Annotated in this window: 113 protein-coding genes, 1 tRNA gene and 6 pseudogenes (1 of these 120 only partly in view); 61 read left to right on the top strand and 59 right to left on the bottom strand. The window is 70.2% G+C overall.

Annotation, left to right across the window (positions count from 1 at the left end):
• The first annotated feature begins 65 nt into the window (after positions 1-65).
• On the top strand, positions 66-1073 hold the full coding sequence (locus tag LWJ43_RS01480; protein WP_277330427.1) for an MsnO8 family LLM class oxidoreductase: 1008 nt from the start codon (positions 66-68) through the stop codon (positions 1071-1073).
• A 3-nt stretch (positions 1074-1076) separates the two neighbouring features.
• Here the strand turns inward: LWJ43_RS01480 and LWJ43_RS01475 are convergent.
• The 3 genes and pseudogenes from LWJ43_RS01475 to LWJ43_RS01465 form a co-directional block, all read right to left on the bottom strand.
• Positions 1077-1175 (bottom strand): annotated as a pseudogene (locus LWJ43_RS01475) (DUF2267 domain-containing protein); the annotation flags it as partial.
• Between the two features lie 260 nt (positions 1176-1435).
• Positions 1436-1627: a DUF6381 family protein gene (locus LWJ43_RS01470; RefSeq protein WP_277330426.1), complete on the bottom strand. Its 192-nt coding sequence runs from the start codon at positions 1625-1627 to the stop codon at positions 1436-1438.
• A gap of 112 nt (positions 1628-1739) precedes the next feature.
• Complete coding sequence (locus tag LWJ43_RS01465) at positions 1740-2360, bottom strand: L-threonylcarbamoyladenylate synthase (protein WP_277330425.1); 621 nt, start codon at positions 2358-2360, stop codon at positions 1740-1742.
• Positions 2361-2562: 202 nt separating this feature from the next.
• Here LWJ43_RS01465 and LWJ43_RS01460 point away from each other — a divergent pair, with 202 nt between their 5' ends.
• Complete coding sequence (locus tag LWJ43_RS01460) at positions 2563-3465, top strand: hypothetical protein (RefSeq protein WP_277330424.1); 903 nt, start codon at positions 2563-2565, stop codon at positions 3463-3465.
• Positions 3466-3607: 142 nt separating this feature from the next.
• Here the strand turns inward: LWJ43_RS01460 and LWJ43_RS01455 are convergent, their stop codons facing one another.
• The 3 genes from LWJ43_RS01455 to LWJ43_RS01445 all read right to left on the bottom strand — a co-directional run bounded on the left by LWJ43_RS01455 (position 3608) and on the right by LWJ43_RS01445 (position 6108).
• Complete coding sequence (locus LWJ43_RS01455) at positions 3608-4204, bottom strand: HAAS signaling domain-containing protein (protein WP_277330423.1); 597 nt, start codon at positions 4202-4204, stop codon at positions 3608-3610.
• On the bottom strand, positions 4201-4575 hold the full coding sequence (locus LWJ43_RS01450) for a PadR family transcriptional regulator (protein ID WP_277330422.1): 375 nt from the start codon (positions 4573-4575) through the stop codon (positions 4201-4203). Before LWJ43_RS01450 ends, LWJ43_RS01455 begins: the two co-directional genes overlap by 4 nt.
• 171 nt (positions 4576-4746) lie before the next feature.
• Positions 4747-6108, bottom strand: coding sequence for an FAD-dependent oxidoreductase (locus LWJ43_RS01445; protein WP_277330421.1), 1362 nt, complete (start codon positions 6106-6108; stop codon positions 4747-4749).
• Between the two features lie 331 nt (positions 6109-6439).
• Here LWJ43_RS01445 and LWJ43_RS01440 point away from each other — a divergent pair, with 331 nt between their 5' ends.
• The gene (locus LWJ43_RS01440) at positions 6440-6883 is read left to right on the top strand and encodes a nitroreductase family deazaflavin-dependent oxidoreductase (RefSeq protein ID WP_277330420.1); all 444 of its coding nucleotides are present in this window, start codon (positions 6440-6442) and stop codon (positions 6881-6883) included.
• Positions 6884-7043: 160 nt separating this feature from the next.
• Here the strand turns inward: LWJ43_RS01440 and LWJ43_RS01435 are convergent, their stop codons facing one another.
• From LWJ43_RS01435 to LWJ43_RS01425, 3 genes are all read right to left on the bottom strand, one after another.
• Positions 7044-7970 (bottom strand): DUF6807 domain-containing protein, encoded by a 927-nt coding sequence (locus tag LWJ43_RS01435; RefSeq protein ID WP_277330419.1) that lies wholly within the window; start codon positions 7968-7970, stop codon positions 7044-7046.
• A complete protein-coding gene (locus tag LWJ43_RS01430) occupies positions 7967-9133 on the bottom strand; it encodes a Gfo/Idh/MocA family protein (RefSeq protein ID WP_277330418.1) in 1167 nt (388 codons plus the stop codon). Before LWJ43_RS01430 ends, LWJ43_RS01435 begins: the two co-directional genes overlap by 4 nt.
• Before the next feature lie 108 nt (positions 9134-9241).
• Positions 9242-10216 carry an acetylxylan esterase gene (locus LWJ43_RS01425; protein ID WP_277330417.1) on the bottom strand — a complete coding sequence of 325 codons (975 nt, stop codon included), beginning with the start codon at positions 10214-10216 and terminating at the stop codon, positions 9242-9244.
• 316 nt (positions 10217-10532) lie between these two features.
• Between LWJ43_RS01425 and LWJ43_RS01420 the strand changes: the two genes are divergently transcribed.
• Complete coding sequence (locus LWJ43_RS01420) at positions 10533-10628, top strand: hypothetical protein (protein ID WP_277330416.1); 96 nt, start codon at positions 10533-10535, stop codon at positions 10626-10628.
• Between the two features lie 86 nt (positions 10629-10714).
• Here the strand turns inward: LWJ43_RS01420 and LWJ43_RS01415 are convergent, their stop codons facing one another.
• Positions 10715-11539 (bottom strand): aldo/keto reductase, encoded by an 825-nt coding sequence (locus LWJ43_RS01415; protein WP_277330415.1) that lies wholly within the window; start codon positions 11537-11539, stop codon positions 10715-10717.
• Positions 11540-11885: 346 nt separating this feature from the next.
• On the opposite strand from LWJ43_RS01415, the gene LWJ43_RS01410 reads away from it, so the two are divergent.
• Entirely contained in the window at positions 11886-13187 is a 1302-nt protein-coding gene (locus tag LWJ43_RS01410; RefSeq protein WP_277330414.1) for an alpha/beta fold hydrolase, read from the top strand.
• Positions 13188-13190: 3 nt separating this feature from the next.
• Here LWJ43_RS01410 and LWJ43_RS01405 read toward each other — a convergent pair whose 3' ends face one another.
• Positions 13191-13763, bottom strand: coding sequence for a rhodanese-like domain-containing protein (locus LWJ43_RS01405; RefSeq protein ID WP_277330413.1), 573 nt, complete (start codon positions 13761-13763; stop codon positions 13191-13193).
• Positions 13764-13970: 207 nt separating this feature from the next.
• On the opposite strand from LWJ43_RS01405, the gene LWJ43_RS01400 reads away from it, so the two are divergent.
• The 8 genes from LWJ43_RS01400 to LWJ43_RS01365 all read left to right on the top strand — a co-directional run bounded on the left by LWJ43_RS01400 (position 13971) and on the right by LWJ43_RS01365 (position 21196).
• A complete protein-coding gene (locus LWJ43_RS01400) occupies positions 13971-14702 on the top strand; it encodes a PIG-L deacetylase family protein (protein ID WP_277330412.1) in 732 nt (243 codons plus the stop codon).
• A gap of 171 nt (positions 14703-14873) precedes the next feature.
• The gene (locus LWJ43_RS01395; protein WP_277330411.1) at positions 14874-15473 is read left to right on the top strand and encodes a helix-turn-helix domain-containing protein; all 600 of its coding nucleotides are present in this window, start codon (positions 14874-14876) and stop codon (positions 15471-15473) included.
• 102 nt (positions 15474-15575) lie between these two features.
• Positions 15576-16544, top strand: coding sequence for an NADPH:quinone oxidoreductase family protein (locus tag LWJ43_RS01390; RefSeq protein WP_277330410.1), 969 nt, complete (start codon positions 15576-15578; stop codon positions 16542-16544).
• Positions 16541-17731: an acyl-CoA dehydrogenase family protein gene (locus tag LWJ43_RS01385; protein WP_277330409.1), complete on the top strand. Its 1191-nt coding sequence runs from the start codon at positions 16541-16543 to the stop codon at positions 17729-17731. The genes LWJ43_RS01390 and LWJ43_RS01385 overlap by 4 nt, the downstream gene beginning before the upstream one ends.
• A complete protein-coding gene (locus tag LWJ43_RS01380; RefSeq protein ID WP_277330408.1) occupies positions 17728-18849 on the top strand; it encodes an acyl-CoA dehydrogenase family protein in 1122 nt (373 codons plus the stop codon). The genes LWJ43_RS01385 and LWJ43_RS01380 overlap by 4 nt, the downstream gene beginning before the upstream one ends.
• Positions 18850-19061: 212 nt before the next feature.
• Positions 19062-19928: a phosphatidylinositol-specific phospholipase C/glycerophosphodiester phosphodiesterase family protein gene (locus LWJ43_RS01375; protein WP_277330407.1), complete on the top strand. Its 867-nt coding sequence runs from the start codon at positions 19062-19064 to the stop codon at positions 19926-19928.
• A gap of 160 nt (positions 19929-20088) precedes the next feature.
• Positions 20089-20283, top strand: coding sequence for a hypothetical protein (locus LWJ43_RS01370; RefSeq protein ID WP_014152412.1), 195 nt, complete (start codon positions 20089-20091; stop codon positions 20281-20283).
• Between the two features lie 163 nt (positions 20284-20446).
• Positions 20447-21196: a hypothetical protein gene (locus LWJ43_RS01365; RefSeq protein ID WP_277330406.1), complete on the top strand. Its 750-nt coding sequence runs from the start codon at positions 20447-20449 to the stop codon at positions 21194-21196.
• Positions 21197-21202: 6 nt separating this feature from the next.
• On the opposite strand, the gene LWJ43_RS01360 is transcribed toward LWJ43_RS01365, so the two are convergent.
• Together LWJ43_RS01360 and LWJ43_RS01355 are read right to left on the bottom strand one after the other, a co-directional pair.
• Positions 21203-21817: an endonuclease gene (locus LWJ43_RS01360; RefSeq protein ID WP_277330405.1), complete on the bottom strand. Its 615-nt coding sequence runs from the start codon at positions 21815-21817 to the stop codon at positions 21203-21205.
• Complete coding sequence (locus LWJ43_RS01355) at positions 21814-21996, bottom strand: DUF6480 family protein (RefSeq protein WP_277330404.1); 183 nt, start codon at positions 21994-21996, stop codon at positions 21814-21816. Before LWJ43_RS01355 ends, LWJ43_RS01360 begins: the two co-directional genes overlap by 4 nt.
• Positions 21997-22123: 127 nt before the next feature.
• On the opposite strand from LWJ43_RS01355, the gene LWJ43_RS01350 reads away from it, so the two are divergent.
• Positions 22124-23362 carry an FUSC family protein gene (locus LWJ43_RS01350; protein WP_277330403.1) on the top strand — a complete coding sequence of 413 codons (1239 nt, stop codon included), beginning with the start codon at positions 22124-22126 and terminating at the stop codon, positions 23360-23362.
• A gap of 6 nt (positions 23363-23368) precedes the next feature.
• Here LWJ43_RS01350 and LWJ43_RS01345 read toward each other — a convergent pair whose 3' ends face one another.
• The 5 genes from LWJ43_RS01345 to LWJ43_RS01325 form a co-directional block, all read right to left on the bottom strand.
• Complete coding sequence (locus tag LWJ43_RS01345; protein WP_277330402.1) at positions 23369-23524, bottom strand: CDGSH iron-sulfur domain-containing protein; 156 nt, start codon at positions 23522-23524, stop codon at positions 23369-23371.
• Between the two features lie 55 nt (positions 23525-23579).
• Positions 23580-24266: a HemK2/MTQ2 family protein methyltransferase gene (locus tag LWJ43_RS01340; protein WP_277330401.1), complete on the bottom strand. Its 687-nt coding sequence runs from the start codon at positions 24264-24266 to the stop codon at positions 23580-23582.
• Positions 24267-24316: 50 nt separating this feature from the next.
• Positions 24317-25279, bottom strand: coding sequence for an iron-containing redox enzyme family protein (locus LWJ43_RS01335; protein ID WP_277330400.1), 963 nt, complete (start codon positions 25277-25279; stop codon positions 24317-24319).
• A gap of 107 nt (positions 25280-25386) precedes the next feature.
• Complete coding sequence (locus LWJ43_RS01330; protein ID WP_277330399.1) at positions 25387-26406, bottom strand: PHP domain-containing protein; 1020 nt, start codon at positions 26404-26406, stop codon at positions 25387-25389.
• Positions 26407-26408: 2 nt separating this feature from the next.
• Positions 26409-26843, bottom strand: a complete 435-nt coding sequence (locus LWJ43_RS01325; RefSeq protein ID WP_277330398.1) for a hypothetical protein — start codon at positions 26841-26843, stop codon at positions 26409-26411.
• 123 nt (positions 26844-26966) lie between these two features.
• Between LWJ43_RS01325 and LWJ43_RS01320 the strand changes: the two genes are divergently transcribed.
• The 13 genes from LWJ43_RS01320 to LWJ43_RS01260 all read left to right on the top strand — a co-directional run bounded on the left by LWJ43_RS01320 (position 26967) and on the right by LWJ43_RS01260 (position 35408).
• A complete protein-coding gene (locus LWJ43_RS01320; RefSeq protein ID WP_277330397.1) occupies positions 26967-27311 on the top strand; it encodes a gas vesicle protein GvpO in 345 nt (114 codons plus the stop codon).
• 31 nt (positions 27312-27342) lie between these two features.
• Positions 27343-27786, top strand: coding sequence for a gas vesicle protein GvpJ (gene gvpJ, locus LWJ43_RS01315; protein ID WP_277330396.1), 444 nt, complete (start codon positions 27343-27345; stop codon positions 27784-27786).
• Positions 27787-27789: 3 nt separating this feature from the next.
• A complete protein-coding gene (locus LWJ43_RS01310) occupies positions 27790-28539 on the top strand; it encodes a GvpL/GvpF family gas vesicle protein (protein ID WP_277330395.1) in 750 nt (249 codons plus the stop codon).
• Between the two features lies 1 nt (position 28540).
• A complete protein-coding gene (locus LWJ43_RS01305) occupies positions 28541-28795 on the top strand; it encodes a gas vesicle protein GvpG (RefSeq protein WP_277330394.1) in 255 nt (84 codons plus the stop codon).
• Positions 28796-28802: 7 nt separating this feature from the next.
• Positions 28803-29744 carry a histone H1-like repetitive region-containing protein gene (locus tag LWJ43_RS01300; RefSeq protein ID WP_277330393.1) on the top strand — a complete coding sequence of 314 codons (942 nt, stop codon included), beginning with the start codon at positions 28803-28805 and terminating at the stop codon, positions 29742-29744.
• 6 nt (positions 29745-29750) lie between these two features.
• On the top strand, positions 29751-30842 hold the full coding sequence (locus tag LWJ43_RS01295) for an SRPBCC family protein (RefSeq protein ID WP_277330392.1): 1092 nt from the start codon (positions 29751-29753) through the stop codon (positions 30840-30842).
• Complete coding sequence (locus tag LWJ43_RS01290) at positions 30839-31174, top strand: gas vesicle protein (RefSeq protein WP_277330391.1); 336 nt, start codon at positions 30839-30841, stop codon at positions 31172-31174. The genes LWJ43_RS01295 and LWJ43_RS01290 overlap by 4 nt, the downstream gene beginning before the upstream one ends.
• A gap of 19 nt (positions 31175-31193) precedes the next feature.
• Positions 31194-32006: a GvpL/GvpF family gas vesicle protein gene (locus LWJ43_RS01285; RefSeq protein WP_277330390.1), complete on the top strand. Its 813-nt coding sequence runs from the start codon at positions 31194-31196 to the stop codon at positions 32004-32006.
• 2 nt (positions 32007-32008) lie between these two features.
• On the top strand, positions 32009-32236 hold the full coding sequence (locus LWJ43_RS01280) for a gas vesicle protein (protein ID WP_277330389.1): 228 nt from the start codon (positions 32009-32011) through the stop codon (positions 32234-32236).
• Positions 32233-32511, top strand: coding sequence for a gas vesicle protein K (locus LWJ43_RS01275; protein WP_277330388.1), 279 nt, complete (start codon positions 32233-32235; stop codon positions 32509-32511). The genes LWJ43_RS01280 and LWJ43_RS01275 overlap by 4 nt, the downstream gene beginning before the upstream one ends.
• Before the next feature lie 123 nt (positions 32512-32634).
• Entirely contained in the window at positions 32635-32790 is a 156-nt protein-coding gene (locus LWJ43_RS01270; RefSeq protein ID WP_277330387.1) for a DUF6131 family protein, read from the top strand.
• A 111-nt stretch (positions 32791-32901) separates the two neighbouring features.
• A complete protein-coding gene (locus tag LWJ43_RS01265) occupies positions 32902-33576 on the top strand; it encodes a lytic polysaccharide monooxygenase auxiliary activity family 9 protein (RefSeq protein ID WP_277330386.1) in 675 nt (224 codons plus the stop codon).
• A 182-nt stretch (positions 33577-33758) separates the two neighbouring features.
• The gene (locus LWJ43_RS01260; protein ID WP_277330385.1) at positions 33759-35408 is read left to right on the top strand and encodes an MFS transporter; all 1650 of its coding nucleotides are present in this window, start codon (positions 33759-33761) and stop codon (positions 35406-35408) included.
• 339 nt (positions 35409-35747) lie between these two features.
• Here the strand turns inward: LWJ43_RS01260 and LWJ43_RS01255 are convergent, their stop codons facing one another.
• The 3 genes from LWJ43_RS01255 to LWJ43_RS01245 form a co-directional block, all read right to left on the bottom strand.
• Positions 35748-36329 carry an N-acetylmuramoyl-L-alanine amidase gene (locus LWJ43_RS01255; RefSeq protein WP_277330384.1) on the bottom strand — a complete coding sequence of 194 codons (582 nt, stop codon included), beginning with the start codon at positions 36327-36329 and terminating at the stop codon, positions 35748-35750.
• 106 nt (positions 36330-36435) lie between these two features.
• A complete protein-coding gene (locus LWJ43_RS01250) occupies positions 36436-37719 on the bottom strand; it encodes an SWIM zinc finger family protein (protein ID WP_277330383.1) in 1284 nt (427 codons plus the stop codon).
• A complete protein-coding gene (locus LWJ43_RS01245) occupies positions 37716-40634 on the bottom strand; it encodes a DEAD/DEAH box helicase (protein ID WP_277330382.1) in 2919 nt (972 codons plus the stop codon). The genes LWJ43_RS01250 and LWJ43_RS01245 overlap by 4 nt, the downstream gene beginning before the upstream one ends.
• Before the next feature lie 258 nt (positions 40635-40892).
• Here LWJ43_RS01245 and LWJ43_RS01240 point away from each other — a divergent pair, with 258 nt between their 5' ends.
• From LWJ43_RS01240 to LWJ43_RS01230, 3 genes are all read left to right on the top strand, one after another.
• Complete coding sequence (locus tag LWJ43_RS01240; RefSeq protein WP_277330381.1) at positions 40893-41957, top strand: fatty acid desaturase family protein; 1065 nt, start codon at positions 40893-40895, stop codon at positions 41955-41957.
• A gap of 95 nt (positions 41958-42052) precedes the next feature.
• Positions 42053-42235, top strand: a complete 183-nt coding sequence (locus LWJ43_RS01235) for a hypothetical protein (RefSeq protein WP_277330380.1) — start codon at positions 42053-42055, stop codon at positions 42233-42235.
• Positions 42232-42774 carry an MOSC domain-containing protein gene (locus tag LWJ43_RS01230; RefSeq protein ID WP_277335780.1) on the top strand — a complete coding sequence of 181 codons (543 nt, stop codon included), beginning with the start codon at positions 42232-42234 and terminating at the stop codon, positions 42772-42774. The genes LWJ43_RS01235 and LWJ43_RS01230 overlap by 4 nt, the downstream gene beginning before the upstream one ends.
• A gap of 47 nt (positions 42775-42821) precedes the next feature.
• Here the strand turns inward: LWJ43_RS01230 and LWJ43_RS01225 are convergent.
• Positions 42822-43701: pseudogene (locus LWJ43_RS01225) on the bottom strand (hypothetical protein).
• A gap of 215 nt (positions 43702-43916) precedes the next feature.
• Between LWJ43_RS01225 and LWJ43_RS01220 the strand changes: the two are divergent.
• Complete coding sequence (locus tag LWJ43_RS01220) at positions 43917-44822, top strand: oxygenase MpaB family protein (protein WP_277335779.1); 906 nt, start codon at positions 43917-43919, stop codon at positions 44820-44822.
• Between the two features lie 19 nt (positions 44823-44841).
• On the opposite strand, the gene LWJ43_RS01215 is transcribed toward LWJ43_RS01220, so the two are convergent.
• Entirely contained in the window at positions 44842-45441 is a 600-nt protein-coding gene (locus LWJ43_RS01215; protein ID WP_277330379.1) for a class I SAM-dependent methyltransferase, read from the bottom strand.
• Between the two features lie 72 nt (positions 45442-45513).
• On the opposite strand from LWJ43_RS01215, the pseudogene LWJ43_RS32990 reads away from it, so the two are divergent.
• From LWJ43_RS32990 to LWJ43_RS01190, 5 genes and pseudogenes are all read left to right on the top strand, one after another.
• Positions 45514-45705, top strand: a pseudogene (locus LWJ43_RS32990) (hypothetical protein); the annotation flags it as partial.
• Between the two features lie 133 nt (positions 45706-45838).
• Positions 45839-46249 carry a roadblock/LC7 domain-containing protein gene (locus LWJ43_RS01205; RefSeq protein ID WP_277335778.1) on the top strand — a complete coding sequence of 137 codons (411 nt, stop codon included), beginning with the start codon at positions 45839-45841 and terminating at the stop codon, positions 46247-46249.
• 109 nt (positions 46250-46358) lie between these two features.
• Positions 46359-47356: pseudogene (locus LWJ43_RS01200) on the top strand (DUF6397 family protein).
• Positions 47357-47398: 42 nt separating this feature from the next.
• A complete protein-coding gene (locus LWJ43_RS01195) occupies positions 47399-47887 on the top strand; it encodes a GNAT family N-acetyltransferase (RefSeq protein WP_277330378.1) in 489 nt (162 codons plus the stop codon).
• A 203-nt stretch (positions 47888-48090) separates the two neighbouring features.
• A complete protein-coding gene (locus LWJ43_RS01190) occupies positions 48091-48738 on the top strand; it encodes an LAETG motif-containing sortase-dependent surface protein (protein WP_277330377.1) in 648 nt (215 codons plus the stop codon).
• 165 nt (positions 48739-48903) lie between these two features.
• On the opposite strand, the gene LWJ43_RS01185 is transcribed toward LWJ43_RS01190, so the two are convergent.
• On the bottom strand, positions 48904-50997 hold the full coding sequence (locus LWJ43_RS01185; RefSeq protein WP_277330376.1) for a SpoIIE family protein phosphatase: 2094 nt from the start codon (positions 50995-50997) through the stop codon (positions 48904-48906).
• A gap of 179 nt (positions 50998-51176) precedes the next feature.
• On the opposite strand from LWJ43_RS01185, the gene LWJ43_RS01180 reads away from it, so the two are divergent.
• The gene (locus LWJ43_RS01180; protein WP_277330375.1) at positions 51177-52235 is read left to right on the top strand and encodes an enoyl-CoA hydratase/isomerase family protein; all 1059 of its coding nucleotides are present in this window, start codon (positions 51177-51179) and stop codon (positions 52233-52235) included.
• Positions 52236-52403: 168 nt separating this feature from the next.
• On the opposite strand, the gene LWJ43_RS01175 is transcribed toward LWJ43_RS01180, so the two are convergent.
• From LWJ43_RS01175 to rhaI, 3 genes are all read right to left on the bottom strand, one after another.
• Positions 52404-53879 (bottom strand): rhamnulokinase, encoded by a 1476-nt coding sequence (locus tag LWJ43_RS01175; protein WP_277330374.1) that lies wholly within the window; start codon positions 53877-53879, stop codon positions 52404-52406.
• A gap of 82 nt (positions 53880-53961) precedes the next feature.
• On the bottom strand, positions 53962-56007 hold the full coding sequence (locus tag LWJ43_RS01170; RefSeq protein WP_277330373.1) for a bifunctional aldolase/short-chain dehydrogenase: 2046 nt from the start codon (positions 56005-56007) through the stop codon (positions 53962-53964).
• Positions 56008-56068: 61 nt separating this feature from the next.
• On the bottom strand, positions 56069-57235 hold the full coding sequence (gene rhaI / locus LWJ43_RS01165) for an L-rhamnose isomerase (RefSeq protein WP_277330372.1): 1167 nt from the start codon (positions 57233-57235) through the stop codon (positions 56069-56071).
• A 212-nt stretch (positions 57236-57447) separates the two neighbouring features.
• On the opposite strand from rhaI, the gene LWJ43_RS01160 reads away from it, so the two are divergent.
• The gene (locus tag LWJ43_RS01160) at positions 57448-58209 is read left to right on the top strand and encodes an ArsR/SmtB family transcription factor (protein ID WP_277330371.1); all 762 of its coding nucleotides are present in this window, start codon (positions 57448-57450) and stop codon (positions 58207-58209) included.
• Between the two features lie 121 nt (positions 58210-58330).
• Here the strand turns inward: LWJ43_RS01160 and LWJ43_RS01155 are convergent, their stop codons facing one another.
• The 3 genes from LWJ43_RS01155 to LWJ43_RS01145 all read right to left on the bottom strand — a co-directional run bounded on the left by LWJ43_RS01155 (position 58331) and on the right by LWJ43_RS01145 (position 60064).
• Complete coding sequence (locus LWJ43_RS01155; RefSeq protein WP_277330370.1) at positions 58331-58558, bottom strand: hypothetical protein; 228 nt, start codon at positions 58556-58558, stop codon at positions 58331-58333.
• A gap of 129 nt (positions 58559-58687) precedes the next feature.
• Positions 58688-59161, bottom strand: coding sequence for a hypothetical protein (locus tag LWJ43_RS01150; RefSeq protein ID WP_277335777.1), 474 nt, complete (start codon positions 59159-59161; stop codon positions 58688-58690).
• Between the two features lie 360 nt (positions 59162-59521).
• On the bottom strand, positions 59522-60064 hold the full coding sequence (locus tag LWJ43_RS01145) for an SRPBCC family protein (protein ID WP_277330369.1): 543 nt from the start codon (positions 60062-60064) through the stop codon (positions 59522-59524).
• A 162-nt stretch (positions 60065-60226) separates the two neighbouring features.
• Here LWJ43_RS01145 and LWJ43_RS01140 point away from each other — a divergent pair.
• Positions 60227-60735 (top strand): annotated as a pseudogene (locus tag LWJ43_RS01140) (hypothetical protein); the annotation flags it as partial.
• Positions 60736-60800: 65 nt separating this feature from the next.
• Here LWJ43_RS01140 and LWJ43_RS01135 read toward each other — a convergent pair.
• Positions 60801-61511 carry an NADPH-dependent F420 reductase gene (locus tag LWJ43_RS01135; protein ID WP_277335776.1) on the bottom strand — a complete coding sequence of 237 codons (711 nt, stop codon included), beginning with the start codon at positions 61509-61511 and terminating at the stop codon, positions 60801-60803.
• Positions 61512-61648: 137 nt separating this feature from the next.
• Between LWJ43_RS01135 and LWJ43_RS01130 the strand changes: the two genes are divergently transcribed.
• The 3 genes from LWJ43_RS01130 to LWJ43_RS01120 all read left to right on the top strand — a co-directional run bounded on the left by LWJ43_RS01130 (position 61649) and on the right by LWJ43_RS01120 (position 64483).
• The gene (locus LWJ43_RS01130; RefSeq protein ID WP_277335775.1) at positions 61649-62200 is read left to right on the top strand and encodes a glycoside hydrolase family 25 protein; all 552 of its coding nucleotides are present in this window, start codon (positions 61649-61651) and stop codon (positions 62198-62200) included.
• Between the two features lie 176 nt (positions 62201-62376).
• The gene (gene ctaD, locus LWJ43_RS01125; RefSeq protein ID WP_277330368.1) at positions 62377-64107 is read left to right on the top strand and encodes an aa3-type cytochrome oxidase subunit I; all 1731 of its coding nucleotides are present in this window, start codon (positions 62377-62379) and stop codon (positions 64105-64107) included.
• Positions 64108-64141: 34 nt separating this feature from the next.
• Complete coding sequence (locus LWJ43_RS01120) at positions 64142-64483, top strand: hypothetical protein (RefSeq protein WP_277330367.1); 342 nt, start codon at positions 64142-64144, stop codon at positions 64481-64483.
• 106 nt (positions 64484-64589) lie between these two features.
• Here the strand turns inward: LWJ43_RS01120 and LWJ43_RS01115 are convergent, their stop codons facing one another.
• The 4 genes from LWJ43_RS01115 to LWJ43_RS01100 all read right to left on the bottom strand — a co-directional run bounded on the left by LWJ43_RS01115 (position 64590) and on the right by LWJ43_RS01100 (position 68956).
• The gene (locus tag LWJ43_RS01115; protein WP_277330366.1) at positions 64590-64967 is read right to left on the bottom strand and encodes a VOC family protein; all 378 of its coding nucleotides are present in this window, start codon (positions 64965-64967) and stop codon (positions 64590-64592) included.
• A 21-nt stretch (positions 64968-64988) separates the two neighbouring features.
• On the bottom strand, positions 64989-66731 hold the full coding sequence (locus LWJ43_RS01110; protein WP_277335774.1) for an FUSC family protein: 1743 nt from the start codon (positions 66729-66731) through the stop codon (positions 64989-64991).
• A gap of 246 nt (positions 66732-66977) precedes the next feature.
• On the bottom strand, positions 66978-68561 hold the full coding sequence (locus tag LWJ43_RS01105; protein WP_277330365.1) for a sigma-70 family RNA polymerase sigma factor: 1584 nt from the start codon (positions 68559-68561) through the stop codon (positions 66978-66980).
• Between the two features lie 200 nt (positions 68562-68761).
• Positions 68762-68956, bottom strand: a complete 195-nt coding sequence (locus LWJ43_RS01100; protein WP_277330364.1) for an antitoxin — start codon at positions 68954-68956, stop codon at positions 68762-68764.
• A gap of 386 nt (positions 68957-69342) precedes the next feature.
• On the opposite strand from LWJ43_RS01100, the gene LWJ43_RS01095 reads away from it, so the two are divergent.
• Positions 69343-70656, top strand: a complete 1314-nt coding sequence (locus LWJ43_RS01095) for an FAD-binding protein (RefSeq protein ID WP_277330363.1) — start codon at positions 69343-69345, stop codon at positions 70654-70656.
• 162 nt (positions 70657-70818) lie between these two features.
• On the opposite strand, the gene LWJ43_RS01090 is transcribed toward LWJ43_RS01095, so the two are convergent.
• The 3 genes from LWJ43_RS01090 to LWJ43_RS01080 all read right to left on the bottom strand — a co-directional run bounded on the left by LWJ43_RS01090 (position 70819) and on the right by LWJ43_RS01080 (position 73288).
• The gene (locus tag LWJ43_RS01090) at positions 70819-71808 is read right to left on the bottom strand and encodes an MASE1 domain-containing protein (protein ID WP_277330362.1); all 990 of its coding nucleotides are present in this window, start codon (positions 71806-71808) and stop codon (positions 70819-70821) included.
• 70 nt (positions 71809-71878) lie between these two features.
• Positions 71879-72709, bottom strand: a complete 831-nt coding sequence (locus tag LWJ43_RS01085) for a PP2C family protein-serine/threonine phosphatase (protein ID WP_277330361.1) — start codon at positions 72707-72709, stop codon at positions 71879-71881.
• Positions 72710-72808: 99 nt separating this feature from the next.
• The gene (locus tag LWJ43_RS01080; protein ID WP_277330360.1) at positions 72809-73288 is read right to left on the bottom strand and encodes a MarR family winged helix-turn-helix transcriptional regulator; all 480 of its coding nucleotides are present in this window, start codon (positions 73286-73288) and stop codon (positions 72809-72811) included.
• Positions 73289-73397: 109 nt separating this feature from the next.
• Here LWJ43_RS01080 and LWJ43_RS01075 point away from each other — a divergent pair, with 109 nt between their 5' ends.
• Positions 73398-73808 (top strand): organic hydroperoxide resistance protein, encoded by a 411-nt coding sequence (locus LWJ43_RS01075; protein WP_109878254.1) that lies wholly within the window; start codon positions 73398-73400, stop codon positions 73806-73808.
• Between the two features lie 43 nt (positions 73809-73851).
• Here LWJ43_RS01075 and LWJ43_RS01070 read toward each other — a convergent pair.
• A tRNA-Trp gene (locus LWJ43_RS01070) sits at positions 73852-73924 on the bottom strand.
• A 163-nt stretch (positions 73925-74087) separates the two neighbouring features.
• Between LWJ43_RS01070 and LWJ43_RS01065 the strand changes: the two genes are divergently transcribed.
• Positions 74088-74249: a hypothetical protein gene (locus LWJ43_RS01065; RefSeq protein ID WP_277330359.1), complete on the top strand. Its 162-nt coding sequence runs from the start codon at positions 74088-74090 to the stop codon at positions 74247-74249.
• A gap of 99 nt (positions 74250-74348) precedes the next feature.
• Positions 74349-74981, top strand: a complete 633-nt coding sequence (locus LWJ43_RS01060) for an SGNH/GDSL hydrolase family protein (RefSeq protein ID WP_277330358.1) — start codon at positions 74349-74351, stop codon at positions 74979-74981.
• Here the strand turns inward: LWJ43_RS01060 and LWJ43_RS01055 are convergent.
• Entirely contained in the window at positions 74939-75505 is a 567-nt protein-coding gene (locus LWJ43_RS01055) for an ATP-binding protein (protein ID WP_277330357.1), read from the bottom strand. The two genes, LWJ43_RS01060 and LWJ43_RS01055, sit on opposite strands and share 43 nt — an antisense overlap.
• Positions 75506-75706: 201 nt before the next feature.
• Between LWJ43_RS01055 and LWJ43_RS01050 the strand changes: the two genes are divergently transcribed.
• Positions 75707-75943: a DUF397 domain-containing protein gene (locus tag LWJ43_RS01050; protein WP_277330356.1), complete on the top strand. Its 237-nt coding sequence runs from the start codon at positions 75707-75709 to the stop codon at positions 75941-75943.
• Between the two features lie 109 nt (positions 75944-76052).
• On the top strand, positions 76053-76961 hold the full coding sequence (locus LWJ43_RS01045; protein ID WP_277330355.1) for a helix-turn-helix domain-containing protein: 909 nt from the start codon (positions 76053-76055) through the stop codon (positions 76959-76961).
• Positions 76962-77002: 41 nt separating this feature from the next.
• Here the strand turns inward: LWJ43_RS01045 and LWJ43_RS01040 are convergent, their stop codons facing one another.
• Positions 77003-77818, bottom strand: coding sequence for an SAM-dependent methyltransferase (locus tag LWJ43_RS01040; RefSeq protein ID WP_277330354.1), 816 nt, complete (start codon positions 77816-77818; stop codon positions 77003-77005).
• A 393-nt stretch (positions 77819-78211) separates the two neighbouring features.
• Between LWJ43_RS01040 and hemC the strand changes: the two genes are divergently transcribed.
• Both hemC and LWJ43_RS01025 read left to right on the top strand, forming a co-directional pair.
• The gene (gene hemC, locus LWJ43_RS01035; protein ID WP_277330353.1) at positions 78212-79147 is read left to right on the top strand and encodes a hydroxymethylbilane synthase; all 936 of its coding nucleotides are present in this window, start codon (positions 78212-78214) and stop codon (positions 79145-79147) included.
• 414 nt (positions 79148-79561) lie between these two features.
• Complete coding sequence (locus LWJ43_RS01025; RefSeq protein WP_277330352.1) at positions 79562-79948, top strand: VOC family protein; 387 nt, start codon at positions 79562-79564, stop codon at positions 79946-79948.
• Here LWJ43_RS01025 and bla read toward each other — a convergent pair.
• Positions 79936-80895: a class A beta-lactamase gene (gene bla / locus LWJ43_RS01020; RefSeq protein ID WP_277330351.1), complete on the bottom strand. Its 960-nt coding sequence runs from the start codon at positions 80893-80895 to the stop codon at positions 79936-79938. The genes LWJ43_RS01025 and bla overlap by 13 nt on opposite strands.
• Before the next feature lie 221 nt (positions 80896-81116).
• Here bla and LWJ43_RS01015 point away from each other — a divergent pair, with 221 nt between their 5' ends.
• On the top strand, positions 81117-81530 hold the full coding sequence (locus tag LWJ43_RS01015) for a thiol-disulfide oxidoreductase DCC family protein (RefSeq protein WP_277330350.1): 414 nt from the start codon (positions 81117-81119) through the stop codon (positions 81528-81530).
• Positions 81531-81652: 122 nt separating this feature from the next.
• Here the strand turns inward: LWJ43_RS01015 and LWJ43_RS01010 are convergent, their stop codons facing one another.
• Positions 81653-82201 (bottom strand): tellurite resistance TerB family protein, encoded by a 549-nt coding sequence (locus tag LWJ43_RS01010; protein WP_277330349.1) that lies wholly within the window; start codon positions 82199-82201, stop codon positions 81653-81655.
• Between the two features lie 575 nt (positions 82202-82776).
• Between LWJ43_RS01010 and LWJ43_RS01005 the strand changes: the two genes are divergently transcribed.
• Positions 82777-83226, top strand: a complete 450-nt coding sequence (locus LWJ43_RS01005) for a spore-associated protein (protein ID WP_277330348.1) — start codon at positions 82777-82779, stop codon at positions 83224-83226.
• Positions 83227-83423: 197 nt separating this feature from the next.
• A pseudogene (locus LWJ43_RS01000) lies at positions 83424-83790 on the top strand (DUF427 domain-containing protein); the annotation flags it as partial.
• 44 nt (positions 83791-83834) lie between these two features.
• Here the strand turns inward: LWJ43_RS01000 and LWJ43_RS00995 are convergent.
• The 4 genes from LWJ43_RS00995 to LWJ43_RS00980 all read right to left on the bottom strand — a co-directional run bounded on the left by LWJ43_RS00995 (position 83835) and on the right by LWJ43_RS00980 (position 89510).
• Positions 83835-85391: a DUF4139 domain-containing protein gene (locus LWJ43_RS00995; RefSeq protein WP_277330347.1), complete on the bottom strand. Its 1557-nt coding sequence runs from the start codon at positions 85389-85391 to the stop codon at positions 83835-83837.
• An 8-nt stretch (positions 85392-85399) separates the two neighbouring features.
• Complete coding sequence (locus tag LWJ43_RS00990) at positions 85400-87445, bottom strand: DUF4139 domain-containing protein (RefSeq protein WP_277330346.1); 2046 nt, start codon at positions 87443-87445, stop codon at positions 85400-85402.
• A 123-nt stretch (positions 87446-87568) separates the two neighbouring features.
• Positions 87569-88165, bottom strand: coding sequence for an RNA 2',3'-cyclic phosphodiesterase (gene thpR, locus LWJ43_RS00985; protein ID WP_277330345.1), 597 nt, complete (start codon positions 88163-88165; stop codon positions 87569-87571).
• Positions 88166-88289: 124 nt separating this feature from the next.
• Positions 88290-89510, bottom strand: coding sequence for an alginate lyase family protein (locus LWJ43_RS00980; RefSeq protein WP_277330344.1), 1221 nt, complete (start codon positions 89508-89510; stop codon positions 88290-88292).
• Between the two features lie 364 nt (positions 89511-89874).
• Here LWJ43_RS00980 and LWJ43_RS00975 point away from each other — a divergent pair, with 364 nt between their 5' ends.
• From LWJ43_RS00975 to LWJ43_RS00965, 3 genes are all read left to right on the top strand, one after another.
• Positions 89875-90450 (top strand): secreted protein/lipoprotein, encoded by a 576-nt coding sequence (locus LWJ43_RS00975; RefSeq protein WP_277330343.1) that lies wholly within the window; start codon positions 89875-89877, stop codon positions 90448-90450.
• Between the two features lie 244 nt (positions 90451-90694).
• Positions 90695-91186 carry a COG4315 family predicted lipoprotein gene (locus LWJ43_RS00970; protein WP_277330342.1) on the top strand — a complete coding sequence of 164 codons (492 nt, stop codon included), beginning with the start codon at positions 90695-90697 and terminating at the stop codon, positions 91184-91186.
• A 65-nt stretch (positions 91187-91251) separates the two neighbouring features.
• The gene (locus LWJ43_RS00965; RefSeq protein WP_277330341.1) at positions 91252-91782 is read left to right on the top strand and encodes a DUF6529 family protein; all 531 of its coding nucleotides are present in this window, start codon (positions 91252-91254) and stop codon (positions 91780-91782) included.
• 88 nt (positions 91783-91870) lie between these two features.
• Here the strand turns inward: LWJ43_RS00965 and LWJ43_RS00960 are convergent, their stop codons facing one another.
• Entirely contained in the window at positions 91871-92749 is an 879-nt protein-coding gene (locus LWJ43_RS00960; protein ID WP_277330340.1) for an alpha/beta fold hydrolase, read from the bottom strand.
• A gap of 104 nt (positions 92750-92853) precedes the next feature.
• Here LWJ43_RS00960 and LWJ43_RS00955 point away from each other — a divergent pair, with 104 nt between their 5' ends.
• A complete protein-coding gene (locus LWJ43_RS00955; protein WP_277330339.1) occupies positions 92854-93333 on the top strand; it encodes a CGNR zinc finger domain-containing protein in 480 nt (159 codons plus the stop codon).
• Between the two features lie 127 nt (positions 93334-93460).
• On the opposite strand, the gene LWJ43_RS00950 is transcribed toward LWJ43_RS00955, so the two are convergent.
• Together LWJ43_RS00950 and LWJ43_RS00940 are read right to left on the bottom strand one after the other, a co-directional pair.
• Complete coding sequence (locus LWJ43_RS00950) at positions 93461-96052, bottom strand: glycoside hydrolase family 9 protein (RefSeq protein ID WP_277330338.1); 2592 nt, start codon at positions 96050-96052, stop codon at positions 93461-93463.
• 530 nt (positions 96053-96582) lie between these two features.
• Positions 96583-97497, bottom strand: coding sequence for an AraC family transcriptional regulator (locus LWJ43_RS00940; RefSeq protein WP_277330337.1), 915 nt, complete (start codon positions 97495-97497; stop codon positions 96583-96585).
• Between the two features lie 84 nt (positions 97498-97581).
• On the opposite strand from LWJ43_RS00940, the gene LWJ43_RS00935 reads away from it, so the two are divergent.
• From LWJ43_RS00935 to LWJ43_RS00925, 3 genes are all read left to right on the top strand, one after another.
• On the top strand, positions 97582-98583 hold the full coding sequence (locus tag LWJ43_RS00935) for an SDR family NAD(P)-dependent oxidoreductase (RefSeq protein ID WP_277330336.1): 1002 nt from the start codon (positions 97582-97584) through the stop codon (positions 98581-98583).
• A gap of 268 nt (positions 98584-98851) precedes the next feature.
• Positions 98852-99895, top strand: a complete 1044-nt coding sequence (locus LWJ43_RS00930; RefSeq protein WP_277330335.1) for a glycoside hydrolase family 26 protein — start codon at positions 98852-98854, stop codon at positions 99893-99895.
• 306 nt (positions 99896-100201) lie between these two features.
• Positions 100202-100588 carry a VOC family protein gene (locus LWJ43_RS00925; RefSeq protein WP_277335773.1) on the top strand — a complete coding sequence of 129 codons (387 nt, stop codon included), beginning with the start codon at positions 100202-100204 and terminating at the stop codon, positions 100586-100588.
• 170 nt (positions 100589-100758) lie between these two features.
• On the opposite strand, the gene LWJ43_RS00920 is transcribed toward LWJ43_RS00925, so the two are convergent.
• From LWJ43_RS00920 to LWJ43_RS00880, 9 genes are all read right to left on the bottom strand, one after another.
• The gene (locus LWJ43_RS00920) at positions 100759-101343 is read right to left on the bottom strand and encodes a hypothetical protein (RefSeq protein WP_277330334.1); all 585 of its coding nucleotides are present in this window, start codon (positions 101341-101343) and stop codon (positions 100759-100761) included.
• A 372-nt stretch (positions 101344-101715) separates the two neighbouring features.
• Positions 101716-102069 (bottom strand): PRC-barrel domain-containing protein, encoded by a 354-nt coding sequence (locus tag LWJ43_RS00915; protein ID WP_277330333.1) that lies wholly within the window; start codon positions 102067-102069, stop codon positions 101716-101718.
• 204 nt (positions 102070-102273) lie between these two features.
• Positions 102274-104169, bottom strand: a complete 1896-nt coding sequence (locus LWJ43_RS00910; RefSeq protein WP_277330332.1) for a CASTOR/POLLUX-related putative ion channel — start codon at positions 104167-104169, stop codon at positions 102274-102276.
• Positions 104170-104877: 708 nt separating this feature from the next.
• Positions 104878-105234, bottom strand: a complete 357-nt coding sequence (locus LWJ43_RS00905; protein WP_277330331.1) for a hypothetical protein — start codon at positions 105232-105234, stop codon at positions 104878-104880.
• Positions 105235-105899: 665 nt separating this feature from the next.
• A complete protein-coding gene (locus LWJ43_RS00900; protein WP_277330330.1) occupies positions 105900-106238 on the bottom strand; it encodes an inner-membrane translocator in 339 nt (112 codons plus the stop codon).
• 109 nt (positions 106239-106347) lie between these two features.
• Positions 106348-106767, bottom strand: a complete 420-nt coding sequence (locus LWJ43_RS00895) for a DUF6221 family protein (protein ID WP_277330329.1) — start codon at positions 106765-106767, stop codon at positions 106348-106350.
• Positions 106764-107090 carry a DUF6221 family protein gene (locus LWJ43_RS00890; protein WP_277330328.1) on the bottom strand — a complete coding sequence of 109 codons (327 nt, stop codon included), beginning with the start codon at positions 107088-107090 and terminating at the stop codon, positions 106764-106766. Before LWJ43_RS00890 ends, LWJ43_RS00895 begins: the two co-directional genes overlap by 4 nt.
• Positions 107087-107380, bottom strand: a complete 294-nt coding sequence (locus tag LWJ43_RS00885; protein ID WP_277330327.1) for a hypothetical protein — start codon at positions 107378-107380, stop codon at positions 107087-107089. Before LWJ43_RS00885 ends, LWJ43_RS00890 begins: the two co-directional genes overlap by 4 nt.
• A gap of 298 nt (positions 107381-107678) precedes the next feature.
• A complete protein-coding gene (locus LWJ43_RS00880) occupies positions 107679-108359 on the bottom strand; it encodes a GntR family transcriptional regulator (RefSeq protein ID WP_277330326.1) in 681 nt (226 codons plus the stop codon).
• Positions 108360-108530: 171 nt separating this feature from the next.
• Here LWJ43_RS00880 and LWJ43_RS00875 point away from each other — a divergent pair, with 171 nt between their 5' ends.
• On the top strand, positions 108531-109017 hold the beginning of the coding sequence (locus LWJ43_RS00875) for a 4-oxalomesaconate tautomerase (RefSeq protein ID WP_277330325.1). 701 nt of this gene lie beyond the right edge of the window; only the first 487 of its 1188 coding nucleotides appear in the window; it begins with the start codon at positions 108531-108533; its stop codon lies beyond the right edge, outside the window.

Raw genomic sequence — 109017 nt, 5'->3', positions numbered from 1 at the left:
TCCCCGGCGGCGCGGGAATCCCGGCGGCGCGGGAATCCCGGCGGACCCGCGGTGTTGAACCAGGTGTGAGTTCTTCCATCGCATCGACCCGGTTCTCCTTCCTCGACCGCTCCCGGACCCGCGAGGGGTACGACGGCCCGCAGGCACTGCGGGACACCGTCGCGCTGGCAGGAACGGTGGAGGCCCTCGGTTACCACCGTTTCTGGGTCTCCGAGCACCACGGTGTCCCCGGCATCGCGGGATCGGCGCCGACGGTACTGGCCGCCGCCGTCGCGGCAGCGACCTCCACCATCCGGGTCGGGACCGGCGGAGTGATGCTCCCGAACCATCAGCCCTTCGTCGTGGCCGAGCAGTTCGGGGTGCTCGCCTCGCTCTTCCCCGGCCGGATCGACATGGGCCTGGGTCGTTCGGCCGGCTTCACCGACGGGATCCGCAGAGCCCTCGGGCGCGACAAGCAGGACGCCCAGACGTTCGCCGGACAGCTCGCCGAACTCCTCGGATGGCTCGACGGCACCCAGCAGGCGCACCCCCAGGTTCACGCCCGCCCGGCCGAGGGACTGCACGTGCCGCCGTACGTGCTCGCCACCGGTGAGGGCGCCGCCGTCGCCGCGGCAGCCGGTCTGCCGCTCGTCGTGGGCGATCTGCGCGGGCGCGACAGGCTGCTACGGGCCGTGGAGGCGTACCGCGGTGGATTCCAGCCCTCCGCATGGGGCCGGGACCCGTATGTGATCGTGGCCGGCACCGTCGCGGTCGCCGGCTCCGAGGCGGAGGCGAGGCGTCTCCTGGCCCCCGAGGCGTGGTCCATGGCGTACTCGCGCACCCATGGCTCCTTCCCGCCGCTGCTGCCGGCCGAGCGGATCGAGGCGTCGGCCATGACGGAGAAGGAACGCGCGCTGTTCGAGGACGGGCTCCGCGGACATCTCGCGGGCACCGAGGACATGGTGCGGGCGGGGCTCGAAGAGGTGATCGGGGAGACCGGCGCGGACGAGATCCTGGTCACCACCAGCACCCACGACCGCGAGGCCCTCGCGGACTCGATGCGGAGGCTCGCACGGATCGCGGGCCTCGGCTGAGCGTCAGCCGTCGGGGTTACCGAACAAGAGGTCCTGTGCCGCCGGGAGTTGAAGCAGTACGCGTCGCAGATGTTCCTCGCCCGCGGCGTCGGCCACCACGCTTCCGATCGTGCGCGATCGGGGTCGGACGACCGTAGCGGAGGATGGGCCCGTGCGTGCTCTTCTCGATCAGCCCGAAGCCCGTCGGGTCTCGCGGGGTGAGCCGTCCGCAGGTGGGGGCGGAGAGCGGGGCGGGGGAGGGGAAGCCCGTGCCCCGCCCTCCGCGTATTCACCGCGTGTCACCTCACTTCCGGATTAACACGTCATCCGGGCCCGGGCAAACGCGGCGGCCCTGAGTGACACCCGGAGGCGAACCGCCCGTCTCACTCCATCGGGTAGATGTCGCCACTCGCCATGCCGCTGACCTGCACGCTCTGGGATTCGAGCCGGTGTGCTTCGTCCTGCAGGCGCCGGCGCTCCGAAGGATCGGAAGCTCGCTCGGCCGCCTTCTCGAGATCCTCGGCCCGGCCACGCATGCGCCGGAGGCGGTCCCGTACGTCCTCTGACTCGCTCATGATCACTCCCTGACACTGGGCGGAGCGGACCCCTCCACCGAACCAGGCACCCGGGGGTGCGCGCATCTCGGAGGAGAGGCCGGAAGCGTGGAGTGACCCAGCGGGCGGTGCGCTACTCGAACCGGCTCACGTCGCCCGCTCCGCGGCGCACGACCTCCAGCTCGCCTCCGGAGAAGTCGATGACGGTCGTCGGCTCGGTTCCGCAGTCGCCGGAGTCGAGTACGACGTCCACGACGTGGTCGAGGCGCTCCTTGATCTCCCAGCCCTGCGTCAGAGGTTCCTCCTCGTCCGGCAGGAGCAGCGTGCTGGACAGCAGCGGCTCACCCAGCTCGGCGAGCAGCGCCTGAGTGACGGTGTGATCCGGGATCCGGACGCCCACGGTCTTCTTCTTGGGGTGCAGCAGCTGACGCGGCACCTCCTTGGTGGCGGGAAGGATGAAGGTGTAACTCCCCGGTGTCGTCGCCTTGATCGTGCGGAAGACGTCGTTGTCGACCTGCACGAACTGGCCGAGCTGCGCGAAGTTCTGGCAGACCAGCGTGAAGTGGTGACGGTCGTCGAGGTTCCGGATCGACCGGATGCGGTCGATCCCGTCGCGGCTGCCCAGCTGGCATCCCAGGGCGTAGCAGGAGTCCGTCGGATAGGCGACGAGGGCGCCGGACCGGATGCTCTCGGCCACGTTGGTGATGGTGCGGCGCTGGGGGTTCTCGGGGTGCACATCGAAGTACTTGGCCATCCGCCGAGTCTACGGCCTCGGTCCGGCCGCGTTCCGCTCACGGCGTGGGCGGTCGGGCTGCCGCGCGCCCGGTGGCGGCCTCCCAGGAGCCCGAGGAGGTACCCCGCCGCCGTCCGGTCCGGCGATTGCGTGATGGTTTCACCCGGTCGACACTTGGACGTGAAGTTGCTGGACGGGGGTCGATGGAGGATGTGCTCGCATCATGCCCAGCCCGGACCGCGCCGACCACGGGGAACACGATCACGAGGTCGCGATCCCGCCGGACCAGGGGCCCGGTGAGAACCGGTCCGACGTCTTCCTGGATGTCCCCGCTCTCCACGTGGACGAACTGAACCTGGAGGTCGACGACCTGGAGGCCCATGTCTCCCTGCAGGCGGAGGTGCTGGACCTCCTCAAACTGAACGTGGGCGCGGACGTCCGCCTCGGGCGGGTCGAACTGGGCATCTCGGGGGTGGACGTACAGGCACAGCTCAGGGTGCGGCTCCACAACATCGCGGCCATCGTCACCCGTCTGCTGAGCACGGTGGACCGCAACCCGCAGATACTCGAGCAGTTGACCCGTGGTGTGGGCGAAGCGGTCGAGAACGTCGGGGCCGGCACCGGCAAGGCCGTGAAGCGACTGGGCGAGGGCACGGGGGCGGCCGTGAGCGATGTCGGGCAGGGTGCCGGGAAAGCGGTCGAGTCCGTCGCGGACGACGCGGGCACGGCGGTGAAGGGGATCGGTGAGAGTGCGGGAGCTGCCGTCGAGGACGTGGGCGGGAGCGGTGCCGGAGCGGCGGGCGACGCGGTCGGAGGGGTCGTGCGAGGTGTCGCCGGAGGCACCCAGGACGAGGAGGAACCCGCCGCCGCGGAGAAGACGGAATCGGGCAGGAGGCCGCGGGCCGAGCGCGCGTCAGCGTCGAACGAAGCGACCCCTGCCGAGAAGGCGCCACCCCGGAAGGCGGCACGGAAGAAGGCCGCGGCCGGGAAGGCCCCTGCGAAGAAGGCGGCGGCCGAAGCGGGTTCGGCGGCGAAGCCCGCCGCGAAGAAGTCCCGCGGTGCGGCAGGGCGACAGGCGGGCAAGGCCACCGGAAGCGTGGCAGGCCGACGTCGGCGCCCGACTTGAACAGTTGTCACGGGGTGGAGGGTGCAGAAGGCAGCTTTCCGCGGAGGTCTGTTGTCATCCGCCGGGAGCACCGCCCCTTCCTGGCCGACCCGTTGGACCACGAAAGCGGGCCGGCCCCATGCGCGTGCGCCGCATCGGCCCCTCAGACGCGCCGGCCCCGCCAGAGCCAGGCTGCTGTGCCGATCAGCAGGGCCAGCATCCCCAAGTTGGCGAGCAGGGCCGGGGTGTCACCGGTCGGGCCGCCGCTGGACAGGTTCCAGGTCGCGATGACGACGCTCGGCACGACGGCGGCCAGCAGGACCCCGGTGGTCTTCCGGACGGCGGTCCAGTGCACCGAGGTGCAGAGGAGCACCGCGCCGGCGACGCGGAACATGAATCCGAACAGCGGGCCGGGGGATTCGGAGAACACCATCACGAAGGGCAGTGAAAGGGTGAGCATCAGAAGCGGGACCAGGGGGTGCACCTTGCCGCGCCGGGCAGGTCCACCGGCCCCGTCCGCGGCCGGGATCCCGGTCGCTCTGCTCCCGGCCTCGGCCAGTGCCGTCGCCGCGATCGTGCGGGGGTCCCCCAGTCCCGCCAGGATCTCGCCGAGCGTGGCGTCGGGGCGTTCGGCGCGCGTCACCTCTATGTGTTCCGCGAGGTCGGCGAGAAGCTCCTGACGGCGGTCGGCGGGGAGTGCGGAGGCCTCACGCTCGACGGCGGAGAGGTAATCGCGTACGGATGCGGCAGGGGTCTTCATGCGAGTTCTCCGGTGGAGGAGGGCGGGGTGGACAGGAAGGTGTCGACGGCGTCCCGGAAGCCTGGCCAGACGCGGGTGAACTCGTCGAGCGCGGCCCTGCCACTGTCGGTGAGTGCGTAGTAGCGGCGGGGTGGTCCGGATGCGGACTCCTGCCAGGTGGTGCTGACGAGGTCGTCGCGCCGGAGCCGGGAGAGCAGCGGGTAGACCGTGCCCTGGCTCGTGGCCAGGGCGCCGGAGTCCTCCAGCGCCTGGAGGAGTTCCACGCCGTAGCGGGGGCGGTCCCGCATCAGGGCGAGTACGCAGTACTCCAGGACACCCTTGCGCAGCTGGGCGGCTGCCCGGGCCTGCTTGGTCGAATCACCAGGTTCCATGCGATGCAAGATACCTGGTCCGGCAAGGGGTCAGTCAAGAGGGTGGCTGGTCACCCGGCCCCGACGGGCCCTCGATCCGTGTATCGGTGTCGTCCGTCGCCTTCCGGAGAGCACTGCGCCCCCTGAGCCGTCCTCTACGGAGGGCTCAGGGGGCGCGGGTGTCAGTGGCCGTCAGGCTCCGGACGCGTCCAGCATGGCCGCGCGCTCGACCACCTTGACGCGCTCGCGCCCCTGCTCCGCGCCGAGCGCCTGCTCGTGCGCGTCCAGGCGGTGCCAGCCCTCCTTGGTGGTGTACCGGACACCGCGCTGCTCCAGGAAGTCGACGACCGCGTCGGTGCCGGGCTGTGCGGGGGCGGGCAGCCGGCCGGCGGCGTGGTCCTCCAGCAGGCAGGCCACGGTCTCGTTGGCGTCGCCCTTGGTGTGCCCGATCAGGCCGATCGGACCGCGCTTGATCCACCCGGTGACGTACACCGAGGGCATCGGCTCGTCACCGGCCAGTACGCGTCCTGCCGCGTGCGGGACAGTCCCGGAGACCACGTCGAAGGGAAGCTTCGGGAGCTCCTCCGAGTAGTAGCCGACCGCACGGTAGACGCTCTGTACGTCCCAGTCGGTGTGGCGGCCCGTGCCCTTGACGTTGCCCGTGCCGTCGAGTTCCGTGCGCTCGGTGCGCAGGGCGACGACGCGGCCGTCCTCACCGACGACCTCGACCGGGGACTCGAAGAAGTGGAGGAAGAGCTTGTGGCGGCGGTCGCCGACGTCACGGATCGCCCAGTTCTCCAGCGTGGAGGCGACCATGTTGGCCTGCTTGTTCTCCCGCCGGGTGGCGATCGAGCCCTCGTCGTAGTCGATGTCCTCGGGGTTGACGATGACCTCGATGTTCGGCGAGTGGTCCAGCTCGCGCAGCTCCATCGGGCTGAACTTGGCCTGGGCCGGCCCGCGCCGCCCGAAGACGTGCACCTCCAGCGCCTTGTTCGCCTTGAGGCCGTCGTAGACGTTCGCGGGTATCTCGGTGGGGAGCAGCTCGTCCGCGGTCTTGGCGAGGATGCGCGCGACGTCCAGGGCCACGTTGCCGACACCGAGCACGGCGACCTTCTCGGCCTCCAGCGGCCAGGTGCGAGGAACCTCGGGGTGTCCGTCGTACCAGGCGACGAAGTCGGCTGCGCCGTACGAGCCCTCGAGCTCGATGCCCGGTATGTCGAGGGCGCGGTCGGCGTCGGCGCCGGTCGAGAAGATCACGGCGTCGTAGAAGGACCGCAGGTCGTCCAGGCCGATGTCGTTGGGGTAGTCCACGTTGCCGAAGAGCCGCAGCTGGGGCTTGTCCAGGACCTGGTGGAGCGCCTTGACGATTCCCTTGATCCGCGGGTGGTCCGGAGCCACGCCGTAGCGGATCAGGCCGAACGGGGCGGGCATGCGCTCGAACAGGTCGATCGAAACGCCCGGCTCCTGGGCGGCCTCGGACTTGAGAAGCGCGTCCGCTGCGTAGATTCCGGCGGGACCGGCTCCGACGATGGCGACGCGGACGGGGCGTGTCATGGAGTGTTGTTCCTTAGGGCGGACGAGCGCGGGCAGAGTGCAGCGGGGTAAGGCATGGCTTACTCCGCTGCCCCCACGGTACGGCCTGTGCTCAGGAACCCCAGGGGCGGGGCGAGGTGATATATCGGAAATGAAGGGACGTATGGGTCTTAAGGGGTTCGGAATCTGTGAGCTTCTGTGAGCGGATTGCTCCGCAGTCGTCTCATGTCGGTCCGGAGAATGAGACGGCGGTCGGTGGGCAGGCTTCACGCCGGTGTCCTTGCGTGATCCGGGTCCACACCGGAGCCATGATGGGCACACGACCGGCTTTCCGACGAGAGGAGCATGTTCCATGCCGATGGACGGCGAGTACGAGCCGAGCCCGACGACGTGGGTCCGTGAGCAGGTCGAACTCATCGAGAGCTCCGGAGGGACGCAGGGGACCACCATGCGCGGCATGCCCGTCATCCTGCTGACGACGCGCGGCGCCAAGAGCGGCAAGCTCCGCAAGACCCCGTTGATGCGGGTCGAGCACGACGGCCAGTACGCCGTGGTGGCCTCCCTCGGCGGCGCCCCCAAGCACCCCGTCTGGTACTACAACGTGCTGGCCGACCCCGAGGTGGAGCTGCGCGACGGTACCGTGCGGCAGGACATGACCGCCCGCGAGGTCACGGGTGAGGAGAAGGCCCTGTGGTGGGAACGCGCGGTCGAGGCGTTCCCCGACTACGCCGATTACCAGACCAAGACCGACCGGGAGATCCCTGTGTTCGTCCTCTCCCCGGCCAGGGAGCACTGACGCGCCCGCCGTTCCGTGACGGGGCCGGCCGGCCCCGTCACGGAACGGCGGGCGGAGGGCGGACGCGGCTCGGTGCGGCCCCGAGCCCTCGCCGGCGTCGCTGCGGACAGCACCGGTCGACGCGCCCCCGCAACCGGGCACCGGGAACCGCTGTGCGCCGCTACCAGGTGAGCCGGCCGACCGCGGAGGCGATCCGCTCCCGGTCCCAGGCCCCGTCGGCGACCAGCACCCGGTACTCGCGGGTCAGCGTCGCTCCGGGGTCCAGCACCAGTTCGTCGTGGAAGGCGAGCGACGGGGCGACAGCGGCGAACGGGGTGTTGCGCACGAACCAGTGGGCCGGGTGCGCGCCGCCCGCGCCGGTGTGGTCGTTCCCGGGGGAGTGGACGAAGACGAGCGTCGCGTGCCCGTCGGCTCCGTCGTGCTCACCGCTGTACGCGAGCCAGGGAGCCTGCCGGCCCATGAGGTCCGGCCCCTCGGCGTCCGGCGAGACGATCCGCCCGTCCCGGAAGGCGCGCGGCCCGCGCCAGAACAGCCCGGTGTACCCCGCGTTCGGCCGGCCGTGTGTCGTCGGACTCCCGAACCGGAGCGGTTCGTCGCGCCGGTTGGTGACCGAGGACGACCAGGTCAGTGCCCAGCTGCCGGCCGCCTCGTCGACGTCGTGCACCTCGATACGGCGCGTCTCCTCGGCCCAGAGGCCGCCGCTGTGCGGGTGCCAGGTCAGCCGCTCCGCGAACCGCACCCCGCCGTCGTGCACGGACACCTCGTCGAATCCGGTGTGCGCCATGGACCCGACGCGCTCCGGCAGGGCGAGATAGCCCTCGCCGTCCACGTAACTGTTGCCGCCCCACAGGTTCGCGCCCGAAAGGTGCGAGGCAGTCATCTGCAGGCCCTTGTGCCAGCGGTGGTCGTTGGGCCGGTAGCCGGTCACCACCTGGCCGGACAGTGTGCGCAGGGGGTGGATGTAGGGCTTCGGCGCCTCCCACGCGTCCTCCGCCCGGTAGACGTAGCGCAGCAGTTCCACCCCGGTCCCCGCCGTGACGGAGAGGTGTTCACCGTGCCGGTGGACGAGTCCCACTGCCTTCGTCACGCCACCACCTCGGCGGGCCTGTCCACGCGCTCCGGAGCCCAGCCCGGGGCGCCGCCGTGCAGCGCCCCGTAGAAGGGGTCGCCCGGCCCGATCTCGCCCGCCCGTACGGTCGACCCGGTGAAGGCGGCCTTGTAGAGCGCGGCGACCAGTTCGAGACTCTTGCGGCCGTCCGCACCGCTGCTCCGCGGCCTGCGTCCGGCCCTCAGGTCCTCCAGCAGACCCTTGAGCTGCGCCTCGTGCGAGCTGGGGACATCGGCTCCGAAGTCCCGCCAGGCAGCGGCCTCCTCGGATGCCACCCCCGGGGCGGGGGTGATGCGCCAGTCAGCGTTGCGATGTCCGTACAGATGCGTGAGCTCGACCGTCGCGCGTTCGCAGTCGATCCGGATCCGGCTGACCTCGTCCGGGCTGAGCACGCTGTTGACCACGGTGGCCATCGCGCCGTTCTCGAAGCGGATGAGCGCGGTGGACACGTCCTCGGTCTCCACGTCGTGCACGAGCCGCCCGGCCATCGCCCGGATCTCCGCCCACGGACCGAGCAGATCGAGCAGCAGATCCATCTGGTGGATGCCGTGCCCCATCGAGGGGCCGCCGCCCTCGCTGCTCCAGGTGCCCCGCCAGGGAGCGGAGTAGTACGCCTCGTCCCGGTACCAGGTGGTCTGGCAGTGAGCCACCAGCGGGCGGCCCATGGCCTGTCCGGCGAGCAGTCCCCGGACGTGCCGCGCGCCCGAGCCGAAGCGGTGCTGGAACACGATCGCCGCGTACGGGCCGCCGCCGTCCGAGCCGCCCTCCGCCGCCTCGATGGCGTCGAAGTCCTCCAGCGAGGGGCAGGGTGGCTTCTCGCACCACACCCACGCCCCGGCGCGCAGCGATGCGACGGTCTGATCGCGGTGGAACCGGGGCGGGGTGGCGAGAGTGACCAGGTCCGGGCGTTGCTCGGCGAGCATCCGGTCGAGGTCGGTGTACGGGTGGGCGATGCCCGCGTCGGTGCAGAACGCCTCGACCGAGGCCGTGTCCACGTCGACCGCGGCGACGATCTCCAGTGGCTGTCCGGCACCGAGTGCGGTCAACGCCGGCAGGTGGCTGCCACGCGCGATCGCACCCGTACCGACGATCGCGACCCGCACCGGCTCCCGGCGCGAAGGATTGCTGGTCGTGACAAACACCCCTTCAGATCGAGTTATGGGCGCTCATCGGACAGCAAGCGCTTTCTCTCCGCGAAACCTAGGCGCCGCCCGCGAAGCGGGTCAAGGGGTCCGGGGCGGCGGTGTCCGTCAGGCCTTGAGGAGCCGCGGCAGCCGCGTGAGCTGGGCCGCGTGCTGGAAGGGGCCACCGCCCTCGTGGTCGTTGTACTCGTACACCTCGATCTCCTTGTCTGCGTGTGCATAGGCGTTGTACGCGGCGAACACCGTGGACGGCGGGCAGGTCTGGTCCTCCAGGGCCACCGAGAACAGCGCCGGTGCGCTGCCCCTGGCCGCGAAGTGGACCCCGTCGAAGTAGGAGAGCGTCCCGAGCGTCTGCTCGGCGCGGCCCCGGTGCGTCTTGAGGTAGTCGCCGATCTCGCGGTACGGCTTGCGGTCGGTGATCCGCGTCGCGCGGGGGAAGTCGCAGAGGAACGGCACGTCCGGAGCGAGGGCGGCCAGGTCGGGCACCAGCCCTCCCACCGCGAGGGCGAGGCCGCCGCCCTGACTCGCGCCGATCGCGGCGGTGCGGGACGCGTCGGCCAGCGGGTGGGAGCGGGCCGCCTCCACCGCGCGCACCGCGTCCGTGATCACCCTGCGGTAGTAGTACGTGGCCGGGTCCTCGATGCCCTGGGTCATGAATCCCGCCAGCGAGGGTCCGGATCCCACGGGGTCGGCGGTGTCGCCGGGTGCCCAGCCGCTGCCCTGGCCCCGGGTGTCCATCACGAAGTGGGCCATTCCGGCCGAGGCCCAGAGCAGATGGGCGTGGGGCAGACTGCGTCCTCCGCCGTATCCGATGAACTCCACGAGCACGGGGAGGGGTTCGGTGGTTCCCGCCGGTATGACGAACCAGCCCTTGACGGGATGGCCGCCGAACCCGGCGAACGTCACGTCGTACACGTCGACGGTGGTGAGGCCGAGGCCGGCGCAGAGTTCGAAGCGGGCGTCCAGGTCGTGGGTCCGGGCCTCCCGGAGGGTGGCCGACCAGAACGCGTCGAAGTCCTCGGGCTCCACCGACCGGCTGCGGTAGGCGTGCAGTTCATCGAGGGGGAGATCGAACAGGGCCATGCGGGACCGCCTCATGTGAGCGAGGTTGAGTGAATGGTCACACCTTACGAGGGTCAGCCCGAACGTCAACATGTGCTCACTCTGCGGGAATCGCGATGCCCGCGCTTCCGCCTGCTGCGATGCTGTGGCGTGTCGCCTTCCGGAGCCCGCGGCTCTCACCAGGTGGCCGCACTCTTCCCGGGCGACCGCCTGACGGCGATGCCCGGAAGTCCGCCCGCCGCGAGCAGTTGCCGGTGCGTCCCGCGCACACACTCCGCGACCGCGACCCGCGACACGTGACCACGCCGAGCGCGAGGTCGACGGCGCGCTGCTCACGGTGCGGGGCGACTCCTCCGCCCTTCGCCGCCACTTTGTGGTCGCCGGACCGCTGGAGCGACCCCGGGGCGGAAGCGGCTACCGGCGGGGCCGGTAGCCGGCTGGCCGAGGGGGTCCATCCCCGCTGGTGGAACGCGTACGGGCAGGCGCGTGGCGCCTGCCCGTACGGGGTGGTGACAGGGATCAGTCGAGGGTGTCGGGGTCCGGTCCGGTGCGCATGCCGCGGTCCAGTCCGGCGATCGCCTCCATGTCGGCTGCCGAGAGCTCGAAGTCGAAGACGTCGATGTTCTGCCGGATGCGCGCGGGCGTGACCGACTTCGGGATCACGACGTTGCCGAGCTGGAGGTGCCAGCGAAGAACCACCTGGGCCTGGCTCTTCCCATGGCGTGCGGCGAGCGAGGTCAGCACCTCGTCGTCCAGCAGCGCACCTTGCGCCAGCGGGCTCCATGCCTCGGTGGCGATGCCGGATTCCGCGTGCACGGCGCGCAGCTCGGCCTGCTGGAGCCCGGGGTGCAGCTCGATCTGGTTGACCGCCGGGACGAGGGAGCTCTCCTCGCTCAGCCGGCGCAGGTGTGCGGGCTGGAAGTTGGAGACGCCGGCGGCCCGGATCCGGCCCTCGGCCAGCAGCTTCTCCAGGGCGCGCCAGGTGTCGGTGTAGAGGTCGCGGGCCGGGGTGGGCCAGTGGATGAGGTAGAGGTCCACCTGGTCGAGGCCCAGCTTGGCCAGGCTCGCGTCGAAGGCGGCGAGCGTGGCGTCGTACCCCTGGTCGGCGTTCCAGAGCTTCGTCGTCACGAACAGTTCCTCGCGGGCGAGCCCGGACCCGGCCAGCGCGCGGCCGACCCCCGTCTCGTTGCCGTAGACGGCCGCGGTGTCGATGGAGCGGTAGCCCGCCTCCAGCGCGGTGGTGACCGCGGCGGTCGTCTCGTCGTCGGGGACCTGGAAGACACCGAAGCCGAGCTGCGGGATCGTGACGCCGTTGTTGAGCGTGACGGTGGGGACCGTGGACATGGTGCTGCCTCTCGTGGTGCCGGACCGAGCCGATCCGCGTGCGATGGTTACTGGCGTCGACAATAATTGCATACGCGGGTTAATGGCAAGTGGCAGTAAATCTGGGAGGCGCTCACAGGGCGGCGGCGGGCTCACGCGACAGTGATCGAGGGGAGTCGCGTCCGGTCGCGTCCCATGCCCTGGGCGTCCGCGTCCGCCGGGCCTGCCGGATGACCGCGTGCGCCCGGCCTGCCGGATGATCCGCGAGCGGGCGAAGCCGGAGGGGTGGGGGTGCGCACGGGCCGACACCGGCCGGGTCGCGGCGATGTGCTGAACTGTCCGGGAAGCACCGGATACAGGAGTCCCCTTGAACAGCTATCGCCAGCCCGGCGTCGTCCTCACCGACCGACGGTTCACGGTCCCCCTCGACCACGACGATCCCGACGGCGAGACGATCGAGATCTTCGGCCGCGAAGCCGTGGCCGCGGGCAGGCCGGCCGGGGAACTGCCGTGGCTGGTCTATCTGGAAGGCGGTCCCGGCTTCGGTGCCCGCCGCTTCGTCGGCGCGGAGGCATGGCTCGGGCGGGCGGTGCGCGAATTCCGTGTGCTGCTCCTCGATCAGCGCGGCACCGGTCTGTCCACGCCGGCCAACCGGCAGACGCTGCCGATGCGCGGAGGTCCGCGCGAGCAGGCCGACTACCTCGCCCACTTCCGTTCCGACAGCATCGTCCGCGACTGCGAAATGATCCGCCCCCAGCTCACCGGTGGCGCCCCCTGGACCGTGCTGGGGCAGTCCTTCGGCGGTTTCTGCGCCGTCCGTTATCTGTCGGCCGCCCCGGAGGGGCTCGAAGCCGTGCTCATCACCGGCGGTCTGCCCTCACTCGAAGCGCACGCCGACGACGTCTACCGGGCCGCGTTTCCGCGGATCGAGCGCAAGGTCGCCGCGCACTACGCGCGCTACCCGCAGGATGTCGCCCGCGCCCGCGCGATCGCCGCGTACCTCGCCGAGCACCGCCCCGACAGCGCCGGACACACGCTCACACCCGAGGGATTCCAGTCCCTCGGCATCATGCTGGGGGGCGGCAACGGCAGCCACCAGCTGCACTACCTCATGGAGAACGCGTTCGTCGAGGGCCCGCACGGCGCCGAGCTGTCGGACTCCTTCCAGGAGGCCATGCGCACCGCCACCTCGTTCGCCGGACACCCGCTGTACGCCCTCATGCACGAGGCGATCTACGGCCAGGGTGCGACGCCCACCGACTGGTCGGCCGAACGCGTCCGTGCCGAGTTCCCGCAGTTCGACGTCACCGCCGCCCTGGCGGGCGACGGGCCCGTGCTCTTCACCGGTGAGAGCATCCACCCCTGGCACTTCACCGTCGACCCGGCGCTCCGCCCGCTGCGCGGGACGGCGGAACTCCTCGCCGCCCGCACCGACTGGCCCGCCCTGTACGACGCCGAGCGGCTCGCGGCCAACGAGGTACCCGTGGCCGCCGCCGTCTACCACGACGACATGTACGTGGACACCGGCCACGCGCTGCGCACCGCGTCCTCGATCCGTGGGCTCCGTACCTGGGTGACCAGCGAGTACGAGCACGACGGCGTGCGCGCGGGCGACTCTCATGTGCTCGACCGGCTGCTCGCCCTGGTGCGGGGCGAGGCCGATCGGTAGCGGTCAGCCCTGGAGGGCGTTCAGGGTGGCGTCCAGGCCGGCCCCCTGGCGCGGTGCGCGGTTGTGCGGGAGCTTCGCCAGGGCGGCCGCCATGCCGCAGGTGTTGCTCACGGCGGAGTAGACGAGACCCGCGCCTATGCCGGCGGACAGCCAGCGTGCCGCCGGGAGGCGCCGGCCCGCCACCAGGCCGGCCACCACCAGTGAACCGGCGGCGAAACGCACCTGGCGCTCCATCGGCCAAATCGCCCGGGCGCCTGCGGGGCGGTCCAACCTGTGGCCTTCGCCCTCCCAGGCGGAGGTTCCGCCCGTCAGGGCCGCGGCGTCGATGTCCGCGTCGGCGAGGATCTCGCACGCCCTGGTGGACCGGACGCCCGAGGCGCACACCATCAGCAGCGAGCCGCGGGCCGAAGCCGACTTCAGGGCCGGCACGGCCTCACTGAGCCGGTCGAGCGGAATGTTCAGGGCGCCGGGCACGTGCCCGGAGGCGTACTCGCCGGGGGCCCGCACGTCGATGACGGTGAACTCCTCCAGGCGTGCCGCGGCCTCGGAGGGGGAGAGGGATGCGGGGCTGATCACGAGTGGATTCCTTTCGGTCGCCGGAGCGGGGGCGGTCGGGGGTTCCGCTCCCGGTGGCCCGGACGGTCAACAATACCCCAGGGGGTATTTAATCCGGTCTTGCCCGGCCGGCGGGGGTGCGTCCGGCCGGGGCAACTCCCTGGCCCCTGCCCCGAACCGCTTCCGGAATGCGTGCATCCGTATCCCCGCGCTGGCTAGCCTGCGGGCATGACGCAGCAGCTGGAGCCCATGCCCGCGGACTGGCGCCGCGCGCTGGCCGTGGTCGCCCACCCCGACGACCTGGAGTACGGCTGCGCCGCAGCCGTGGCCGGATGGACCGACGAGGGGCGCGAGGTCGCCTACCTCCTGGTGACCCGGGGTGAGGCCGGGATCGACACGGTCGCGCCCGCCGAGTGCGCGCCGCTGAGGGAGCGGGAGCAGAGGGCCAGCGCGGAAGTCGTCGGTGTCGCCTCAGTGGAGTTCCTCGATCACCGGGACGGTGTGATCGAGTACGGCACGGCTCTGCGCCGTGACGTCGCGGCCGCCGTCCGGCGCCACCGGCCGGAACTGCTCATCACCCTCAATCACCGCGACACCTGGGGCGGAGTCGCCTGGAACACCCCCGACCACCGCGCGGTCGGCCGGGCCGTGCTCGACGCCGCGGGTGACGCGGGGAACCGCTGGATCTTCCCCGAGCTGGAGGAGCTGGGTCTCGAACCGTGGGACGGTGTCCGCTGGGTCGCGGTGGCGGGCACCGACCGGCCCACGCACGCGGTCGACGCGACGCCGGGGTTCGAGCGTTCCGTGCGGTCGCTGCTGGCGCACCGCACCTACATCGAAGGGCTGACGGACGAGGAGCCGGAGGCCTACTGCCGCGCGTTCCTCACCGGTACCACCGGAGCGGCCGCCGAGCGCTTCGGCGGCCGCCCGGCCGTCGCCTTCGAAGTCTTCGCCCGCTGACGGGTCGTCCGGCGGTCCTGTCGCGTAGCCCCTGTGCTGGGCCCGTGCGGCGGCTCCCGCGCTGGGCTCGGCTCCGGGAGGGCGGGGCCCTCCCGGCGGCCCGGCGCCCTCCGATGCCCATGCTCACGGGCCCGATTGACAAACGGGATTGCCGATTCTGCAATGGGTGCCATGAAGGAACAGAACCCGGACGATCCTGAACTCGACGCCGTGCTCACCGGGGTCGGCCCACGCCTGCGGCGGCTGCGCAAGGACCGGGGTGTGACGCTGGCGGCGCTCTCCGAGGTCACGGGGATCTCCGTCTCCACCCTGTCCCGCCTCGAGTCGGGCGGACGCCGCCCCAGCCTGGAGTTGCTGCTGCCCATCGCCAGGGCCCACGAGGTGCCGCTGGACGACCTCGTCGGGGCGCCGCCGGTGAGCGACCCGAGGGTCAAGGCCAAGCCGATCGTGCACGGATCGAGGACCTCCCTGCCGCTCACCTCCCGTCCCGGAGGCCTCCAGGCGTACAAGGTCGTACAGGAGGCCCCCTGCAGCGAGGTGCCCGAGCAGCGCACCCATGAGGGGTACGAGTGGCTGTACGTGCTCAGTGGCAGGCTCAGGCTCAAGCTCGCCGAGCACGACCTGGTCCTGGCCCCCGGCGAGGCCGCCGAATTCGACACCAGGCTTCCGCACTGGTTCGGTCCCGCGGGGGACGAGCCGGTCGAATTCCTCAGCCTGTTCGGGCCGCAGGGGGAGCGGATGCATGTCAGGGCCAAGCCGAAGAGGTCGTGAGTGAGGCCGGACCGGCGGGGTCGAGGTGTTCCCAGACTGGCAAGCGACCGCTTAGTATGCGCCGGAGCAGTGGTAATGCCGACAGTGTTGTGGAGGCCCCTCATGCAGGCATGGCGAGTGCACCGGAACGGCGAGCCGAGCGAGGTGATGGAGCTCGAGGAGACGGACCGGCCGACCCCCGGGGACGGGCAGGTGCTGATCAGGGTGCGCGCGGCGAACATCAACTTCCCCGACGCGCTGCTCTGCCGGGGCCAGTACCAGGTGAGGCCCCCGCTGCCCTTCACCCCCGGCGTGGAGATCTGCGGTGAGACGGCGGACGGACGCCGTGTGCTCGCCACCCCCGCCCTCCCGCAGGGCGGCTTCGCCGAGTACGTCGTCGCGGACGAAGCGGCCCTGCTGCCGGCCCCCGACGCCCTGGACGACGCCGAGGCCGCCGCCCTGCACATCGGCTATCAGACCGGCTGGTTCGGCCTGCACCGGCGCGCCCGTCTGCAGGCCGGTGAGACGCTGCTGGTCCACGCCGCCGCGGGCGGCGTCGGCAGCGCCGCCGTCCAGCTCGGCAAGGCCGCCGGCGCGACCGTCATCGGGGTCGTCGGCGGCCCCGAGAAGGCCGCGGTCGCCCGCGAGCTCGGATGCGACCTGGTCATCGACCGCCGCAGCGAGGACATCGTCGCGGCGGTCAAGGAGGCCACGGGGGGACGGGGCGCGGACGTCGTCTACGACCCGGTCGGCGGCGACGCCTACGCCAAGTCCGTCAAGTGCATCGCCTTCGAGGGCCGTGTCGTGGTCGTCGGCTTCGCGAGCGGCGCCATCCCCACCCCGGGCCTCAACCACGCCCTGGTCAAGAACTACTCGATCGTCGGACTCCACTGGGGCCTGTACAACACCAAGGACCCCGCCGCCGTCCGCGCCTGCCACGACGAGCTCACCGAGCTCGCGGCGCAGGGCGTCGTCAAGCCGCTGATCAGCGAGCGTGTTCCCATGGCCGACGCGGCACGAGCCGTCCAGCGGGTCGCCGACGGCACCAGCACCGGCCGCATCGTCGTCCTGCCGTCAGGAGGCGCCCGATGAGCGCTGCCGTCGACGCGGCACAGGTCCGTCGTCTCACCCAGGAGCTGCTGGCGGCCCATCCGCCGGCCACCACCGACCGCGCAGACTTCCTCAGGGCGCGCTTCGACGCGGGCCTGGCCTGGGTGCACTACCCCGTGGGGCTCGGCGGGCTCGACGCACCGCGCTCCCTGCAGCCCGTCGTCGACGCCGAACTCGCCGCCGCCGCAGCCCCCGACAACGATCCCCGCCGTATCGGCATCGGCCTCGGCATGGCCGCTCCGACGATCCTCGGATACGGCACCGAGGAGCAGAAGCAGCGCTTCCTGCGGCCGCTGTGGACCGGCGACGAGGTGTGGTGCCAGCTCTTCAGCGAGCCCGGCGCCGGATCGGACCTCGCCGCGCTGGGCACGCGCGCGGTCAAGGACGGGGACAGCTGGGTGGTCGACGGGCAGAAGGTCTGGACGTCCAGCGCCCACGTGGCCCGCTGGGCGATCCTGATCGCCCGTACCGACCCCGACGTCCCCAAGCACCGCGGCATCAGCTACTTCATCTGCGACATGACCGACCCCGGCGTCGAGGTGCGGCCGCTGCGCCAGATCACCGGCGAGGCCGAGTTCAACGAGGTCTTCCTCACCGGCGTGCGTATCCCGGACAGCAGGCGCCTGGGCCCCGTGGGCGACGGGTGGAAGGTCGCGCAGACCACCCTGATGAACGAGCGCGTCTCCATCGGCGGAGCCCGCATCCCCCGCGAGGGCGGCATGATCGGCACCGTCACGAAGACCTGGCGCGAGCGGCCGGAACTGCGCACCCACGACCTCCACCAGCGACTGCTCACACTCTGGGTGGAGGCCGAGGTCGCCAGGCTCACCGGCGAGCGGCTGCGCCAGCAGCTCGTCGCGGGCCAGCCCGGCCCCGAGGGCTCGGGCATGAAACTCGCGTTCGCCCGTCTCAACCAGGAGATCAGCGGACTCGAGGTGGAACTCCTCGGTGACGAAGGGCTGCTGTACGGCGACTGGACCATGCGCCGCCCGGAACTCGTCGACTTCACCGGCCGGGACGCCGGGTACCGCTACCTGCGTTCCAAGGGCAATTCCATCGAGGGCGGCACGAGCGAGGTCCTGCTCAACATCGTCGCCGAGCGCGTCCTCGGTCTGCCCGTGGAGCCGCGCAACGACAAGGACGTCGCCTGGAAGGATCTCGCCCGATGACCGTACAGACCGAAGCCGCCCAGGCACCCGACCTGCTCTACACGGAAACCGAGGAGGACCTGCGGTCCGCCGTCCGCTCGCTGCTCGCCGACCGGGCCGACGCGCCGACGGTGATCGCCGGCATCGAGTCCGACACGCCGTACGACCTGCGGCTGTGGGAATCGCTCGCCGCCGGGATCGGAGCGGCGGGACTGCTGGTCCCGGAGAAGCTGGGCGGCCAGGGCGCCACCCACCGCGAGGTCGCGGTGGTCCTGGAGGAGCTCGGGCGCAGCGTCGCCCCGGCGCCGTATCTGACGAGCGCCGTCGTCGCCACCGAGATCCTTCTCGCGCTCGGTGCCGGCGGAGGCCCAGCCGCCGGCCTCCTCTCCGAGCTGGCCTCGGGCAGCAAGGTCGCCGTACTCGCCCTGCCGTTCTCCGCGTCGCCCGCCGACGCGGCGGCCGCGATGACCGGCACCCTCGAACGGACCGTGAGCGGCGTCGCCGAGGCTGCCGCGGCCGATGTGCTCCTGGTGCCCACGGCGGACGGCCTGTACGCGGTGGAGACCGGAGGGGACGGGGTCGCCGTACAGCCGCTCGTCGCGCTCGACCTGACCCGCCCGCTCGCCACGGTCACCCTCGACGGCGCGTCCGGCACCTTGCTCGCGGACGCGGGTCCCGCGACCGAGGCCGTGGGCAGGGGCCTGCTCGCCGGCGCCGGCCTGCTCGCCTCCGAGCAGCTCGGGGTGGCCGAGTGGTGCCTGACCGAGACCGTCCGGCACACCCGCGAACGCCACCAGTTCAACAGGCCGGTGGGCTCGTTCCAGTCGCTCAAGCACCGCATGGCCCAGCTCTGGCTGGAGGTCGTCTCCGCGCGCGCCGCCGCCCGCAACGCCGCCGACGCGCTGGCGACCGGCAGCCCCGACACCCCGCTCGCGGTGGCAGTGGCGCAGGCGTACTGCTCCGAGGCCGCCGTGCGCGCGGCCGAGGAATGCGTCCAGCTGCACGGCGGGATCGGGATGACGTGGGAACACCCCGCGCATCTGTATCTGAAGCGGGCCAAGGCGGACTCCATCGCCTACGGCACCGCGGGCCGACACCGTGAGGCCGTGGCCGCACTGGTGGAGCTGCCCGCCCCGTGACGCGGTCAGGGGCGGGGCGCGTGCGCGACACGTGCCCCGCCCCGCCCTGCCCAGGCGTCGGGATCAGGGGAACAGCAGAAGCAGCGCAGCCGACGCGCGGACGACAGCACGATCAACTCTTGGCAGGTACCTGCCCTCGGATGACTTCGTGCACCCATACTCGTCGCGTCCCCCCGTCCGCTCTGCCCGCCCCAACGTCTCAGGGAGACCCCATGGCACACCTGACCCGTCGCAGAGTCGTCACCACCGCCCTCGCCACAGCGGCCGCAGGCGCGTTCGTCCCGGCCCAGGCCGCCGCCGCGGCACCGGCCGCCACCGCACGCCCGCGCGGCCCCCGTCCGCTGGCCCGGGCCCACGCGCACAACGACTACCTGCACACACGCCCGCTGCACGACGCACTCGCACACGGATTCACCAGCGTCGAGGCGGACGTCTTCCTCGTCGACGGCGAACTGCTCGTCGCCCACGAGGCCGAGAGCCTCGACCCCGCACGCACCCTCGTCTCGCTCTACCTCGACCCCCTGCTCGCCAGGGTCCGCGCCAACCACGGTTCCGTCCACGCCGGACACCCCGACCCGCTGCAACTGCTGATCGACATCAAGACCGACGGCGCCGCCACCTACCTCGCACTCGACCAGGTACTCCACCGCTACCGCCACATCCTCACCCGGTCCGTCCACGGGAGGATCCGTACCGGCGCCGTCACCCCCGTCATCTCCGGAGACCGGGCCGCCCGCGCCCCGATGGAGGCGCAGACCACCCGGTACGCCTTCTACGACGGCCGGCCGGAGGACCTCGGCACCGCCGCTCCCGCCTCCTTCATCCCGCTCATCAGCGGGAACTGGACCACGAGCTTCGCCTGGCAGGGGACCGGGCCCTTCCCGGCCGCCGAACGCACCAGACTGCGCACCTTCGTGTCCGCGGCCCACGCGAACGGACAACGGGTCCGCTTCTGGGCCACGCCCGACATCGCCGGTCCACCACGTGACGCCGTCTGGAGCGAACTCGTCGCCGCGGACGTCGACCACCTCAACACCGACGATCTGGCAGGTCTCGAGAGCTTCCTCCGCCGACGGTGAACCGGCGGCCCCGGAATCGGCCGACCCGGAGCGGGCGCCGATGACGGTCACCGTGCGTGAACCCCCGTTCGGCGGACACGCCAGTGCGCCGAACGGCCTCCCCGCTGCGCCACACTGGCGGCCGAATGCCGCAATTCCGGCGCGGCGGAGGAGGTTGGCCATGGCCATTTCGATCTCAGTGGTGCTGCTCCTGCTGGTCCTCGCAGCGATCTTCCTGCGCAACGGGGGACTCAAGATCTCCCACGCGATCGTGTGCGCCCTGCTGGGATTCCTCCTCGCGGGCACCAGCATGGCTCCCACCATCCACGAGGGGATCACCGCCACGGCGGACGTCGTCAGCGGCCTCAGGCCCTGATGCCCGCGCGCCGTCCGGGGGTGCGGGGGAATGGGGACCCGATCCCGGCAGGGCGACGCACGGGACCCCGTCGGGGCGATACCGTCGTCGGAGGCGCTTCGCGCGCCTCGTCGACATGGCGAGGACCTCACCGGTCCCCGCCGCGCACCTGGAGAACGCACCAATGTCCTTCCCGTACCCCGGACGACAGTCGGGCGCCGCCCACCACGAGTACTGCAACAACGCCCTGTGCTGCCGCTGCCAGCAGCGGCAGTGGACGACGAAGCTCGGTGACGAACGCCTCTGCGGCCCCTGCGCGGCCTGCTGCCGGGACTGCGGACGGGCACCCGCACCCCACGTCGACGGACTCGACGACGGGCTCTGCGCGGAATGCCGCGGCCGGTGCGGCCGATGCCAGAGCGCGCTGCCCGCCGAGGGCCCCTGTCCCTGCCGGAAGTGGCGCGAGCGCGCGGCGGGCGACCCGGTCTCCTACATCCTTCAGGCCCTTCCGCAACCGCTGGTCCAGGCGCTCGGTCACCGCCACCCCCGGACGGTGTACGACCTGATCCACCGGGAGCTCGGCCGTCGCACCCCGGACCAGCTCCTGGAGCGGCTCGAACGCCGTTGGAACGTCCGCTGGTCCCATGCCCTCCACGAGAAGGACGAGGACGGCCGGCGCCGCTGGGCACCGCAGGAGATCGCCGAGGCGCTCGTGAGCCCCGGCCACTGCGTGAACCCCCAGTGCGAGGACGGTTACCTGCTCACCACCGACACGCCGTGCGGCCAGTGTCTGCGCCCCACCCACCGTTTCGTCACCTCGGTGGCCGACCGTACGGCGACCTCGGACCACGCCCGTGCGGCCGCCGCACAGATCCGGCGCGCCCTCGTGGAGGGCCGCTCCACCAAGCCGGGCAGACGACGGCCGACGAACTGAGCGCCCTCAGCCCTTGTCCAGGGCGCCTCGCACCAGCGCAGCGGCGAGCACAGCCGGATCCTTGTCCTTCGCCAGGCGGGTGAGCCGTTCCGGCACGGTGGGCAGCCCGAGCCGTTCCGCTCCCTGCAGAGCCTTCTCATCGAGGTAGGGCGCCGTCTCGGGCCACACCGCCTGCACCTCGCGCAGGAAGATGTCGGCGCCCGCAGGCCCGATCCCGGGGAAGCGGCGAAGCCCCGAGCGGATCGCTTCCACATCTCCGTCGGCCTTCCGGCGCAGACGCCGGAGATCCCCGCCGTACGCGTCGAGCAGAAGCAGGGCGCCGTCCCCCAGTTGCGTTGCCGTACGTTCGTCGTACCTCCGGTAGCCGCCCTCGCCCAGCGCGTCGACGCGCTCCTGCCACGTGGCGTCGGCCATACGGCGCGGTGTGCGCAGCCCGTGCGAGAACAGCGCCCGCGCGGCGGCCACCGCGACCCCCGCCCGGATCCGCGCGCTCAACAGATCGCTCAGGACGAGCAACTGGTACAGGGGCTGCGGGGTGTCACGCAGCCGGATACCCGCCTCGGCCGCGTACGTGGTGCCGTGACGCTCCAGAAGGGCGTCGAGGGTTCGGCGATCGCTCATGTGAATCCGAAGACACGGGCGATGAAGTACCCCGCGACGACGACCGAGCCCAGCAGCACCAGGCCGGCCCAGAAGGCGGGGTGTTCCCAGATCCCGCCGTCGGGCCGCTCGACGTGTGCTTCGCTTATGCAGCCTTCCGCAGGAGGCGTCTCTCCGGGGGGCGTGAGTGAAGTAGTCATGTATCCACCATCACTCCGAGCGCCCGACACCGCGAGGCCGGCGCCGATGGGGGCACGCGTACATCCGTACGGAGTCCGACCGGCCCCCGGAGCACTGCGGGAGCTCTGAACGGGGCACCGTCAAGGAATGCCTGCAGTCTCCGCGCCCGAGCCCCTCGTCAAACTCGTCCAGCGCACCACCGAGCCCGCCGCGGCCCAGACGCTGAGATCGACCGCGGCGGCCGTCATCGCGTTCGCGGTGGCCCAGTCTGTCCTGCCCGATCCGCATCCGGCGCCCCTCACCGCCCCCCTCACCGCCCTCCTCGTGGTGCAGGTGACGCTCTACGCCACGCTCACCACCGGGATCCGGCGTGTGAACGCCGTCGTGGTCGGGGTGCTGATCGCCAGCGGATTCAGCTCCCTGGTGGGGCTGAGCTGGTGGACCCTGGGGCTGACCATCTTCACCTCGCTCCTGATCGGGCGGGTGGTGCGGGTCAACGAGTTCGTGCCCGAAGTGGCCATCAGCGCGATGCTCGTCCTCGGAGTCGCACAGGTCGCCGACACGGCCTGGGAGCGCGTGCTGGAGACGCTCATCGGCGCCGGGGTGGGACTGCTCTTCAACCTCCTGCTCGCACCGCCCGTCTGGGTCGAGTCGGCGGGCGTGTCGATCGGCGGCCTGGGAGAGCGGATGGGAAGGATGTTCCGCGCCCTGGGTGAGGAGATCGGCGGCACCCACCCGGTGCGGGAGGCCGCCGCACGCCTGCACGAGGCCCGTCGCCTGGACCACGACATCGTGGAGGTCGACGCGTCCCTGCGGCAGGCCGAGGAGAGCCTGATGCTCAACCCCCGCGTCAAGGAGGGGCTGCTCCACCGTGTCGTCCTGCGGACCGGACTCGACACGTTGGAGATCTGCGCCGTGGTGCTGCGCGTCCTCACCCGGACGCTGACCGACCTGGCCAAGGCGCGGACGGAGGAAGCCCTCTTCCCCGAGGACGTGGCCACCGACCTCAGGGAACTCTTCGGCCACATGTCGGACGCCATCGAGGGCTTCGCACTGATGATCACCACACCGATGGCCCGGAGCGGCGAGGAGGCGGAGGAACGCCTGGCCGACGCGCTCGTCCGCAGTCGCAGGACGCGTGACCGCGTGGCGGACCTCCTGCTCGAGGACGTCCAGGAACACCCCAGGCAGTGGCAGTTGCACGGTGCGTTGCTGGCCGAGGTCGACCGCATCCTCGACGAACTGGACATCGACAAGCGCACGGAGCGCCTGGTCGAGGAGCTGGACCGCCGCTCCGCGGAGGCGCACGATCGCCATCCGAGGCTGCGGGCGATGTCACGGCGCCTGCGCGGGGCGACGCCGACGCGGCTGAGGTCGGGCGAGTGAGCGGCCTCAGTCCGGGGTCCGGCGGGACTTCTCGCCGGGTCCCGGACGGCGCCGGTGACTGGTGTCGCACCACGGGTACATCCGGCTCCGCCGGCACATGCACAGGGCCACGACGAACCGGTCGGAGACGGCCACGGTGCCGTCCGCGCACGTGACCTCCACGGGTCCCTCCACGAGGAGTGGCCCGTCGTCACCGAAAGTGATCCGGCAAGGGCGATCAGAGTTGTTCTGCACGGATGACCACCAGTTCCTCCGCCAGGTCGCCCGCACCCACCAGCCCCGTGTCCCGCAGCCAGCGAAGTCTGGAGCGCAGCACGGGCCCGAGGGGTACGAGGGCGCGGTCACTGACACGGGCCCGCAGCCCGGCGTCGGTGAGACGCCGCACCGTGACGTCGCTGTCGCACAGGCCGGAGTGGACGATGAGGAGACGGCCTCCTGGGCGCAGCGCGGCCGGGGCCGTCTCGCAGACCCGGTCGAGGATCGCGCGGCCGTCGCACCCGGCGTCCCAGGCCCGGGCGGCCCCGTGCCCGGGAAGCCGGTCCAGGGGTGACGGCACGTACGGCGGATTGCAGACCACCAGGTCGTAGGACCGGCCGGGCAGTGCCGACAGAAGATCACTGCGCTGCACGGTGATACGCCGCCGGTGCAGCAACGCGTTCAGCCGGGCGGTCGCCACAGCACGGCGCGCGATGTCCACGGCCGTCACCCGCGCCCCCAGCCGCGCCGCGTGCAGAGCCAGGGCGCCACTGCCCGTGCCCACGTCCAGGACCTCGATGCCGGGGGTGATCCCCTCCCGGTCCAGCGCGGCCACGAGCAGGCGGGTGTCGTGCTGGGGCGCGTACACGCCCGGCAGTTTCATGAGCGGAAGGCCGGTACGGGTGGCCCGGGCCAGATCTGCGGACATCTGCGACTCCATTCGACGCCGGCGGGGCGGGGACGGATCAGGACGGCGGTTCACACCCTCCAGTCCGCCAGCAGCCGATCTCCGAGCCGGTCCTCGAGGTACGAGGTGGCGGTGATGCCGAACGCGATGTCGTCCGCCATCGCGGGTTCGTCGTCGAGCAGACCACCGATCACGTCACGGCGCACGACCTGTTCGTGCACCGCGTCGGCCTCGACGTGCTCGGTGTAGAAGAACTCGGCGGCGGGGCCCGCACCGGTGCGCTTCATCGCGCGGGCGAGGCGCCGCGAACCGGGGGAGGAGGTGATCTCGACGGCGGCGAAGTGACCCACCAGCGCTCCGCGCAACCGGCGATGGAGCCCGAACAGCGACATCACGTTCACCAGCGCCAGCATGGGGGCGCAGCCCCGGTCCAGATAGTGGCCGTAGGCGGTGTCCAGGCCCAGATCGGCCATCAGACCCGCGTACAGCCGCGCATGGACGCGGTCCGCGCGGCCGGCGCCGAACTCGTCGTACTCGATCGCCGCCATACCGGCCTTGGCGCGCCCGCTGAGCCGCGGCAGCACCCAGGCATGGGGGTCGGCCTCCTTGAGGTGGTACAGCGAACGCTGGATGGCGTAGTCCCGCAGGTGCCGCAGCTCGCCCCGGTCCTGGAGGAACCAGGAGACACCGGAGCCGCGGACCGGCTCCACGAGGAGATCCTCCAGGACGTCGTCCAGGCCGCCGGTCACGGTGACGTCGTGCCGCAGAGCCGTCAGGAAGCGGTCCTCGAGCGCGCCGCGGACCGTGAGCAGGGGAGGGTCCCACTCGAGTTCGGGGCGTACGCCGGCGAAACCGCGGTAGTGCAGTTCGTAACAGACGTACAGGGCGAGTTGCAGGTCGTCGCCGTAGGGGTCGGCGGCCCGGGCGGCGCCGGGATCGGGCAGAGCCCCGCCGTCCTGCAGGAAGGCGATCACTCCTGCCGAGAGTTCCCCGCGTGCTCGCGGGAGACGTGGGCCGGTGCGCTGACGTGACATGGTCCTCCTTCTGCCCCAGGATCTCCTGGAGCCACATGGACAACCGTGAACGACTGTACGCGGAACCGCCGCGACCGGCCTGTCCTCACCGGCTCACCCGGTCCCGGCTACGCCTGCGCCTTCCCGCCCGTCCAGTCCAGGAGGCGTTCCGCGGTCCACGAGGTGACGACACGGTCCACCGGCACCTCGCACTCCTCGGCCCGCGCGCAGCCGTAGGGCTGCCAGTCCAGCTGCCCCGGCGCGTGCGCGTCGGTGTCGATCGACAGGAGGGCGCCCGCGGCGACCGCCTGCCGGAGCAGGGCGCGCGGCGGATCGAGCCGCTCGGGACGGCAGTTGATCTCCACGGCCGTTCCCGCCTCCGCGCACGCCGTGAAGACCCGGTCGGCGTCGAACCGCGACTGCGGCCTCGTCCTTGTGCCGAGGAGCCTTCCCGTGCAGTGCCCCAGGACGTCCGCGTGCGGATTGCCTACGGCGGCCAGCAGGCGCTCGGTCATCGCGGCGGCGTCCATGCGCAGTTTCGAATGGACGGAGACCACCACCACATCCAGCCGGCCCAGCACTTCGGGGTCCTGGTCGAGCGAGCCGTCGGCCATGATGTCGCACTCGATCCCGGTGAGCAGGCGGAAGGGCGCCCACCGCTCGTTCAGTTCGGCCACGACGGACAGCTGGTCGAGGAGACGCTCGGTCGAGAGGCCGTTGGCCACGGTCAGCCTGGGGGAGTGGTCGGTGAGCACCGCCCATTCGTGTCCCAGTTCCTTCGCCGTCCGGCCCATCTCCGCGATCGGGCTGCCCCCGTCGGACCAGTCCGAGTGCATGTGGCAGTCGCCCCGCAGGGCGGCGAGGAGGTCCTCACCGCCCGTGGCCAGGGGCGTCGTCGCCTCTTCCTCCAGCGCTTCGAGATATCCGGGCGTCGCGCCCTCCACGGCCTCACGGATGACCTTGGCCGTCTTCGGTCCGATGCCGCGCATCGACTCCAGCGAACCACCCGCCACCCGGTCGGCGATCTCCTCACCGTCCAGGGAACCGATCGCTTCCGCCGCGGTACGGAACGCCCTGACCCGGTACGTGGCCGCCTGGGATCGCTCCAGGAGGAACGCGATCCGCCGGAGGGCGTCTGCCGGATCCATCGTCAGGGCCGAGCCGTGTGCTGCGGGTGGCCGCGCGTACGCCGGGCTTCCTTCATCTGCGTCTCGTAGAGGTGGCGCCGCCCGCCCACGAGTTCCTGCCGCACCCGTTCCTCGACCTCGACGAACGGCCGGTAGTACGTGTCGTCGTAGGCCTCGACGAGCTGGAAGGTCCAGCAGCCGGGGATGACGTTGCGTCCCAGGATCTCCCGCTCCACCAGGTCGGCGTGCTCCGGGTGGCCACTCATCCGGAGTAGCTCGACCGCCCTGTCCAGCGTCAGGTCCGCGCCCCCTGTGAGCTGGTGGAACCCGTAGAGCTGCCCCCGGGCACGCTCCACCCTCTCCAGCGCTTCCGTCAGTGCTCCGAGCGCCTCGACGGTCTTGTCACCGGCCCCGGGTGGCCGTACGTGTGCCTCATCGGGTCCACCGCTCTCACTCATGCCTACGACTGTGCACGCGTCCCGCGCCACGCGTCGGGCCGGAACGCCGAAAGAGTGAGTGCCGTCATCCACCCGCGCCTCCGTCGAGATGCGACGCAACCGATCCTGACCACACTGGGTTTCATGGCAGAGAACAAAACCTCCCGATCCGGGCACACCGCGAACAGGGCAGCGAAGAAGACAGCGAAGAAGGCGGCCCCCCGGCCCTCGACCGGACACGGTCCCGAGCACGCTGCCCATGCCGCCTGCGAGAGCCTGGAAAGGCTGATCTGCCACTCCGCGGAGGGGGTGTCCGCCGTGAGGCGGAAGGACGACGGATGGTGCGTCGTCGTCGACGTGCTCGAAGTCCCCCGCATCCCGGACACCACGAGCCTGCTTGCCTCCTACGAGGTGCAGATCGACGAGCGCGGCGAACTCATGGAGTACAGCAGGGTCCGCCGCTACAGGCGTGGCTCCGCCGACGAATGATCCGCTCGCCTCCCACCCGGAAGGACCCTTCATGACCACGAGCATGTACGCCGACGAAGTCGCCCCCTGCCCGCCGAGGGCCGGGACGCTCTACGACGTTCTGGAACTCATCCTTGACCGCGGCATGGTCATCGACGTGTTCGTCCGGGTGTCACTCGTCGGGATCGAGATCCTCAAGATAGACGCGCGCATCGTCGTCGCGAGTGTGGACACCTATCTGCGCTTCGCCGAGGCGTGCAACCGCCTCGACCTGGAACGTGACTCGGGCAGTACCACCATTCCCGAACTGCTGGGCGGGCGTGCGGCCAAGTCGATCGGCAAGCGCAAGGTGCGAAAGGCGGCGGAGTCCGTCGGTGACAGCGTTCGCAAGGCGGTGGGGGGCGGCGACGGGGACGACGACCAGGACGAGCAGCCGAGGAAGCGCCGGGCACCCGCACGAGACGGGGCGAGCCGACGCCGACGCGTGGAGGCATGACCCGTGACCGAGAACGGCGTGTACGTCTACGCGATCATCCCGGCGGGAGCGGTGCTACCGGCCGAGGCGGTGGGGGTGGGCAACCCGCCTGCCGCCCTGCGACTGGTGGACGAGGGACGGGTCACCGCAGTGGTGAGCGACGCGCCTCCGCAACTGCGTGCCAGAAGGCGCGACCTGATGGCACACCAGGAAGTGCTCCTGCGCCTCGCGGAGGCGGGACCCGTCCTGCCCATGCGCTTCGGGGCGATCGCACCGGACGAGCGGTCGGTCCGGGCCCAGCTTGCCGGATCGCAGGCGGAGCACCTCGCCACGCTGAGTCATCTGGACGGCGGCGTCGAGATCAACCTCAAGGCGCTCCCCGCCCAGGACGCGCTCGCGGCCGTGGTCGCCCAGGAGAACAACGTGCGACGGCTGCGCGAAGCGGTCCGCAGGCGCCCCGGCTACGAGGCGAACGTCAGGCTCGGCGAGGCGATTTCCACCGCACTGTCCCGCCGTGCGGCCGAGGCGGGGAAGAAGGTCCTCCACAAGCTCACCCCCCTGGCCCGTGAGACGGCTGCCGGCCCCGAGGTCCATGGTTGCGCGCTCAACGTGTCGTTCCTCGTCGACCGGAGCGAGAGCGACACCTTCCGGGACACGGTGCAGCGGTTCGCCGACACGCATCGCGACCACGTCGAACTCAGGCTGGCGGGGCCTCTGCCCTGCTACAGCTTCGTCTCCTCCCGTCCTCTGCGGGCTCAGGCCGCGGGGGGCTGACATGGGACTGCTCTCCGGTCTGCTCCTGCTGCCACTCGCACCGGTCCGCGGCGTCATCTGGGTCGCGGAGAAGGTGGACGACGTCGCCGACCGGGAACTCCACGACCCGAGCGTGATCCGGGCCCAGCTCGCCGAGCTGAACCAGGAGCTCGAGGACGGCATCGTCAGCCTGGAGGAGTTCGAACGGGAAGAGGAGGAGTTGCTCGACCGGCTCCATGCCGGACGGGTCCGCCCCACGCCGAATCATCGAAGGTGACTCACTCATGGAAGATCAGACGAAGGTGACGCTCGCAGCAGCCGTGGTGGGCGGATACGTACTGGGGCGCACGAAGAAGGGCCGTCTCGCGCTCTCCATCGCGACCTATCTGGCGGGCAGACGGTTCGGGCTGGAGCCGCGACAGATCGCCGCCGAAGGTGTGCGCAGGCTGAGCGAGATGCCGCAGTTCGCGGAACTCCAGGACCAGTTGAAGGGCGAGTTCCTCGACTCCGGCAGGAAGGCGCTGACGGCCGCCGCGGACCGGGGCATGAACTCGCTGGCCGACGCGCTCAGCGACCGGACGTCCCGGCTCGGTGCGCCCGACGAAGAAGAAGAGGAGGACGAGGACTACGAGGGCGAGTACGACGAGGACGAGCCCGAGTACGAGGACGAGGAGGACGAGGAACCGGAGGAGGACGAGGAGGAGTACGAGGACGAAGAACCCGAAGAGGGCGAAGAACCCGAAGAGGGCGAAGAACCCGAAGAGGATGACGAGGGCGAGGAAGAGCCGGAGGAGGCGGAGGAGCCCCGGCCGAGTCCTCGTCGGAGCAGGCCCTCCGGCGGGGAGGCAGGGCGCGGGGCAGACAAGAAGGCCGCCGGGAAGCAGCCGGCAGCGAAGAAGACCGCCGCCAAGAAGACCGCTGCCAAGAGGGCACCTGAGAAGAAGGCCGCTGAGAAGCCGGCAGCGAAGAAGACGGCAGCCAAGGCAGCCAAGAAGTCGGCACCGGCGAAGAAGACGGCAGCGAAGAAGTCGGCGACGGCGAAGAAGACGGCAGCCAAGAAATCGGCACCGGCCAAGAAGACGCCGGCCAAGAAGACGGCGCCGGCGAAGAAAGCCGCAGCCCGGAAGGCGCCTGCCAAGAAGTCAGCGGCCGGCAAAACCACTTCGGCCAAGAAGACGACGTCATCGAAGCGAACCGCGTCCAAGCGCGGCGAACGGCGGAGGTAGGCAGCCATGGCCAGGACGGACAAGGACGAACCCGAGTCGGGCATCGACCGCCTTCGCGGGGAGTTCACCAACTTTCTGGGTGCCCAGACGGACAAACTCGCCCAGAAGGCCGGGGACAAGCTGACCGGTCTCACGGGTCAGCTGACCGGCATCGCGGAGAACGGTGGGACGTTGCCTTCGGTTGCGTCCCGCGTCATGCAGGGCGAATCCCCGGTGAAGGCCTTCGTCTCGGAGAAGGCCGGGAACGTCAAGGACAAAGTCATGGACAAAGCAAAGGACGCGTTCGGGGGCGGTAAGGGCAAGAGCCAGTCCGGCGGTGGCAAGTCCATGAACATCATCGAGGTCCTCGATGTGGGAGTGCCTCTGCGCGATGCGTACGACTACTGGACGCGGTACGACAAGTTCGGCAGCTTCGCGAAGGGCGTCCAGAGCGTCTCGATGGACGAGGAGATGTCGAGCGACTGGAAGGTCAAGATCGGACCGTCCTCGCGCGGCTTCAAGGCGACGGTTCAGGAGCAGGTACCCGACGACCGCATCGTGTGGACCTCCGAGGGTGCCAAGGGCTCCACACGGGGTTGCGTCAGCTTCCACGAACTGGCGCCGAGCCTGACCCGGATCGTCCTGGTCATCGAGTACTACCCCTCCGGATTCTTCGAGAAGACGGGAAACCTGTGGCGTGTGCAGGGCCGTCGTATGCGACTCGACTTCAAACTCTTCCAGCGGTTCGTCACGCTCACCGATGAGGAGCCCGAGGGCTGGCGCGGTGAAATCCGCGACGGTGAGGTCGTGACGACGCACGAAGAGGCAATGGAGAAGGAGGAGGCCGAGAGCGAGGAGTCCGAGGACGCCGACTCCGAATACGAGGACGAAGCGGAGCCGGAAGAGGAAGAAGAGGAAGAGGGCGAACCCGAGGAGGAGGAAGAGGAGGAAGAGCCCGAAGAGGAAGAGGAAGAGGAGGAAGAGCCCGAAGAGGAAGAGGAAGAGCCCGAAGAGGAGGACGAGGAAGAGGAAGAGGAAGAGGAAGAGGAAGAGGAAGAGGAACCCGAGGAAGAGGAAGACGCTCCCAGGAAGCGACGGGGACGAAGGGCGTCAAGGTGACCGATCTCGACTACGGGCGGGAGGCTTACCCCATCCCGGGGCCGCCGAACAGCAACCTCGCCGACATTCTCGAACGCGTCCTCGACAAGGGCATCGTCATCGCGGGTGACATCAAGATCGACCTTCTCGACATCGAGTTGCTCACCATCCGTTTGCGCCTTTTCGTGGCGTCGGTCGACACCGCGAAGAAGGCCGGAATCGACTGGTGGGAGACGGATCCCGCGCTGAGTTCGCGCGCCGCTCAGCACTCCCTCCAGGACGAGAACCGTGCGCTGCGCGAGCGTCTGGAGGCGCTCGAGGCGAAGACGGAAGAGACGTCGGACCATGCATGAGCAAGGAGAATCGAGCCACATGACGGACCGGGGATCCGAACAGGCTACGGCCGAAAGCGCCCTCTACGTATTCGCGGTGTGCAAGCTGCCCGATCCGTCGGTCCTCGCGGGACTGGCGGGTGTCGCGGCGGGCGAAGCGCTGCGTCGACTGAGGTTCGGCGAGTTGACCGCGATCGTTCAGACCGTACGAGCGGCCGAGTTCACGGACGAGGCATGGCAGGCCCGTATGTCCGACCAGGAGGAGCTCGAACGGTACGCACGCGCGCACCACGACGTGGTGTCGGCAGCCGCCGCCTCGTGCCCCACCGTTCCTCTCCCGCTTGCCACGCTCTACCACGACGAGGAGCGGGCGCAGAAGGCGCTGCTCGGAGAGACGGAGCGCTTTCTGGCCGCCCTGGAGCGCACCGCTGACCACGCCGAGTGGGGTGTGAAGGTCTATGCGGCCGCACCCACGGCATCGGCCCCCGCCCGGCCCCGCCCCGAGGCGTCGGCCGTGGGCGCCCGGCCCGCCCCCGGAGCCGGCCTCGCCTACCTGGAGCGAAAGCGCGGAGCGCAGGCGCAGCGCGAACGGCGGCACGAGGACTCCCTCCGGCTCGCCGAAAACGTTGATGCCGCGTTCCGGGGCCTCGCCGCCGCAGGGCGCCGACTGCGGCTCCACGCTCCTGAGCCGGCTGGAAAGAACGACGTCCAGGTGCTCAACGCCACGTATCTGGTGGCCGAGCACCGAGCGGCTGAACTCGAACCGCTCACCCGTGCGCTGCGGGACACGACCGGTGCCCGGATCGACATCTCGGGGCCCTGGGTGCCGTACTCCTTCGTCGGTGAGGTGTAGTGATGGAACGCGAGGTGGTGCCCTGGGAGAATCCCGAGCCCTTGCGCGGCCCCATCGGGGTCCCCCTGGTCGACCTGCTGGACCGGATTCTCGCGACGGGCGTGGTGATCAGCGGTGATCTGGTGATCGCGATCGCGGACGTCCCACTCGTGCGGCTGTCGCTCCACGCCCTGCTCTCCTCCGTCAACGAGCGCGTGCCGGCGCCCTGGGCGGACGGAGGCCCGCTGTGACCACCCCACGGCTCGACGTCGACCAGGCAGAGCTGGGGCGTGACCTCGTGGCCCTGGTACTGACCGTGGTGGAACTGCTGCGGCAGCTCATGGAGCGGCAGGCCATCCGCCGCATCGACCAGGGGGACCTCACCGACGGTCAGGTGGAGGAGATCGGGACGACGCTCATGATGCTCGACCAGCGGATGACGGAGCTCTGCGACCAGCACGGAGTGCGGCCGGAGGACCTCAACCTCGATCTCGGACCGCTCGGCTCCCTGCTACCCCGCGATTGACGTACCCCGGCCCCGAGGGGGTCAGCGGTGGCGGGTGGCACGGCAGTGCACGCGACAGCTGATAGGGCATATGCTCATATATGCGCGCACTCTTCGTACAGGGTGGCGTCGCCGGAGGTAGTCATGATCATCATTGGAGCCGTCCTTCTCGTTCTCGGTCTGGTGACGGGTCTCGGTGTCCTGTGGACCATCGGGATCATTCTGCTCGTGATCGGGCTCGCTCTCTGGCTCCTGGGGGCCGTGGGGCACGCTGTCGGTGGCCGTCGCCACTACTGGTGACCGCCGGCCGGGTGTTTGAGGTGTGAGTGGCCGGGCATAGCCCGAGTGGCGGCGCGGGAGCGCTCCCACGCCGATCGATTCCCCCACCTCCCTGAAAAAGGAGATCGTGCCATGAGTGTGTCTTGTCATGCTCGCGTCAGTTTAGGCGGCCGGGTGGTGCGCCTCTGCGGCGTACTCGTCGCCGCCGTCCTGTGCCTCCTCCCCTGGACGGGCACCGCGAGCGCCCACGGCTCTGTCGTCGACCCCGCCTCCCGCAACTACGGCTGCTGGCTGCGCTGGGGCGATGACTTCCAGAACCCGGCCATGGCGCAGGAGGACCCCATGTGCTGGCAGGCATGGCAGGCCGACCCCAACGCCATGTGGAACTGGAACGGTCTGTACCGCAACGGCTCGGGAGGCGACTTCCCGGCTGCCGTGCCCGACGGACAGCTGTGCAGCGGTGGCCGGACGGAAGGCGGGCGGTACAACTCGCTCGACACCGTGGGTGCGTGGAAGACCACGGACATCACCGATGACTTCACCGTGAAGCTGTACGACCAGGCCAGTCACGGCGCCGACTACTTCCAGGTGTACGTCACCCGGCAGGGGTTCGACCCCGCCACGGAGGAGCTGACCTGGGGTGACCTCCAACTGGTCGCCGAGACAGGCAGCTACGCGCCGAGCCAGAACTACGAGATCCCGGTGAGCACATCAGGATTCGGCGGACGTCACGTGGTCTACACGATCTGGCAGGCGTCGCACATGGACCAGACGTACTTCCTGTGCAGTGACGTGAACTTCACCTGATCCGGCTCGCGGCCGCAAGGCGTGGCCCCGCCGGCCGCCGAGGTCCGGCGGGGCCACGAAGGGCCGCACGCGCGGGCGTCCTCAGGCGCGCACGGTGATCGATTGGCGGTGCCGTCCGGCCCGCCCTAACGTCGATGAGTGAACGTTTTTGTTCACTGTCGGCCCGTACGACACCAAGCGTCATGACTGGATCCCGAGCGAGCGCCGCGCCGATTGCCGCCTCCCCGGAGCGGGGACACGGCAAGGGGATCGCTCTGCTCATCATCGCTTCGTGCCAGCTGATGGTGGTCCTCGACATCACCATCGTGAACATCGCCCTGCCGCACATCCAGTCCTCGCTCGGTTTCTCGACCGAGAGCCTGTCGTGGGTGATCAACGCCTACACCCTGACGTTCGGCGGGCTGCTTCTCCTCGGCGGACGACTGGGCGACATACTCGGACGCCGCAGGGTGTTCGTCTTCGGTGTGCTGCTGTTCGTACTGGCCTCCCTGCTGGGAGGCCTCTCGCAGGAGTCCTGGCAACTGCTCGCCGCGCGCGCCCTGCAGGGCGTCGGCGGTGCGATCGCCTCGCCGACCGCCCTCTCCCTCATCACCACGACCTTCCGTGAGGGGCCCGAGCGTAACCGGGCGTTCGGCGTGTTCGCCGCGGTGTCCGCCGGCGGGAGCGCCATCGGACTGCTCGCGGGTGGCCTGCTGGTGGAGTGGCTCGACTGGCGCTGGGTGTTCTTCGTCAACGTGCCCATCGGGCTGCTGATCGCGTTCTCGACGCCCCGCTTCATCAAGGAGTCCGAACGCCACCCCGGCCACTTCGACCTGCTGGGCGCCCTCACGTCCACGCTGGGCATGGTGCTGCTCGTCTACGGTTTCATCCGGGCGTCGGAGGACGGATGGACCGACGCCCTGACCATAGGCGCCTTCGCGGGCGCGGTGGTCTTCATGGCGGTCTTCCTGACCGTGGAACGCCGGTCGAGGCAGCCGATCACGCCCCTGCACATGTTCCGTGACCGCAACCGTGCCGGGGCCTACGGGATGATGCTGAGCCTGGCCGCGGCGATGTTCGGCATGTTCTTCTTCCTGACCCTCTTCGTGCAGAACATCCTCGACTTCAGTCCCTTGCGGGCCGGACTGGCCTTCCTCCCGGTGAGCGCGATCATCGCGGTCAGCGCGGGAATCGCCTCGCAACTCCTTCCCAGATGGGGTCCGAAACCCTTCATGGTGACGGGCGCGATCCTGGCCGCTGCGGGGCTCGGGTGGCTCACGCAGACCGATGTCAACAGCACCTACCTGGGGAGCATCCTCGGCCCCATTCTCGTCTTCGGCTCCGGCATGGGCATGCAGTTCGTGTCCCTGACGCTGATGGCTGTCTCCGGTGTCGAGCCGAGAGAGGCCGGGGCCGCGTCCGGAGTGCTCAACGCCACCCAGCAGGTGGGCGGTTCCCTGGGACTGTCCATTCTGGTCACGGTGTTCGGCACGGCCAGCCGCAACGAGGCGATGGATCAGATACCCCGATTCCTGGCCGATGCCACCCCCGCCCAGCAGTTGCAGTTCCGCCGGACGGGGGAACTGCCCGCACCGTGGGGTGACCAGGTCCTGGCATCGGGCGTCTCCATGGCCTTCGTCGTCGCGGCCGCCATCTCGGTCGTCGCGGCGCTGATCGCGTTGTTCGTCATACAGGTCCGGGCCTCCGATCTGGAACGGCTGCGCGGCGGAGAGGCTTTGACCCCTGCGGCCGAACAGGAGGGGGGCGGCGCGGCCGGGAGGGACGTGGGGCAGGGCGCCGGACTTCCCCCCGGGGAACGAGGGGGAGGCGAAGGTTCCCCTCCACTTGGATAGGGTGCCGTTCGCCACCAGTGTCCTTCGGGTGAGATGCAAGTCGATGACTGGTCAGCAGCACGAGCGGGGCAACGGCTCCCAGATCTTCCAGCCACTGGCAGAGGACGACCCCCGAGACCATCCCCACGGAGAAGCTCTCCAAGGGCCGTCAGGTCTGTGTGGTCACGGGCACGGGCCACATGGGTCTCGTGACGGTGCAGGGCCTCTCGGCCGAGGACTCGCCGAGCAAGTACGTGACGCTGGACCTGACGGTCTGGCGCGACGCGGCGGGCTGACGGGCCGTACACAAGTCCGGCGGGGGTGGGGAGCGGGCCCCTCCATCCTCGCCGGCGCCGGGCATCAGGCCAGGTTGACCAGGCGGATGTAGCGCACCCAGTCCCAGTTGACCCCGGGATCCGTGTGGTCGCTCCCCGGTACCTCGTGGTGGCCGACGATGTGGGCGCGGTCCTTCGTCAGGCCGTAGCGCTCGCAGATGTCCGCGGTGAGTCTCGCGGAACGCTCGTACATCGTGTCCGTGAAGTACGAGGGCTGATCGACCCAGCCCTCGTGCTCGATACCGATGCTCCGGGTGTTGTAGTCCCAGTTGCCCGCATGCCAGGCGATGTCCCGCTCCCGCACGCACTGGGCCACGAACCCGTCCCCCGAGCGCACCACGTAGTGGGCGGAGACCTGTTTGGCCGGATTCTGGAAGATACCGATCGTCTCGGTGAACGTCTGCTGGGCCACGTGGATGATGACGCGCTCGACCGGATAGGCCGAAGGACGACTCGACACCGTGTAGTTGGACGTGGACGCGGGGTACCACTGGGCCGAGGGGAAGTCCGTCCCCTCCGTCGGCGCGGCCGCGGCGCGTACCGAGGCCGGCAGGAGCGCCGCGGCGGCCGTGACCGCGGCGCCCTGAAGAATCCGTCTGCGCTGCATCAGCACTCCTGTGCGTGGGACCTGGTCCTGTCTACGGCACAACACGCACCGCCCCGCCGGACGGTTCCGCGCGGGCGCAGAGAGCGCAGACGAAGGCCCCAGACCCTCAGGAGCCGGACAGCAGTCCGGCCAGAGCGGCCGCCGGGTCGTCCTCCGCCGGCCCGGCCGGTACCCAGCGGCCACGCTCCTTGGCGTACGGCCACCACCGCCCGTCCGGCCCGTACCGAAGCTGCGCACCGGAACCGACCACGGTCCAGCGGTTGTCGGTGCCACGCAGCCGCGGCCCCTCGCCGTCCTCCCACGCCGCGGCGAGCTGAGCCCGCGCCCGGGCGAGCTCGTCCGGACCGGGCAGCCAGTGCTCGTCGCACACCGTCAGCGCGGCCGTCCCGCCGTACCGCCAGGCCCGCACCGCGAGGTCGAGTCCGGCCGTCGTGCGACCGGCCGCCGTCGCGAGGCGTGCGGTGAGGCCGGCACCGGGCCGGCCTCCGGCAGCGAAGCGAACCGCGTCCTGCTCCGGCGTCAGTGCCGCTGACAGGGGCTGCTGTTCGTGGCCGGCGGCCAGTGCCTCCGCCAGCATCGCGAAGGCCCGCCGGGCACTGTCCGCCGCCAGGAACTCCAGCCCCGAGGGGTCGATGCCCGGAGCCGGAGCGGTCTCCACGTCCAGCGAAGGCGGAAGGCCCGGCTCCGTGGGCAGGGGAGGGGCAGGGGGCAACGGCGGCAGGATGTCCCGCGCCGCGTACGCCTCGTCGGCGCGAACCCCCGGCGGCGCCGGGCCGTCTCCCGCCTGCGCCCCGGAACCCGGTTCACGGACGGCGCGAGCCGTGCTGCGTACCTGCAACTCGTCCAGCAGTCGCCGTTCGTCCCGCCCTCGCAGCAACAACAGCACGAAGGGATCCTGGTCGAGCAACCGCGCCACCTGGTAGCAGAGGGCGCCCGTGTGCGGGCAGTGGTCCCACGCATCGCAGCTGCACTCCGGCTCCAGATCTCCGATACCCGGCAGCAGATCGAGTCCCGCCGCGGCGGCGTCCTCCACCAGATGCGGTGGCATCTCACGGTCGAGCAGCGCGGCGATGTGCCCGGACCGTTCCGACGCCATGTCCAGGAAGCGGTCCCACTCCTCCTCGCTCAGCTCCGGGAGCAGCACATCGCTGCGGTACGCCGTCGAGTCATGGTCCTGCACGACCGCCGTGAGCCGGCCCGGCCTGACGGACACCGCGCCGACCCTGCCCTCGCGTGCCAGCCGTCTGCCTCTCTTGAGCTGCCCGGCGTCGAGGGCCGTGTCCTCCAACGCCTTCAGCCAGGCCCGCCCCCACCACGACGACGCGAACCCGCGGCCCTGTGAGGGCGGAAGCGCGGCGAACGTACGTTCCGGCTCGTTACCCCTGTTCATCGTGCGCCCCCTCGCAGTTCGACCAGCTCGGCCAGCTCCGCATCGCTCAACTCGGTCAGTGCGGCCTCGCCGCCCCCCAGCACCGAGTCCGCGAGCCCTTGCTTCCGGGCCAGCATCGCGGCGATCCGGTCCTCGACGGTTCCCTCGGCGATGAGCCTGTGCACCTGCACCGGCTGGGTCTGGCCGATCCGGTACGCACGGTCGGTGGCCTGGGCCTCCACGGCCGGATTCCACCACCGGTCGAAGTGCACGACGTGTTCCGCACGCGTGAGGTTGAGCCCCGTGCCCGCGGCCTTGAGCGACAGCAGGAACACCGGAACCCCGCCGGCCTGGAAGCGGTTGACCATGGCCTCACGCTCGGCCACCGGGGTACCGCCGTGCAGGAACTGGGTGGGGACCCCCCGCGCCGCCAGGTGACGCTCCAGCAGCCGCGCCATCTGGACGTACTGGGTGAACACCAGCACGCTCGCCCCCTCGGCGAGGATCGTGTCGAGCAGCTCGTCCAGCAGCTCCACCTTGCCCGACCGGTCCGCGATCCGCGGCTGTTCCTCCTTGAGGTACTGCGCCGGGTGGTTGCAGATCTGTTTGAGAGCGGTCAGCAACTTGACGACCAGCCCGCGCCGCGCGAATCCGTCGGAGCCGCCGATCTCGTCGAGCGTCTGGCGCACCACCGCCTCGTACAGGCCCGCCTGTTCGGCCGTCAGCGACACGGCGCGGTCGGTCTCGGTCTTCGGCGGGAGCTCCGGTGCGATGCCGGGGTCGGACTTGCGGCGCCGCAGGAGGAACGGCCGGACGAGCGAGGCGAGCCGCTCGGCCGCGGCCGGGTCGTCGCCTCCCTCCACGGCGGTCGCGTAGCGGGTACGGAACGTACCGAGCCGCCCGAGGAGTCCCGGGGTCGTCCAGTCCAGGATCGCCCACAGTTCCGAGAGGTTGTTCTCGACCGGGGTACCGGTCAGGGCGACGCGGGCCCGGGCACCGATGGTGCGCAACTGCCTCGCGGTAGCCGAGTGAGGGTTCTTGACGTGCTGCGCCTCGTCGGCGACGACCAAGCCCCAGGACGCCTGGGCCAGACGCGCCGTGTCGAGACGCATCGTGCCGTAGGTGGTGAGGACGAACTCACCGTCCACCAGGCCCTCCAGGGAGCGCGACCCGCCGTGGAAGCGGCGCACCGGTGTCCCCGGGGCGAATCTCTCGATCTCCCTCTGCCAGTTGCCCATGAGGGAGGTGGGACACACCACGAGCGTGGGCCCCGCAGCCGGATCGATGCCCTGCCGGTGCAGATGGAGCGCGATCAGCGTGATCGTCTTCCCGAGTCCCATGTCGTCGGCGAGACAGCATCCCAGACCGAGCGACGTCATGGTGTGCAGCCAGTTCAGGCCGCGCAGCTGGTAGTCGCGCAGAGCGGCGTCGAGTGCCTCCGGCTGTCCGACCGTACGGTGGTCCCCGGACTCCGGATCGGTGATCCGCGCACGCAACTGTTCGAGCCAGCCCGTCGCGGCCACGTCCACCCGGCGGCCGTCGACATCGGTGGACCCGGTGAGCACGGCACCCAGAGCGTCGATGGGGGTGACCTTGCGGTTTTGGGACTCACGGGCGCGCCGTGCGTCCTCCGGGTCGACGAGCACCCATTGGTCGCGCAGCCTGACCAGTGGTCTGCCCGCCTCTGCCAGCCGGTCGAGTTCCGCCCGGCTCAGCTTCCGGTCGCCGAGTGCGAACCTCCAGTCGAACGCCAGCAGCGCGTCGGCCGACAGGAAGGACGGCGTGTCGGACTCGGTCCGCGCGGCAGCGCCGTCCTCCTCGTCCTGGGGGCCGATCACCGCCCGCGCGGTCAGTTTCCTCGCCAGCTCCTTGGGCCAGTGCACCTGGACGCCCGTCGCGGCGAGTGCCCTCGCCGCCGCACCCAGCAGCTCCGCGATCTCCTCGTCCGCGGGCTCGACAGCGTCCGGGACCGCGGCCGACAGGAGCGGTGTCAACGGCGGCCAGGCCCGTGCCGCCCGCCGCAGGGCGAGCAGAGCGTCCATACGTGCGCGCGGGCCGAGCGACGAGGCGGCCGGGGAGCGGTCGGCCCACACGTCCGCCGCATCCGCGACCAGGGTGGGGTCCTGGATGCTGTGGATCTGGAGGACCACGCGGAAGGAGGGCTCGTCGTCGGCCGCGGCCTCCTGACGCCCCGCACTGCCGAGGCCCGAGACCTCGACGCGCAGCGAGAGCCGCACGCCCGCATCGTGGCCCGCGGCCACATCGGCCGCCCACGCCCGGAGTCGGGGCAGCTGCTGCGCCGCCCGGTCGGCGAACGCCGGTGCACCCATGAGGGACGGAGCCGCCGGAGTGCGGGGCAGACCGTCCGTCACCGCGTCGATGAACGACCGCAGCAGCGACTCCGGCTCGGCCAGCATCACAGGAACGGCCGAGGCGTCGAGCGGTACCGCGTGTGCCTCCGGCGGCATGGACGCGGCCAGCACCCGGATCCGCTCCATGTCGTCCGCGGTCAGCGGGCCGGCACGCCAGGCATCGCGGTCCGTGGCGCTCAGCCCGGGCAGCAGCAGGCCGCGCGCGACGAGTTGGAGTGCGAGGACCCCCGCCGCACCCCAGAACGCCGTGGAGGCGGAGGAACGACTGTCGGCCCGGGCGCGTGTCAGGACCGGCAGCGCGTCCCGCACGGGCATCAGCAACGCCGGGACGGCGTACGGGCGGAGGTCGCTCCCGACGACCGTCAGGTCGGTCCGGCCTCCTGCCGCACAGGGAGGACTCTCCCCATCGCCGTGACGACTGCCCGGATCACCGGGAGGGGTGCTACCGTCCGCATTCCAGAATGCGATCAGGCCGGTACGGGCCGGATCCGCGGGGAGGAAGACTGCGGAGCAGCGGGACAGTTCGGAGATCTCGTTGAGCGTTGCCGCAGGGAGCCTGTGCACAGCGATGTCAGATTCCTCAAATTTGACTAGTGAGCTCGGGGTCGCCGAGGGTACCCCACCCACGGTCCGTCCCGGGAGAAACGCACGGTGATCCACCTCACTCGTTTCTGCCTTCTGAAGTCTGAGGTGCAGCCCGCACCACCACGGGACACGGGGGATTTCCCCCGCACGGCCGGGGTGATGGCGCCATGGCTGCCACAGGCCCGCTTTCCGTACGTTTGACGAGGTCAGCGCAGATGCCGAGAAACCGGAGACATCATGCCCCAGGCGGTAGCAGCCACCGTTGCGGAACACATACGCGACGGATCGGAGAGTACGGGAAGCCCCCAGGCTCCCGGAAGCGATTTCGCTCCGCTCCTCAAGACCGTCAGGGGGCAGGGACTCCTGGAGCGGCGCACCGGTTGGTACACCGCCGGGATAGCGCTCAACATGGTCGCTCTCGGCGCCGTGATCACCGGCATGATCCTGCTCGGTGACACCTGGTGGAACCTCCTGCTCGCCCTGCCGCTCGCCATCCTGTGGACCCGCACGGCCTTCTACGGTCACGACGCGGGCCACGCCCAGATAACCGCCGGCCGCAAGGCGGGCCGGGTCGTCGGACTCGTGCACGCCAATCTGCTCCTCGGCATGAACGAAGCCTGGTGGAACGACAAGCACGTACGCCACCACGCCAACCCGAACCACGTGGACAAGGACCCGGACGTCGGTGTCGGCGCCCTGGTGTGGACCCAGAAGCAGGCCGCCCAGCGTGAGGGATTCGCCCGCTGGCTCACCCGCAACCAGGCACGGCTGTTCTTCCCGATGCTGCTCCTCGAAGGCATCGCCCTCAAGATCTACGGCTTCCAGTTCCTCCGGCGGCAGCCCGCCCGTGAGCGGGCACTGGCCGGCGTTCTGCTGGTCGGCCACCTCGCCCTGTACGCCGCGCTGCTCCTGACCGTCATGTCGCCCGGCAAGGCCCTCGTCTTCGCTCTCGTGCACCACGCGCTGTTCGGACTTCACCTGGGCATGGCCTTCGCCCCGAACCACAAGGGCATGGAGATGCCCGACCCCGACGGCGACCGCTGGGGTCATCTGCAGCGCCAGGTCCTCACCTCGCGCAACGTCCGGGGAGCCTTCCTCACCGACTGGCTCCTCGGCGGGCTCAACTACCAGATCGAGCACCACCTCTTCCCCAGCATGCCCCGCCCCCACCTGCGGCTGGCCCAGCCACTGGTGAAGGCGCACTGCGCGAGCATCGGGATGCCGTACGCCGAGACGGGCATCGTCGAGTCCTACCGACAGGCGCTGCGGCACATGCACGAGGTCGGCGAGCCGCTCCGGTAGCCCTGGCAGGACTCGTGCCGCACGGCCGGAACCGACGGGGGCGCGGAAGCGTTCACACATCAGGAGCGGCTCCGGCCGCGGAGGAGGCACGGATCATGTCGAACGGTGGAAAGATCGCCATCGGGGGAGTCGTCGCTGCAGTCGTCCTGATTCCGTTCATCGGATTCTGGTGGTCGCTGCTGGTCCTCATCGGCGTACCCGCGATCGGGTACCTGATGCTCGACCCGTCGCAGAGGCGCAGGCTCCGCAGGATCAGTCGTAAGGAGATAGGGCGCTGAACAGCACAGTCGCCGCGGTGAGCAGCAACGGCGTGTACTCCTTCACCAAGCCGAACAGGGACAGCGTCACGCTCCTGGCCGGACTCGGTGTGGAGGGTGACGTCCACGCGGGAGTCACGGTGAAGCACCGCTCGCGCGTGGCCCAGGACCCGACGCAGCCCAACCTGCGCCAGGTCCACCTCATCCACCAGGAGCTCTTCACCGAGCTCGGGCGGGCCGGATTCGACGTCTCCCCGGGGGACCTCGGGGAGAACATCACCACCGAGGGGATCGATCTCCTCGGCCTCCCCGCGGGCACCCTGCTGCACCTCGGTGCCGAGGCCGTCGTCGAGGTGACCGGTCTGAGGAACCCCTGTCTGCAGATCGACATCTTCCAGGACGGGCTACTCAAGCAGGTCGTCGGGCGGGCGGGCGACGGCACCGTCGTGCGCAAGGCCGGGATCATGGGCGTCGTCCGGACCGGCGGAGTCGTTCGGCCCGGTGACGTGATCAAGGCCGTGCTGCCCGCCGAGCCCCACCACCGCCTGGAGCGTGTGTAGTACCCACGGCTCGTGCCGTCCTGGCCGTGCGCGCACACCACACACGGTCAGGACGGACGGACCGCCAGTTCGTCGAGAGCTTTCAGCAGTCCCGGCAACTCCGGGCCGCGGCCCCACCGGAATGATCTCTCCCGGCTCCTCGTCCAGCAGCACGAAGGCGATGTCGTCGGTCCTGGCCACCAACGACCAGCCCGGCCCGTCGACCCGCAGCGTGCGCGCACCGCCCGGAGCGAACGCGGAGCGGATCCGGCCGGCGGGGGGCGGAGAGCCGATGTAGGCACCAGCCGCTTCGAGCGCCCTGCGTACGCCGGGGTGCTGACCAGATCCGGCGGACTCCGCCGTGTCTTCGCCGGCCGAACGTCCGTCGGTCCGGACCCCGGCACCGGAAGCGGGCTCCTCGGGCCGCTCCTCCGGCCGGCCGAACGCGGTCTCGTCGTCGATCTGTCCCCGCCAGGCCGCCCACTGCAGGGCGATCTCGTCCGCCCCGAGGCGCCGCTGCGGAGGCCCCCACACCTCGGTGTCCGGCGGTGTCAGCGGCGCCGGATCGTCGCCGTCGGGACCCGGCGACGGGTCGTGGGGCTCGGGGACACCGGGCGCGGCCACCGCCAGCGCGAGTGGCCATCCAGGAAGCGCGCAGACCACGGAGCGGTCATCGGGGGAGAGGTCGTACTCCATCCCGCAGTCCCACGAGGCGATGGCGACCGCCACCAGTGAGACGTCCTCGACCACCACGGTCCAGCGGGCACCCCCGCTGTCCTGGCCGAGCACCAGGCCGTACCCCTCGGCGTACGGCTCGAGACCGAGCGCGGCACACGCGGCCACGTAGTCGTCGCCGAGCACACTGGGGAATTGCGCGGGAGTCAGCAGCACCGCGGTCAGCACGAACAGTGCGTCGTCGTCGGCGGCCGTATCGTCCGTCCCAGCCACAGCACCCACCCTCATCCCTCATTCCTGATCGCTTGGTCCGTCGGCGCACCTTAACTACTCGGTAACCCTGTCGTCGAGGCCCTGACAAGCGAGGACGGTCCGGTGACCCGGGGGCGGGATACGCCGCCGGCGCGCGCCGGCGGCGCCCCTCGCACCGTGGTGGCCACGTGCCCGGCACCCCTAGGGTGGTGGCTCCGGCCGACGAGGGGGACAGCATGGTCCAGCGGTACGAACGTCTCAAGGAGATCCAGCGCCTGGATCCGGAGCGGGACTTCCTGGAGATCTACCGGCTCACCGTGACGTACGAGTTCCCCTGGGACATCACCCGCGCTCTCGAACTCGCCCTGTACCGCACCTACGCCGTCCCCAGCATCGGGCGACTCCTGGCGCAGACAGCCGAACTGACGGAACGTTCACAGAAGAGGTACGACGACACCGCACTTCTTCTCGACGCCGTCGTGGAGCACGGTTTCGACAGCGAACAGGGCCGTACGGCCGTCCGGCGGATCAACCGGATGCACCGCAGTTACGACATCAGCAACGACGACATGCGCTACGTGTTGTGCACATTCGTCGTCACCCCCAAGCGCTGGCTCGACACCTACGGCTGGCGCAAGCTGTCTAGCCACGAACTGCGTGCCTTCGCCGCGTACTACCGCACCCTCGGCGCACGCATGGGCATCCAGGACCTCCCGCAGACGTACGAGGACTTCGAACGCGTCCTGGACGCCTACGAGGACGAGCACTTCGGCTGGGACCAGGAAGCGCGCGCTGTCTCCGACGCCACCCTGGCGCTGATGGGCTCCTGGTACCCGCGCCCCCTCGCTTCCGTGGTGCGCGGAGCGAGCCTCGCCCTGCTCGACGACTCGCTGCTCCGGGCCTTCCGGTACAGCCGGCCGGGTCCGGTCGCCCGGGGGCTTACCCGCGGGGCCCTGCGCCTGAGGGCCCGTGCCGTGAGGCTCCTGCCACCGCGCTCCACGCCGCACCACGCGCGGCAGAACCCCGAGATCAAGGGCTATCCGGACGGATACGAGGTGGCCCGGCTCGGCACGTTCCCCACACCGGGCGTGCGCGGCTGCCCCGTGCGGCACGAGCGGCCCGGGAACACACCGGCCGAGTGAACCCGGGCGCCGGGCCCGCTCAGCCGGTCCGTACGGCCACGGCCAGGAACCGGCTGTCCTCATCCGTGTAGGCGTCCAGCCGCCAGCCGGCCTCCGCCAGCAGCGGTGTGAGACGTGGCTCCGCCCTGAGATCGTCGTCGGAGAGGGGCCGGCCGTGCCGTGCGGCCAGCGCGGCCCGTCCTATGGGGTGGAACAGGGCGAGCCGGCCGCCGGGGCGTACCACTCGGGCCAGTTCCAGCAGCCCCCGCCCCGGGTTCGGGAGATGCGAGACGAGCCCGGCGGCGAAGACGGCGTCGAGGGTCGCCGTACGCAGCGGAAGCCGCGCCGCATCCGTCATCAGCAGGGCGCCGCTCGCCGCTCTTCCCGCTCGCAGGGCCGCGTTCAGCATGTCGCGCGTCAGGTCCGCCCCGATCACCGTGCCCCCGGGGCCGACCGCCCCGCGCAGGGCCGGCAGCGCACGCCCGGTTCCGCAGCCCGCGTCGAGCACGCTGTGGCCGGGGCGCAGCCCGAGCTCCTGGACGGCCGCGGCGTAGGCGGGGCCGTCGTCGGGGAAACGGCTGTCCCAGTCCGCCGCCCGTGCGGCGAAGAAGTCCTGGACGTGTGTGTGGTCGTCGGCCATGAGGACATGATCGCGCAGTCCCCGGCCGAGCGGAACGACACGCGGGGGTACACGCGTTCGCGCGTGTACCGCGACGCACGTGACCGCGCCTCCGGGAAGGACGTTCTGATCCGCGTGGTCGAGTACGCCGGGCGGATGCGCACCGCGCGGTTCCTCGAATCCGTGGCCGAGGGGCGGGGCAGGCGGACGCGTCGTGAGCCGAGCGGCGGGCCCTGCCCGGAACGGAGTCCGGGCAGGGCGGGGGACAACCGATCGTGTACTTGACACCGGTCCTCGGCACGGGGCCGACCGTGGCGCGAAGCAACGCCCCCGGGGTGGGGAGGCGCTTGCCCGCAGCGGAACCGTACGGAAGGCTTGCGCGGAACGCGGGGAACTGATGAACGGGGAGGACGAGCACATGGCGCTGGACCGGGGACTTGACTGGCTCCTTGACGATCTCACCAGCCGGGTGGAGCACATCCGGCACGCGCTGGTGCTCTCGAACGACGGGCTGGTGACCGGGGCCAGCACAAGTCTGGCCCGTGAGGACGCGGAGCACCTGGCGGCGGTCTCGTCGGGCCTGCAGAGCCTGGCCCGTGGTTCCGGGCGTCACTTCGGGGCGGGCAAGGCGCGCCAGACCATGGTGGAGTTCGACGAGGCCCTGCTGTTCGTCACGGCGGCGGGTGACGGCAGCTGCCTGTGCGTACTGACCGCCGCCGAGGCCGACATCGGCCAGGTCGCGTACGAGATGACCCTGTTGGTCAATCGGGTCGGCGAGCACCTCGGAGTGACGGCACGACAGGGGGTCGACAGCATCGAACGCCCCTGACCTGCAATGTTGGTGGACATTCAGGAGTTGTCCACAGGTTGAAGCGTGTCATGCCTCCCGGAGCTACCGTGGTCACACAGAGTATTCGACCTCACGGGGGAGGAAGATCATGACGGTTACGGAAGCCGGCGGCGCGCTCGCCGCCGGTACGGCGACACCGGTGTCAGCGGTTCGCGCAGCTCGGGAACTGAGTCTGCGGCGTGGCGAGTTCGATCTCGCCGTCCATCTGGGGCTGATCGGTGCGGAGCCGTCGGTATGCGGGGCGAGGCCGCGAATCCGCGGGGAGGAGATCGGCCGGCTGCGTGCGCTGCCAGGGTTCCCCGAGTCCCTCCGGGATCAGGTTCGCACAGCGGGGACGGCGGAGGGCGCCACGCTGCTCGGAGTCAGCATCCCGCGCTTCACCGGCCTGGCGTCGGGTGCGTCTCACCGGTCGCGTTCTGTCTGAACCGCTACCGCACGGTGGTCTGGCTCTATCTGGTGGACGAACTCCTCGCCTTCGCCGCGCGGGAACCCCACCTCGTCGCGGGGAAGAGCCCTGTGGGCATGCGAACCATGCTGGAGGCCGGTACCGACCGTCGTGCGCGCAACTGGCGTTCACGCAGGGTCGACCGGCTGCTGAACCGCACGGATGACCCCTGGGCGCGCGCCGCCCTGCAGGCCACCGCTCTTGACCCGGTCCAGCTCGCGGAGGTGGTGGACGATCCTTACGAGCGCGCACACCTCGCCCGGATGGTGCCCGAATCAGCCTTCGGACGTCCGGGATCCGTGGCGGGGAGGGAGGCGATGGCGCGACTGGTACTGGCGGACGATCCGGATGAAATCCTCTGGCGGCGGGTGAATCTGACGCTGGAGCTGGAACAGGCGCGTGAGACCCGTAACGCTCCTCGGCCAGGGTACGACCCCGCGCTCCTGTCGCTTCAGGCCGCCCCGGTGCCGGCCCGGCCGCTGCCGGAGGCCATGGCGCGGGACGTGCCGATGCCGGTCGGTCTCGGGGCCGCGTCCCGGTGCCCGGGCCGAGTCTCGCGAAGCCCTACCACGCAACTCGGTGCCGGCCGGGGGCTGCTCGGCAGAATCGGACTGCGCGGGCCTGGTCGCGGAGCTCGGTAAAGCGATTGCGCGGGGCTGTCCGCCCCTGTCATCTTGGCCCCCATGTTGATCAGAGAAGCCACGGAGAAGGACTGGCCCTCCATCTGGCCGTTCTTCCATGCCATCGTCGCAGCCGGGGAGACCTTCACCTACCCGACGGAGCTCGCGGAGGACATGGCTCAGAGCTGGTGGCTCATCGAGGAACCGAACCGCACGGTTGTCGCGGTCGATGACGCCGGAACTGTCCTCGGCACGGCCAAGATGAACAGAAACCACATGGGCAACGGCTCGCACATCGCCAGTGCCAGCTACATGGTCGCCCCGGAGCACTCCGGCAGGGGCGTGGGTCGCGCCCTCTGCGCGTACACCGTCGACTGGGCGCGGAAGGCGGGATACCGCGCCATGCAGTTCAATGCCGTGGTGGAGACGAACGCGAACGCCGTGAAGCTGTACCGATCCCTGGGCTTCGAGATCATCGGGACTCTGCCCGAGGGGTTCAACCATCCTGAACACGGCTACGTGGGACTGCACATCATGTACAAGTCCCTCTGAAGCGCCCTCAGGTGCCACCGGGTTCCGTCGTGGGAACGGTGGCTTCCGGCCATCCTGTGGTGTCTGTGATGTCATAAGTAGCGGCGATCTGCGTGTGGTTGATGTGTGGCTGATGTGTGGGGCGGGTGCGCCTCCGGGGGCAGGGGGCAGTACTGTGCGCCCCACCGCCATCTCGGCGGTGTACTCATATGGAGGAAGAATCCATGACCATACCCAGGAGATCGTGGCGTGGCGCGGGAGCATTCGCGGCCGCCGCGGTTGTCGGCCTGGCCGGTGGGGTCATCTCCGCCGGTCCGGCCGCAGCTCACACCCCCACCTGGGCCGTGACCTGCTCCGAAGTGACGCTCAACCTGACGGCCTACTCGGACCGCGCCACCAACCAGGTGACCGTGTCCGTCGTGGGAGGCGAAGATGTGCTCGCCACCACCGACTTCGGCCGTAGCTACAGCACGAAGACCCCTCTCCAGCTCCCGAAGCACGACAAGGAGCTGCAGGTTCACCTCGTCGTCAAGGCCGGGGACGACGACAAGTACTCCTTCGAGCAGACGAAGACCGCTCCGGTGTGCGAGGACGACGACACCCCGTCGCCCACTCCGCCCCAGGAGACACCTTCGGAGACCCCGAGCACGGAGCCGCCCGCCTCGGAGACCCCTGAGCCGAGTGCGACGCCGAGCGAGACCGCCACGGAGGCCGCACCCGCCCCCGCGGAGTCGAGCAGCAGCGCGCCGGACCTGGCCGAGACCGGTTCGTCGTCCGCCACGCCCGTCATCGGTGGAGCCGCTCTCGCGGTTCTGCTGGCCGGCGGCGGCATCCTGTGGTCCGTCCGTAAGCGCCGCAGCGTGCAGCACTGACGCGTCCGAACCACTCCGGCACGACGGTCGTAGAACACCGGCAGGCCGGGCGGGGGTGTACCGCACCGACCACGGTGCGGTACACCCCCGCGGTGCTCCGCGCATCGGCTCCGTCCTGGTGGCTTCCCGACACGTCCCACCACGGCCACGGTCGCAGCCACTCGATCAGGTGCTGGGGCCGATCTCGCACCAGACGGCCTTGCCCTCCCCGCGGGGCTCGATCCCCCAGCGCTCCGCGACCGCGTCGAGGAGCAGCAGACCGCGCCCTGAGGTCGACGTCTCACCCGGGGTCCGGCGTCGCGGCCAGACACTCGAGCGGTCCTGGACCGACAGCCTGATGTGCCGAACGGGTTCCGGAAGCACCTCCAGAGTCAGGACCGCCCCGCCCTCCGTGTGGAGCAGCACGTTGACCAGGAGTTCCCCGGTGACGAGCTCGGCGTCGTCGGCCAAGCCCGCGAGGTCCCAGTCCGCGAGTGCCTGACGCACGATCGACCGGGCCTCCGAGAGCCCCTGAGGATCCGCCTGGTGGATGTACTGGTGCAGCCGGGGAGCCTGGGGTGAACCCAGGTCGGGGCTGCGCCGCAGGACCAGGAGCGCCACGTCGTCGCCCGAACCCCACCGCTCCCACAGCCGGTCCGACAGGTGGTCCGCCAGCGCCTCGGCTCCGTCGGGCCCTTCGCTCACCTCGTGGATCAGTGCGGCGACCCCCGCGTCGACGTCCGCACCCGGTTCCTCGACGAGACCGTCGGTGTAGAGGACGAAGGTTTCGCCCGGCACCAGGTCGAGACGGGTCTCCGGATACTCCTCGTCATGGAAGTCCGAGGAGATCCCGAGCGGCAGACCCCCACGGATCTGGGGGACACCGACCCGCCCGTCGGTGTGCCGGATCAGCGGTCCGAAGTGCCCGGCGCGAGCCACCCGCACCGCTCCCGTCGCAAGATCCACCTGCGCGTACGTCGTCGTCGCGAACCGGTCGGTGTCCAGCTCCGCGAGGAAGCGGGAGGCACGCGCCAGGACGGTGGCCGGGGGGTGCCCCTCGGCGGCGTAGGCGCGGAGGGCGATCCGCAGCTGGCCCATGATCGCCGCGGCGTGGGTGTCGTGTCCCTGCACGTCACCCACCACGACGCCGATACGGCCCCGGGGGAGCGTGATCACGTCGTACCAGTCGCCGCCGACCTCGCGCCCGCTCCACGCGGCGTGGTAGCGGACCGCGATCTCGCCGCCCTCGATCTCCTGGATCCGTCGGGGAAGCATGGCCGACTGCAGCCCTGTGGCGAATTCGCGCTCCTCGTCGAAGAGGATCGCCCGCTGCAGCGACTGGGCCACGATCGCTGCCAGGCCCAGACACAGGATCCGCTCGTCCGCACTGAACACCGTGCGTTCGCGGTAGAAGAGGGCGAGTCCGCCCAGTGAGCGTGCCTGCGCGATCAGCGGAAGGTACGCCACCGCGCGGAACTCCAGCTCCCCGATGTGCGGTGCGAGCACCGGATAGCGCCGTACGAGTGCCGCGAGCGAGGTGATGAACCGGGGACGCCCGCTGAGGATCGTGTCCCCGAGGGGGAGTGTGGCGTCCAGGTTCCCCGATCCCAGACCCTCCAGAACCTCCACCGAGTCACCGCTCAGCGCGATGATCTTGAGCGCGGAATTCTCCACCAGCCCCAGCGCGAGACCGTCGGCGCCGATCCCGACCAGGCCGCCCGGGCCCGTGAGCGCGGCGGTCACGTCGTCCACGGTCACCGCACGTGACAGCGCCGCGGTGGTGCGCTCGACGATGCTGGTCTGGCGCCGCCGCCGCTTCTCCAGATCCAGGACGAAGGCCGAATGGGTGACCTCGGCCGTCGCGTCCCGCACCACACCGATGACCCGGTGTGCCCGCCCGTCCTCGGACCGCAGGATCCGTGCCTGGACGTGCGTCCACTGGAGGGTCCCGTCCCGCAGAGGAACCTGGAAGTGGACGCTGTAGGAGCTGCTCCCGCCGGATATCGCCTCGTCGACAGCGGACTCCAGGCGCGCACGGTCCGCCTCGTCCAGCCGGTCGAAAACGGCCGAGGGCGAAACCTCGAACGTCGCGGGGTCGAGGCCGAGGACCATCAGCCCGGCGTCGTCGACGTCCACGGTCCTGGCGTCCAGATCCCACTCGAAACTGCCGGTCCGGTTCAGGGCGAGGCGCTCCGCGGTCCCGGTCTCACCGGCGCGTCGCCGTTCGAGCGGAAGCCGCGACGTCGCGTCGTCATCTGCTCGCCGTGAAGAGTCGGTCATGCGTGCTCCGGAGGTCGTCCGGCGGGGCTGCTGGACGTCGCGGCCCGTAGACCTCAATTGTCGAGCCCGCGATGCGGGAGTGCCACAGCGATATCGGCGGGAGACCCGGCGCCGGTGCCCTGCGGCGTCCGTCGCAGAATGGCACCGAGAGACCGTCCACGGCTGACCGGAGCGCACACATGAACGAGGACGAGCCCGTCCTGCTGCACACCGAGGGTCACATCCTGCACATCACCCTCAACCGACCGCGGGCGCTGAACGCACTGACCCACACCATGGTGCGCTGCATCGACGAGGCGCTCGTCCGGGCCGCCGCCGACGACACGGTCACCGCGGTCGTGATCGGCGGAGCCGGCGGCCGGGGCCTCTGCGCGGGTGGCGACATCCGCTCGATCTACGAGGACGCCCGGGCGGGCCGCAGCGCCTCCGTGGACTTCTGGCGCGACGAGTACCGGCTCAATGCGCGGATCGCCCGGTTCCCGAAGCCGTACGTGGCGCTCATGGACGGCATCGTGATGGGCGGCGGGGTGGGCGTGTCCGCCCATGGCGACGTGCGTGTCGTCACCGAGCGTTCACGCGTCGCGATGCCCGAGACCGGAATCGGCTTCGTCCCGGACGTAGGAGGGACCCACCTGCTGGCCGCGGCACCCGGCGAGCTCGGTACCCATCTCGCCCTCACCGGCCGGGCGGTCGGCGCTGCCGACGCCATCCTGTGCGGACTGGCCGACCACTTCGTCCCGTCGGACCACCTCACCGACCTCACCACGGAGCTCGCGGGGAGCGTGACATCCGCGGAGGTGGAGGAGACCGTACGACGGTACGCGACCACCGCACCGGAAGGAGAGCTCGCCGCACAGCGCACCTGGATCGACGGGTGCTACGCCGCCGACACCGTCGAGGAGATCATCGACCGTCTGTCGGACAGCGGGCTGACGGCGGCGAAGGAGGCAGCCGCCACCCTCCTCACGGTGTCACCGACCGCGCTCAAGGTCACTCTGGCCGCCGTCCGCCGGGCCGGGCGGCTCGGCAGCCTCGAAGCAGCCCTCGACCAGGAGTTCCGTGTGTCCTGCCGGGCCTTCGCCGGACACGACCTGGTGGAGGGCGTACGCGCCCGGATCATCGACAAGGACCGCACCCCCCGGTGGAGTCCGGCGGAGGTCCGTGAGGTGACCGCTGCCGAGGTCGCCCGGCACTTCGAGCCGCTCGGCGAGCAGGAACTGGGCCTCGCCGCGAGCTGATCCCCGGCCCGGAACGCAGGACGGGCGCGCCGGGCCCTCGGGGCCGGGCCGCCCGGAGGACACCGGCCCGGCCCTGAACCCGCCGGCCGTGCGGGCGGACGCCCCTGAGCCCGCCCCGCCCGCCCGCGTCCGGGGGAGCGGCCCGGAGGCCCGCCTACTCGCACGCCGTCAGGCGGTCAGGCGGTCGGCGGCCCGGTCCCAGTCCGTGGGATCCCCCTGTGGTGCGTAGTGGTGGAGCTCCTGGGTGCGGGCGACCAGCCTGCGCATGTCCGTCAGCCCGCCCACCAGCCCGTGGGCCCGTGCCTGGAGCAGTACGTTCCCGAGCGCGGTGGCCTCGGCGGGCCCCGCAGTGACCGGCAGACCGGTCGCGTCGGCGGTCCACTGGCACAGCAGCTCGTTGCGGGAGCCGCCACCGACCAGATGGATCCGCGTCAGCTCGCGACCCGTCAGCCCGGCGGCCTCGCGCAGCGTCCTGCGGTGCGCCAGCGCCAGACTCTCCAGCACGCACCGCACGTAGCCGCCGGGGCCGTCCGGCGTCGGCTGCCCGGTCCGGGTGAGAGCGGCGTCGATCCGGGACGGCATGTCGCCCGGCGCCAGGAACACGGGGTCGTCCGGGTCGATCACGGCGGCGAACGGCCGGGCCCGCGCCGCCTCCGCGAGCAGAGCCTCGAGACCGGTCGGCGTACCGTCACGCTCCCACGTACGACGGCACTCCTCCAGCAGCCACATCCCCATGATGTTGCGGAGATGGCGCACCGTGCCGTCCACACCGCGCTCGTTGGTGAAGTTCGCCGCCCTCGACTCCTCCGTCAGCACCGGCGCGTCCAGTTCCAGACCGGCCAACGACCAGGTGCCGCACGACACGTACGCGAACCCCGGTTCGGTCGCCGGGACCGCGGCCACAGCCGACGCGGTGTCGTGCGACGCGACCGTGGTCACCGGCGTGTCCGCCGCGAGACCGGTGAACGCCGCCACATGCGGAAGAAGGGTCCCCGCCCGCGCACCCGGCTCTCGCAGGGCGGGGAACAGGGAACGCTCCAGCCCCAACCGCCCCATCAGCGCGTCGGACCAGTCACCGGTGCGCGCGTCGAAGAGCCCCGTCGTCGAGGCGTTGGTCACTTCCGCCCCCACCGACCCCGTCAGCCAGTACACCAGCAGATCGGGCATCAGCAGCAGGGTCCGGGCCGCGGGCCACTGAGCGGTGGAACGGTGGGCCTCCAGCTGGAAGACCGTGTTGAACGGCAGATGCTGCAGCCCGCCGACGCCGTACAGCTCCTGCGCGTCGCAGCGGGCCAGGACCTCCTCGGCAGCGGCGACGTTTCGCCCGTCGCGGTAGTGGAACGGAAGCCCGAGGAGCGACCCGTCGGAATCCAGGAGGCCGTAGTCCACGGCCCAGGTGTCGATGCCCACCGACGTCACCGGGCCGCCTCGCGCCGCCGCGCGCAGCCCGTCCAGCATGCCCTGGTAGAGGGCGAGTACGTCCCAGTGGAGCCCGCCGGGGAGCCGGACCGGGGTATTCGCGAAGCGGTGCGCCTCGGCCAGCACCAGGTCGTCGGGGCCGACCCTCCCGGTGATCACCCGGCCGCTGGTGGCGCCCAGGTCCACCGCGGCGAACACCGGGTCGTGTCGTGAAGTCGCAGGCATGGAAACTCTCATCCGATCCGGGCGGAGCCGCGCCCCGGCAACTCGTGGAACGACGTCCGGGGCGCGGCACGGTGGTACGGGCTCAGCGAAGGAACGCCGCTGCCACACCGGCGTCGACGGGGACGTGGAGGCCGGTGGTGTGGGTGAGGTCCCCACCGGTCAGAGCGAAGACGGCGTTGGCGACGTGCTCCGGGAGCACCTCGCGCTTGAGGATCGTCCGCTGGGCGTAGAACTCGCCCAGCTTCTCCTCCTCGATGCCGTAGGTCGCCGCGCGCTGCGCACCCCAGCCCGCCGCGAAGATGCCGGAGCCGCGTACGACCCCGTCCGGATTGACCCCGTTGACCCTGATCCCGTGCTCACCCAGCTCGGCCGCGAGGAGGCGTACCTGGTGGGCCTGGTCCGCCTTGGTCGCCGAGTAGGCGATGTTGTTCGGGCCGGCGAACACGGCGTTCTTGGAGGCGATGTAGACGATGTCGCCGCCCAGGCCCTGCGCCCGCATCATCCGGGCCGCCTCGCGTGAGACCAGGAACGAACCGCGCGCCATGATGTCGTGCTGGAGGTCCCAGTCCCGTGCCGAAGTCTCCAGCAGGGGCTTGGAGATGGAGATCCCGGCGTTGTTCACGACGAGGTCCACGCCTCCGAAGGCGAGCGCGGCGGCCTTGAACGCCTCGACGATCTGTTCCTCGGACGTGACGTCGACCGTCACCGCGACGGCCTTGTCCGGGCCGCCGAGCTCCTCGGCGACAGCCACCGCGTTCTCCGCGTTCAGGTCCGCGACGACGACACACGCGCCCTCCCCGACGAGGCGGTGCGCGATGGCCTTGCCGATGCCCGACCCGGCACCGGTGACGAGCGCGACCCGCGTGGCCAGTGCCTTCTGCTTCGGCATCCGCCGGAGCTTGGCCTCCTCCAGCTCCCAGTACTCGATGCGGAACTTCTCGGACTCCTCGATCGGGGCGTACGTGGACACCGCCTCGGCTCCGCGCATCACGTTGATCGCGTTGAGGTAGAACTCCCCGGCGACACGGGCGGTCTGCTTGTCCTTGCCGAACGAGAACATGCCGACCCCCGGCACCAGCACGATCGCCGGGTCCGCTCCGCGCATCGCCGGTGAGTCCGGTGTCGCATGGCGCCCGTAGTACGCGCGGTACGCCTCCCGGTACTCCTCGTGCAGCACCCCGAGCCGGGCCACGGCCTCCTCCAGCGGTGCGCCGGCCGGCAGGTCGAGGACCAGGGGGCTGACCTTCGTCCGGAGGAAGTGGTCGGGACAGGACGTGCCGAGCGCGGCGAGTCGGGGGTGCTCGGCACGCGAGAGGAAGTCCAGTACGGGGGACGCGTCGGTGAAGTGCCCCACCTGCGGGCGGTCCGTGGACGCGAGACCGCGGATCACCGGGGCGAGAGCGGCGGCCCGCTCCCGGCGTGCCTCCCGGTCGAGGGCCTCCCGGCCCGGGAGAACGGCGCCGAAGGGCTCGGCTCTTCCGTGCTCCTCCAGGAACGTCTCCGCGGTGCGGATCATCCAGAGGGCGTTGCGCTCGCACTCCTCGGAGGTGTCGCCCCACGCGGTGATGCCGTGACCGCCGAGGATCACGCCGACCGCCTGGGGGTTGGCCTCCTTGACCGCCGCGATGTCGAGTCCCAGCTGGAAGCCGGGCCGCCGCCAGCCGACCCAGGCGACCTTGTCACCGAAGCACTCGGCGGTCAGCTTCTCGCCGTCGGCCGCGCACGCCAGCGCGATCCCCGAGTCCGGGTGCAGATGGTCGACGTGCGCTGCCTCCACGAGCGCGTGCATCGCGGTGTCGATCGACGGGGCCGCGCCCCCCTTGCCGTGCAGGCAGTAGTCGAAGGCGGAGACCATCTCGTCCTCGCGCTCCACCCCCGGGTACACGTCCTTGAGCGCCCGCACCCGGTCCAGCCGGAGCACGGCGAGACCGGCCTCGGTCAGCGTGCCGAGGTCGCCGCCCGAGCCCTTGACCCAGAGGAGTTCGGCCTCGCCACCGGTTACCGGGTCGGCCGCCGTCGCCTTGGCCGAGGTGTTGCCACCGGCGTAGTTGGTGTTGCGGGGGTCGGAGCCGATCCGGTGGGCGCGCTCCAGGAGCGCGGCGACTTCGGCGTGCGTCGCGGACGTCATGAGGGTTCCTTCGGGAAGAGGGTGACGGGCGGGTGCGGCTGGACGGAGGGGGGAGCGGGGCTCAGGCGCCCCAGCCCGCCTGCTCCCCGCCGACGCGGTCGGCGGCGATGCGCTCCTGGTTGCCGGAGGTCAGGTAGGCCGCGAACGGGTCGCGGGCCAGGCCGAGTTCCTCGCGGACCTCGGCGAGCAGCGGCCGTACGTCCGTGTTGAACGCGTCCATCAGTACGCCGTTGGCAGCGAGGACGTCTCCGGAGCGCTGGGCCTCTGAGAGCGCCTCGGCGTCGATCAGCAGCGCCTTGGCGGTCGCTTCCTGGACGTTCATGACCGAGCGGATGACGGCCGGGATCTTCGCCTCGATGTTGTGGCACTGGTCGAGCATGAAGTTGACGTTGGTCTCGGCCTCCAGACCACCGTTCCTGACCACTTCATGCATGATCCGGAACAGCTGGAACGGGTCGGCCGCCCCCGCCATCAGGTCGTCGTCCGCGTAGAAGCGGGAGTTGAAGTCGAACGCGCCGAGCTTCCCCTCGTGCAGGAGGAAGGCCACGATGAACTCGATGTTGGTGCCCGGTGCGTGATGGCCGGTGTCGACGACGACCTGCGCCTTCGGGCCCAGCTTGAGGCAGTGGGCGTACGCGGTGCCCCAGTCCGGGACGTCGGTGGTGTAGAAGGCGGGCTCGAAGAGCTTGTACTCCAGCAGCATCCGCTGGTCGTCGCCGAGCCGCTCGTAGACCTCGGCCAGTGCATCGGCCAAACGGTCCTGGCGGCCCGCGATGTCGTCCTGGCCCGGGTAGTTGGTGCCGTCCGAGAACCACAGCTTGAGGTCGGGAGAGCCGGTGGCGTCCATGATGTCCACGCACTCGAGCAGATGGTCCGTGGCCTTGCGGCGGACCTTCGGATCCGGGTGGGTGACCGAGCCCAGTCTGAAGGCGTCGTCCTGGAAGACATTGGAGTTGATCGCACCGATGCGCAGCCCGTGCTCCTCCGCGTACCGGGTCAGCGCCGCGTAGTCCTCCACCCTGTCCCACGGAATGTGCAGCGAGACCTTGGGCGCGACCCCGGTGTGGGCGTGCACCTGCGCCGCGTCCGCCAGCTTCTCGAACGGGTCGCGCGGGACACCGGGCTGGGCGAAGACCTTGAAGCGGGTCCCGGAGTTGCCGTAACCCCAGGAGGGCGTCTCGATGACCTGAGACTTCAGAGCTGCCTTGACGGCCGACACATCAGACATGAACACCTCGTAAGCAGAGTCATCCGGCGACCGGTCAGGATCGGGATGTGAATCGTTTCATCCGGAACGTACGCTAAGTTTGGGCACTGCTGCTCGTCAAGCGGCCGGTCAGGTTTCTTCGCCGTTTGAATCAATTCATCGCGCTCCGGCGGGCGGCTTCAGGTCGTTTTCCCCTGTTGACAGGTGACCAAAAGGTCACATATTTTTGCCCTATGGACGCTGTGTTCAAAGCTCTGGCCGATCCGACACGACGCGGCCTGCTCGACGAGCTGTTCCGTGACGACGGGCAGACACTGGGGGCGTTGGAGTCCCGCTTCGAGATCACACGGTTCGCAGTCATGAAGCACCTCAAGCTGCTGGAGGCGGCGGGGCTGGTCGTCACACGACGGCGGGGGCGGGAGAAGCTCCACTTCCTGAACCCGGTGCCCATCCGGCTCGTCCACGACCGGTGGGTGAGCAAGTACGCCGAGCCCTGGGCGGCCGGTCTCAGTGACCTCAAGAGCCGACTGGAGAATCCGATGGAGAAGGTCTTCGAGATCTACATCCGCACCACTCCCGAGCGTCTCTGGGAGGCGATCACCGACCCTGAGATCAGAAGCAAGTACAACTTCGGCGCCCGCGTCGTCTCGGACTGGGCCGAGGGCTCACGCTTCGAGATGGGTGCTCCCGGTGCTCCCGGCCCGCTGGGTGAGGGGCAGAACCTGGAGGTCGATCCGCCGCGCAGGCTCGTGCAGAGCATGGTGGCCCTCTGGAGCGACGAGGTGAGGGACGAGGGCGCGACCCGTATCACCTGGGAGATCGAGCCAGTCGGAGATTCCTGCCGGCTGACCGTCACTCACGACGAGCTCCGCGACGGCGCCAACGAGGAGCTGTACGGCGGATGGCCGATGATCCTCTCCGGTCTGAAGACCTGGCTGGAGACCGGGGAGCTCCTCACTACCCCCGGCTCCCTCATGTACGGCAGCGATCAGTAACCGGCCGACCGAGCCGGTGGGCGCCCCGAGGGCGCCCACCGCGCCGCGCCGACAGGCTGCCGCTCCCGCGGGTGGGGTGTGGGCCCCGGCGGGTGACCGGAGGCTCCGGTGTGCGGAACCGTCAGTGATCGGAACCCGTCAGGCTCGGCTGAAGCTCCCGTACGAGAGCGAAAAGCCTGTCCTCGTTCCCCGCCAGGCCGGCGCCCCGCAGGGCCTCGTCCGCCTCCTCGATCGGTGAGGCGAGCAGCGGCATGTACAGCGGGGCGTCGGCCGGGTCGGCGAGGGCGGCACGGGTGGCGGCCAGTAAACGGATGTACGCCTGCGCCGCGGCGATTTCGGCTTGGTGCATCTGGGCATCTCCCGGTCAGAGGTGTCGGACCGTCAAGCATCGCCCATGGGTCTGACAGTGCGCGTGTGCCCGGTGTCACCCGGAGTCCTGACTCCCCTCGGGCCCTGCCTCCGTCCGCGTGACCAGAGGTCAGGAACGGGCTCCGGGAGGTGCCTCCACCTCGAGGAAGCGTCGTCGGCGCGGTCCGCGGTACAGCAGAGCCGTCCAGCCAAGCCGCCGCAGGGTGGTGACGCACCGGGCCAGCGCCTCCTCCTCGTCGTGTGCCGCTCCACTGCCCGGTGGGCCGGTCCACTCGACCCGCACCGAGCCCGGTGCCTCGCCGTCACACACGCGATAGCCCGTGATGACACGTTCCCCTGACGCGCCGACCGCCGAAGCGGGTATCCCCGCGGCCTCCAACGCCAGCGCCACGGCCCGGAGGGGCCGGTTGAGCTCCCACGGAGCCGGGACCCCCTCCGGATCCGCGTGGTCCGCGCCGGTCAGCCGTCTGATCTGGAGCATCCCTTCGAAAGCGGTCCGCACCTCCGCGATGCGCACTTCGGTGCCTTCCGAGAACTCGGGACCGTCGCCGGTCGCGGGCTCGAACCCTCTCTCCTGCGGCATGCTCACTACTGCCCCCTTCGCCCGTGCCGAGCTCCGCGGGCAAGTGTGCGCCCGACCACTGACAGGCGCCGCCCCCGGCCGTTTTCAGGGGCGTCGTGGCCGGAGAGCCGCCCGGCGCGGGATGCGCCCGCAGTCCGCTTCCACGCGCCACGCCACCGGCTGCCTCGGGCGAGGTGGTGCCCACGGCCGCGCACTGACCGCCCAGCACGGCGAGCCCGGCGCGACCGAGCATTCCGGCACCTTCCCGGGACTCGGCCGGCCGGGCTCCGGCCGGTCCGCGACACGCCCGGTGACGGTCACGTCGGACCGATCCGGGCGCCGGCGCGCGCCAGGAGCGCAACGAGCCCACGGCCTTACGCCTCACCCGTGACGCAGCCCGTCCCCCACGCGGCCGTCCGCCGATCCGTCCTGCTCCAGAACCGCTTTGAGACGCTCCAGCGTCGTGCGGATGTTGCCGCGCTGGAATTCGGCGAACGTATGCCCCCGCGTCGCGACCCGGTCGAAGGCGTTGGCGAGGAAGTCGGGCCACGACCGCCGGTTGTCCGTCCACGTCTCCGTGACACGCGTGCAGCCGTCGACCGACTCGAACCGGTACTCCCACAACGCGATCGCCCCGGGCAGGAGCGGCCGGCGCGCCCCGATGGCGTGCACGCGAAAGGCGAAGCGCTCGCCCGGATCGGCGGCCGTCACCGTGCACTTCGTCGTCCACCGGAAGGAGCCGCGCCTGTTGCGCCCCTCGAAGACCATGCCGACATGGGCGCCCCGGTGTTCCCCGAGCACCCTCGCACCCCTGTTCTCCGGGCTCCAGCGTCCCATCGCGGTGGGATCGCTCAGCTCCGCGTACACGGCCGACGGCGCCATGCGGATCAGGATGCTGTCCGAAACGGACATCGTGCGAGCCATGAGAGCTCTCCTTGCCCCGGCCGGCCGGGGCGACTCCCGCAAGCCGGGCGGATCATCTGCGAACGGTGGGCGGCACTGGTTCGTCGGACAGTGTGTCGTACACGCAACAACGTCCAGGACACCGGACCCGAGGAGCCCGCACATGTCGTCCCGTAGTGAACCCGGCCGTACCTCACCTTCTCCTTCGACCATGGCACGCTGCCCGAACCCGCAGAGGCCGCACTCCGCCGCCCGCCCTAGCCGATCGTCCTCACCTGCGGCCCCTACGACCTCCGCCGCACCGTGGTGTCGGTGCGCGTCAACCCCGCCTCGCCGTACCGCGTGGCCGCCGGGCCCGACGGCGTCCTCGGGCTCTACCTCGACCGGACCCGGATCTCCGATTCACGACCGTCGACGAGGCCATCGCCTCGACCACCGAGGGCCTGCGCTTCTTCATGTCGCACGGCATCACCCCGCGCTTCACCACCTGGTGCCCCGAGCCGACGACCCCCCTGGGCAGGACAGCCCCCGACGGCGCTCCGCTCGAGCACCACATCAGGCTGCTCCACGCCTACCGCTCGACCATGGAGGAGTACGGCCTGTCCTCCCCGCCCGGATACGGCCCGGCGGGCGCCGGGCGTGCCGTGTTCTCCGTCAGTTCCTTCATGGACAGCCTTCCGCCCGAGCAGTGAGTCCCTCCACGGCCCGGGAGCGCTCGCCCGCGCCGCACCCCGCCCAGGGTGCGGCGCGGCACCGGTCAGGCGCGCCAGTCGGCGGTGCGTTCCTGTGACGCGTCGGCCAAGGCCTTCGTGATGGCACCGGCGTCGCCCCGGTTCCCGTACACCGGGGTGCCCGGCTGCTGGCGCCAGGAATCGTCGATGCCGCCCGCGTCCACGGTGTCGAAGCCCAGCTCGTCGATCAGGTCACGGACCGCCTGCTTGGCCGCCGGATCGTCGCCGGCGACCGGAAGGGCCTGCCGTCCGGGTGTGCCCTGCGGGGAACCCTTGTCCAGGATGTCCTGGGCGTAGGTACCGTTGAACGCCTTGACCACGGCGTGGCCGATCCGCTGCTCGGTCCAACGGCTTTCGGTCAGCCCGTCCTCGATGGCGGGAATACGTCCGTCACGCTGCTGGGGATAGTAGTTCCCCGTGTCGATGACGGCGACATCGTCCGCCGCTCCGTCGAGAATGCCCGAGGGCAGGTCCGGCACAGCCTTGAGAGGAACGGTCACCACCACGATCCGGGCTCCCCGAGCCGCCTCCGTGGAGGTGACCGCCGTCGCCCCGGTCTCCTCGGCCAGAGCCTTCAGCGTCTCGGGCCCGCGCGAGTTGGAGACGGACACGTCATGTCCCAGTGCCGTGAGCCGCCGGACGAGATTGCCGCCGATGTTGCCTGCCCCGATGATGCCGATCTTCATGAATCCGACCTTCCGATGCGGAGTGCCCCGAGTGAAAGCGTCTCGCCGGATCACCAACCCCGGGGGAGCGGGCGCTATTCCAGGTGCCGAATCGGTTCAGCACCGGAGCCACGGATGGAAGAGGTCGGGGTGGGCAGGTATGGGGAGCCAGAAACGGAACCACAAGGCCCCACTTGGAGGCGGTACCCGTGCTGCACGGCGTCGATGTCAGCGCCTATCAGACGGATTTCGACACGGACGGTCAGGACTTCGTCTTCGTCAAGGCGACCGAGGGCCGTTCCTACGTCAATCCACGGCTGAAGAGCCAGGCGAAACGCGTCCGGGACGCCGACTGCGTCGTCGGCTTCTACCACTTCCTCTGGCCAGGACACGCGAAGGATCAGGCGGAGTACTTCGTGGAGAGGACCCCGGAGCGGGAGGGCGACCTGCTCGCCGTCGACTGGGAACAGACGGGTGAGGGCACACGCGCGAGCAGCGCGGACAAGGACCACTTCATCCGCGAGGTGAAGAGGCTGAGGCCGCACCACCGTGTCCTGCTCTACTGCAACCGCTCCTTCTGGATCAACCACGACACGAGCTCCTACTCCGGCGACGGACTCTGGATCGCCGACTACGGCAAGGCGGCCGCACCTCGTATCGACGCGCCCTGGCGCATCCACCAGTACACCGACGACCCCCTCGACAAGAACGTCGCCGACTTCCCCTCACGTGAGGCGCTGCGGGCCTGGGCCACCGCCTGAGCCTCCGGCGGAGACGCGGTGCCGCTCGTCAACACGGGCATCTCCGCCTTCGGCCATCGGAGTGTCCTTTGCCAGCCACTGGTGCAGTGCGCACGGAGATGACCTGCGGTACCGACGCGGGGAGTCCATCCTGGTCGCCGAGTCAGCAATCGGCCGTCGACCGAAGGAGTGCCGCAGTGACGACGAGGGGTCCCGCAGTCTCGGCGGAAGCCGATGAGGCCTACCAGGACGAACTGCCTGTGCGGCGTCGGCAGCCGGGGAACGTGGTGATCAGGTGGCTGACCACCACCGACCACAAGACGATCGGCACGCTGTATCTGACCACCTCGTTCGCCTTCTTCCTCGGCGGTGGTGTCCTGGCACTCGTCATGCGCGCGGAACTGGCCCGTCCGGGTACGCAGATCGTCTCGAACGAGCAGTTCAACCAGGCGTTCACGATGCACGGCACGATCATGCTGCTGATGTTCGCGACGCCGCTGTTCGCAGGATTCGCGAACTGGATCATGCCGCTGCAGATCGGCGCGCCCGACGTGGCGTTCCCGCGGCTGAACATGTTCGCGTACTGGCTGTACCTCTTCGGTTCGCTGATCGCCGTGGCCGGCTTCCTCACCCCGCAGGGCGCGGCCGACTTCGGCTGGTTCGCCTACACCCCGCTCACCGACGCCGTTCGTACCCCAGGGGTCGGAGCCGACCTGTGGATCATGGGTCTGGCCTTCTCCGGCTTCGGCACCATCCTCGGCTCGGTCAACTTCATCACCACGATCATCTGCATGCGCGCGCCCGGTATGACGATGTTCCGCATGCCGATCTTCACCTGGAACGTCCTGCTGACCGGCGTCCTGGTCCTGCTGGCCTTCCCCGTGCTCGCCGCCGCGCTGCTCGCACTCGAGGTCGACCGCAAGTTCGGCGCGCTGATCTTCGATCCGTCCAACGGCGGCGCGCTGCTGTGGCAGCACCTCTTCTGGTTCTTCGGCCATCCAGAGGTGTACATCATCGCCCTGCCGTTCTTCGGCATCGTCTCCGAGATCATTCCGGTCTTCAGCCGCAAGCCGATCTTCGGGTACGTCGGACTGGTCGCCGCGACGATCGCCATCGCCGGCCTCTCGGCGACCGTGTGGGCACACCACATGTACGTCACGGGCGGCGTTCTCCTGCCGTTCTTCTCCTTCATGACGTTCCTGATCGCCGTGCCCACCGGGGTCAAATTCTTCAACTGGATCGGCACGATGTGGAAGGGGTCGTTGTCGTTCGAGACACCCATGCTGTGGTCGGTGGGCTTCCTCGTCACCTTCCTCTTCGGCGGTCTGACCGGCGTGATCCTGGCCTCGCCGCCGCTCGACTTCGAGGTCTCCGACTCGTACTTCGTGGTCGCGCACTTCCACTACGTCGTCTTCGGCACCGTGGTCTTCGCGATGTTCGCCGGATTCCACTTCTGGTGGCCTAAGTTCACCGGCAAGATGCTGGACGAGCGTCTCGGGAAGATGACCTTCTGGACGCTGTTCGTCGGCTTCCACGGCACCTTCCTGGTGCAGCACTGGCTGGGCGCCGAGGGCATGCCCCGGCGTTACGCGGACTACCTCGCCGCCGACGGCTTCACCACTCTGAACACGGTCTCGTCGATCTCCTCGTTCCTGCTCGGACTGTCGATGCTCCCGTTCGTGTACAACGTCTGGAAGACCGCCAAGTACGGCAAGAAGATCGAGGTCGACGACCCCTGGGGCTACGGCCGTTCCCTCGAATGGGCGACCTCCTGCCCGCCGCCCCGGCACAACTTCCTGACCCTTCCCCGGATCCGCTCGGAATCGCCCGCGTTCGACCTGCACCACCCGTCGATCCGTGCGCTCGAGGAGACGACGAACCGTCCTCACGAATCCGTCACGGTGGCTCCCGGGGACAAGCAGGAATAGGGCCCGGGCAACGGTTCGAGGAGAGGAGGACCGCATGAAGCCGGACAAGGAGAGCGCGCGGGGCCTGGCTCAGGTGGAGGGCTACCTGCTCTGGAACGCCGAGGTCGAGGAGGCCCGTCGGCAAGCCCGCCGCTTCACGGGCTCCCTGCCCTGGCTGACCACCGCGCAGCGGGAGGAGGTCGAGCGTGTCTATGTGGCGGACCGGGTGGAGGTCTGCCGGGAGACACTCACCAGGATCGCCGGCCGCGCGGTGGAACTCCGGGGCGAGTACACCGAACGCTACGACCGGCTCAGGGCCCGCTGTGTCGCGGTGTCCGTCCTGACCGTCTGCACGATGGGCGGCATCTGCGCCGCCCTGGTCCTGATCAGCCGCTGACTCCGGCCCCGGGCGCCCGGGATCAGCCGCTGACCCGGCCCCGGGCGCCCGGGATCAGCCGCTGACCCGGCCCCGGGCGCCCGGACCCTCGCCCGGGCGCCCCGGGTCAGTGCCGTACCAGACAGAACGGGTGTCCGGCCGGATCCGCGAACACACGCCAGCTCCGGGCGTCGTCGCCCTCGTCCAGCACGGTCGCTCCGAGTGCGAGCACCTGCTCCTGGGCACGGTCGAGATCAGGGACGGCGAAGTCCAGGTGGAACTGCTGCGGTCGGGCAGGATCCGGCCACAGCGGAGGAAGGTATTCCGCGACCCGTTGGAAGCAGAGCACCGGTCCGTCCGGGGTGTGTACCGTCGCCCAGTCCTCGCCGAGTGCCCAGCGTCCGTCGGGCCGGTCGGTCTCCCCGCCCAGCACGGCCGCGTAGAACCTGGCCAGTCCCGCCGGTTCCGCGCAGTCCAGCACCACACACTGCAGTTCAGCGATCATGCACCGCATCCTAGGAGGCGGTCAGCCGGCGGGGACCGCCCGCGCCCGGTCGAGCTCGGAGAGGTGCGCGGCGAGGAGTTCGGCGTGCGCCGGAGGCAGGGCGGCAGCCTGATGGTCCAGCTGCACCGCGCAGGCCGTCGTCGTGTCGATGAGCCTTTCCAGCGCACCGGCGACCCCCTCGGACCCCGCGGAGTGCTTCGACACCGGCGGAAGTTCGGCCGCCGACAGATCGATGGCCGTACGGGCCCTCGCGAGCGACCGGTAGGCGTCGCGGCGGAGCGTTCCCCTCAGGGCATGGTCCTCCGGGGCGTCCAGGACATGTCCGAGGTAGCGGTGCGCCGACCCCACCGCCGTGTCGAGAGCCGCCCGCACGCTGTGGCCCCGTCGGCCCGGCATCGGGAGGTGCCCGATGAACAGCACCGTGCCGCAGGCGAGGAGGGACTCCACGACCCGGCCCCAGGAGGCGGACGGCTCACCGCCCAGCAGGACGAGGGACAGGACGAGCACGGTGACCACCGCCGTCTGCACCGCGAAGTGACGGGTCGCGACGGGAAGGAGCGCGCCGCAGAGCGCCACGGTCGCGACCAGGGGGAACGGGGCGGACACCAGCATGGTCACGACGCCGAAGACCGCCGCGCCCACCGCGGTTCCCACGGCGCGGCAGACCACCCGGGAGGCCAGTGGCCCCAGATCAGGCTTGACGAGGAAGACGGTGGTGGCGGGCAGCCAGTACCAGTGGTCGTGATGCAGCCACTGGGCCAGGGCCGTACTGGTCGCGCAGCACACCGCGACCCGGAGGCCGTACTCGAGCCCCGCGGCGCTCCACGCCCCGCCCAGGACGGACGCGTCCGAGTGCCCTGTGCGCGTGCCCGGGGCGGTGCCGGAGGGGCGGTCGAACACCGTGGCGGCCCGCAGCAGGGCGTCGTCCAGAGCCCGCAGCCCGGCGTCGGTCCGGGCCGGTGCCGGCAGCGGCCCGCAGGGCCCACCGGTCCGTACCGCGTCCGCCAGCCTGCGCGGTCCCTCCGTGATCCTGGCCGGCAACGGGACGCCGGCCCAGGCCAGTGCGGTCGCCGCCTCGGCCAGGGGAAACGCCGCCGCGTACTGGGCGTGCAGCCGACGCTCCGCCGCGGAGCTCGCGCGCCGCCGCAGTCGTGGGCCCGACAGCGCGTCCTGTGCCTGGTCCAGGGCGGCACTCAGCGCGGCCCGCCCCATCAGGGCCCGAGGGCCACCCGCGGCCAGCAGGAGCCCCGCCACGGCGTCGTAGACCATGGCCACGGCCTCACGCTCCCCGTCGAGCCCGTACGGCCCGTGGCGGCGTCCGCCCGGCGAGGGCAGCACCAGCCGGAGCAGGAGGAGCCATCCCGCACCGGCCAGGAACAGCAGCGCGCGCAGCGGACCCGGCTCCGGCAGCGGCATCCCCGCCCCGATCACGACCGCGACCAGGACCTGCGTTCCGCACGCGGACGCGACGGGCCCCGTCGAGCTGATCGCCCCGGCGCCCAGCCCGAGCAGTCCGACCACGAGCGGCAGGACGACGAGGGACCGGCCGTCGCCCACCGCCTCCGCGATCTCCGAGCCGAGCAGCAGGCCCGCCGAGCCCGCGAGGGCGGGAAAGCCCAGCCGGGCGACCGAGGCGCGCCGACTGCCCGGCCGGTCGTTGATGCCGGCCAGCATCGCGCCCAGCGCCGCGGGGACGCCAAGGGTCGGTCGCCCGGCGAGGACCGCCAACAGCAACGGCATCGCGGCCAGTGCCCCGCGCAGCACCGCGTTCCACGGAACGGGTCCGCGCTGGGCACGCAGGACATGGGCGAGCCACGGGGGAAGCCGGTCGGCAAGATGAGAGGACGTAGGCACTGTGCTCCTGTCCGCGGGGAGGGACGACTGTCGCCTGCGGACTCCTGCGGCCTGGGCTCCGCTCCAGCGTAGTTCCCTCACGTCAAGGAGGTGCTACCTGCTCGTTTCCGCGGTATGACGGTTTCCCGGCCCCGGGCTGTCGAGAGGGCGGTGCTTTCAGAGGGCGGTGCCGAAGTTCTGGGTCCACACGGGCCCCCCGGACGAATCCGCTCTGCCGACGCCGAGCTCCTTGAAAGCGCAGTTGAGGATGTTCGCCCTGTGCCCCTCGCTGTTCATCCAGGCGTCCATCACGGACTCGGCCGTCTGCTGGCCCTTCGCGATGTTCTCGCCGTACGTGCTCCAGCGGTACCCGGCGGCGGTGATGCGGGCGCCCGGGTCCGTGCCGTCCGGTGAGGTGTGGGAGAAGTAGTCCCGCGCCACCATGTCCGAGGAATGGTCCGACGCGGCCTTGGCCAGCAGACCGTTCCCGCTGACGGCCGCGCAGCCCGCCTTCCCCCGCTCGCTGTTGACCAGCGCGATGACCTCGTCGGCCACCGAGGGGGCCGGGGCCTGTGGTGCGGCCGCCGGCTTCGAGGACGGAGTGCGCGGCTTCGAAGTCCTCTCCGGGGTGGCGGCGGCGGCGCTCCGGCTCCTGGACGCGGACGGAGACGGGGTGGCGGACGGTGTCGCCGAGGCCGGCGAAGGCGACGGGGACGCGGAGGAGGGGACCGCGGACGGTGAGGACGGAATGCTCGTCGGCACCGACGGGTCGGTGAGCGGGGCCACCGCGGTGGCCGGCTCCTCCTCCGCGTCGTCCGCGTAGAGGTGGACCGCGGCCCCGCCGCCCCCCAGGACGGCGACCGCGGCGAGTCCCGCCACGACCGTGGTGCGGCGCCGCCGCCTCACGCCGTCGCGTCGGCGCTCGGCACGTCCGGGGCCGGCGGCCGCAGAGGGGAGAAAGGCCGTCGGTAGGAGTTCCGTCGCAGGACCGCCGACGGACGCCGCCACCGGGACCAGCGCGAGTCCCACGAGCAGACCCTCCGCCGGGACCAGCCCCGACCGGTGCCCCGCACACACGGTGCACTCACGGGCGTGACGCGCCAGACGCTTGCGCCACAGCGCGGACGGCACCCCGTCCCACCGGACCGTCAGGTCCTCGAGCAGGACGCAGCGAGGGTCCGCCGCCAGAGCGCGCACCACCACGCGGGCGGCCTCCAGCCGCTCCTTCATCCGCTGGACACGTACCGCGGTGTGCTGGGGCGACAGGTCGAGGGCACTCGCGACCTCCGCACGGGACAGTTCACCCGCCGTCTCCAGCCACCACAGCGACACCAGCTCGCGGTCGTCGTCGTCCAGCCACCGCGTCGCTTCTGCGGCCTCCCTGCGCTGGCCCGTCAGACCGAGGCGGACGATCGTCAGCTCGACGAAGTCGGCCGCGGGATCCACGACGTCGTACGCGTCCTCCATCCGGTCCGCGGGTATCTCGCCGGTGCTGCGCTCGCGCCAGTGCCCCCGTATCTCGTTCATGGTGATGGCCACGAGCCAGGACCGGAAACTCTTCGGGGAGCGCAGTGAGGGCAGCCCGCGGATCATCCGCAGCACACTGTCCTGGACCACGTCGTCCACATCGGCGTGACCGTTCAGGGCCCGGCCGACGATGTTGTAGACCAGCGGCAGATAGGACGCCACAAGCCGGTCCTGCGCCTCGGGGTCGCCCTTCTGCGCGGCCTTGATCAACGCCGTCTCGCGAGTCTCGCCCATGCTGTGCTCACTCTTCCGGGGTCCTGTTCCGTCACTTCCCACACTCGGGAGACGCTGTGCGGCGGGGACGATAACAGGAATCCGGACGAGTGCTCGATATCCGCTCCCGGATCCGTACGTGCCCGGTGCCGGTCCCGGCGACGGCGTGAGCGGTCATCGGGCCCGGCACCGGTACGAGAAAGGGGGGCGGGCGGGCGTGGTCAGGAGCGGGGCGGGTTGTCCGAGTCGCGATCCGAGCCGAGCTGCTGCTTCAGCTTGTCCTGGCCGGTGTCGACGTGCTTGCCGTACTTGCCCTGGGTCCGGTCGTCGATCATGTCTCCGGCCTTGTCGACGCCCTTCCCGGCCTGGTCCTCGTGGCCCTTGAGCATCTTCTTGATCTTGTCCATCGCGGACATGTCGGATTCTCCTCGCATCGACTTCCCCCCACGTGTCCAGGGTCACCGCACTTCGCCGGGTCCGCATCCGCGAGCGCCGCCGGGCGGTCCTGTCGGCACATGACGTGTGAAGGGCGCCTGGGTGGGCAGATACCGGGTTACCAGGAGGAGGTGGTGGCCGTGGGCCGCATCCGGATCGTGCGCCGTCCGCAGCCCCCCACCGGGCCGCCCCCGCTGGACCTGCGAACTCCGTCCGGACGACCCCTGCCGTACTGAGCCCAGGCGCGGGCAGCACCTCGGCTCCTTCGGTACGTGCGTCGTGAAGGCCCTGAGGCATCATCGCCGGCCACCGCGCGGGCGAGGCGGTCCCCGAGCCCGAGGACGGCCGGAGCGTAAGCTCCGGAGGCATGATCGATCATTCGGAGCACGCTTCCTCCGTCCGCCGGACGAACTGGGCCGGCAACATCACTTTCGGCGCGAAGCAGCTGCACACACCCGCCTCGGTCGCCGAACTCCAGGACCTCGTGTCCGCCGGGACGGCCGTCAGGGCGCTGGGCACCGGCCACTCCTTCAACACCGTCGCCGACACTCCGGGCACGCTCATATCCGTGGCGGGCCTGCCCCGCTGCGTCGAGATCGACCGGGACGCCCGTACCGCGACGGTGAGCGCCGGTCTGCGGTTCGGGGAGCTGACCGGCACCCTGCACCGGAGCGGACTCGCACTGCACAATCTGGGCTCGCTGCCCCACATCTCGGTGGCCGGTGCATGCGCGACAGGCACCCACGGTTCCGGTGTGGGCAACCGCGCCCTCGCGGGAGCCGTCAGGGCCCTGGAACTCGTCACCGCGGACGGCGGCATCAGGACCATCGAGCGGGGAGACGCCGACTTCCCCGGTGCGGTGGTCTCCCTGGGCGCCCTGGGAGTGGTGACCCGACTGACCCTGGACCTCGTGCCCGCGTTCGACATCCAGCAGTGGGTGTACGAAGGGCTCCCGCAGGAAGAGCTGCTCGGCTGCTTCGACGAGGTGATGTCGGCGGCCTACAGCGTGAGCCTCTTCACGGGCTGGCACGGCGGCCCGATCGACCAGGTCTGGCTCAAGCGGCGCCTCGAGGACGGCGTCCCCGGCAACGGCAACGGCAACGGCAACGGCAACGCCCCGCACCGGTGGCACGGCGCCACCCTCGCCCAGGGGCCCAGGCATCCTGTCCCGGGCGTGGCGGCCGAGCACTGCACGGAACAGCAGGGCGTCCCCGGCCCCTGGCACGCGAGGCTGCCCCACTTCCGCCTCGAGTTCACTCCCAGCAACGGTGAGGAACTGCAGTCGGAGTACTTCGTCGCCCGTCAGGACGCCGTCGCGGCCTACGAGGCACTCGACGGGATCCGGCAGAGGTTCTCGCCGCTGCTCCAGATCGGGGAGATCCGGACGGTGGCCGCCGACGACCTGTGGCTCAGTCCAGCTCAGGGGCGGGACTCCGTGGCGTTCCACTTCACCTGGGTCCCCGACCCGGCAGCGGTCGCCCCCGCTCTCGGGGCCATCGAGGAGGCCCTGGCCCCGTTCGGGGCCAGGCCGCACTGGGGCAAGGTCTTCACCACTCCGCCGGACACCCTCCGTGAGCTCTACGGGCACTACGCCGACTTCGAGAGGCTGGCCGGCCGGCTCGATCCCACCGGCACCTTCCGCAACGACTTCCTGGAGCACCACTTCCCCGGCATCGGGTGACCATGCCCGTGCGGTTCCCTCGTGCCCGCCGGATCGGCTGACGGGGGCCCTTCGTCGCGGGGGTGCGGCGACGAATCTCTCCGGCGCGGCGGACGAGGCGGGCGGGGCCGTGAAGAACGCCGCGGTCCCGACGGTGCCCAGGGCCTCCCGTTCTGACAGCCCTCAGCCGTGCCCGCCCCGCGGCCCGTCGGACCAGCCCCCCGCCGACGGCCGCGGTGCCAGCTCCTCCACGAGGGCCGCCAGCTCCTCGCAGGCCAGCTCCGTCTCGTACCGGATGTTGTTGTGCTCGGTCACGATGGCCGCCAGGAGGAGCGCGGTGAGGGCCACACAGCCGTTGAGTACGCAGAGGTTGAGCATCACCTCCAGCACCGAGTGGCCGGCGAACGGACCCACGCCGTCGGTTCCGGCGATGATCGCCATGACGGACATCAGAAGGGCGCAGGGGGCGCTGCCGGCCAGCTGGAAGCGGAGCGCCGCCCAGACGAGCACCGGGAAGAGCAGGTAGATCATGGACAGCGAACTCCTGGTCGCGACGACCGTCGTCGCAGCAGCGACGACCGCGAGCGTCAGGGCCTCCATCCACCGGTCGTCCACCTCGGGCCTGCGCAGCTTGTGCAGGACGAGCAGCAGCGGAGTGACCATCAGGACCCCCATCGCGTCTCCCGCCCACCAGGCCGCCCAGACCGGCCAGAACTGGGACGCCGAGAGACTGTCGCTCAGTACCTGGACCCCGGTGCCCGTGGTGGCGCTGATGATCATGCCGCCCAAGGCTCCCAGAAAGACCAGGGCGACCCCGTCCCGCAGACGGTCCAGCTGCATGCGGAACCCCACGGACCGCAGGGCGAGGAAGGAGCAGACCGGGGCCAGGACGCTCCCCGCCGCGACGGCGACGCCCCAGGGGGTGAACCCGTCGCTGATCGAGACGACCGTGAGCAGAGCACCGGCCGCGATGGCCGGCCAGACGCGCAGACCCAGGTACAGCAGCGAGGCCAACGCGATCCCCGAGGGTGGCCACAGCGGGGTGACGATCGAACCCTGCACCTCGACCTGGCGGAGGAGACCCAACTGCGCGGACCCGTAGTAGACAGCGGTGATACCCAGCATCTGCAGAACGAGCACGGCTCGGCGTCTGGTCTTCTCGCTGAGGATCACGCACCTCATAAGACACCGCTCGTGGCGGTGGGCCCCCGTGACACGCGAGGCGTGCGGCCACCCCCCGTGCTCAGCCCGATGCGGCGGTGGCCTCATGGCGGAGAACCAGGACGGCGGCGTCGTCCTCGTGCCCCGTGAGGACGGCGGCCTTGAGCACCTGGTCCGCCAGCTCCTCGGCGTCCGCGCCGGCGTTGGCGCTCACCAGGCGCCTGATCCGGTCCAGGCCGTCGTCGATCGTCAGTGAAGGCCCTTCGATGACTCCGTCGGTGAGCAGGACGAACGCGCCGGCCACGTCCAGGTCGCGCCGGGCGACGGGATAGTGCTCATGGGGCTCGATGCCGAGCGGGAGGCCGCCGGCGTCGGCGGTGATTCCCGAGCATCCGTCCGCCGTCGCCCACACGGAGGCGACATGACCCGCGCGGGCGCTCCGCAGTTCCCGGCTTCCCGGATCCAGCCGGAGGAAGGAGCACGTCGCGAAGAGGGTGGAGTTCATCGACATGATCAGATCGTTTGTGCGGCCCATCACTTCCCCCGGATCGGACGTCGAACTGGCGATGGCGCGCATCGCGATCCGGATCTGCCCCATGAAGGCGGCCGCCTCCACGTCATGCCCCTGGACGTCCCCTATGGCCAGGCCCAGCGCCCCGTCCGGCAGCAGGAACCCGTCGTACCAGTCCCCGCCGATGTCCAGCCCGTCGCGCGCCGGGGCGTAACGGGCGGCGGTCCGGAGGCCGGGGAAGGCCGGCAGGGACGCCGGCAGCATGTCGCGCTGCAGCGCCTGGGCCAGTTCGACACGGGCCTGGTGCAGTCCCACCTCCTGCCGGGCGCGGGCAGTCAGGTGCTGCAGGGTGCTGAGCAGGTCCTCGGCGCTCGCCGACCGGGGAGTTCGACGCCGGTTCATGGGCCGCTCCGCGTTGCGATAGTTCCTGCATCATATTTCGGCGCCGGAACTCCTGCGAGCGCTGGTGCGGACGGCTCCGGCCCACGTCGGCGGGAGGGGTCAGCCTGCCTCGCTGAGGGAGGCCGTGAGGCGTCCCAGCGTCTCCTGGAGAGCCAGGATCTCCTCGACCGACAGACCTGTGGCCCTGAGGATCGCCCGGGGGACGGGGAGCGCGCGCTCGTGCAGCTCCGATCCGGAGTCCGTGAGGTGGACGGTGACCGACCGCTCGTCCTCGGGGCTCCGCTCACGCCTGACGAAACCGGCCGACTCCAGTCGTTTCAGCAGTGGTGACAGCGTTCCCGAGTCGAGGTGCAGCCGCTCGCCGATCGTCTTGACCGGCAGTGGACCGTGTTCCCACAGGACCATCATCGCCAGGTACTGGGGGTAGGTGAGGCCGAGGTCGCGGAGGGCCTCCCGGTAGACGCCCCCGAAGGCGCGGGAGGCCGCCTGCAGCGAGAAGCACACCTGGTGGTCCAGCTTGAGCAGCTCTGTGTCCGCCAGGTCGGCCAGGCCGGGAGCGGGGGACGGTGTCGGCTTCATGGATCCAGGATAACCTGCTGCCCGTCATTGGGTTGTGTGCAATTAAGTTGTGTGCAATTCTTTGGAGGTGATCGGTCCGCGGTCACCGTCGTACGAGAGAAGGCCACCCATGGACGCGCTGTACACCGCTGCCGCCACCGCGAACGGCCGTGAAGGCCGGGCAGTGAGCTCGGACGGGCAGATCGACCTGGCGCTCGCCCTGCCGCCGGCCCTCGGGGGCAACGGCAAGGGCACCAATCCGGAGCAGCTCTTCGCCGCCGGATACGCCGCGTGCTTCGCCAGCGCGATGAGCTCGGTCGCCCGCGAGATGAAGGTCGACACCAAGGACGTCTCGGTCACGGCCGAGGTCTCGATCGGCAAGGACGACTCCGGATTCGGCCTCGCGGTCGTCATGCGTGTCGAACTGCCCGAGGCGCTGGAGGGGGAGACCGGGCGGCGCCTGGTCGAGGCGACGCACGCCTACTGCCCCTACTCCAAGGCCACGCGGGGGAACATCGACGTGGAACTCGTGATCGAGTAGGTGAGCGGGCTCCCCGCCCGGTGCGGGCGGGGAGCCGGTCCTGCAGGGGAGACAGGAGTCGAACCTGCGGCATCCGGTTTTGGAGACCGGCGCTCTGGCCTCTGAGCTACACCCCTTCGGTGTGACCAGCCTCGCAGCCGCCTCAACCTGCGACAACCGGTTTTCCGGAGGCTCGGCCCGTTTCCCGGGGACCGCCCCACGGCCGCCGGAACGCGACGCGTACACTCGGCTCCCGTTTCCGCTGATTGGCGGGCATAACCGATCGATGGGCAGTTTCACGTGAGTTCCGTAGAGGCAACCGACGCACCGATCTACGCAGGGCTGGTGGAGGAACAGGGCGACGTTCCCGCCGAGGTGCGGCGGGTGGCCGAGGAGACCCTGCTGGAGGTGGAGAGCGTGCTCGACTTCAGTGCGCTCCACGTACCGGCCACGGCCCGCTGACTTCGGTCGGCCCCGGCCCCTACCCGCCCGGTCCGGATCATGAAGGGCCCCCGTGGGCAGGATTACCGCGTCCTTGTTCCTTACCGTTCGGAGCGCCGCGTGACCGTCAGCCTGCACCCCTCAGCCACCGTCCTGTTCCAGGGCGACAGCATCACCGATGTGGGCAGGCTGGCTGAACGCGACCGCCCTCTGGGCAACGGCTACGTCCGGATGGCTGCCGAGTCCGTGCGGTCCGCCCGACCGGACAGCGACATCACGTTCTTCAACCGAGGTGTCAGCGGTGACGGCGTCGCGGATCTGCGCGCCCGCTGGCGTGAGGACGCCCTGGACCTCGAGCCGGATGTCGTATCGGTCCTCATCGGAGTGAACGACACGTGGCGTCGCTACGACTCCGGCACGGTCAACCCGGTGCGTGTGTACGAGGACGACTACCGCGCCATCCTCACCCAGGTCCGGGAGAGGACGGGTGCCAGGCTGATCCTCATCGAACCCTTCCTCGTGCCGGTGCGCGACGAGCAGTGGGCCTGGCGCGAGGACCTCGATCCCAGGATCCAGACCGTCCGACGGCTGGCGGAGGAGTTCGACGCCGCGCTGCTGGCGGCGGACGGCCTGCTCAACCAGGCGGCACGTGCCGCCGGTGGCGCCGAGTCCATCGCCGGCGACGGAGTCCACCCGACCCCTCTCGGGCACTACCTCCTGGCTGAGGCCTGGACGGCGCTGGTGGAGCTGTGACACACCGGTCCGAGGAGGACCGGGATCCTGGCCCAGACGGTCTTGCCCGCGAGCGAGGGCCGCGACCAGCCCCATGAGCTGCTGAGCGCGTCGATGATGCGCAGGCCCCTGCCCCGCTCCAGGGATTCGTCCGCCCGGCGCAGCACGGGGACCTCGGGGCTGGGGTCGGTCACCGCGCAGACGAGCGTCCCGTCCTGACAGGCCAGTCCCAGCCGGGCCCTCGGCGGATCGGGGTGCTCCGCCGTGGGCTGGATCCCGTGACAGACCGCGTTGCTCACCAGTTCGCCCGCCACGAGGGACACGTCGTCCGCGCACGAGCGCAGACCCCAGTACTCGAGCGCGTCGCGGACGAACGCCCGTGCCTGCCGCAGGCTCTCCGGATCCGCGCCCAGACCGCGCGTGGTGAATCCGGGGGCCCTGATGCCGAGATCCCGCGCCAGCTCCTCATGCGGATCCGTGCTGCCGGCTCCCGGGCGGGGCGTGACAGCTGCCGCTCCGTGACGTGGTGTGTTCTCCGCGTGCATGAGCGCTGATCACCCTCCGCTGAAGGCTGGTTGGTGGTGTCGTCAGGTCCGGACGGCCACTAGTATCCTCGCCGTCCGCGCACGTAGTGCAATTGCATCCGAAATTGCACCCAGGGGTGTGAGCAAGAGACACCTGTTCACCCGGCGCGGGCCCTGGTGCCACACCAGGACGTGTCAGAGCAACGAGAAGGAATGGACCGCATGCAGCACATCGACAACGGCGTACCCGCCAACTCCCTGTCCGGCGTGGAGTGGAAGAAGAGTCATCACAGCAACCCCAGCGGGAACTGCGTGGAGATGGCGTTGCTGCCCGGCGGCGAAGTGGCCGTCCGTAACTCCAGGTTCCCCGAAGGCCCGGCCCTCGTGTACACGGGAGCCGAGGTGCGCGCGTTCCTCGCGGGCGTCAGGGACGGCGACTTCGACACCATGGCAGGCTGAACGGACGCCGCAGGTCGGCCGAAAAAGCACGGCAGTCTCGCAACGGCCGGGCCTTCCGGGGGCTCCTGATGGCACACTGGCGTCAAGACGCCCGTCCTCAGGAGTCCGCATGCCCGGCATCGAACCGCTTCAGCCGTCACGGAAGCCGACGCTCGCCTCGGCCACAGGTGCGAGCCCCACGGCGCTGCGCCTGGTGCTGGGCGCGCAACTGCGGCGGATGCGCGGTGAGGCAGGCATCACCCCGGATGTCGCCGCCGACCGGATCCGCTGCTCGACGGCCAAGATCAGCCGGATGGAGACCGGACATTCTCCCTGCAAGGAGCGCGACGCCGCCGATCTGCTCGTGCTCTACGGCGTGACCGACCCCGCCAGGACGGCAGAGTTCATCGATCTCGTGCGCAGAGCCGGACAACGCGGATGGTGGCGCAACTACGCCGACGTACTGCCGGACTGGTTCGAGCCCCTGGTCGGCTTGGAGGAGGCCGCCGCGTCCATCCGTACGTACGAGGGGCATTACGTTCCGGGGCTACTGCAGACGGCCGACTACGCCCATGCGGTGGTGCGTTCCGGACATGCCCTCGAATCGGAGGAGATCACCCGGCGCCGCGTCGAACTGAGGCTCAGGCGACAGCAGCTGCTCCAGCGGCGCGACGCGCCCAAGCTCTGGGTGCTGCTGGACGAGGCGGTGCTGTTGCGACCCACGGGCGGTGCCCGGGTGATGCGCGAACAGCTGGCCCACCTGCTGGAGATGACCCGTCTGCCTCACGTGATCGTGCAGGTGGCCCCGTTCGAGGTGACCGCCCACACCTCTCCGGGAAACGGCATCACCTATCTGCGGTTCGCGATGGAAGGACTCCCCGATGTCGCGTACATCGAGCACCTGACCAATGCCACGTCCGTGAACAAGCCGGAGAGCACGGACGAGTACCGGTGGATCCTCGACTCGCTCAGCGCGCAGTCGCCGAGCCCCGTCGCGAGCAGGGACCTGCTGAGGCAGGCGCTCGAGCGCTACAGCTGAGCACCTGCCCCGTCACCGCCGGCCGCGCGTGACGCGACGCGTCACCACTTGCGGGCGACGCCGCCGAACTCGATCCACTCCTGGGTCTCCTGCTTCGGCGCCAGATCCGAATCCGGCCGCCACGTCGACACCTCGACCAGGCCCGGTTCGAGTACGTCGAGACCCTCCAGGAATTCGTGCACGTCAGCCTGCTGGCGCACCCGGCCCCACTGGTTGCCGGTGCTCTGCGCCATGAAGTCCGTGACGAAGTCACGGGTCCCCGCGTCCTCACTGACGAGCTGGCAGACCACCAGGAAGCTTCCAGGGGCCAGCCGGTCCGCCACACGGCGGACCAGGCCCGCGGGGTCGTCCTTGTCAGGGATGCAGTGCAGCACGGACACGAAGAGCGCGGCCACCGGCTCGTCGAAGTCCATGAGCCGGGCCACCTCCGGGTGACCGAAGATGCCATCCGTGTCCCGCATGTCCGCCTGGATGACCGCGGTCCGGTCGTTCTCCTCGAGTATGGCCTTGCCGTGAGCCAGCACGATGGGGTCGTTGTCGACGTAGACGACCCGGGCGCCGGGGTCCACCAGCTGCGCGACCTGGTGGACGTTGTCCTGGGTCGGCAGGCCGGAACCGTGATCGATGAACTGACGTATCCCGTACTCGGAGGCCAGGTGGTGCACCACGCGCCGCAGGAATCTCCGGTTGTTCACCGCCAGGACCTTGGTGCTCGGTACACGCTCCAGCAGGTGCTCGCACGCGACCCGGTCGGCAGGGTAGTTGTCCTTGCCGCCCAGGTAGTAGTCGTACATCCGCGCGACGCTCGGCACGTTCACGTCGATGTTCTTCGGAATGGAGGTGTCCCCGTTGCTCATCCAGCCCCTCGGTTCAAAGAGAGTGAAGTCGGTGTGGGGCCATGCTAGGGATCTCGCCGGGCGGCAGACAGCCCTCGGGGGATGAGGCAAGGGTGCATGGCGATGAACCAGCCACACGAGGGCGAGGGTTGGAGGGTCGTCCCGCCCGGTCAGCTGCCCGCAGCGCGCCCACGTCTCGTTGACCAGCCGTCAACTTGTGCTGATCACAGGGCTATTGCCAAGGCGAGGGTCGAGCCCGGGGATCTTGGGCCGACCCATACGGAGCCTCGTCTCAACGCGGCCGGAAAACACCGGTGACCTTCGTCCCTGAACAGTGCGGGAGCCGTCCAGAAATGAACGCCCAAAACGCGTCGGGCGATCGCACTGCGGGCCCGGCGGTCTATCGTGACCCTCATGTCCGCCCCTGAGCTGATCCGCATCGTCTCCCGCGACTCACCCATGGCCCTGGCTCAGGTCGAGCGCGTCAGGGCAGGTCTCGCCGACCTCCACCCCGCCACCGTCACCGAGGTCGTCCCCGTCCGGACCACCGGCGACAAGTGGATGGGCGACCTCTCGAAGGTCGAAGGCAAGGGCGCCTTCACCAAGGAGGTCGACGCCGCCCTGCTGGCCGGGGAAGCGGACCTGGCCGTCCACTGCGTCAAGGACATCCCCGCCGACCGCCCACTGCCCGCCGGCACGACGTTCGCCGCGTTCCTCGAGCGCGACGACATCCGGGACGCCCTCGTGCACCCGGACGGGCTCACGCTCGACCAGCTCCCCGACGGCACCCGTGTCGGCACGTCGTCCGTCCGCCGGACAGCGCAACTCGCCGCCTCTCATCCTCACCTGGACTGTGTACCTTTCCGCGGCAACGCCAACCGGCGACTGGCGAAACTGGCCGCGGGGGAGGCCGACGCGTTGCTCCTCGCCGTCGCGGGCCTCCACCGGATCGGCCGGCCCGACGTGATCAGCGACATCCTCGCCCCGGAGGCGATGTGCCCTCCGATCGGCGCGGGCGTTCTCGCCCTGCAGTGCCGCGAGGACGACACGGCGACCATCGAGGCTGTCAGCGCGCTCAACCACCCGGGGACCTACCGGGAGATCACGGCGGAGCGCATGCTCCTCCACGTCCTGCAGGGCCACTGCAACTCCCCGATCGCCGGCTACGCCACGGCCCACCGCAACGGCGAGCTCTCGCTGCGCGCCTGCGTGTTCACTCCCGACGGCAAGACGGTCCTCAACGCACACGAATGGGCCGGTCCGCTCGACCCCGCCACGCTCGGGACCTCCGTGGCCGTCTCGCTGCTGAGACAGGGCGCCCGGGAGTTGATCGACTCCATCGCGCACTGACCCCGGGCCGTCGCGGGCGTCCCGTGCGCCTGCGGTGCGGACTCGTCGACAGGCGGATGCCGCTCGACGCCGAAGCCGGCGTCGGGTCGAAGACACACGACCCCGGCGGGTGAGGTGGTGGTCTGCACTGTCTTCCGCGGCACGGTCAAGGACGCCGGCCTGACGACCCGGCGTTCTGGCTTTCCGGATCAGTGAACTCGTTGCCCCGACGCGCATCCGCTGGAAAGAAGTGCCGGCCGGCCTCGTGACAGTCCGTGAAGGCGGCTGCGATCTACCGGCCGTGGCCGCCGCACGTAAGTACGCCCCGGCCCGCGGGCGGCGGATCAAGGCCGCGGTGGAGGCTTCCTCACCAACGGCCCGCCGGGTGGCGACGGATGCGCGGCTCCGCGTCGCAGGGCCGCGTAGGGTCGGAGCATGGTGCACGTACTGAGCAGCCGGGTATTGCTGAGGCCCCACGACCCGGAGGCCTCCCGTGTCTTCTACGGGCGAACCCTCGGACTGCCCGTCTACCGGGAATTCGGAACCGGCCCCGAACGCGGAACGGTGTACTTCCTCGGCGGCGGCTTCCTCGAGTTGTCCGGACGCTCGGACGTTCCGCCGACCGAGACGCTGAGACTCTGGATGCAGGTGGACGACTGCGCGGCGGCGTACGAGGAGGTGGCTGCCCGTGGGGCGCACGTTCTCCGGCCGCCGCTCCAGGAGCCCTGGGGGCTGATCGAGATGTGGATCGCCGACCCCGACGGTCACCGGATCGTGCTGACGGAGGTCCCCGCGGACCATCCGCTCCGCTACCGCCCCTGAGTGTCGGGAGCGATCTGTCCGGTGAGGGCGCTGAGGGTGACGCGGGCCGCCTCGGCGATGAGCGCGTCCTGCGGCTTCGCTCCGCGAGTGCCACGACGGGACAGCACGGCGACGGTGATCGGCGCCGATTCCGGCGGCCAGACGACTGCGATGTCGTTGCGGGTGCCGTAGCCGCCCGTGCCGGTCTTGTCGCCCACCGGCCAGCCGGCGGGGACTCCCGCGCGGATGAGCGCGCCTCCGGTGGTGTTGCGCCTGAGCCAGTCGGTCAGCACGGCCCGCTTCTCCGCACTGAGGACGTCGCCGAGCACGTACGCGCGCAGATCGGCGGCCAGGGCGCGGGGTGTGCTGGTGTCGCGGAGGTCCCCCGGTGCTGCCTCGCTGAGAGCGGTCTCGTAGCGGTCGCAGCGGGTGGTGCGGTCGCCGAGCGCGATGAGCGTGTCCTGCAGCCGACGGGGACCACCGAGGTCGGCGAAGAGGAGGTTGGCCGCGGCGTTGTCGCTGTGGCGGACGGCGGCATCACACAGCTGGCGCAGGGTCATGCCCGAACCCACGTGCCGCTCGGTGATCGGTGAGTGGGCGACGAGGTCGCCGGGCCCGTACCGTACGAGCCGTTCGAGCTGCTGAAGCGTGTGCGTGCCCAGCACCGCGCCGGCCAGCAGCACCTTGCAGGTGGAGGCGTAGGCGAACCGCTCGTCGGGGCGATGGGTCACGGAGACGCCGGTCCCGGTGTCGACCGCGTACACACCCAGCCGAGCCTGGAACTTCCGCTCCAGTTCCCGGAGCGCGCGCCCCGCACGCCGCCGGGCCGATTCCGGCGGTGACGGCGCCGGTCCGGAGGGGGCGGGTGGTGCGCCGGCCGGCGTGATCGTGTCGCACGCGGCGAGTGGAAGGGCTGCGAGACCGGCGAATGCGGAGAGCGCGGTGCGGCGGGGGAGAGGGGTGGGCACGTGGGTTGTGGCTTCCTGGCTGCGGGGCGACGAGTGGCCGAATGTCGATCCCCGGATGCTGGGAGACCGGGGCACGGTGCAGGTCCGACCGCGTTATGGCTGCTCAGCCTAGGCCGGTCGCATCCGTTCCCGGCGGACGTCCTGCTACGAGGCCGTGTCGCACGGAGAGGGACCGCACGGCCGGACGTCCTCCGCGGCTGCCCGGTGGCATGATGAGGGCCATGCGGACGCGACCTGTACTGATCTACGACGGAGACTGTGCTTTCTGCACCTCTTCCGTGAGGTTCGCCGAGCAGCATCTCCGGCTACGCTGCGAGGTCTCCCCTTGGCAGTTCACGGACCTGGACGTCCACGGCGTCACTCAGGAGCGCGCGGAGTACGAACTCTTGTGGGTCACGCCCACGGGAGACGTGCACGGAGGTGTGCAGGCCGTCGCCAAGCTGCTCCTGAACGCCGGTCGGGGCTGGGCCGTCCCGGGGGCGCTGCTCACCCTTCCCCCACTTCGTTGGATCGCGCACGGCGTCTACCGGCTCGTCGCGAACAACCGGGAGCGGATGCCGGGCGGAACGCCGGCCTGCGGACTTCCTGCGGACCGCCGGCCGAGCGCCCGGACGTCTTCGGGGCATACCGGGTGATGAGGTCGGCACGCCGGACAGAATGCGTGACGGTATGCCCTGTCCGTAAAAGCGCGTTCGGCTGACGCAGCCGTCGGACGCGGCCCAGCGCCCCGTGAAGCGCACTCCTCCGAGTGTTCGGTTCAGAGCTGGAACTCGGTGGGGGAGAGCCCCAGCGCGGTGCACACCTCCCGGAGGATCATGTGCTCGGCCTGCGAGAAGTCGCCGTCGGCTCCGGCGATGACGATGCCGGTCTGGAGTACGGCCCTGGCTTCGGTCGGCTTCTTGGCGGTCTTGGTGATCTCCTGGATCGCGTCCGCCTTGCCCTGCTGGAAGTTGACGGTCAGCTGGTCCACATGCTTGTTGAAGCGCTGACGCAACTGCTCCGGCGGGAAGTTCTGCAGGACTTCGTTCCCCAGGATCATGGACTCCACGTGCCGGCGCTCGGCAGGGTCGACGTGTCCGTCGGCGGCTGCGACGAGCGCGCACATCGCCATACTCGCGTCCCGGTAGGCGCCGCTCTTCAGCTCCGTCTTGAGGGAAGCGAGCTGTGACTTCAGCGTGCTGACCAACTGGGCGCGCGAACCACCACCCGATCCCTGTCCGGTGCTGCGCCCTGCCCCCGGCCCACGTGCTCCCTGGGACTGCTGCAGAGTCCTGGCCTGATCCTTGAGTCGGTCCCACACTGCCATCGAGGTCACCTCGGTCTTCGTCTGAGTTGTCGGTCGCGAGCCCGTGCGCTCACCCGGTCAACGGCCGGTCCGGGGTAAAGGTTCCGCAAAATCGCCGAGGTCTTCGGCCGCGATCGCCGACCGGTTCTGCGGGTCGTCGGCAGCCCGGATCCCGACAGTCCGCGATCGCGGCCGGCTCGCCTCGGTGAACTCACGCGATCCGGATCACGCAGCTCCACGGCGGCCTGAGAGCGAGCAGGTCCACCACGCGCCCGAAGACGCCCAGAGTGCCGTCCAATCGGCGCCGGCCGACTGATCATCACCCGCCCCCTCTCGCGCTGCTCCTGCCCGAGGGTCGAACACGCCGCTCGCGGCTGCTGTCGCGAGAGGAGAAGGGGTGGTCGTGGCGAAGGTGTCGGGGCCGGGCCCGACTTTTTTCACCGCCCGGCGGGCGTCCGACCGGCCAGGATCCCGTGAGCACCCCGATCTGGCGGTGATCGTCCCGTACCTCTGTGTGTATGCGGTGCAACCATCCATGCCGTTCGAGGGTCCCACCAAGCAGGAGCAAACAGCTCTCAGGTACACAAGGGGGAAATATGAGAACTGCACGTAATGTCGCGGCTGTCGGGGCGGCCACCGCACTGCTCGTGGGTGGCACGGCCGCGTTCGGTGCGACGGCCTCCGCTGCACCGAACGTCACACCGCAGGGCGTCTGCGGCAAGGCCTACAAGACCGTGAACTCGGTCGCGGTGGGCTCGCTCGGCACCGTCTACCTGACGTACAACTCCTCCAACGGCAGGAACTGCGTCACCACCATCCGGACCAACCCGGGGTCGGCCAAGCCGATGTCCGCGTACATCTACGTCCCCGCCACCGACGAGTGGGCCGGTGACGACGGCAACTTCACGTCGTACGCCGGGCCGGGATACGTCTACGGCAAGGGCTACTGCGTGAGCTGGGGCGGCAGCATCGCCAACGTCTACGTGTCCGTCGAGAACTCCAACTGCGCCGCCCTCAAGGAGCAGCGGACCACAGAGATCCGCTGATTCGGCCTCCTCGCCGATCACGAGAGCTCGCGCTCACAGGCATGCTTCCCTCTCGGCTCCGGTGACGGAAGATCCCCGTGCCTGGACGCGGCGGCGGGCCGGGCAGCACCTCTGCCCGGCCCGCCGCCGACCGCGGCCGTGTGCGACGCCTGTGCGGGCTCCCTCACGGCGGAGGCGCTGCTGACCCCGTGGCCCTGCCGCGCTCGCCGCCCGAACCGGCAGAAAGCGATGTGCGCTTCGTGGAGCTGGACGGCGTCGTGCTGGCGGACGCACCCGGCTGCGTCAAGCTGTTCGAGACCGGCCTGCCGACCCGTTACTACCTCGACCTCACGCACGTCGACCTGCGCCGATCGGACACGGTGACCCGCTGCCCGCACAAGGGCACCAAGACCAGCTACTGGTCGTTCGACAGCGACGTCGCCACCCACCAGGACATCGCCTGGGCCTACGACTTCCCGACCCCATGTCAACCGCATCGCCGGTCTCGTCGCGTTCTACGACGAGCGCGTCGATCTGTACGCCGACCGCGTGAAACTGCCGAGGCCCCCCGACCGGACCCGCTAGGTGCATCGCCCTGTGAGGACGGACGCACGGCGGCCGGACGGAACTCAGAGCCCGGTGACCTTGGCGCTCGCCGAGAGCTCGTAGACCAGGGTGACGGTGCGGTGTCCGTCGGGTGGAAGCGCCACGTCCCAGCGGGCGATGCCTTCGGCGTCGACCGCATCGGGCTCGGGGGCGCACGACTCCTTCCGCAGACGTATCTCCACGGCCGACACCTCGGAGACCGGAAGGCGCTCCCGGACGGTGACCACGCGGTCTCCCCGCTCTCCGGGAGAGGAGAACCGGGACAGACGCAGCTCGACCGTACGGGTGATGACGGTCCGTTGGGTGAGGCCGGTAGTCTCCCGTGTCTCTTCAGCCCGCCGGACCACCCGGTGGTCGTCACGGCTGCCGAAGGCGAGTTCGGAGGAAGCGCCGGGGGCCGAGAAGTCCAGAGTGCCGCGCCCGATGAATCCGCTGTCACGGACGAGGTCGACGGGGCCCGCGAGCAGTGCGTGGCCTGCCCGGTTGTCGAACCGCACCACCTGTGTGACGAGAGGTGACAGCTCCGGTGCGCAGGCGTACTCGCTGCGCGCGGTCGTGGTGAAGCCGGACAGCGGCACGCGGTGCGCGCGGCCGTCACCGGGTACGGAGACCCGCACCGGGGGCCGCAGCACCCGTGTCTCGCCGCCGTCGTCCACCCCTGGCAGGCCGAGCACCGAGGCGGCGCCGAGCGTACTCGTCTCCTCCTCACGCCATTCGACACCCACCGTGCGCCGCTCCGCGGCCGAGCGGTCCGTGAGGGTCAGCCGGTCCTCGCCGAGGGACGGAGGTTCGGTGGCGAGGGCCGAGCGGGCCGTCGACAAGGTCAGCCGTACGTCCGACCAGTCCTCGCCGGTACGCTGCCAGACCATCGCGTCCGTCTCGAGCGTCAGGGAGTCACCGTCGAGCACGGCGCGGTAGGCGGGCCGCCACAGGGCGCACGGGGTGAGGTGGCTCAGCCGCAGCTCGACCGGACCGGCGGCAACCGACTCCACGGTCAGCTCGACATGCCCGACGAGTTCGGCGGGCTCCTCACCGACCAGCCGCAAGGCACGCTCGATCCCGCCGAGTTCGTCGCCGACGGCAGCCAGCCGTGCTTCCAGGACGCGCAGTCGCTCGCCGCACGAGGCACGCTCCTCGTCGGCGCGGTCCAGTTCGCGGGCCCAGCGGGCGACGTCCGGCTCTCCGGCACCGGCGCCCTCACCGATTTCGCGCAGCAGGTCCGTTGCGATGCCGTCCAGCAGCTGCCGACGTGTGCGGAGCCGCTCGCGCCCCTGCTCCAGGTCGAGTTGCTCCCGTACGAGGGCGTGCGCGCGCAGGGCCAGAGCGGAGTCGTCATCGGCGTGCGGCACGGGCCCGCGCGGCGTCCAGTTACGGGTGAGCCGAACGTCGAGCACGGTCGCGGGGTGACCGGCGGACAGTTCGGCGTGGAGAGTCCGGTCGACGGCCAGGGCGCTGACCGGGCCGAGGCGCAGCCGTTGCACTCCCGCTGCCAGATCGAGCACGACGACACGCTCGACGTGGGCGCGATCCTCCAGGCAGGTCACCGCCGTGACGGGCAGCGCGATCGGTTTCGTGGTCATGGTGTGTGTCAGCTCCTGCGGTTGCCGCCGACGACGGTCCTGCCGGCCGGTATGCGGATCTCGTAGCCGCCGTCGAGCTCGGAGGTGCCGCCTGCGGGGAGGCCGACTCGCCAGACACGGGTGCCTGCGGCAAGGCGGTCCGGCCCGGATCCGTCCTCCGGCACCGACCAGTCGGCCCGTTCCTCGATCCTGACGTCGGGTTCGGAGGAGACGGGCACCCGCTCACGCACCTCCACGGTCACGGGCCCGGCGAGGCGGTTGGCCAGCTCCACGTGGACGCGGTGGTCGAGCACGGTGGTGCTGTTGCGCAGACCCGAGGTCGACTCACGCACATGCGTGCGGCGGGTGACCTGGATGCCTTCGACCGGCCCGAGCCCGACCCGGCGGACGCCGCCCGGGGCGAGCGTCGGCAGCGCGGCGGTCAGCAGGAAGTCGTCGTCGACGGTGACCTCCACCGGACCGGCGAGGAGAGCCTGGCCGGAGGAGTTGGAGAGCGTCAATGCCGCGTAGACGGTCTGTTCGACGGACGGCGTGCAGAGGTACTCGGTGTGCATGCCGACGGCGATCTCGCCGACGGTGACGGTGTGCCAGGTACCGTCCGACGGAATATCGGTGCGGGCAGCGGTGTCGAAGCGGTGGTCGAAGGAGCCCGCCGATTCGCGGGGGCGCACGGCGTGTCCTGGCAGCGGCAGCACGGCCACCGATTCGGCACGGTGGCGGTGTTCTGTCGCCACCGGGTCCGCGGAGGAGCCGGGGAACAGCCGGCCCCTGCGTCCGTCCCGCTCGTCGGGACCGCACAGGACGAGGGCGGAGTAGTCGAGCTCGGCGCCGCTCGGCCGGGGTGGGCCGGCCGGCGGTGACGGAAGTGCCGGCGGCGGGGGAGCCGCGCCGGGTGCGGCAGGAGCAGGTCCTCCGGAACGTGGCTCGGCCTTGCGCGCCCTGGCCGTGGGCGCCGGTGCGGGCACGTGTCCTGCGAAGCGTTCGGGTGCGGCGCCACCGGCACCGCCGGGCGCCGCGAGCGAGGCCGGAGGCCCCCCGTAGGCCTGCGGCGCCGACAGGGGCGGCGGAACGGGTGGGGTTGCGGAGGGCGTTACGGGCCTGACGGTCGGGGCAGGGCGACGCGGGGCCGTGTCGTACCCGGCGAACAAGTCCGAGAGGCCCGCCGGGGGTTCGCGCCAGCCGGCGGGAGCGGGGTCCGGCTGGCTCCGGCCGATCCGCAGCGAGCGGAGCTTCGGCAGGCCGGTGCCGCGCCGTAGGTCCGCCGTGGCCAGGCCCAGGGCCACGTCGGTCCAGTCCTCGCCGGTGCGCTGGGCCACCGAGGCACGCAGCACCAGACGGCCGCTGCTGTCCCCCTGACGGTAGGTGAGACGGTAGGCGGGCGCCCAGACGGCCCCCGGCACGCCGTACTCGAGTTCCAGCTCGATCTCGGAATCCGGGCTGCCGGCGCCGGAGACGTCGAGGGTCAGGAGGGCCGAGACCGTGGTCTCCACGTGTGCCGACGGTGCGTCGGTCGAGGCACGGGCGAGCTTGTCCACGGCGACGCCGAGCTCATGCTCGACGCCTCCCAGCGCGTCCTCCAGCTCGACGAGACGTGAGTGCAGACGTGTGAGCCGCTCGTCCACGAAGTCGGCGAGTTCCAGCCACGCATCGACCGGAGTGCGGCGAAGGGCGTCCTCGGGACGACGGGCCGGCGGGACGACGGGGCGCAGTGACCTGACCTCCTCGATCAGGTTCAGTTGGTGGTCCCGGCGCCCCCGCGCCGCGGCGTGTTCGTCCCGCAGCCGCTCGACCTCGACGCGCAGGCCGTCGGCCGCGGACGCGTCGAGCGGTTCCGCCTCGACCTCGACGCGGGCCTCGCTGACACGCACCCCGCGGGCGTCCGGGACCCTGGCCCGCAACGAGGCCGGGTCCAGGGAACGCGGCAGCCCCGTCACCCGCACCCTGCCGTCCGGCGGCACGGCGCCCCGGGCCAGGCGGCGGCAGACCGCACCCTGCTCGTACACCACCACGGAATCGAGGTTCGACGCCCACCGCCGCGCTTCTTCGATCGTCATGTCCCTGCCCCCGTTCGCGCCGGGCCGAGTGTACGCCCGGGCCACCGGCTGTGCGCCTGTTCGTGGAGCGGGCCGGCCGCACCCCCGCCGCCCGGCCGGACCGGGCACCCGCCGGGCGCGCGGTCAGGCATCGAGGCCGTTTCCGCAGCCCAGAGGCCAGGACTCGATGTCGCGGTAGTGAATCGGTCCGCGGCTGCGGCCGGCGTTGCTGCCCACCAGGTGCAGGCGCCCGGCAGGCCACGGGTGGCCGTCGAACCCGGCGATCCCCCCGGCGATCTCCGCCATCGAGGACCGGTCTCCTCGCCTGGCTCGGGCCAGGGTCAGATGAGGGCGCAGAGGCCGGTCCACGTAGGCGACACCGCAGCTCTTGACCGCGGTGCGCACGTCGGCGGCGAGCATGTGCAGTTCGTCGAGGTCCCCGTCCACGCCGGTCCACAACACCCGGTCGTCGAAGATTCCGCTGCCCCGCAACGTCAGGCGGGGCGGCTCGTGCCCGGCCGCGAGGCGGGCCAGCGGAGGCCGCAGGACCGCAACGGCCGCGGCCGGGACCTCACCGAGGAACGCCAGTGTGATGTGCCAGTCCTCGATGCGGTTCCACCGCACGTCGGGATGCGTGTCGTAGGCGGGACGCAGTTCCCGCGCCAGCTCGTCCTTCGCCCGGTCGGGCGGGGCGAGGGCGACGAACACGCGAACGGTCGCAGGCCGAGTCTCTTCGTTCACACCCGCCTTCGTACCGCATGCCGGTGGCGGTCGACGGACCGGGTACGCCAAGGAGCGCTCGCGGTCCGGGGGGAGGCAACCCCGTGCGACGAGGCCGAGCGGGGGTGCCTCCCGGAGCACCGGATCAGTTCGGGTTGTCGCCGTGGGTCAGCGTCTCCCAGGCCACGAACAGGTTGTTGCTGCCGGCCGGGCGGTTCTGCTCGGTCAGCCTCTGGGTGTTGGTCATCGCGGTCCCGAGACGGTTGTGCAGGGCGTTGTAGCCGACCTCGGTGACGGGCCCGAGCCCCAGATTCAGCGAGCCTCCGCACAGCCAGCTCGGGGCGGGCTCTCCCAGCTGGTACTTGGACTGGAAGCCGAGCGCCTGCCGCAGCCGCTCGCCGACGTCCGTGCCGTAGAGGTCCTGGCCCTGGATGCGGCTCGTCTCGGCGATGTGGGCGATGGCCGAGATTCCGTAACCGGTGTGTGTGAAGTCGCGGCAGGTCTCCTGGGTGAGCCCCGTGACGAAGGTGGACTGCCCCTGCCAGTAGTTGACGATCTTCGCGGTGGTGTCGAGGTTCTGGCTCGGCACGGTCCGGGGCAGGGCGCCGTCGGAGGCGAGGTAGACATATGCGGCCGTGCGTGTCCGGAAGGTCGCCATGGCCTTGTCGTACGACGCCTTGTCCTCGAGGAAGACGGAGATGCCGACGGCGGCCTCCGTCATCGACAACTCCCAGTTCCCGTTGGAGTTGGATCCGTTGATGACCTTGGGCAGGTAGACGTCGCGCAGCATGGTGGCGAAGCGCCCGGATCCCGCCCACGTCCCGGTGTAGGTGTACTTGATGATCTCGGCCGCCCTGGGCCAGGAGGAGCCCGCCCAGCCGGTCTGCAGCGGGGCGTTGCTGTTGGTGTGACTCTTGATCACCGCCGACCAGGCGTCCATCAGCTCGATCGACTTCTTCGCGTACCGCTCGTCGCGTGTGATGTACCAGGCGAGTGCGTTGGTGTACGCGGCTATCGCGTCCTCACGCTCGTCGGTGCAGCCGTAGTTCGGGTTGGAGTAGGAGCCGCACTCCACGGTCGCACGGGGCTTGGCGGTGCGGCCCGGGTCGGCGTACCTGCTCGCCATCATCTGGTCGTACGCGCCCTTCCAGGGCTGGGCTCCCGCGTTGACCTTCGTTCGGGTGAAGTCCAGTTGCCCCTTGGAGACGGTGACTCCGGGGTGGGCGAACGCGCTGGGTGCGGCCTCGGCGCGGTGCGCGCCGGGCAGGGAGAGGAGGCCGGCCGTCAGGGCGACGGTCGCGGCGGCCGCGCTGAGAAGGAGTGCCGGACGTCGGCTCTTGCGGTGGGTCGCGGGAGTGTCGGGCATGTGGGGGGCCATCCGTTCGTCTATGTGAACGATGCACTGGATGTTGAACACGCGCGCTGAACGGTGACCATAGGTACAGACCAGGGTGCGGTCAAGGGGTCGCGACGGATTAGCTGTGCGACTCATGTTCACGAATGAGAACTGCCTCGGGTGCCTGCGTAGCGCCTCACGCGGGCCCGGAATCCCGCGCGTCACCCGCCCTGCCTGCCCTGGCCGGCTCGGCTCGGCTCGGCCGAGGGTGACTTGAGGAGGGCGGACGTCGTTGGGGTGGTGATCGATATCGGACGGAGCGTGAGGGGTTCTGATGGTGACGGCTCGGCAGACATATCTCCGGGCGAGCAGGACTGCCCGGTGCGGTGCCGCGATGCTGGTCCTCCTCGCGGCCGGCTGCGGCGGCGGCGGAGGCCGAGGGAGCAGCGACGCGAAAGCCTCCGGCGGCCTGCCTTCCGCGACCACGGCCGCCGCCCCGGAGACACCCCTGCCCTCGGCCGTGCCCACCACCCCTGCCCCGGAGGCCGCCACCCACGCCGAGACCGAGGTGCTGAAGGTGTACCGCTTGATGTCGGCCGAGTACGAGAAGGCGTACCGGGCGGCCTCGGCGGAGGGCACGGACCTGAGGCAGTACATGACACCCACGGCGTCGAGCGGGGTCGAGAAGGAACTGGCCCGTATGAAGGAGCAGGGCGCAGCGATGCGTGGTGAGCTCGGGCACGAGCCGGAGGTGACCGCGCTCGCTGTCGCCGCACAGCCGCCAACGGCCACCGTGCGGGACTGCGTCGACGCGTCGAGGTGGCAGACCCTCGACACGACGACGGGTTGGCGCATCCCCCGGCCCACCGACCGGCCGGCACGGTACGTGGCCACGGCAGCGATGGAGCACCGGGCCGGGGAGCGGTGGAAGGTCACCGCGTACACGGCGCACCGAACCCGGTCGTGCTGAGCACTGTCCGCCCGATCATGATCGGGGCCGGACCGGCGAGGGCTGCGTGATCCTGTCGATGGCCCGGGTGCGGCACGGAAGCGGACGACGGGGTGGGCGATCGAGTGACCCGAAGGCCGTCCCCCTCGCGTGCGGGTCGTCCGAGGTGCCTCCGGGGGAGTGGTGTTGACGGTGACGTCGTGAACGGACGAGCGCAGTCGGGCAGAGACAAGGGGCCCCGACAATTCCACCCACGGAGCCCTTGATGAAACGCACTGCCACAGCCGTCACCTGCGCCGCCACACTGCTTCTCGCCGGCGCCCTGACCAGTTGCTCCGGCAGCACCTCGGGGGAGGGGAACGGGCCGACCTCCTCCAGCGCCTCGCCTTCGGCGCCCGCAACCGTGGACACGAAGTCCGCGGGCGCCCTCGGCAAGATCCTGGTCGACGACAAGGGCAACACCCTCTACCTCTTCCTCGCCGACACGAAGAACAAGTCGAACTGCACAGGTGCCTGCGCCAAGGCATGGCCTCCCCTCCTCACCAAGGGCACCGCCGAGGTCGGCAGCGGCGTGGACAAGAAGCTGCTCGGCAGCACCAAGCGTTCCGACGGTGACGAGCAGGTCACCTACAACGGACACCCCCTCTACTACTACGGGGGCGACACGAAGCCAGGCCAGACGAACGGCCAGAACCTCGACCAGTTCGGCGCCGAGTGGTACGTCCTCGACACCAAGGGCAAGCAGGTGGAGAGCTGAGCCGGCTGAACGGCACGACGTCGCGGCGCGGCGAAGGGGGAGGCAGGAAGCGCGCATCCGTCGCCGTGTTCGCCGTCCTGGTGCCTGTCGCGGTCGCCGTCGGCATCTACCTCTTCGGCGCCCACCACACGCCGGACTACCTCAACGGGCTCTTCGGCGCGTACGGCACCGAGGCGGTCGACCTCAAAGCCCGGCTCAGTACCGTGCTGCTCGGCGTCGCCCTCATCCAGATCTGCCTCGCCCTCTGGATGTACGGCCGTGTGCCGGGTGCCGGCCCCGCACCGCGGCCAGTGCGCTTGGGGCACCGGGTGCTCGGGTTCCTCGCCCTCCTCCTCTCGTTGCCGATCGCGTATCACTGCCTCACGACCTACGGGATCGAGACGACATCCCCGCGAGTCGCGATCCACTCCTTCGCCGGATGCGCCCTCTACGGCGCGTTCGTGGCCAAGGTGATCGTCGTGCGCAGCAGGCGCCTGCCCGGCCGGCTCCTTCCGGTGGTGGGCGGTCTGCTCGTACTCGGTGTCGCCCTCCTCTGGTACACCGCCGCCCTGTGGGCGTTCAACGGGGACTCGGTACCGGGATTTTCCTCCGGTTGAGGAGACGCCTTCGGTCCGCCGACCGGATCGGGGCCGCAGGAGGTGGTCCTGTCCGTCACCTCGGGTGATCGCGACGGGTCCGCCGGCCTCACGCCCCTGCGTGTCCCAGCACCCGCCCGAGGAAGCCGCGCAGGTGGCCCGCGACGACGTCCAGGTGGCTCTCCAGCAGGAAGTGTCCTCCGTCGATCAGGTGTACCTCGGCGTCCTTGGCGTCGCGGGTGAACGCCTGGGCGCCGGCGGGGCCGAAGATCTCGTCGTTGCGGCCCCACACGGCGAGGACCGGGACCTCGCTGGTGCGCAGGAACTCGTGGAGCAGCGGGTAGAGCGGGCGGTTGTTCCGGTAGTCGCGGAACAGCGCGAGCTGTATCTCGTCGTTGCCCTCGCGGGAGACGAGGGCGAAGTCGTGCTCCCAGGTGTCAGGGCTGACCAGGCTGGGGTCGGGCACACCGTGTACGTACTGCCAGCGGATGGCGTCGATGCCCAACGCGCTGCGGACGGCCGGTTCGGTGCCGGGGCCGGGGTCCGCCCCGTAGGCCCAGACGTCGGTCCAGAACGACTCGACGAAGCCGTCTTCGTAGCCGTTGCCGTTCTGGGTGACGAGAGCGGAGACCCGATCCGGGTGATCGAGGGCGAGGCGCCATCCGATGGGGGCGCCGTAGTCCTGGACGTAGAGGGCGTAGCGGTCCAGGCCCAGTTGGCCGAGCAGGCCGGAGGTGATTTCGGCGAGGGCGTCGAAGGTGTAGTCGAACTCCGATGCGAGGGGTGCGTCGGAGTGGCCGAAGCCGAGGTGGTCCGGCGCGATGACGTGGTAGTCGTCGGCCAACAGCGGGATGAGCTCGCGGAACATGAACGAGCTGGTCGGGAAGCCGTGGAGCAGGACGATCGTGGGGGAGTCGGCGGGGCCGGCTTCGCGGTAGTAGATCTCGTGGCCGTCGACGGTGGCGGTCCGGTGGTGTACTGCGCTCATGCCTAACCCCTTCGAAGCGTTCATCCAGTTAGTTCTTCGCCATGCAAGCACTGCATCGGCTAACCTGTCAAGCGAATCGATCCGGTTAGAGGGGAGTGGTGGAGATGGACGTGCTCCTGGACCTGCTCAACAGCAGGCCTCTTGTCGACGGCAAGGAGCAGGACGCGCTCGGCGACCCGGCCGGAGGTCTGCGCTGGGCGCGTGAGCACGGTGGTGAAGGGAGCCTCGCGGAACTGGCGCTGCTGCGCGAGACGCGGGACGTCCTGCAGGACGTCGTGCACGGAAGAAGCTCGCCCGTCGCGCTCGGCCCGCTGCTCGAAGGAGTTCACCGGACTCCGGAGATGGCTTCGGACGGCCTTCGGTGGCTGCTACGGACCGCCCCGCACGCCAGGCTGGCCGCGGAGGTGGTTCTCGCCTGGGCCGATACCGAGGAACGCCTGCCCGGCCGGCTGCGCCCCTGCGCCAACGAAGGGTGCCGGCTGTTCCTGCTCGACCGCAGCCGCGCCAATCGCGCCCGTTGGTGCTCCATGGCCGTCTGCGGCAACCGTGAAAAAGCGCGTCGCCACTACGAACGCACGCGCTGATCCGAGTCCGGACGTCGGTCGCCTGCGTCGTCGCACAGTCGTGGCACCGGGTGGATCCGGTCGCGCCCGGGCACAGCATCCCGTGAGGAATGGCCGCGCCCGGACGCGTCCGGTGCCTGTGCCGCGATCAGCCCGACGCGCAGGCCCGGCCGTTCAGCTTGAACGACCCCGGATCCGGCGCCGTGCTCGCGGCCGAGGTGTTGAAGCCGAAGTCGACCGTCGCTCCCGGGGCCAGGGTCCGGTTCCACGACAGCGGCTTCGCGCTGACCGTGCGGCCGTTCTGGTCGAACTCCGCGCTCCAGGTGTGGCTGAGCCGCTGGTCACCGGGCAGCAGCCAGGTCAGCGACCACGGCGACACCGGCTCCGAACCCGTGTTCTCGAGGCGCACCGTCACCGTCGAACCTGTGCTCCACGGGTGTGAGGAGTACGCGACCTTGCACGTTCGGGCCTGACCGGTCGGCCTGCCGTCGCCCGCGTCGTCCAGGTAAGAGGCGATGAACGCCAGAGGCGCGTTCCAGTTGATGGTGATCTCGTTGGTCGACCAGGAGCCGATGTCGTCGATGTAGCACATGGCCGGGGCGCAGCCGCTCAGCTTCTCCGCCGCCACCGGGTCGCCCGAGGCGATCGCGGTGAGGTTGGGACCGCCCGCGATCGAACCGGGCGCGGGGTTCGGCAGGGCGGAATCGTTCTGATGCGCCCAGAAGCGGTGGTGCTGGTTGCGGGAGTCACGCTCGCCGTAGCCGGTGACGTACGACTGGTTGAGGGGATTGCGGCCGAGGAGATAGTCGGCGCCGCGCAGCACCGCGTCCTGGTAGGCGGTGGTACCGGTCAGGTCATGGGCCGTGGCCAGCACGATCATGTTGTTGAGGACCTGGCTGTTGGATCCCCAGACGTAGTCCTCGCCCTCGGGGGCGTACGGGAGACCGTACGCCTGCGCGCGGGACTGTGCGGCGTAACGGTCGGCGGCTGTGGTGACGACGGAGCGGACCTCGCCGAGCTGTGCCGGCGTCAGGCCGTTCGGCACGGTGGCCAGCGTGAGCACGCCCAGTCCGCCGGTGGAGCCCCATGAGATGCCGCCGCCTGCCGGGAAGACCGCGTCCGTGTCACCGTGCACGGCGGAGGAGAGCACCGCCTGGCGGTAGGTGTCCTTGCCCGTCGTGGTGAACAGTTCGGCGGCCGCCCAGTAGAACTCGTCCGAGACGTCGTTGTCGCCGTACGCGCCGCCACCGGTGCCGTCGTTCGGGTCGGCAAAAATGTCCGGGTGCTGCTTCGCCGCGGCCCACGCGGTTTCGGCGGCCCGCAGGCAGCGGTCGGCGAACGCGGCGTCGAAGGGGGCGTAGAGCCGGGCGCACTGGGCTGCCGAGGCGGCGAGGTTCAGCGTGGCGGCAGTCGACGGGGGATGCAACTCGCGTTGCTGGGGGTCGAGATGCGGCTTCATCGGCAGCCCGGTCCACTGGGCGTCGTGCATCTTGTGGTGCGCCATCCCCGCCAGCGGTTCGCCGGCCGGGACCTGCATCTTGATCAGGAAGTCCATCTCCCAGCGCGCCTCGTCCAGGATGTCCGGCACCCCGTTGTCGTGTTCGGGCACACGCAGCTTGCCGTCGCCGAGCTCCGCCGACTCGGCGTTCCGGGCGGTCAGGGTGCGCTCGTACGTGGACATCAACTGGGCGACGGAGATGCCGCCGTTGACCACGTACTTGCCGTGGTCGCCCGCGTCGTACCAGCCACCGGACACGTCCAGCCGGTAGTCGCAGACTCCTGGCTGGCAGGGGACGTCCGTGTCGCCCTTGTTGGGCGCGACGCCGATGTGGCCGGCCGGGCGGGCGTACTCCTCACCGACCAGGTTCGCCTCGATGGGGGTGCCGCTGCGGTTGTGGTAGAAGTACGCCAGCGCGTCGGAGCGCAGCCCGTCGTACAGGTGCCCGCGGATCGAGAACGGCTCGCTGGTCCCGCCGTCGACCTCGACGGTGTAGCCGTCGCCGGCGGCGGTGAGGTCACCGAAGTCGAAGGTGTGGACCCGCTGTCGTGAGCTGGGGTCCTCGCCCTGAGGGACAGTCCTGCCGGTGGCGGCCGTCGTGCCGTCCGCGGCCTTCACCGTCCATGTCAGCGGGGCGTCGGCATCGGTGACCACGGTTCCGCTCTTGGGGCCGTGGGGCAGGTACCCGACCTGGTTGACGCGGATGGGCGACCCGGTGTCCGGCACGTACACGGGCGGCTCGGCCCCGCCCCGCAGCGAAACGTCGTCCAGACAGAAGGCCGTCGCCCGCTCGCCTCCGCCGATCTGCAACTGCACCGACGCGGCCGGCAGGTCCACGGAGGCCGTGAATGTACGAGTCACCCGGGTGGCATCCGTACCCACCGGATCCGCGGTGGCGAGCACCGTCGTATACGGCTCGGCCGCCTCCTGGACCCGGGTCTGCACGGTGAGAGGCGCGGCCGAACTGGCCGTGTAGGACAGCTCGTAGCTCTCGCCGGCGACGATCGGGACGTCGTTCTGACCGACGATGACGTCCCAGGCGTTGGCCGTTCCGGCGGGCACCTGGGCGCACAACCGGCCGTCCGACACGGCTGCCGGAGCGTTCGCCGTCCACCACCAGGGGGCGGTCCCGGCGGCGAAGTCGCCGTTGGAGATCTGCTCGGGGCCGGGCTCGGCCTCCTGCGCACCGGCCGTGCCGGGCACCGCCAGTGCCGCCGTGAACAGTAAGGCTGCGGCTGACATCCCGAACACGCGTAGCCCGTGCCGGGGGCGGATGCGCATGGGCCGTGCGGAGCGTGGTGAGGCATTCACCGGGAAGGCCTTTCGTCGACATACGCGGTGGGCATGGAAGAATGGCGCCCCGATATATGGGAGCGCTCCCATATGGATTGTGACGACGGAACGCGTGTTTCACCAGGGTCATGACAGACATGGAGTGCAGGGGCGCCGAGCTGTCCGGCGTTTCCCGCCCGGTGGACATGCCGGGCGAGTGGGCCCGGTGCCAGTGGGTCTTCACCACGCGGGACGGAGGCCCGCGCCTGACGGGAACGGACGTGGTCCACCTGCGTCCACCATGGATGCGCGGCGGCCGAGCCGGCCGGACGCCGACGTGTACGGACCGGGTGGGGGAAGCCGGCCGTGTCGGTCGACGGACCGGAGCGAGCCGTGAAAGTCCCGATGTGGCCCTTGGCCTCCGCGCGCTCCGGTGCCGGGAGCGGAGGACCGGAATGCTCGCAGCCCGGCGTGAGCAGGGTGTACCCGTCTCGTCCGAGTCACGGCATCCGTGGCTGTCTGCGGTAGTCGCCCGGGGGCACCCCCATGACCCTCTTGAACGCCACGCTCAGTGCGCTCTCCGAGCCGTATCCGACGGAGTGCGCGATGGCCGCGAGCGTCGCCCCGCCGTCCCGCAACTGCCGGGCCGCGAGCTGGATCCGCCAGCGAGTGAGGTACTCCAAAGGGCCCTGGCCGACCGTCGTCTTGAAGCGGGCGGCCAGAGTGGAGCGGGACACCGCGGCGGTGCTCGCGAGTTCGGCCACGGTCCATGGGTGCGCGGGATCGCGGTGCAGGCAGGTCAGAGCCGCGGCGATCACGGGGTCGCCGAGGCCGGCCAGCCAGCCTGACGCCGTGTGCGGATCGCGCGCGAGGTGCAGTCGCAGTACATGGACGAGCATGACGACGGCGAGCTGCTCGGCCACCAGGGTGGCGCCCATCGGCCGGTCCGTCAGTTCCCTGTCGATCGCGGTCAGGGCCCATCGCACCGTCTCCGCGTGCCGGGTGCCGGCCGGGATGTGTACGACCGGCGGCAACTGGTCGAGCAGCAGTTCCTGGGCGTGGGTTCCGAAGGAGAAGGCGCCGCCGATGAGGAACACGTCGTCACCCTCGCCGATTCGTGCGACGTCACCCCCGGCCGCGGTGAACACCGCGCCCGCTTCGACGGGTACGGCCTCTCTGTCGCTGCGGAGGACGAAGGGGTGCGGCCGGGTGAGCAGGTAGCAGTCGCCTTCCGCCAGGCCGATCGGCTCGTCGACGCCATCGATCTCCAGCAGGCAGGAGCCACGCCGGACCGCGTTGAACTTCACGGCCTCCGGTGCCTTGAACCGTACGGCCCAGCGTCCTCCCGCCGCCATGCTCGCGGACAGATGGCCGCGCGTCTCCAGCAAGGTCAATACATCCTCGAGAGGATCCACGACATCTCCGAATCTGGACGATGGCTAAAGAAACAAGGTTTTTCAATCATGGTACGTCCAGTTCATCCGTCCTAGCCTGGAGCCATGACAACGAACCGTTCACGCTCCGGCAGCTCCGCGCACCACGGCCCCGCCCTCCTCACGACTCCCTTCGGCTCGCACGCCTCGGCACACGAGGTGATCGAAGGCCTTGACCTCACCGGCAGCCGTGCCGTGGTCACCGGAGGCGCCTCGGGCATCGGTGCCAGGACCGTCCGTGCCCTGGCCGCCGCAGGCGCGGAGGTCACTGTCGCCACACGCCGCCCGGAGACCGCCGAACCGCTGATCAGCGAGCTGGCCTCGGTCGACGGTGCGGGCCGGGTGCACGCGGCGGCCCTCGACCTGTCGGACGCGGCCTCGGCCACCGCTTTCGCCCGGGCCTGGCGCGGGCCGCTCGACATCCTCGTCGCGAACGCCGGGATCATGGCCCTTCCCGCGCGCACCCTCACCGCGGGCGGCTGGGAGGCCCAGCTCGCCACCAACTACCTCGGCCACTTCGCGCTGGCCACCGCCCTGCACACCGCCATGCGGGATGCAGGCTCCGCCCGGGTGGTGGTCGTCAGCTCCGGCGCCCACCGGGACGTGCCCTTCGACTTCGAGGACCCCCACTTCGAGAGCAGGCCCTACGACCCCTGGGCGGCCTACGGCCAGTCCAAGACCGCCGGAATGCTGTTCACGGTCGGTGCCCGCCGCTGGACGGCCGACGGCATCACGGTCAACGCGCTCAACCCCGGCTACATCCTCACGGGCCTCCAGCGGCACCTCGACGACGACACCATGCGTGCGTTCGGTGTGATGGACGACGAGGGCAACCTGAAACCGCTGCCTCACTACAAGACTCCCGAGCAGGGCGCCGCGACCTCGGTCCTGTTGGCGGCCTCACCGCTGTTGAAGGGCGTCACCGGCCGCTACTTCGAGGACAACCAGGAGGCCCGGACGGTGTACGGCGACGACGGCCGACCTGGCGGCGTGGGTGCCCACGCACTCGACCCGGAGGCGGCGAACCGGCTCTGGGAGTACGGCACTCACGGCCTCCGAGAGGTCTGACCCACTCGCCTCGCGGTCACACAGCTCTCCGTACGGCTGCACCGTCAGCCGTACGGTCGGCGGCCGCCCTCGATACCGACGGAGGCGTGCCGCCCGCTACGCTTCCTCAGCTGGGGAGTGCCTTTCTCCTTGCGGCTGACATGACCCTCGAAAGTCCCGTCCGTGCAGGTCAGAAGCGTTCTCCGGTTATGTGATCCGAACCCGGACAGTCAATTCGTGAGGGCCCGAAGCTGAGAGAACGCCGGCTTCGCGGCAGAGGAGCGACAGCATGACAGGTAGCGGCACCCCGTCAGACCGGCCCCAGCGGCACCGACATGACCGGGAGACGGACGGGCGAACCACGGACGGGATCGCCCCGCCGCCGAAGCCGGTCGCCCGTCGTCTCGGTGCCTGCCTGGCAAGCGCGGCCCTGGTCACAGCGACAACGCTGATCGCGACGTCATGCTCCACGGCGGGGGAGAAGGCCCCCGCGTCCTCGTCAGCCACCGCCCCGCTCGAACCGTCGAAGGGCGCTCTGCTGGGCCACTACTACGGTGACGGCACCGTGGACGAGACCGACGCCCGTATCGGGACTACGCCGGCAATCCACCTCAACTACTACGGCTGGGAAGACGACTGGTCTGCCTCCGAAGCGACCCTGGACGACCTCAGCAGCAACCGCATCCCCTTGGTGAACTGGGAACCGTTCGACGTCGACTTCGACGACATCATCGACGGATCGCTGGACGCGACCATCGAGAAGCAGGCTGACGGAGCGAAAGAACTGGGCGAACCGTTCTTCCTCGACTTCGCCGCAGAGATGAACGAGGAAGAAGGCTGGGGCGGCCACGACCCCGAACGGTATGTCGCCGCCTACCGTCACGTTCACGACGTCTTCGACGACCGTGGCGCCTCGAACGTCGTCTGGGTCTGGGCACCGAACGTCACGGACAGCGCCGACGCTCCTGAGGCCATGTCGTACTACCCCGGGGACCGGTACGTGGACTGGACGGGCGTCGACGGATACAACTGGGGGACGTCCGAACCTGACTTCGCATGGCAGAGCTTCACCGAGCTCTTCAGGGACATCTACGGCGAACTCGCAGACATAGGCAAGCCGATCATCATCGGCGAGACGGGATCCGATGAGACCGGAGGAAGCAAAGCCGAGTGGATCGAAGGCATCGTCCCGGGCCTGAAGGACGAATTCCCGCTGATCAAGGCTCTCGTATGGTTCGACGTCGACAAAGAGCGTCACTGGCAGATCAACTCGTCGCCCGCGACCCTCGCCGCCTACCGGCGGATGGCGGCCGACCCCTATCTCGCCCCATGAAACGCCTCGCGATCTCGGCCCTGTGAAACACTTCGCGCACGGAGCCGTCGCGTCGGCCACATGACGGTCTTCCGCTGCCCGCGCGGGCAGCGGCAGGCACAGCATCAGCCCCGTTGCCACCCGGGCTCTTGACTCGGCTCCCGCTCGGACGAGTTGGCTTCCCGCACGCTGCCGGTGGATACGCGTGCGAAGCATGAGGACGGTGCAAGAGGGTGACCTGACGGGCGTGCGCGGTCGCGGGATGCGGGGCGGAACTCCTTCCGGAGCGGGGCTTCGAAGCGACAGCGACACGAGCGGTGGCCTCGGCTGCAAGGCAGGCGTCAACTTTTCTGGTGCGAGGCGCTGGGATATGTCGTACCGCCGCCCCCGGAGGGGTTTGCCACCTGGGACGATTTCCATCGTTCGCAGCCATCTGAGCAGCGGTATTCCTGGTTCGCCTGCGTCGATCCGTCAGAAGAGGGCCCGCGACGGTACTTCCAGCGCGTCCCCGAGGAGAAAGCCGTCAGGAACCGGGTGCATCTTGCTGTACGGGTCGGTCCCGGCCTCGTGGGTGAAGCGCGCCTCGCCGCACTCGAGGCCGAATGTGCGCGGCTGGTGCGGCTCGGCGCGGTACACGTGCGAACGCTGTACGACGGCACCGACGCCTGCATCCCGATGCCGGACATCGAGGGCGACGAGTTCTGCGTCGACTGAGCACGCTCCGCCCAGCCCGTCGCGTGGTCCGGCCCCCACCCGGCCTTCCTCCATTCTCTCGGTACGGGTAGTCACTCCGACCGCGAGTGTCCTGCTCAGGGACAGCGGAGCGGGCGCCGTCAACACCCGCGCCGCATCGGACGAAGGCCGGGAACCGCATGCAGGACATCTCATTCGTCCGGAAGCGAGAGCGGCCACGCCCAGAGCACATCGGCGGCGTCCCGTTCCCTGACGACCCTTCGATGACGTGATGCTTCGCGTTTCGTGCCCGAGTTGAGAGGGCGGTACCGGACCCAGTCCATCGGCACGACGTGGAGGGCCAGGGTCTCCGACGCGTTCTGCCGGTCGACCGCGTGTGCGAGCACCACGGCAAAGCGCTGGATACTCCACAAGCACTCCCAAGGCGGTCCGGTGACGACGGCTCCGGCGTCGGCTAGCTTCCGGCCGTATCCGTCCTCTGCGTCGAGTTCCATTTCCGCATGGACATCGTCGCCTCCGAAGAAATGGACGCAGCTACGCTGCAGACCGCGACTCATGTCCGACAGGCCCGCGGCCCTTCGGGAATCGCTGTCCTCGTGTGCGCGGGCCACCGCGAGCGGGAAGATGGCGGATTTTCCCCGGTCGATCACGGGGAATCCGAGATCTGTCCACTGGGGAGTCCTTTCGGAATTCCTGTGACCGAGAAGGCGTTCAAGCGCACGCATGACCGCAAGCCCGTCCGAGATCCAATTACTCTCCTCATCGACCCCGTTCACGAGGCCCCAGCCTCTGCCGCGGGATGGATCGGAGTGGTGTCGAGCCCCCGGGCGAAATCCTCCACGAGAACCTCACCCGGACGGATCGGCGCGACCTCGTCAGCGACGGTCAACGATCTCCACCTCTTCCATCCCGGCGTCCGTCCACCCGCCCGAGCTTGTTCTCACCACGCGTTGCATGGGAGGGCCGACCGAAGGAACGAGCTGTCGGCGCCACAACCGTTCGACGACCCTGTCACCGCCGAACGACCCCATCATGCAACAAGCGAACGACGCACGACGTCGGCTGCGGACACGGCCTTCCGCAGGAACTGCGGGCGGGGCGGGACGTAACAGACGTCCCGCCCCGCCCGCAGTTCCTACGGCGCCGGATCAGACACGGCGGTGGCGGCCGTAGTATTCGCCGGTCGTTCGGTGGAAGTCCGCGTCGCCGATGTGCTTCTCCTTGTCGAACTCAGGAGAATCCTTGATCTGGTCCTTCGTGAGGTCGACGTAGACCTTCCTGTCATCGCTGTCGATCCGGGTCACGGTGCCCGCCGGAAGCAGAACGTGCTTGCCGAAGATCCATACGCCGGTGTCGACCACCAGGTACGAGGAGGTGACGTCGTCCGAGTGCTTGTCGACCTTGCCGATGCTGCCGTCCGTCGCCTCTACCTTGTAGCCGATCAGGTCGGTGCCGGCGGTGTGGCCGACGCTCGGCTGGTATCCCCACAGGTTCTCGCTCATGACGAACTCCTTCATATACGCGGAAAGAAATGATGTATTCAACGTGGCGCCCGCACCGGGTCGCTCTGGCCTCCGGGCGGGCTGCCCTTTTCCTCAGCGACCGCTGACAGCCTGGTGCCCCACGTCATCCGTCGTATGTCCGCGAAACTAATTGTTTTCCGAGCCGAACAGAGGGAACTCGGGCAGCCTGTGCAGTGTCCACCGCTACCGGCTACGCCCGTCGCCGCTGACCGCGGCGGTCTCCCCCTCGGCGAAGACGACGACCGCGTCCTTCGAGCCGAATACGAGCGGGGCCGATCTGGACGGATTGAGGAAGATGCCGTAGGTGGGAGGCTCCTCATCGTGCTCGGCGAGCCGATAGCCCAAGGCGGTCTCCCCCCGTCGCCGTGCGGCTTCGATCACCGTGGCGAAATTCGCCTCGGCTCCAGGAATCACGTAGTTGGACGCCGGCTTGAGATAGATCTCCGAGCCTTCCGGATTGAACAGATCGGTGAACACGGCGTGCAGGTGGCGGTTCTCGGTGAGCTGGGTGAGCAGCAAGCTGATCACCTTGGTGCTCACGATGAAGTCGTCGGCCTTGGTGACCTGGGCGACCTCGCGGTTGCCGTCGTCGTTCATCTCCGTGACGATCGAATACGGGTCACCGAGCGACTCCTCGATGTCCCGCAGGTGGAGCAGGGTCACCAAGGTCCGGTCGTCCGCGGGTCCGGGGGCGACGGTGTCATCCGAGAGCACGACGATGTGCTGGTAGCCACCCAGATCCAGGGCCTCCAGAGAGGATCGCCGGGTCGGCTCGCAGACCTTGAACCCCACTGTGAGGTTGACGAGCGCGTCGCTCGGGATTGCCTCCGGCTGTCGCGGCGCTGCGATGTCGAGCGTCGAACCGGGTTGAACGAAGCTGTCCAGCAGCGTCACCAGCTTCGCGGTACGGGAGTTCTCGCCGATCAGAATGGTTCGGTCGAGCGTGGGCGACTGGGCCGGAGCCGATGTGATCGCCGACTCGGCGATCGCCGGGCGGGCCTCACAGAGCCGGATGAGCAGATCGTCCTCGGCGACGACGAGTATCTGGTCGCCGGGACCGATGACGGTTTCCATCGGCGGATTGACCAGCACGTCACCCGCGCGGACACGCAGCCCGACCGGGATGCCGAGATCGAAGGCGTTCAGTGCGAGCCCGTACGCCGAACCCACCAGGGCGGGCTCCTCGTGGAAGTAGAACTCGTTGCCGACGAAACTCAGCAGTTCGTTGAAGACCGCCGAGAGGCCCGTCTGCCGGTGCGCCTGCGCGATGAGGCGGACCGCGATGTCCTCGGCGTCGATCACCAGCGCCTCCCCGCCGGCGGCCAGTTGGGCGGCTGCCAGGTTCTCGGAGTCGTGGACCGCGGCCACGACCTGTGGACGGCTCCCGGTCCAGCGCCGGCTGTGCAGAAGGAGGAGGGCCTTGATGACGTCGATGTCACGGTCGACGCCCTCGGGCGGCAGCACCATGATCGACTTGGCGGTGTCCGGGCTGACGAGTTCCAGGTCCGCCCGCACGAGTGGATTACCGGAGCGGCAGATCACGCGTGTGCTCCCGCTGTCGGGGATGCGGGCGCGGATCGCGTCCTCCATGGAGATCTTGTCCCGGTCCGCGAGGACCACCACGCATGAGCGGCGTTCGCTCTGGTTCGCCTCGACGAGCTCGGCGACCACCGTGAAGACCTGGTCCGACCAGCCGAGAACGATGGTGTGTCCGTGCTCGATGAGCTGTGACCGGCCCTTGCGCAGCTCCTGGAGCTTCTGGTTCAGGCCGGTGGTCAGGACACCGATGAGCGCGCTGACGATGAAGATGCCGCCGAGCGTCACCGCCAGCATCAGGCCGAGGAACATCGGGCCGCCGGTGTCCCCGCCCATGGTGCCCGGATCGAGGGTCCGCAAGAGGCTCATCCACGCGACACCCAGCCAGCCGCCGTTGCCCTCCGCGTCGGTATCCGTGAACAGGACGACCAGGGTCGAGGCCAGCACGATGAGTACGACCGACGAGAGGGCCAACCAACTGATCAGGGCCGGCGTCCCCCGGTCCATGGTGCCGTCGAACCAGTACCTGAACCGAGTTCGCAATCTGTCTCTCATCCCCTTCGCCCTCCCCTTGTCCTCTTGTCTCCGGACAGCCGCGACATCCGTCGTCCCGGTCATGGCGAAGCACAGTTGATCATTCTCCCAGTCCCATCAGGGCTTCCGGGCAACGGAGCGCAGACCAGGGCCGGTTCAGGCCACGCAGCCTGGCCGGAGAAGGAGCCACTCCCGAGACGCACGGTCCGATCCGACATGCACGCCGCCGGTACCACCGGCAAGCGTTGAACACTTCGGCTGTCCAGAAGTGGTGTTGGCCAGGTTCCCCGCCCCATGGCAACCGAGCCTGTCGGGTGCGGGCGGCAGAACCGTTGACCGACGTTCCTGCGGTTTCGGTGCGCGCGAGCGCCGGCCAGCCTTGTGAGGGGAGGACGGGCGTCACAGGGCGCGGTCGATGAGGACGAGCTGGTCGCGCGCGAGCTGTTCACGCTCCCGCCCGGACCGCGACGCCTGCCAGGTTGTGGGTGAGCGTCCGGATGCCGATACGAGATGTACCAGGAGCGCAAGACGCCCGGCGCTGTCGGCGCGGGCGAAGGTTCTTGACCAGGCTGACTGTGGGGCGGCGGCACGGCGCCGTGATTTCACTGCGGATCGAAATGAGCTGGAAGGTGATGACGCGTCAGCCCGTCGAAGCATGACTGACTCGCTGTCGCCGTTGGTCGGCCCCGTGACGCGGACCCCCCGGCATCTGCCCGCTCAGACTCCTGCCGCTGGCCCGAACCGGCTGCGTTCCTGGCGCACGCGCCTCGTCATGACGACACCAGGGATGGCGACCGCCAGCAGGACCGGGACCGCGGCTGCGATTCCGAACCAGAGAAAGAGGGCGAGATATCCGAGTGAGGCCTTCGCGGTGTCCTTGTCCGCCTGCACAAGAAGGACAAGGCTCGCCACGAAAGCAAGCACCATGAGGCTACCGACGATGATGGCGGACCAGAGAAGGATGCCGGCCCATCTCCGGTAGCCGACGCTGATGTTCCGAACCCGTGGCGTCCCGTACCCCCTGGACGCATCGGGCATCCGGGGCGGGCGGTGAGCTGGCCACTGTTCAGACATGGGGCCCGTTCTACTGTGTGCGGCGCTGAAAAGCCACCCCGCTCGCCACAGAACGCGCTGAGGCGGTGTGCTCCCGATTCGGAACCGTGCGGGCCGGTCCGGTGCGCCGTGGCCAGCCCCCCGTCGAGTGACCGCGCCCGCGCCCCTTATCCCTTCCCGATTCCGGGGGCGAGTTCCTCAGCCTCTGCCGTGGTGACACTGCGGCGTGTCCGCTGCGGGTCCACGCTGATCGACCACGGCCGCCCCCTGCTGAGAACGATCCTCCACGATCAGTCGGAAGGCCGTCGGAGGAGTCCCACGGCCACCCGTCGCGGTCACCATGTCCCATGCGCAGGCTGATGTCGTTCCAGCGGTTCTGGCGTAGCGCGACCAGGGAGGCGAGGGCCAGGAGGGTGTAGCAAGGGTTACGGGTATCCCGATGCTGTCCGGCGACTGCCCGCCGCCACCGACGTGCAACCCGGTCCGGGTACCCACTCCACAGCCGCCGCTTTACGCGGACACGCATGTGCGATCCTGGGCAGCGATTCACCTGAGAAGTGCTCCCCGACTCTGCGGTCGTAGCGTCCTCAGAGATCGTGTCGTTGCAGGTCAGCCCCACCTCTATCTCTCATGCTCACGCTACGAACAGCACACTTCATGAAAGCGCGAGGCTGAAGGGGTACGGATCAGAGCCAGATCTCGAGCGTGTGGAAGGTCAGGAAGGCGCAGAGCGTCAGCTGTACCGCCCCGAGGGTTCGGTGCGCGAATCGCAGCAGCACGACGGCTGTTGTGCCGGCCGCCAGGGCCAGAGTGCCGAAGCCCAGTACTGGCGCCCAGTCCATGGGCGGCACGCCGGTCGCTGTCTGTCCGGTGCCGGCGTCCATCCGGCCCAGCCCCCGGACGGCGAGCGCGATGACGACCAACAGGGCGGCCGCCGCATCCACCACCAGTACGAGAAGCAGGAGGCAACCTGCGGTGAGAGCACCGTCTCTGCCGGAGGGTTGCTTGTCGTCGAGTTCGGGCATGGCTTGACGATCGCCTCCTACACCGCAGGGATGAGCGCCCGGCGCCACCACTGATCGACGAACGGGAACGACCTTGGGGGACACTGGTGCGCGGTCGTGGCACGTGTGGCTATGGGTGCCACTGGGGCTGGTAGTCCGGGTGGTCGGCGTATGCCTGCGCGAGGTGCCGCACTGCCATGTCGACGGCCATGCGTTGGATGGCCCTGTACTGGTTGAGCGCGTCCGTGAGCCCGTCATCGGTCTCGGGTGTCGTGTACTGCTTCAGCAGGCCTCGTGTCGCCTCGACCTCGCGCAACACCTGCGCGGGGTCGTGCAGGGCGATGTGTTCGGTGCGGGCGGCGTCCTCGTCGGACCCGCCCACTTCGGGGCCGGTAGTGACCAGCGGTGGGACGTCGTCGTCCAGAGAGGCCGTGCAGTAGATGCCCGTTCCCAGTGCTCTCCAGTCCGCACTCGTGCCGCCGGCGGCAGCAGCGGCTGCCTCCTGCTCGTCGAGACGAGCTCGGAGGAAGGCAAGCAGTTCGGCGGTCATGTAGGAGTTCCGGGCTGAGTGGCGGGTTCCTCGTCGTGCGGATAGTCCTGGTGCTCGACGTAGGGCGCGGCAAGCAGCCGAAGCTGAAATTCGGCGTTCCGGCCGCCCGGCCCCGCGGTTCCCAGGTACGGCACCACGGTGTCCTCAAGCAACGCGAGGCGTGCTTCAGCGGCGGCGACGGTGAAGCGGGCGTGCTTGGCGGCGTCCTCGGGCTCGACGCCGAAACGTTCAGGCTGCGTGACCACCACGTTGCCGGCGAAGCGAGCCTTCTCCAGTTCCTCGTCGAAACGAGCCCGGACAAAGGCAACCAAAGCGGCGGTCATGCGCAGCTCCTTGAAGCGCGGGGCCTGGCCCACGCCTGGCTGACCTGTTCCATGCCGGCGGTGCCGTCGCTGCCGATGCCGGGGTGGATCCGCTGCCGGACGCCGTCCTGCATCATGGGGACCTGGATTTCGCTCCATGGGGACGGCCCCGAGCGGGGGAGCGCCTTGATGTGCTCCCTGACGGTGTCGCACCGGACGGCTCGCTGGCCCCGGATCGTGCTGCGGAGGGCCCTGTGCGGGTAGCCCGCCTCCTCGCGGGCGACCTGTTCAGGGTGGTGGATCTCGATCATGCAGGTCTCCCGGGTCGGTCGGCCATCGTCTTCGACTGTCACGGCTTCTTTGCTTCTGATCGTAAGAGTGGCCGGTGTGCTGCGTGGCGAGCATCTTCAGCGCGATGCCCCGACCCGCTGCGAGAGGTCGAGGCGGGCGTGTCGTGAAGCCGCAGTTCGCGCCTGCACCGGCTCACCCTCCGCCCGCATCCGATGCCGCACCGGGGTCGTCGGCAGTGCATCCGTCCACCGACTCAAGTGATGACCACGCGAACAGTGGGCCGCGTGCCTCGTCGGCTCGCCCGTCGCGGTCGGCGGTTCATGTGCGGGTCGGTACCGGTGCGGATGACGTGGCGGCCGACGACCGCAGTTGTTCGATCACGTCGTCCAAGTGCGCGGCAGCAGCCCGTGCCGCTGCCGTGGCGTCACCGCTGACGATCCCGTCGATGATGTCCAGGTGCTGCTGCAGTGACTGGGCGGGACGGCCGGGGCGCAGGGCCAGCCGGAACTGGAAACGCACCATCGGCCCGTTGAGCCGGTCGAGCTGGCGCCTGGCGACCTCCTGGCCGCTGGCCTCGACCACGAGTTCGTGCAGGCGCTGGTTGAGGGCGGAGTAGGTGTGCACCGCCCCGTCCGCGACGGCCTGCCGCATCTCCGTCCCTATCCGGCGCAGCTCCGTACGCTGTACCTCGTTCGCCTGCGTAGCGGCCTTCATGGCGCACAGTTGCTCCAGCGCGGAGCGGCACTCGGTGATCTGTATGGCCTCGTCGACGGAGACCGCCCGGATGCGGGCGCCGCGGCGGGGGATGATTTCGACGATCTCCTCGGCGGCCAGGTCCTGCAGGGCCTCGCGGACGGCGCTGCGGGTCGTCCCGTAGGACTCGGCGAGGTCGTTCTCCACGAGTCGCTGTCCGGGTACCAGGTCCCCGGAGCGCAAGGAGTGCCTGATGGCGTCGGTCACGTACTGGCGTCCGGCTGCGCCCGTCAGCTTGTCCGTCAACTCGTTCGACCTCTTTCGTCGGCAGGTCTGTGCAGGTGAAGCCTAGAGCCTCGTGGGGACTCCGGACGCGCCCCCGGCGAACTTCTTTTGTAATTTCTTCAAACATCTTGTCAACAATCTGGTTGATGACCTAACTTCCTCTGCGTATCCCCAGTTGACGAAGGAGTGCCGATGCCTGCCGAAGCAGTTGCCCGGCCCCGCGGAGCCCGCCGTCATGGCTCCCAGACCGCGATCCCGTGCCTGTTCATGCGAGGCGGTACGTCGCGTGGGCCGTTCTTCGACGCACGACTGCTGCCCGAGGACACCGGGCTCCGTGACGCCGTACTGCTGGCCGCGATGGGATCACCCGACCCGCGCCAGATCGACGGCATCGGCGGTGGGCACCCGCTGACCAGCAAGATCGGCGTCGTGGGACCGGGCACGGAACCCGGCCTCGACGTGGAGTGGACCTTCGTCCAGGTGCAGCCCGGCGGGGACACGGTCGACACCTCCTCCAACTGCGGCAACATGCTGGCCGCAGTGCTGCCGTTCGCCGTCGAGACCGGCATGGTCGTCCCCGACGCCGACCGCACCACCGCCCGGGTGCGCACCCGCAACACCGGCATGGTCGCCGAGATCACCGTCGACACCCCACTGGGCACGGACGGGGCGCGGCACG

It is taken from the genome of Streptomyces sp. JH34, from assembly GCF_029428875.1.
In the GTDB taxonomy this organism is placed as follows: Bacteria; Actinomycetota; Actinomycetes; order Streptomycetales; family Streptomycetaceae; genus Streptomyces.
This window is presented reverse-complemented; position numbering and strand designations above follow the sequence as displayed.

What these genes read in the sequence shown, in the direction of transcription:
- LWJ43_RS01470 (WP_277330426.1), bottom strand. Translation starts at nt 1,627, where the DNA reads ATGAGCGAGTCAGAGGACGTACGGGACCGCCTCCGGCGCATGCGTGGC.
- LWJ43_RS01465 (WP_277330425.1), bottom strand. Translation starts at nt 2,360, where the DNA reads ATGGCCAAGTACTTCGATGTGCACCCCGAGAACCCCCAGCGCCGCACC.
- LWJ43_RS01460 (WP_277330424.1), top strand. Translation starts at nt 2,563, where the DNA reads ATGCCCAGCCCGGACCGCGCCGACCACGGGGAACACGATCACGAGGTC.
- LWJ43_RS01455 (WP_277330423.1), bottom strand. Translation starts at nt 4,204, where the DNA reads ATGAAGACCCCTGCCGCATCCGTACGCGATTACCTCTCCGCCGTCGAG.
- LWJ43_RS01450 (WP_277330422.1), bottom strand. Translation starts at nt 4,575, where the DNA reads ATGGAACCTGGTGATTCGACCAAGCAGGCCCGGGCAGCCGCCCAGCTG.
- LWJ43_RS01445 (WP_277330421.1), bottom strand. Translation starts at nt 6,108, where the DNA reads ATGACACGCCCCGTCCGCGTCGCCATCGTCGGAGCCGGTCCCGCCGGA.
- LWJ43_RS01440 (WP_277330420.1), top strand. Translation starts at nt 6,440, where the DNA reads ATGCCGATGGACGGCGAGTACGAGCCGAGCCCGACGACGTGGGTCCGT.
- LWJ43_RS01425 (WP_277330417.1), bottom strand. Translation starts at nt 10,216, where the DNA reads ATGGCCCTGTTCGATCTCCCCCTCGATGAACTGCACGCCTACCGCAGC.
- LWJ43_RS01415 (WP_277330415.1), bottom strand. Translation starts at nt 11,539, where the DNA reads ATGTCCACGGTCCCCACCGTCACGCTCAACAACGGCGTCACGATCCCG.
- LWJ43_RS01400 (WP_277330412.1), top strand. Translation starts at nt 13,971, where the DNA reads ATGACGCAGCAGCTGGAGCCCATGCCCGCGGACTGGCGCCGCGCGCTG.
- LWJ43_RS01395 (WP_277330411.1), top strand. Translation starts at nt 14,874, where the DNA reads ATGAAGGAACAGAACCCGGACGATCCTGAACTCGACGCCGTGCTCACC.
- LWJ43_RS01390 (WP_277330410.1), top strand. Translation starts at nt 15,576, where the DNA reads ATGCAGGCATGGCGAGTGCACCGGAACGGCGAGCCGAGCGAGGTGATG.
- LWJ43_RS01385 (WP_277330409.1), top strand. Translation starts at nt 16,541, where the DNA reads ATGAGCGCTGCCGTCGACGCGGCACAGGTCCGTCGTCTCACCCAGGAG.
- LWJ43_RS01380 (WP_277330408.1), top strand. Translation starts at nt 17,728, where the DNA reads ATGACCGTACAGACCGAAGCCGCCCAGGCACCCGACCTGCTCTACACG.
- LWJ43_RS01375 (WP_277330407.1), top strand. Translation starts at nt 19,062, where the DNA reads ATGGCACACCTGACCCGTCGCAGAGTCGTCACCACCGCCCTCGCCACA.
- LWJ43_RS01370 (WP_014152412.1), top strand. Translation starts at nt 20,089, where the DNA reads ATGGCCATTTCGATCTCAGTGGTGCTGCTCCTGCTGGTCCTCGCAGCG.
- LWJ43_RS01365 (WP_277330406.1), top strand. Translation starts at nt 20,447, where the DNA reads ATGTCCTTCCCGTACCCCGGACGACAGTCGGGCGCCGCCCACCACGAG.
- LWJ43_RS01360 (WP_277330405.1), bottom strand. Translation starts at nt 21,817, where the DNA reads ATGAGCGATCGCCGAACCCTCGACGCCCTTCTGGAGCGTCACGGCACC.
- LWJ43_RS01355 (WP_277330404.1), bottom strand. Translation starts at nt 21,996, where the DNA reads ATGACTACTTCACTCACGCCCCCCGGAGAGACGCCTCCTGCGGAAGGC.
- LWJ43_RS01350 (WP_277330403.1), top strand. Translation starts at nt 22,124, where the DNA reads ATGCCTGCAGTCTCCGCGCCCGAGCCCCTCGTCAAACTCGTCCAGCGC.
- LWJ43_RS01340 (WP_277330401.1), bottom strand. Translation starts at nt 24,266, where the DNA reads ATGTCCGCAGATCTGGCCCGGGCCACCCGTACCGGCCTTCCGCTCATG.
- LWJ43_RS01335 (WP_277330400.1), bottom strand. Translation starts at nt 25,279, where the DNA reads ATGTCACGTCAGCGCACCGGCCCACGTCTCCCGCGAGCACGCGGGGAA.
- LWJ43_RS01330 (WP_277330399.1), bottom strand. Translation starts at nt 26,406, where the DNA reads ATGGATCCGGCAGACGCCCTCCGGCGGATCGCGTTCCTCCTGGAGCGA.
- LWJ43_RS01325 (WP_277330398.1), bottom strand. Translation starts at nt 26,843, where the DNA reads ATGAGTGAGAGCGGTGGACCCGATGAGGCACACGTACGGCCACCCGGG.
- LWJ43_RS01320 (WP_277330397.1), top strand. Translation starts at nt 26,967, where the DNA reads ATGGCAGAGAACAAAACCTCCCGATCCGGGCACACCGCGAACAGGGCA.
- gvpJ (WP_277330396.1), top strand. Translation starts at nt 27,343, where the DNA reads ATGACCACGAGCATGTACGCCGACGAAGTCGCCCCCTGCCCGCCGAGG.
- LWJ43_RS01305 (WP_277330394.1), top strand. Translation starts at nt 28,541, where the DNA reads ATGGGACTGCTCTCCGGTCTGCTCCTGCTGCCACTCGCACCGGTCCGC.
- LWJ43_RS01300 (WP_277330393.1), top strand. Translation starts at nt 28,803, where the DNA reads ATGGAAGATCAGACGAAGGTGACGCTCGCAGCAGCCGTGGTGGGCGGA.
- LWJ43_RS01295 (WP_277330392.1), top strand. Translation starts at nt 29,751, where the DNA reads ATGGCCAGGACGGACAAGGACGAACCCGAGTCGGGCATCGACCGCCTT.
- LWJ43_RS01285 (WP_277330390.1), top strand. Translation starts at nt 31,194, where the DNA reads ATGACGGACCGGGGATCCGAACAGGCTACGGCCGAAAGCGCCCTCTAC.
- LWJ43_RS01280 (WP_277330389.1), top strand. Translation starts at nt 32,009, where the DNA reads ATGGAACGCGAGGTGGTGCCCTGGGAGAATCCCGAGCCCTTGCGCGGC.
- LWJ43_RS01270 (WP_277330387.1), top strand. Translation starts at nt 32,635, where the DNA reads ATGATCATCATTGGAGCCGTCCTTCTCGTTCTCGGTCTGGTGACGGGT.
- LWJ43_RS01265 (WP_277330386.1), top strand. Translation starts at nt 32,902, where the DNA reads ATGAGTGTGTCTTGTCATGCTCGCGTCAGTTTAGGCGGCCGGGTGGTG.
- LWJ43_RS01260 (WP_277330385.1), top strand. Translation starts at nt 33,759, where the DNA reads ATGACTGGATCCCGAGCGAGCGCCGCGCCGATTGCCGCCTCCCCGGAG.
- LWJ43_RS01255 (WP_277330384.1), bottom strand. Translation starts at nt 36,329, where the DNA reads ATGCAGCGCAGACGGATTCTTCAGGGCGCCGCGGTCACGGCCGCCGCG.
- LWJ43_RS01250 (WP_277330383.1), bottom strand. Translation starts at nt 37,719, where the DNA reads ATGAACAGGGGTAACGAGCCGGAACGTACGTTCGCCGCGCTTCCGCCC.
- LWJ43_RS01240 (WP_277330381.1), top strand. Translation starts at nt 40,893, where the DNA reads ATGCCCCAGGCGGTAGCAGCCACCGTTGCGGAACACATACGCGACGGA.
- LWJ43_RS01235 (WP_277330380.1), top strand. Translation starts at nt 42,053, where the DNA reads ATGTCGAACGGTGGAAAGATCGCCATCGGGGGAGTCGTCGCTGCAGTC.
- LWJ43_RS01220 (WP_277335779.1), top strand. Translation starts at nt 43,917, where the DNA reads ATGGTCCAGCGGTACGAACGTCTCAAGGAGATCCAGCGCCTGGATCCG.
- LWJ43_RS01215 (WP_277330379.1), bottom strand. Translation starts at nt 45,441, where the DNA reads ATGGCCGACGACCACACACACGTCCAGGACTTCTTCGCCGCACGGGCG.
- LWJ43_RS01205 (WP_277335778.1), top strand. Translation starts at nt 45,839, where the DNA reads ATGGCGCTGGACCGGGGACTTGACTGGCTCCTTGACGATCTCACCAGC.
- LWJ43_RS01195 (WP_277330378.1), top strand. Translation starts at nt 47,399, where the DNA reads ATGTTGATCAGAGAAGCCACGGAGAAGGACTGGCCCTCCATCTGGCCG.
- LWJ43_RS01190 (WP_277330377.1), top strand. Translation starts at nt 48,091, where the DNA reads ATGACCATACCCAGGAGATCGTGGCGTGGCGCGGGAGCATTCGCGGCC.
- LWJ43_RS01185 (WP_277330376.1), bottom strand. Translation starts at nt 50,997, where the DNA reads ATGACCGACTCTTCACGGCGAGCAGATGACGACGCGACGTCGCGGCTT.
- LWJ43_RS01180 (WP_277330375.1), top strand. Translation starts at nt 51,177, where the DNA reads ATGAACGAGGACGAGCCCGTCCTGCTGCACACCGAGGGTCACATCCTG.
- LWJ43_RS01175 (WP_277330374.1), bottom strand. Translation starts at nt 53,879, where the DNA reads ATGCCTGCGACTTCACGACACGACCCGGTGTTCGCCGCGGTGGACCTG.
- LWJ43_RS01170 (WP_277330373.1), bottom strand. Translation starts at nt 56,007, where the DNA reads ATGACGTCCGCGACGCACGCCGAAGTCGCCGCGCTCCTGGAGCGCGCC.
- rhaI (WP_277330372.1), bottom strand. Translation starts at nt 57,235, where the DNA reads ATGTCTGATGTGTCGGCCGTCAAGGCAGCTCTGAAGTCTCAGGTCATC.
- LWJ43_RS01160 (WP_277330371.1), top strand. Translation starts at nt 57,448, where the DNA reads ATGGACGCTGTGTTCAAAGCTCTGGCCGATCCGACACGACGCGGCCTG.
- LWJ43_RS01155 (WP_277330370.1), bottom strand. Translation starts at nt 58,558, where the DNA reads ATGCACCAAGCCGAAATCGCCGCGGCGCAGGCGTACATCCGTTTACTG.
- LWJ43_RS01150 (WP_277335777.1), bottom strand. Translation starts at nt 59,161, where the DNA reads ATGCCGCAGGAGAGAGGGTTCGAGCCCGCGACCGGCGACGGTCCCGAG.
- LWJ43_RS01145 (WP_277330369.1), bottom strand. Translation starts at nt 60,064, where the DNA reads ATGGCTCGCACGATGTCCGTTTCGGACAGCATCCTGATCCGCATGGCG.
- LWJ43_RS01120 (WP_277330367.1), top strand. Translation starts at nt 64,142, where the DNA reads ATGAAGCCGGACAAGGAGAGCGCGCGGGGCCTGGCTCAGGTGGAGGGC.
- LWJ43_RS01115 (WP_277330366.1), bottom strand. Translation starts at nt 64,967, where the DNA reads ATGATCGCTGAACTGCAGTGTGTGGTGCTGGACTGCGCGGAACCGGCG.
- LWJ43_RS01105 (WP_277330365.1), bottom strand. Translation starts at nt 68,561, where the DNA reads ATGGGCGAGACTCGCGAGACGGCGTTGATCAAGGCCGCGCAGAAGGGC.
- LWJ43_RS01100 (WP_277330364.1), bottom strand. Translation starts at nt 68,956, where the DNA reads ATGTCCGCGATGGACAAGATCAAGAAGATGCTCAAGGGCCACGAGGAC.
- LWJ43_RS01095 (WP_277330363.1), top strand. Translation starts at nt 69,343, where the DNA reads ATGATCGATCATTCGGAGCACGCTTCCTCCGTCCGCCGGACGAACTGG.
- LWJ43_RS01085 (WP_277330361.1), bottom strand. Translation starts at nt 72,709, where the DNA reads ATGAACCGGCGTCGAACTCCCCGGTCGGCGAGCGCCGAGGACCTGCTC.
- LWJ43_RS01080 (WP_277330360.1), bottom strand. Translation starts at nt 73,288, where the DNA reads ATGAAGCCGACACCGTCCCCCGCTCCCGGCCTGGCCGACCTGGCGGAC.
- LWJ43_RS01075 (WP_109878254.1), top strand. Translation starts at nt 73,398, where the DNA reads ATGGACGCGCTGTACACCGCTGCCGCCACCGCGAACGGCCGTGAAGGC.
- LWJ43_RS01055 (WP_277330357.1), bottom strand. Translation starts at nt 75,505, where the DNA reads ATGCACGCGGAGAACACACCACGTCACGGAGCGGCAGCTGTCACGCCC.
- LWJ43_RS01050 (WP_277330356.1), top strand. Translation starts at nt 75,707, where the DNA reads ATGCAGCACATCGACAACGGCGTACCCGCCAACTCCCTGTCCGGCGTG.
- LWJ43_RS01045 (WP_277330355.1), top strand. Translation starts at nt 76,053, where the DNA reads ATGCCCGGCATCGAACCGCTTCAGCCGTCACGGAAGCCGACGCTCGCC.
- LWJ43_RS01040 (WP_277330354.1), bottom strand. Translation starts at nt 77,818, where the DNA reads ATGAGCAACGGGGACACCTCCATTCCGAAGAACATCGACGTGAACGTG.
- hemC (WP_277330353.1), top strand. Translation starts at nt 78,212, where the DNA reads ATGTCCGCCCCTGAGCTGATCCGCATCGTCTCCCGCGACTCACCCATG.
- LWJ43_RS01025 (WP_277330352.1), top strand. Translation starts at nt 79,562, where the DNA reads ATGGTGCACGTACTGAGCAGCCGGGTATTGCTGAGGCCCCACGACCCG.
- LWJ43_RS01015 (WP_277330350.1), top strand. Translation starts at nt 81,117, where the DNA reads ATGCGGACGCGACCTGTACTGATCTACGACGGAGACTGTGCTTTCTGC.
- LWJ43_RS01010 (WP_277330349.1), bottom strand. Translation starts at nt 82,201, where the DNA reads ATGGCAGTGTGGGACCGACTCAAGGATCAGGCCAGGACTCTGCAGCAG.
- LWJ43_RS01005 (WP_277330348.1), top strand. Translation starts at nt 82,777, where the DNA reads ATGAGAACTGCACGTAATGTCGCGGCTGTCGGGGCGGCCACCGCACTG.
- LWJ43_RS00995 (WP_277330347.1), bottom strand. Translation starts at nt 85,391, where the DNA reads ATGACCACGAAACCGATCGCGCTGCCCGTCACGGCGGTGACCTGCCTG.
- LWJ43_RS00990 (WP_277330346.1), bottom strand. Translation starts at nt 87,445, where the DNA reads ATGACGATCGAAGAAGCGCGGCGGTGGGCGTCGAACCTCGATTCCGTG.
- LWJ43_RS00980 (WP_277330344.1), bottom strand. Translation starts at nt 89,510, where the DNA reads ATGCCCGACACTCCCGCGACCCACCGCAAGAGCCGACGTCCGGCACTC.
- LWJ43_RS00975 (WP_277330343.1), top strand. Translation starts at nt 89,875, where the DNA reads ATGCTGGTCCTCCTCGCGGCCGGCTGCGGCGGCGGCGGAGGCCGAGGG.
- LWJ43_RS00970 (WP_277330342.1), top strand. Translation starts at nt 90,695, where the DNA reads ATGAAACGCACTGCCACAGCCGTCACCTGCGCCGCCACACTGCTTCTC.
- LWJ43_RS00960 (WP_277330340.1), bottom strand. Translation starts at nt 92,749, where the DNA reads ATGAGCGCAGTACACCACCGGACCGCCACCGTCGACGGCCACGAGATC.
- LWJ43_RS00955 (WP_277330339.1), top strand. Translation starts at nt 92,854, where the DNA reads ATGGACGTGCTCCTGGACCTGCTCAACAGCAGGCCTCTTGTCGACGGC.
- LWJ43_RS00950 (WP_277330338.1), bottom strand. Translation starts at nt 96,052, where the DNA reads ATGTCAGCCGCAGCCTTACTGTTCACGGCGGCACTGGCGGTGCCCGGC.
- LWJ43_RS00935 (WP_277330336.1), top strand. Translation starts at nt 97,582, where the DNA reads ATGACAACGAACCGTTCACGCTCCGGCAGCTCCGCGCACCACGGCCCC.
- LWJ43_RS00930 (WP_277330335.1), top strand. Translation starts at nt 98,852, where the DNA reads ATGACAGGTAGCGGCACCCCGTCAGACCGGCCCCAGCGGCACCGACAT.
- LWJ43_RS00915 (WP_277330333.1), bottom strand. Translation starts at nt 102,069, where the DNA reads ATGAGCGAGAACCTGTGGGGATACCAGCCGAGCGTCGGCCACACCGCC.
- LWJ43_RS00905 (WP_277330331.1), bottom strand. Translation starts at nt 105,234, where the DNA reads ATGTCTGAACAGTGGCCAGCTCACCGCCCGCCCCGGATGCCCGATGCG.
- LWJ43_RS00900 (WP_277330330.1), bottom strand. Translation starts at nt 106,238, where the DNA reads ATGCCCGAACTCGACGACAAGCAACCCTCCGGCAGAGACGGTGCTCTC.
- LWJ43_RS00895 (WP_277330329.1), bottom strand. Translation starts at nt 106,767, where the DNA reads ATGACCGCCGAACTGCTTGCCTTCCTCCGAGCTCGTCTCGACGAGCAG.
- LWJ43_RS00890 (WP_277330328.1), bottom strand. Translation starts at nt 107,090, where the DNA reads ATGACCGCCGCTTTGGTTGCCTTTGTCCGGGCTCGTTTCGACGAGGAA.
- LWJ43_RS00885 (WP_277330327.1), bottom strand. Translation starts at nt 107,380, where the DNA reads ATGATCGAGATCCACCACCCTGAACAGGTCGCCCGCGAGGAGGCGGGC.